Genomic DNA, 111032 nt, shown 5'->3' on the forward strand with positions numbered 1-111032 from the left:
GGGCTGGTCTACGCGGGCTATCGCCTGTCCGACACCGACCTCGCCGCCGAGCATCAGTGGGTGGTCGCCGTCTGGTGTCTCGGCGGCGTCGGCGTCTTCACCAGCGCGGTCGGGTTGACCATCGTCGTGCGGTTACTGGAGGACAGGGTCGTCTCGGAGCCGGCGTTCACGCTGCTGGTCGCCGCGTCGTTCGGCGGGTTGGCGGGCGCGCTCGCGGGCTACTACCGGGCACGGGCTGTCGCCGACGCGACTCGAGCCGAGCGGGCGAGCGACGCGCTGGCGTTCGTCAACGGCCTCATCAGGCACGACCTGCGCAACGACATGCAGGTGATCCGCGCCTACGCCGAGGAGATCGAGGAGGGCGGAACGGACGGCGACGAGGCCGTGGCCGCCCACGCGGCGGTCGTCCGCGAGAAGACCGACGAGGCGTTCGAGCGCATCCGCACCGCGGGCTCGCTGGCGAAGACGGTCGCCGGCGAGGCCGACTACGAGGCCGTCGACCTGGCGGCCGTCGCCGACGACGCGGCCACGAGCACCGAGTCGACCACGACGGCGACCGTCACCACCGACCTCCCCGAGCGGGCGCCGGTCGTCGCCAACGCCGGGGTCCGCTCGGTCGTCGACAACCTCGTCGAGAACGCGGTCGAACACGACGACGAACCCGACCCCCGCGTCGCGCTGGCCGTCGACCGCCGCGAGGAGACGGTCCGCCTGACCGTCAGCGACGACGGCCCCGGGATGCCGCCCGAAGAGCGCCCCTCCGCCGATCGACCGGGAGACGAGTCCGACGGCGGCGGGCTCCGCATCGCCGCGACGCTCGTCGAGCGCTACGGCGGCGACCTCCGGATCGCCGACGACGGGGGTATCGGCCCGGGCGACGGCACGACCGTCGTCGTCGAACTGCTCGCCGCCGACGGCGATAGCGAAGAGCCTGAACGCCGTAGCGACCGGGGAGCGACCGACGGGTAGCGCCCGGCTCGACCCGACTCCCGAGCCCCGACGGTCCGAGCGTCGGTGTGCCCCTCGTCACTCTCAGATGCGAGTCCCGCCGTCGACCCACAGCGTCTCGCCGGTGACGTAGTCGGCACCCTCGCTGGCGAGGTAGCGGTAGGCGTCCGTCAGGTCCTCGAGGTGACCGGCTGGGGGGGTCGCGCCCGTCGTCGACCACGTCTGCGGCGCGCTCGGACCAGCCCTCGGTGATCTCCGTGGCCACGAGACCCGGCGCGACGGCGTCGACCCGGATCCCGTGTTCGGCGAGTGCCAGTGGCGCGCTCCGAACGCCCGCGACGCGCCTCGGTCACCCGGCGCCTCCCGATGTTCCTCCCGGAGGCGATAGCCCAACACTCATGGCGGTCCCGTCGGATCGTCGAACGGATGAGCCACGTCGCCGTCTTCGGGATCGGGAGCACGAACTTTCGCTCGGCGGTCGCCGCGACGGACGGCGAACTCCTGACCGACCCCACCGTGGAGCCGACGCGGCCCGACGCGCTGGCCGACCAGCTCGTCGCGGCCGTCGCCGACCTGCGAGAGACGGTCGACCGCGACCTCGACGGCGTCGCCGTCTCGACGACCGGGCTCGTCGACGACGAGGGAGCGATCCGCGCGTTCGACACCCGCGCCGGGGAGACCGTCGACCGGATCGACGTGGCGACGCCGGTCGACCGGGCTCACGGACTCCCCGTCACGCTGGTCAACGACTGCAACGCGGCCGCGCTCGGGGAGTGGCACTACGGCGCCCGGGACGGCGAGGACTGTCTCGTCCACGTCACGTTCGGGACCGGCATCGGCGGCGGCGTCGTCGAGCGCGGTCGACTCCTCCGGGGCGAGACCGGAGGGGCCGGCGAGTTCGGCCTCCTGCCGGTCGCGCCCCACGACCACGAGAGCACGGGGGTCGTTGGCGCCTGGGAAGCCGTCGCCTCGGGCCGCGGGATCCCCGAGTACGTCGCCCGCCGCGTCGAAGCAGCCGATTTCGCCGACGCGAAACGGTTCGAGGCCGACGACCGCACGGCCGAAGCGGTATTCGCCGCGGCCGACGCGGGCGAGGCGTGGGCTGAGGAGAGTCTCGACGAGATCGCCCGCTACAACGCCGCCGGGATCGGAGCGGTCTGCAACGCCGTCGAGCCGGGACTGGTCACGCTCGGCGGCGGCGTCGCCCTCAACAACCCCGACCGAGTCCTCTCCGGGATCGAGCGGCATCTCGACCGCTTCCTGTTCGTCGACCGACCGAGGCTCCGGATCACGCCGCTTGGCGGCGACATCGGGCTCTACGGGGCGCTGGCCGCGGCGCGTCCCGACGGCGATCGAGAGACCGGAACGGACGAGTAGGGCGGGCGATGCCGTGCGTCCCGTTCGACGCCGCTCACTGGATCGCGTCCAACCGTCGCTCCATCTCCGCATCCATCCACTCGGCGACTTCGCGCGGGGGTTCGTCGGCCGACTCGGCCTTCTCCTCGAAGAACGCCGACGCGCCGAGGAGTCTGACGGCCTCGTATATCGGGACGCGGTCTCGATACCCGTCCGGAAGGTCACCGGCGCGCTCCCGATACCCCTCGCGGAGCGCGTCGAGTTGGTGGTCGGGTTCGTCGGGGCGGAAGAGCCCGAACTCCTGTTCGCGCACTCGGTGGAGCCCTCGCGCCGGGTCGCCGACACGGGCGAACTCCCAGTCGAGCAGGCCGACACCGGCCTCGCTCCGATAGGCGTTCGCGCTGTGGGGGTCGTTGTGGACCAGCGTCGCCGGTGCGGCGTCCAGCGTCTCGCGGTTGGCCTCGACCGCCGCGACCACGTCGTCGACGTACCGCTCGAACCGCTCCGAGTGAGCCATCTCGCGGATCGTCTCGATCCCGCCGAGGAACACGTCGATCCAAGGCTTCTCGTCGACGGCGAGGCCGTCGGTGCCGCCGCCCGTGATCTCACCGTGGGCGTCGAACCGCCGGTCGTGGAGTTCGGCGAGCGAGCGACCGAGCGCTCGCATCGCCGCCGCCTCGCCCGCGCGGTCCGCCTCGTACTTGACGTTCGCCAGCGGACGCCCGTCCATCGGCGCGGTGACGAGGTACGGCACCTCGGCGTCGGGGTCGCAGGCCAGCACCGTCGGAACCGGCACGTCGCAGTCGGCGTCGACGTACTCGATCACCGCGCGTTCGGCGTCGAGCCGTCCGCCGTCCCCGTCGACGGCAATCTTACAGAAGACGCGCTCGCCGTCGGCGAACTCGACCGGGACGGTCCCGTTGCGCTCGTTCAGCTGCGGGTCGTCGTCGGCGAAACCCGCGATCTCCCGGTCGGGAAACGCGTCGCCCAGCGCCGTCGCGAACCGCTCGTCCATGATCGGCTGTCGCGAGCGGGCGGTTTGGGCGTTGCGGAGCGGTGAGAGCGAGTCACACGGCGGCCCCAGACGAGAGCGGCGGTCGTCGGCCTCCGAGCACCGGGAAACGGTGTCCTGCGCGCTCGCGGTGACCCAACGGGACATCGTCCCGATCAGAGGGATACCGACCGAGCAATCAGGGGAAAATGGCCGATCAAAAGGAGGGTCATGCAACCTCACATGAGGTTTATCCGTGTCTGGTGCGTGGGCCGACATATGGGAGCGACGGACGAGACGACAGTCAGCGAACGTGGTGGGGTCACGATTCCGTCAGAGGTTCGAGAGCGACTCGACATCGAGCCGGGCGACAAAATCCGGTGGACCGTCGAAGACGGAGACGTACGGGTCGAAATCGTCCACCAGCGAGAAGGGGTCTTCGACGATTTCGAGCCGGCGCCGATGGGTGGTGACGGAGCGACCGGACACAATACGACCGGTGCGGAACGGTGACACGCGCGCTTCTGGATGCGACGGTACTCATCGCAGCGGTGGATACCGACGACGAGGACCACGAAGTCGGACTGGAAATCCTCGGCGGGATCGACCACGGAAAACTCCCCACAGGTGTGATCACGAACGAAGCGTTACTGGAGACGCTCAACTACGTCGAAGAGCGCTTGAGCCACGAACGGGCCGTCGACCTGCTCGACCGGTTCGTTCGCGGTGCTCACTTCGAACTCCCGTACAACCCGAAGAAGAACTACGGCGTCGGGCGCTCCCTGTTTCGAGATACTCCTGGCCTGAATTTCGGCGATTGCATGCAGACTGCGTTCATGCGGTCGGACGAGGTCGAGTACGTCTACAGTTTCGACGACGATTTCGACGAGGTCGACGGGGTCACTCGATTGAACAGTGCTGTGAACCCGTATCGGTGACGAACGCCACAGACAGAGCGTAGCGCCGTCGTCAATCCGAGTAGTAGTACTCGCCGGCGTTCTTCTGCTCGCGGTCGAGCTGTGAGCCGGGCTTGTTGATCCGCGGGCGGCCGGTGCGCTCGTCGCGGCGGAAGGTGATGTCGAGATTCGCGAGGAACTCGTTCATGCCGTCGCGCATGCCCACGGGCGGCGAGGCGTGACCGTGTGCGGCCGGTTCGCCGTCGAAGACCAGCAGGCGGTCGGCCAGCAGGTCGATCATGTAGATGTCGTGGTCGATGACCAGCGCGGTCGCGTCGTGGTTCTCGGCGTAGCGGCGGATGGCGCTCGTCGCGCGAACACGCTGTTCCACGTCGAGGTGCGCGGAGGGCTCGTCGAGCAGGTACAGATCGGCATCCTCCGAGAGGCAGGCCGCGATGGCGACGCGCTGGCGCTCCCCGCCGGACAGGTCGGTGAGGTCCTGCTCCATGATGCGGTCGAGCTGGAGCGGGTCTGCGATCTCCGTGTTCCAGTAGGAGGTGCCGAAGTCGTCGGTGATCGAGGAGAGGAACGCGTCGACGCGCATCGGCTGGTCGATCTCGACGTACTGCGGCTTGTAGGCGATATCGAGCCGCGCGTCGACCTCACCCTCGTCGGGGTCGAGGCGGCCGGTCAGCAGCTGGGCGAACGTCGACTTCCCGATGCCGTTCGGGCCGACGACGCCCAGGACCTCGTTCTCCTGGATCTCGCCGCCCTCGACCTCCAGCGAGAACTCCCCGTCGCCGTAGGATTTGGTGAGGGAGGGATACTCGACGACCACGTCGCCCTCGGCGGTCGAACGGGGGGCGTGTTCCTCGAACTGGATGGACTCCTGGCGGACCCGCATGTTCTCGTTCTCCAGGTAGCCACCGAGGTACTCGTTGATCCCGTTCTTGGTCGATTTCGGGCTCGTGATGACACCGAACGCGCCCGAGGACCCGTAGGCGACGTGGATGGTGTCGGCGAGCAGGTCCAAAATCGCGAGGTCGTGTTCGACGACGAGCATCGAGCGGCCGCCCTCGTCGGCGAGTTCCCGCACCAGTCGCGCGGCGGTCATCCGCTGGCCGATGTCGAGGTACGGCGTCAGCTCGTCGAGGAAGTAGAAGTCGGCGTCGCGGGCGAGACAGGCCACGAGCGCGACGCGCTGGAGTTCCCCGCCCGAGAGCGTGTCGATGTCCTGGTCGACGACCGGGCGGATGCCGACGCGGTCGATCAGGTCGTCGAGGGCGCCGCGCTCGTCGGTCCGTTCGAGCAGTTCGCGCGTGGTGCCGTCGAACTGGTCGGGGATCTGGTCGACGTACTGCGGCTTGCGCGCGACGGTCACGTCGCCCTCGCGGAGTTCTTCGAGGTAGGTCTGCAGCTCGGTCCCGCGGTACTCGTCCATGATGGCCTCCCAGGCGGGCGGGTCGCCCGACACCTGGCCGAGGTTGGGCGCCATCTCGTCGGCGAGGATGCGCACGGCGGTGGTCTTCCCGATCCCGTTCGGGCCGAGGATGCCGGTGACCTGGCCTTCCTGGGGGGCGGGCAAGCCGTAGAGGGCGAAGGCGTTCTCGCCGTAGCGGTGGACGGGCTCGTCGTCGAGTTCCTGCGGGAGGTTGATGATCTCGATGGCGTCGAACGGGCACTTGTTGACGCAGATCCCGCAGGTTTCGCCGAGGCAGATCTCCTCGGAGATGTGGATCTGGTCGGGGCCGCCCTCGAAGGGCTCGCCCTCCTCGAACCGTTCCTCGCGCGTGACGATGCACTCCTTGCCCGAGCGGTTGGGCGGGCAGAAGTTCGCGCACTCGTAGTTACAGCGGTCGGGCTGGCACCTGTCGAGGTCGACGACCGCGATCGAATCGTCCGCCATCGTTACAGCGAGGTCTCCGCGGTCAGCAGGATGCCCCAGGAGACGAACCACAGCGAGAAGGTGATGAAGGCGATGTAGAGGTACTCCTTCACGCCGAAGTCGTCGACGTCGATGCCGATCGCCATGTAGACGGGGAGCTGGACGAGCACCGCCGCACCGAGCAGGTACAGGCCCAGCCGGTCGTTCGGGCCGGCGGCCAGCGCCTGGGCGGCCACGCCGGCGCCGATCCCCAGCACGGAGGCGAGCGTCGTCACCGTCAGCCCCCGCAGGTGGTCGTCCCACCCATCGGCGGTTTCGGTAGCCATACGTTCGTCTCGGCCACGCGGCCCCAAAAGCCGTTCGTTCCGTCCCCCCGGTGGCCGACCCGAAGTGGCCGCGCGCGCCGAGACCACGCGGCGACCGATCCACGGTCGCACCGCGAGCACGACCCTGCCGTATTCGACCGCGTTCCGGCGATACTGTGGCGTCTTGGCTGTCGCCAGTGTCAATCTTTATTGTAGACGCGCCCTACCCACCTACCGATGCCCGAGACAGACGGGGACGACCTCAGCGACTTGCCGCCGAGCGCGAAACTCGTCTTCAAGGTACTGGAGTACGACGGTCCGCTCACGCAGAAGGGGATCGTCGAGGAGTCGATGCTTTCGGCGCGAACCGTCCGCTACGCCCTCGAGCGCCTCGAAGGCGTCGGCGTCGTCGAGGAAGACGTCTACTTCGCCGACGCCCGCCAGAACCTCTACGAGATCGATCTGACCGACTGCGACGGCGACTGCGAGACCGCCGCCTCCGCCGACTGAGTCCGTTTTCGCGTCTCCGACGCGCTCTCGTGCCGTTCTCGCTACCCCGCTTTGCGCGGGTCGACCCGCGACAGCGCGCGCCGGACGTGACCGGTCGCGACCACCGCGACGAATCCCACGAGACCACCGACGGCGCCGAACGTCACGGGGTACACCAGCCCCGTCCGCTGGACCGCGTCGAGCAACGACACCGCGAGCACCAGGTCCGGCGCGGCGGGCGGCGTCCACGCCGACAGGAGCGCCGTCGCCGCCGCCAGCGGGAGGTAGCCGACCGCGACCGCCCCACCGCGGAGCGCCGCAGTCGTGCCGTCCGCCTCACCGGTCGAGTAGACCAGCGCCGCGCCTGCGAGGAGGAGGACCGCCGGGACGACCGGTACGATCCCCGCCAGATCGAACACCCTGACGGCGTCGACGCCGTCGGTGACCGCCCGCCGGTACCGCACCGCCATCGACCCGCCGTGGACTCGGTGGAACTGCCAGGTCGCGAGCGTGTGCAGCCCGGGGTCGACCGCTCCGGGTGCGATCCCCGTGTACTCGCCGTCGGCGGCGGCGCCGACCGCCTGGACCGGACCGGGGCCCTCGGTCGCGAGACGGCGCTCGGTCGCTCGTCGAACCGCCGCCCACCCGACCGCGAACGCTGCCACACCGGCGACCGCGCCGCGAGCGACCAGCGACCGAGGCCACTCCCCGCCACGCCACGCGAACGCGAGATACCCGCCGAGCGCGCCGAAGGCGACCGGGACGACGAGACCGGTCAGGGCGACGGCCGGTCCGAGTGGAACCTCGACGGTGCCGAGCGGATGGGTCGTCGCACCGAGTCCCGATATCACGATCCGGACGGTCTCGGGCGCCGCCCACGCCGACAGCCGGGCGGACCCCACCGCCAGCGGGGCGTACCCGGCCGCGACGAGTCCGCCGCGGCTGGCCGCCACCCACGGGTCGTCCGCCCGCGTTCGAGCGACCAGCAGGAATCCCGCGGCGGCCAGCACCAGCGCGGGCACGATCACGAGCGGGCGAGACGGCGGGGCGACGTTCCCACCGGCCCCGAACCACGGGTCGAGCCGGACGCCGTGGAGCTGGTGGTACTGCCAGGCCGCGAACCGCCAGGCGCTCGGGAGCGCGCCGTCGGGGCCGACGGTTATCTCCTGGCCCGCATCGACCCCGTAGCCGAACCGCGAGAGGACCGGCCGCGTCGGGTCACGGATCCGGTGGCGTTCCGACAGGAACGTCGCCGCGTACCCGACGAGAAAGGCGCAAAAGCCCACGAGACTCCCGAACACCACGGTTTCCCGTCCGGGCGCTGCCGCGGTGAGTCTCGCCCGCAGTCGCGCTTCGCGGTCGGCCAGTGACACAGCGAACGCTCGCCCAGCCGACCGGTAAGTCTTGTGTCACCATCGACCCCCGGACGATCCCGCTCGCGGGACTCCCGTCGCCATCCATTTCTCCCGACGGGTCCAAGGGCGGCTATGACCGACCCGCCGGGCAACCCCGCGGCGCGCGAGCGGGGCTACTGTCCGTGCTGTGGCTACCGGACGCTCCCGCCCGGACGGCCGGGTTCCTACGAGCGGTGCCCGGTCTGTGACTGGCTCGACGACCCCATCCAGTTCGCCGACCCCGAGTTCGTCAGCGACACCAACCACGTCAGCCTCGCCGAGGCCCGCGAAAACGTCCGGGAGTACGGCGCCTGCGTCGCGGACGCCGCGCCGAGCACGCGCGAACCCGAATCCGACGAACCCCGAGACCCCAACTGGCCCTACGAGCGCGAGGGGTGAGCGGGGCGGGACGCGACCGGAGTGGAGCGGGACCGTGCCACGTCGACTCGTCACGGACCCGAAGGCTTATTCGCGAACGCGGCGGAGCAACGTGCCACGATGGACGTCTCGCGCGGCAGCGCCCTGGCCTTGCTCGGCGTCGGCCTCTTCGTCGTGACGATGGTCGTCGGCGCCGCGACCGCCCCCTCCGGGTCCGCCGGCGGCGTCGACGCGCCGGCGACGCCCTCACCGGACGACACCGATGCGCCCTCCGATCCCGGCGCCACGCCCGCCCCCAGCGAGCCACAGACGCTCGTCGGCAACCAGGGCGGCTGGGTGACCCACGGCAGCGTCGTCGCCTTCGACGGCCGCTCGGTCGCCTGGCGCAACACCCAGGCCGACGGCTACTTCGAGGTGAGCAGGCTCGAGGACGGACGCGTCCTCGCCGCCTTCGCCAACGAGAGCGCCGACGACTGCGGCGAGCTTTCGGCGCCCTGCGCCCGGACCGGCTACCGGGTCGTCGAGCCCGGCAGCGGGGAGATCGTCTCGGAGTACAGCTTCCCCGTCGGGAGCATCACCAACAGCGAGGTCCACGCCGCGGACGCGACCGGCGACGGCGGCATCGTCTACGTCGACATGGACGCCGAACGGGTCGTCCTCGTCGAGAACGACACCGAGGTCTGGGAGTGGCACGCCAGCGACTTCTACGAGGCGCCGCCGGATCCGGCGAGCCGCGACTGGCTGCACATCAACGACGTCGACACCATCGGCGACGGCCGGTTCCTCGTCTCGGTGCGCAACGCCAACCAGCTGGTCGTCGTCGAGCGCGGCGAGGGCGTCGTCGAGGTCGTCAACGAGGACGACGGGACGAGCGACGCCAACTGCCTCAAGAGCGGTCGGCTCTACGACGCCGACGGTGACGGCGACGTGCGCTGTGGCGACCCGAGCGTCATCAAGGAACAGCACAACCCGCAGTGGCTCGGCGACGGGGCGGTGCTGGTGGCCGACAGCGAGAACGACCGCGTGGTCGAACTCCACCGGACCGAGAACGGCAGCTGGGAGCCCGTCTGGGCGGTCGACCGGGCCGGCGGTATCGCGCTCACCTGGCCCCGCGACGCCGACCGCCTGCCCGACGGCGACACGCTGATCGCCGACTCGCGCAACCGGCGCGTGATCGAAGTCAACCCCCAGGGCGAGATGGTCTGGAACGTCTCCGTCGGCGCCGCCGCCAAGCACGGCCCCGGTATCGTCTACGAGGCCGACCGCCTCCCGTACGGCGAGTACGCGGGCAGCTACGACGGCGGCTCGACGGGCGCCGACGGAAACGGAACGGTCGCGGGAGGCGCGAGCGCGACGCCGACGAAAACGCCCCTGCCGCGGATGACAGCCGCGAACGGCTCCGGGGCCCTGACCGCGCCCGACGACGGGATCCCCCTGCTCTCGGAAGGGGTCGCCGGCCTCCAGGGCACGTTCGCCTGGGTCCCCATCTGGTTCGGGGAACTCCACCTCGCTGCGACGGCGCTCGGGCTCCTGTTCGTCCTCGTCGGCGGCGTCGACCACCTGCTGGCGGCCCGCGGCGTCTCCTTGCCCGGGCGAGAGTAGGCGAGTCGCCCCACCGTCCGCCCGCGGGGTCACTCCCTCTTCGTCGACGCTACTCCCCGACCGTCATCGACAGCTCGTCGAACGACATGAAGGCGGTCTCGTAGCCCTCGTGGCGGGCGATCTGCGGGACGGCGTCGACCGACAGCGTCAGGTCGTCACCCGACTGGACGTCGGCGACGGCGCCGTAGTGATAGCCCAGGTCGGGGTCGACGGTGGGGGCGAGCGAGCCGTCGTACAGCGTCGTCCCGTCGCGGACGACCGTCGCCGACAGCGACGCCTGCGGGATCGGATTGCCGTTGTACGGCGTCCGCATCGAGACGCCGAGATACGAGCGGTCGCCGCTCGGGCCGGAGTCGGTCGCCGTCACGGTGCCGTCACCGCTCGCGTCGGTCGCCGTCGCTTCACTCTCCTCGGCGGCGACGCCGGCCGGCGGCGAGTCGAGGCGCGAGACGACGAACCGGGCGTCGCCGCTGGTCCCCTCGCCGACGAGGGTTCCCGGGAGGTCCCCGGGCGCGGGCGTCGACGAGACCGGCATCATCTCCATCTCCATGGGGTCGAGGGCGTCGCGCTCGCCCTGTCGGTCGGGTAGCGTCTCGTAGGATATCTCCTCCAGCGCCGACTGGGAGAACTCCAGGGAGAACGAAGCGCTGCCCAGCTCGCCGAAGCGGCCGTCGAACGCGCCCGCGCGACGGGTCGGAAGCGGTGGGACCGTCACTTCGACGTCGTAGGTGCCGTCGCCGTCGAGCGCGAGATTGTCGCCCGCGTGGACGCCCATGTTCTGGGAGATCATCGGCCAGAGCGACTTGCCGCTGGTGAGCGTCTCGCCGTCGCGAGTGATCGTCGTCGTGACCGACCCGTGCGGGAGGACGGTCCCCGTCTCGGGGTCCCAGACGGTCGTCATGAGGTGCAGCGAGTCCGACCCCTCGATTTCGACCATGTTCGGGCTGTCACCGCTGACGAGCCAGAACCGATGGGGGTAGCTGTAGGTGAGCGCGACTTGGAAGTCCCCGGCCGAGGCCATCCCGACCATCGACATCCCCTCGACGTGGCTGGGGACGTAGACTGCGTCGGGACGGTCGGAGACGAGCGGCGGCGACCGCGCCGACCGCGTCTGAAAGAGCGACCGACACCCGGCCAGCCCGACCGACGCCGCGGCCGCGCCCGCGGCGAGGAAGCGTCGTCTGTGCATACCCGGCCCTAACCGCTGTACCCAAAAGCGGCTTCTGGTTGGGTTCTCGAAAGCTGCCGGTGGTAGCTCGGGAGTCGTCGGTCGAGTTCGGTGGCCGACGACGCCTGCGCCGTCGGGCGCTCGCCGCGAGTCCTCGGACCAGTCACTCACCGGGGTTCGGCGTCGGGAGTGCCCGCGACTCGCGAGGGGGGAGGAGGTAGTTGCCCCGGCGGCGGACGTTGATGTACTGGAGGATGCCGTTGTTGGCGCGCTGGCCGACGGCGCCCTCGGCGGCGGCGTCGGTGCCGTTCATCGCCTCGCGGGTCTTCACGAAGTCGGCGATCGACTCCTGGAGCGCGAGGAAGTGCAGGCCGGCGCGGTCGCCGTCCGTCGAGTCGAAGTCGCGGCGGAGCATCACCGGCCGACCGTCATCGCGAGCACGGGCGTTCTTCTGGGCGTGGCCGACGACGCCGTCGCGAGCGTCCTGCTCGACGGTCTCGGCGCAGCCGCCGACGCCGTTGGAGTTGCCCAGGTTCTCGCCGGTCCCCTCTATCACGTCGTCGTCGGCGTGAGCCGGGCAGAACATCGACGCCTCGCGGTGCTCGCGGCTGTCCTGTTCGTACCACTGGGTGAGATTCAGGTCCATCGAGGAGACGTGCTGGGTGGTGCCGCCGGCGAACGGTCCCTCGGCGATGGTGACGTAGTCCTCGGTGGCCTGGTTCTTCTCGAAGCCGGACTCGAAGCCCATGTACAGCGGCGCGTCGTCGGGCACGGGCTCGGAGTCGGGGATCCCCGCCACGTCCTGGTTGTCGGCGGGGAGTCCCTCGCCGATGAAGCCGGTCCGGCGTGCGCGGCCGCCCTCGGCGAGGCTGGCCCGTTCGAAGACGCCGTCGAAGGTGGCCTCGACCTCGCGACCGTTCACCTCCTCGCGTTCGCCGAGCAGGCCTTCCTCGGCGGCCAGCAGGACCGACCCGTAGTCGCTCGCGAGGTGGACGACCGCGTCGGGCTCGTCCGGAACGGGGTCCTCGAACGGAGCGAGCGCCTCCGGTGTCGGGAGATCGACGCTCTCTGGCAGAGTCCCCTCGAACCGGTCGAAGTAGGCGGGGGCGTAACCGACGGTAAAGAGGAGGCCGATATCGCCGTCGTCGGTGCTGGGTGGGTAGGCGCGTTCGAGCGACCGGAGGGCGGTCTCGGCGGTCTCGCGGTCGGTGTCGGTGGGCGTCCCGTCGCCGGCGTAGTCGAGATAGAGGAGCAAGTGGTGGCGCGGCGGGACGTGGTTGCCGTGGTCGTCGGTGCGGAGGGCGTCGTTCCAGGCGTGCTGGCGGCGGGACAGCCCCGAGAGGTCGTCGGGCCCCTGCGGGAGGTCGGGGTTCTCCCGACCCAGGCAGGCCGACAGCGCCGCGGACCCGCCGATTGCGACGGCGGCCTTGACGAACTCCCGACGCGAGACCCCGCGCTGGCGACTGGGTGGCATCGACGGGTCTAGCGGCTGGTCCGACAAGGGGGTTCTGGTCGGCCACTCGAAAGCGGTCGGGACAGACGAGCGCGGGTCCGATCCCCGGCCGAGTGCCTCGCCGCCTACTCGGCGAGCAGGCGGTCGACCAGACGGGTGAACCGGTCGACCAGTCGCTCGGGCAGCGACGGCTCGACGGTTCGAAGCAGGCGGGCGGTCTCCTCGGGCGCTTCGAGGGCGAGCGTCACGCGACCGCGCTCGTCGCGGCGCTTGGCGACGAGGTCGAGTTCGACGAGCCGGTCGAGGTGCCACTCCAGGGTGCTTCGGGCGACGCCGACGCTCTCGGCGGTCTCGGCGGCGGGCGTCGGCCCGTTCCGGAGGAGGAAGACGACGATGTCGGCGGCGGTCTCGCGGTGGAGGACCGCGAGCGCGCGCCGCTCGAAGGCGTCGCAGTCGGGTGGGTAGTAGTGGGTGCGGCCGTAGAGGTCGTCGCTGACGACGCGGTCGTCGAGCTTCCGCAGGTGGTACTGGACCTGCCCCGGGGCCAGGTCGAGCTGACGGACGAGTTCGCTGAAGTAGACGCCCGGGTTGTCGGCGACGTGCGCGGCGACGCGGGCGCGGGTGTCGGTGTCGGTCATTGTCGGGTAGCCGTCGTCGTCATAGCGGTTTCTCGGGCGCGCTCGGAGCGGCCGACCGGGCGTAGTAGATAGCCCCGAGCAGGAAGGTCGCGAGCATCGCGTCGAGGGCGTGCTCGGCGAAGTGGTGGGCGCCGGCGTCGAGCGGGCCGAACATCGCCAGCCCGGAGACGACGGTCCGGGCGAGCAACGCGCCGAGCGCGAGGACGACCAGCAGGTACGAGCGCGAGCCGCGCTGGCCGAGCGCCGCGACCGCCAGCGCGAGCAGGAGTCCGGAGCCGACGCCCGCGAACAGGTGGACCCCGAGCAGACCGGGGTCCGGCGACGGCGCGGCGTGGGCGACCGGACACAGCGGTGTCACACGCACAGTAGTCGCCCCGCGCACCTAAGTCGGTCGCTTCGGGGTCGCGCGCGGCCCGGGGACCCAGCGCTCGGCGGATCAGGCCGCGAGCGGTCGCGAGACGATCCACAGCGACAGCACGGTGTACCCGACCATGACGAGGACGAACGGGGCGTGCCCGCGGCGGGCCGCCCCGCCCTCGCCGTACCGCCGGGTCGCGACCCGATGAGCCGCCACGACGGCGACGAGGTGACCGGCGACGACCAGCGCCACCTGCGACAGCCAGAACAGTTCGACCGAGAGGGCGGCGAGGGGTCGGATCGGGTCGCCAGCGACCCCGAGCGCGAGGTCGCGGGCGACGGCGACGGTCGCGCCGAGGTTCGTCGCCACGAACGGGTAGTTGTGCGCGACCTCGTAGGCGGCCGCGATCGGGAGGACGGTCGCACCGAACGCCGTCGCGGCCGCCCGACGGTCGACGCCGGCCACGGACCCACCGGCGCCGAGCCGTTCGGCCACGGCGGCCGCGAGCGCGAACGACACCAGAAAGACGAGCAGTCCCGACACGTAGAGCGCGACGCTCGCGACGCCGACGCCGAGCGTCTCGCGAGCGAAGTCGAGGAGCGAGCGGTAGGTCCCGGTAGCGGTGAACCCGTCGAAACTGACGGTGTAGACCGCGGCGACGACGAACGCGACCAGCGAGCGACCGCCGAGCGTCCGGGTGACGCCGCGCCACGGCGGGCGGACGGCGACGGCGAGGGACCCGTCGGCCGTCCGGCGAGCCGACAGCGGCGCGACCCGTCCCAGCAGGTCGAACAGGACGGTCAGGGCGTCGGCGCGGGCGAACCACTCGCGACCGAACGCGACGCTCCCAGCGAGCATCGCGACCGCGTAGGCCGCAGCGACGGCGACCGTGAGCGACGGCGAGCGCGTCGCGACGGTCAGGTTCTCCAGCACGCCGACGCCGAGGACGAACCCGACGACCGCCGGCCAGGCGCCCAGGCGCTCGGGGTACGAGCCGGCGAGTGCGATCTCCCGGCCCTCCAGCGCGACGAGGCCGTCGTAGAGCGTCTCCCAGGGGGAGAGGACTCGCCACGGCGAGCCGACGAGGACGGCGAGCAGGCCGCTCCCCTTGAGCACGAGCGGCCAGACGACGAGCGTCGCGAGGTTCTCGGCGGCGACCTGGCGACCGAGGAGGCCGTGAGCGAGCGCCCCGACGAACAGCGCGAGGAAGGCGATCCGGGCGGCCGCCGCCAGCGGACCGACCAGCGACGCAGGAACGGTCACGACCCGACGCCCCGTCGCGTCGGCGGCGCGGGCCGACGCGGTGCGGTCGGCGACGCCGAGCCACAGCGCCGTCAGGCCGACCGTCGCGCCGGACCCGACGAACAGCAGCTCCAGCGGGACGGGCGCGGTGAACTCCCGCGCGACGAGCTCGTGGGCGCTCGCGACGCCCGCAGCGGCCGCGAGCGCGACCGTCGCGAGGACCGCCGCGAGCGCCGGCCGCACGAGGACGGGGCCGAGCCGGGCGTCGCCGCGGGGTGACATACAGGGCACTCGGCCGAGCGCGGGCAAATGGCCTGTGGTACGTCGCTCGAATCCCGAGCGCTCGTCGGAAGGGCTTTCACCGTCGGATCCCGAGACGCCGACGATGCGGACTCGCACGGTCGCCGCGCTGGCGCTCCTGGTCGTCACCCTGTCGGGCGTCGGCGCCGCCGCGCTCTGGACGCTCCCGGGCGGGGGCGGCGGGCTGACCGAGGTGTGGATCAGCGACACCGCGCGGGACAACGAGTTCAACCACCACGGCGTCGGCGCCGCCGACGGCGTCGTCGTCGCGCCGGTCACCGGCCTGCAGAGCCAGGACGACCTCACTCGCCGGTCGTGTTCGCTGAACCGCCTCGATAGCGCGAACGGGAGCGTCCGCTGGTGGGTCGGCGTCCCGCCCGAGCGGTGTTTCAGCCACGCGCTGACGAAACCGGCCGTCGCCGACCTGGACGGCGACGGCGCCCTCGAAGTCGTCGCGGGAACGACCGAGAACGCCACCGTCGCCGTCGCGGCGAGCGACGGGCGGGAACTGTTCCGGGTCCCGACGACGGCCTACGGGTACGCCCAGCCGACCGTCGCCGACGTGGCCGGCGACGCTGACCCGGAGGTCGTCGCCAGCGACATCTCGGGCGACGTGTTCGTCGCGAGCGGCGACGGGACGGTCCGCTGGCGCGGCAACGTCTCCGGGATCGTCTACGCCTCGCCGGTCGTCGCCGATATCGACGGCGACGAGGGTCGCGAAGTCGTCGTCGCCGGCCGGAGCGAGACGGTCGCCTTCGAGGCCGACGGAACCGTGCGCTGGCGGCGTGACGTGGGAGCGAACGACGCCGCGGCGGCGACCGTCGACGGCGAGTCGGTCGTGGTCGTCGCCGGTAACGACGGCGTGGTCGCACTCGACGGCGCGACCGGCGACCGCCGCTGGAATCGCTCGACCGAGGGGTCGCCCGCGATGGGCGCGCTCGCCGACGGCGACGGCGACGGCGACCCAGAGACCTACGTGAGCGAGGCGGGGAACGTCCTCCGGGCGCTCGACGCCGCCGACGGGAGCGAGGAGTGGCGGACGCGACTGGCGACGAGCGAGGGGTCGGTCACGCCGCCGGCGGTGCTCGGGGATCCGGACGGCGACGGCTCGCCGGAGGTCGTCGCCGTGACCAACGGCGGGACGGTGGCCGTCCTCGACCCGGCGACGGGTGCCGAACGGGCCGCCTACGAGCGCGACGTGTCGGTCTGGACCGGCGTGACCCCCGCGAACCTCACCGCCGCGCCCGGTGACGAGTTGCTGGTCCGCTACGGCGACGGTCGCGTCGTCGCGCTCGAACACGGGAGTCGAGTCGCGGAGGGGGCGTGACGGATCCGACTACCCAAGCGAGATATCGAGATACAGCATGACGACGACACCGACGATGGTCCCGAGCGTCGCGACCCGCTCGTTGCCGCGGACGTGCGTCTCGGGGACGATCTCGTCGCTGATGACGAACAGCATCGCGCCGGCGGCGAAGCCCATCGCGTAGGGCAGGATCGGCGCGGCCAGCGTGACAGCCAGTGCCCCGAACAGCACGAGCGGGATCTCGACGAGCCCGGATCGGATCCCGGTTATCACGGCGTACGAGCGGCGGTCGAGCCCCGCGTTGACGGCGGCGACCGAGACGGCCAGCCCCTCGGGGACGTTCTGGATGCCGATGGCGAGCATGAGCGCCACGGCGTCGCCGACGGTCGGTGCGGTGTCGGCGCCCGGGAGCGCCGGCGCCGCCGCGGAGCCGAATCCGACCCCGACGGCGAGTCCCTCGGGCATGTTGTGCAGGGTGATCGCGAGGATGAACAGCACGACTGGGGCGAGCCGGTCGCTGTCGACCGGCAGCTCCTGCCCGGGGCCTGCCGCGTCGTCGCGGCGCTTGCCCGTCAGCAGGTAGTGAGCGTGCGGGACGAGCACGTCTGCCCTGTCGAGCGCGAGCGCGCCCAGGAGGACGCCGCCGAGCACCGGCAGGGGGCTGCCGCCGGGCGTCGCGTCGATCCCCGGGAGGATCAGGCTGGTGAAACTCGCGGCGAGCATGACGCCGGCGGCGAAGCCCAGCGCCCCGTCCAGCGCCCGCTCCGAGGGGTCGCGCCAGACGAACACGAGCGACGCGCCCAGGAGGTTGAGGCCGGCGATGAACAGTCCGCCGACCAGCGCCTGGACCACGAGTCGCTGGGACCCGAGCGCCTCTACGAGCAGCTCGACCGGTCCGACCATTGCGTGGCGGGACGACGCGGGCCGCCGATATAAAGGTCGCCGACGCGTCGACCCGCCGGTGGTCGCCTTCGACCGCACCGACCGGGGGTATACACGTCCGGCGACCCAACGGAGGAGATATGAACGGTCAGGAACTCCTCGAGACGGTCCGGGAGGCACAGGCGACGGAACTCGATCGGCTCGGGTCGGACAAGTACCTCATCGCCGCGACCGACGCCGACCTCGAACGGGTGCCGGTGTTACGGTCGGTCGCGGAATCGGCCGCCAGCGGCCGGGAGACCCTCTCGCGGTGGGCCGAAGCGGAGACGGGCGACGCGGCGTCGGCCTTCGAGACGGCGGCCGAGGCCGAAGCCGCACAGTTCGGCCGCGTGGTCGACTCGCTGGCCGAACTGTCGGACGACGCCACCGACGCCGCGGCGACTGTCGACGGGACCGACGCGCCGCTACACGCCACGCTGGTCGACGTCGACGGGACGGTCGAGCGTATCGCGGCCGCGTTCGTCGGCCGACCGCTAGTCGCCGACCGGACGCTGTTGCAGGCGGTCAACTTCTTCGTCAACGAGGCCGACGGGGGTCGGGCGGACCTGGCACGCGCGCTTCGGACCGACGCACAGGACCGGCTCGACGAAGGGGTCGAGCTGCTCGATTCGGTCTGTGAGACCGACGCCGACTGGGAGCGCGCCCAGCGAGCGGCCGAGCGCGTGGTCGAGGCGGCCTACGAGGCGTACGCGAACGCGCTCGAGTCGATGGGTATCGACCCGAAGCCGGTCTGTTGAACCGGCCGTTCGAGCGGCGCGTCGGCGTGAACGGAAGGCCGTGACCGTCGGAAGTCCGTCGGCGTTCGTGCTCACAGATTTCAAACCGCAAAATCTGTGACCGCCGACGTTTTATCGCCCGACCGGATAGGACGGGGCAATGAGCCAGCCGAGCCCCGACGTCTACGAGCAGGGCAAGGGGATGGACGCCCACAACAAGGTGATGCGCGAGGTGCGCTCGCGCAACGACGCCAGCTACGACCCGCGCGAGCCCACGCGGGTCTGGCTCGACGAGGACAACACCCCCGACGGCTTCGTCGACTCGCTCACCATCATCCTCAACACCGGCGGCTGTCGCTGGGCCCGCGCCGGCGGCTGCACGATGTGTGGCTACGTCGCCGAATCCGTCGACGGTGGCTCCGTCGCCCACGAGGACCTGATGGCACAGATCGACGCCTGCCTCGAACACGAGCGCGAGCACGCCGAGGACCTCCGCGGCGACGGCGCCGACCTGATCAAGATCTACACCTCCGGCTCGTTCCTCGACGAGCGGGAGGTGCCCGCGGAGACCCGCCAGGCCATCGCCGACACCTTCGGCGACCGGGATCGGATGGTCGTCGAATCGCTGCCGGACTTCGTCGACCGCGAGAAGATCCGCGAGTTCACCGAGCAGGGTCTGGACTGCGACGTGGCCATCGGGCTGGAGACCGCCACCGACCGCGTCCGACGCGACTGCGTCAACAAGTACTTCGACTTTGCCGACTTCGAGGACGCCTGCGCGGAAGCCGGCGCCGTCGACGGCGGCGGGGTCAAGGCCTACCTCCTGATGAAGCCGCCCTTCCTCTCGGAGGGCGAAGCCGTCGAAGACATGAAGCGGTCGGTGCGGCGCTGTCTCGACGTCGAGGGATGTCACACCGTCTCGATGAACCCCTGCAACGTCCAGCGCTACACGATGGTCGAGGACCTGTACCACGAGGGCGGCTATCGGCCGCCGTGGCTCTGGTCGGTAGCCGACGTGCTCGAATCGACCGCCGACGTCGACGGCATCGTCGTCTCCGACCCCGTCGGCCACGGCTCCGAGCGCGGCCCGCACAACTGCGGCGACTGCGACGACCGCGTCCAGCGCGCGATCAAGGACTTCGACCAGCGCCAGGACCCGAGCGTCTTCGACCAGGTCTCCTGCGACTGCGAGCGCACGTGGGACGCGGTCGTCGAGCGCGAACGCAGTTACTCCCTGCCGCTGGCCCGATAGCGCCGACCGGTTTCCCCGACCCGTTCGACCCGAAACACTCCCCCCGTATCACGACCGCAAGCGGGTCGTTGACACGGTTCGACGCCGCAAGGTCATGCGATTACACTTTCACTCCGGTTGCCGTGGGTTTTTATGCGTCTACGATCAACGTCGTCGTAGGGGCCCTGGAGACCCCGACTGTCACACGCTCCAGCCCCTACGTTCCCCCATCCTTTCCGACACTCCCCCAGTGGCGACGACGGTCGGAGGGTCCCGACCGACGACCGTACGGGCGTCCCGCGTCCGACGGGATTATCGGCCGTGACGAGCAACTGGCGGCGCATGGACCGGACCGACCCGCGCGAGCGGTACGACGACCTGGTGGTCCGCCGCGAACGGCACGAGGTCGACGCCGAGCGGTTCGACGACTTGCGCGACGCGGAGGTGTTTGGGTCGGGATGGGGCGTCGCAGGCGTCGTCCTCGACGGCGAGGCGCGGAGCACCTCGGGCAGTCGAACGCAGTCCGACGACGGCGAGCGGCTGCTCGCCATCCGCAACGAGGCGTATCCGACGGAGTGGACGCTCCCCGGCGGCGCCGTCGAGGACGGCGAGAGGCTGGACGACGCGGTCGTCCGGGAGGTGCGTGAGGAGACCGGGGTCGCCGTCGAGCCCGTGCGACCCGTCGGCGTCGACGAGAGCGTCGTGGTGTGCGAGGACGGCGTCGACCGTCGCGTCGAGATGGCGTTCGTCCACTTCCTGTGTCGCGCCACCGACTCCGCGGTGGCCGACGGCGACCTGGGCGACCCCGACGAGACGATCACCGAGGCGGCGTGGCTCGAATCGCTGCCAGACGACGTGTTCAACCCCGACCACACCGACGCGGTGTACGAACGCGCCCGGGAACTCCGTGGCCGGTAGCCGATCTGTCTGTGTCATTCCAAAGACACAAATCCTCCGGCGAACAGATAGTCGGGTATGGTCCCCCTCCTGATCCCCGGACTCACGGAACTGTTCATCATCGCGCTGAATTTCGCCATCCTCGCGGGCGTCGTCGGCGGGGTCGTCTACCTCGTCCGCCGAGTCACCGACTCCGGGACCGACGAACGGGTGGAGGAACTGGAAGCGGAGGTCGAGCGACTGCGGGAGGAGCGGGACTCCTGACGGAGCCGGGAGCCGAGCGGGCCCGGATGCGCGTCGCTAGTCGCCGAACGCGCGGAGGACGCCCTGACCGTCGGTGTGGCCGATATCGGGCAGCGAGACCCGCTCGGGGTGGGGCATCAGGACGGCGACGGAGTCCCGGTCGCCGAGGACGCCCGCGACGCTGTGTTTCGAGCCGTTGGGATTCGCCTCGGGAGTCGCCTCGCCGTCTTCGTCACAGTAGCGAAACAGGACCCGATCGTCGGCTTCGAGTTCGTCGAGGCGGTCGTCGTCGATCTCGTAGCGGCCCTCGCCGTGGGCGATGGGGAACTCGACGACTTCGCCCTCGTCGAAGCCCTCGGTCCACGGCGTGTCGGCGTTCTCGACGCGGAGGGCGACGCGCTCGCACTGGAAGCGGGCGCTCTCGTTGGTGGTGAACGCGCCGGGCGTGAGCGACGACTCGCAGCCGATCTGGGCACCGTTGCAGATGCCGAGGACGGGCGTGCCAGAGTCGGCGGCGTCGCGTACCTCGTTCACGATCGGCGAGCGGGCGGCCATGGCGCCGGCTCGCAGGTAGTCGCCGTAGGAGAAGCCGCCGGGCAGGACGACGCCGGTGGTGTCCGCCGGCAGGCCGTCCTCGTGCCAGACGAGTTCGGCGTCGATGTCCAGATGAGCGAGGGCCTGGACGGTGTCCCGGTCGCAGTTGGACCCGCCGAACTGCACGACTGCGACGGTCATCGTTCCTCGACGGTAACCTCGTAGTCGTGGATGGTCGGGTTGGCGAGGAGCCGCTCGGCCATCTCGCCGGCGCGCTCGGCGGCGTCGTCCGCCGACTCGGCGTCCAGATCGAGCTCGAACAGGTCGGCGGCCCGCAGGTCCTCGAGTTCGAACCCGAGCCGTTCGAGCGCGCGCCCGGTCGTCTCCGCCTCGGGGTCGAGCACGCCGTGTTTCAGGCGGACCTCGACCGTCGCGGTGTAGGGGGTCATACCTGAGTGGCGGCGGCGCCGGGAGAAAACGGTTTTGACTCGCCTCGGTCGGGACCGCGCGCCCGACGGGTCGCCCGGACCGCGCGGCCGGTCGACGGTCTCGAAGCCCGCGGCCGGGTCCGGTCGCGCGAGTCAGGCGGTTTCGAATTCGACGGGCTGCCAGTCGTCGGGCTGGTCGGGGAGCCCGCGGACCCGGATGGCGCGCTGGCCGTCGACCTCGCGGAGTTCGACCTTGCCGTCGAACGCCTGGGCGATCGACGAGAGCGTCTGATCGTCGACGGCGCTGGGATCGATCGCGCAGACGCCGAGGCCGTCGGCGGTTCGGATGCGACCCGTCAGCGTGTGGACGAAGCGGAACACGGACTTGGCGGGCGCGTAGACGACGAACGGCGAGAGCGTGTACACGCCGGTCCGGACCTGGCTGGCGCCGTTGGCGTGGATCCGCTCGTACAGCGAGGAGAACTCGATGCCGGTGCCGGTCAGGTCGGCGGGGCTCCCGACCGCGTGGACGTTGTGCTCGTCGTCGTCCACGCCGTTTTCCGTGCAGTCGACGGCGCCGACTCGCGCGAAGTCCAGGTCGCCGCCCAGGGCCTCGTAGTCCGTCAGCGTCTCGCGACCGTCGACGTCGGCCGCGATGAACAGCGCGCCCTCCCGGGAGTGGCGCCGCAGGAGCATCCGCATCGTCAGCTCGCGGATACCCCCCAGCGCCGGGCCGGTGACGAGGATGTTCGTCCCGCGCCCGACGCCCTCGAGCGGGAGGCCCTCGAACGTGTAGGTCGGCTCCTGCAGGCTCACGCGTCATCACCGCCGGTCTCGCCGGCGTCTGCCCCCACGTGTTCGGTCACGCCGCGACCGTCACCATCGGCGTCGCGTTCGTCCTGGCACTCGTTGAGCTGGCGGCGCAGTTCGAGCAGGTCCATCGCCTCGTCGGCGAATCGCCGCAGGTCGGCCAGTTCCGCCTCGGCGAACGCCCGCGGCTCGTCGTGGGTCAGACAGAACGCGCCGATCGTCGCACCCCGAGGGGTCTCCAAGGGCACGCCGGCGTAGGCGCGGATGTCGAGTTCGTCGAGGCGGTCGTTATCGGCGAAGCGATCGTCGGCGTGGGTGTCCTCGACGACCATCAGGTCGTCCCGGAGGATCGTGTGGGTACACATCGAGTCCTCGCGGGCCAGCGTCTCCCAGGAGGCGCCGGCACAGGCGAGAAAGCGCTCCTCGTGGGCGTCGATCACGCCGACGAACGCCACGTCGACGCCGAAGTGCGTCCGCGCGAGCGTCGTCAGCCGGTCGAACGCGTCGGCGGCCTCCATGCCGGGTCGGTCGTACTGTTCGAGCGCGGCGAGACGCTCGTCCTCCCGCGTCGGGAGCGGGTAGCCCACCTGCGTCCGCCCCTGGACGAGGTTGCCGACCATCCGTGCCAGCGCCTCGCGGGCGTTGGGCATGTCCCGCGGGAGGTACTCGACGACGACGTCCTCGCGGTCGACGGTATCGATACGGTCGGGGGACGCGTCGGTGAAGAGAATACAGGGCGTGTCGGGCGTCGTCTCCCGAACCCGCGCCGCCACGTCGAGTCCGGTCCCGTCCGGGAGGTCGTAGGCCGTGACGACGCAGTCGGCGCCCTCGGCCCTGAGGGCGTCGCTCGCCGCGGCGACCGACCCCACCGGGGTCACCGCGACTTCGCCGTCGTCGACGAGCGCCACCCGCGTGGCTTCGAGTTCGGCCTCGTCGGCGTCGGCGCACAACACAGTCAGTTCACGCATTCCGTCTCTGTACTTCCTTTCGACTCCACCGTAATAATTCTCTGCGTACGTGATCCTGCGTTGATAGCGAGTGATCGGGGTAGACCGGACCGACCCGTGGGAACTGGCCGCGCGGGACGAGAACGCTTTAGGCACAGACGCCCGTCAGCGCTATCCGATGACTGTCCGTTCGCACACCCGATCGCCGGCGTCCCGACGGTGGTCGCCGTGACCAGCGACCTGACCGAAATCGTCGTCGTCGGCGACGACGACACGGGGCTCATCGCGGAGATCACCTCGACGCTCTTCGAGCGAAACATCAACATCGAAGACCTCGACCAGGCGGTCCGAGAGGGCGTCTTCCGCATGACCATGCGGGTCGACACCTCTGAGATGATCGTCAAGGAGGAGACCCTGCGGGAGAACCTCCACGACCTCGGCGACGACCTGGGCGTCGACGTGCAAGTTCGGTTCCCCGCCGACCGCGAGACCCAGCAGATCGCCGTCCTCGTCACCAAGGAATCCCACTGCCTGGAGGCGATCTTCGAGGCGTGGGCCAGCGGCAACCTCGGCGCCGACGTGGAGGTCGTCATCGGCAACCACTCCGATCTGGAACCGCTCGCCGAGAAGTACGACGTGCCCTTCCACGACATCGGCGACGAGAAGGGCACGCCCGACGAGGGCGAACTGCTCGAGTTGCTCGCGGAGTACGACACCGACCTGGTCGTGCTGGCGCGGTACATGCGCATCCTCAGTCCGGACGTCGTCTTCCGCTACGAGGACCGCATCATCAACGTCCACCCGTCGCTGTTGCCCGCGTTCCCCGGCGCGTCGGCGTACATGCAAGCCATCGAGGAGGGCGTCCGCATCGCGGGCGTCACCGCCCACTACGTGACCACGGACCTCGATCAGGGCCCGGTCATCACCCAACGGGCGTTCAACGTCCCCGACGACGCGACCGAAGAGGAGCTCCAGGAGATCGGCCAGCCGCTGGAGGCCGAAGCGCTGCTGGAGGCCATCGACCTGCACCTCACCGACGAGGTGACCGTCCACCGCGGACGGACGAAGCTACGTGACCCCGAGGACACCGACGCGCAACTGGGCGCGCCCCGGGATCTGGACCAGGCTAACCCCGACCGGCCGATCGACGGCCTCGGTGAGTTCGTCGCTGGACAGGACGACGACGAGCCCGAGGCCGAAGCCGACGACTGACGGCACGGTCGACCGCTCGTGGCGAACAGGCGACACAACGGCTCGCGGGGCGGCGTGTCGCGCTCCCGCGGAACGCCCCGCGACGGCACTCAGGTCACGGGACCCGTTGGTCCCCTCACCGGACTTGAAGCTACGGAGTCGGGCGGCGTCCAGTCCTCGAATCCGAGAGCCGCCCGTACTCACTCCCCGACCGCGAAGTAGCGGTCCCGGTGGCGACGGCAACCGGGGTTGAACGCCGCGTCGCAGGCCGGACAGGTGTCCTCGCAGTCGAGGTACGCTCGGACGGAGAGCGTCGCGCCGCAGACACCACAGAGCACCGACGGCTCGTCGAACGCGTCGCGGGAGATCCGTTCGGCGTCGTGGTCGGTGACGGCGTCGTGACACCGGAAACAGGGGTAGTAGCAGTCACAGCAGGAAAAACGGATAGCGACCACGTCGACCGCGTCGTCGTAGTGACCGCAACGCGTCTCCGCGTCGATGGCGGCCCCGCGGATCGGGGCGGCGAACCGGTCGTCGGTCTCGGGCGGACGTGTCGTCCGCCGCTTCGAGTCCGGGTCCGTCCTCATCGGTCGGTTCGTACGGATCTCGGCGTCATCGGTCGACCCGTCCGGTCCTCAGAGGTCCCCGACGGTCACGACGGCGGCCTCGAGCGACGGCGCGTCGAAGGCGTCGCGGCCGACGTAGGCGTTGGTACCGGCGCAGTAGAGGTCACGGGCGGCTTCGATCACGCGGTCGTCGAGCGGTTCGGGCCGGTGGTCACAGAGGGACTTCCAGTCGGCGACGCCGCGCTCGTCGGCCTCGGCCTTGGCCGCGGAGACCGCCTCGACCCACTCGGGCTGGGTGCGCTTGTGGTACTGTCGGACGACCTCCTTCGAGACCTGCTGGTCGCCGTAGGAGAACCGGTTCTCGTCGAAGGTGCCGACCACGTCGGCGACGCGGATCTCGCCCTCGTAGTACAGACACTCGATCTTGCCGTCCTCGTGGGTCAGACCGGCGTCTTCGGCGTGGTCGGTGACGACCCGGTCGACCTCGCGGGCGACCGATTCGAGGGCGTCGACGGCGGCGGTGCCGGCGATGCGGTCGGCCTCCGCGCGGGAGAGATAGCGGTCCTGCTCCTCGTACTTGGTGGAGAATTCGACGACGGGGTCCTCGAGGTCGACGGCCTCGTCGGGCCAGGCGTCGAGGTCGAGGCCGTGGTCGGCCGGGTCGGTGCGTTTGCGGAGCGAGGAGCCGACGGGCACGCGGTTGCGAAAGACGATCTCCAGGGGGACGAGATAGTTCTCGCCGGCCTCGGCGTGGTAGGCGTCGTAGTCGTAGCCGCTGGGGTCGTCGCTCTCGTCGCCCTCGAACGGCAGGTCGGGCACCTGCGTGAGCTCGATGACCATCTCGCGGGGCGCCGCGCCGGAATCGAGGGCCTCGTCCAGCGAGACTGCCCCGTCGGTGGCGTCGGTAGCGACGCCCTCGTAGTGGGTGGGGACGCCCTCGGATTCGAGCAACTCGAAGTTGCACGCGCCCATCGTGCACAGCGAGGCGCCCTTGTCGGGGATCTCGTCGGGCATCTTCCCCCAGTCGAACACCGAGTAGTCGTCGGTGAAGACGAACGCGCCGCGGCCCAGGTCGTCGGCAGTGGCGGGCTCGTCCACCCGGAACTCCTTGACAGAGGTCATTGGCGGAGTCTCTCGCGCCCGCGGCAAAGTCGTTTCTCACTCGGGGCCGACCGACCCTCGCGCCGCGGTTCGACGCGGCGGCCCGTCCGCGGTCCAAACGCCTATGCGCGTCGGGTCTGCAGTTGGGTTCGATGGTCGAATCCGTCGGGCTGGCTGTCGGGATCGTTCTCGTCACGACCGGAGCCGTCTGGATCGGCAGTTCCTGGCTGGAGTCGGCGAGCGAGCGGCTCTCGGCGTACTACGGGTTGCCACAGGTCGTCCAGGGGTCGGTGGTCGCGGCGGTCGGGTCGAGTTTCCCCGAGCTGGCGACGGTCGTCGTCTCGGCGCTCGGTGGGGCGCTCGGACTCGGGACCGGTGCGATCGTCGGCTCGGCGATCTTCAACGTTCTCGTGATCCCCGCGGTGGCGGGTATCTCGACGGCCGAGGACATCGAGGCCAACCGAACGCTCGTCTACAAGGAAGCGCAGTTCTACATGCTCGCGGTATCGGCGCTGGTGATCACCTTCGCGATGGCGGTCATCTACCACCCCGTCGGGGGGACGGAGTTCATCACCGGCGAGATGCGGCGCTACCTCGCGGTCATCCCGCTGGCGCTGTACGGGCTGTACATCTTCATCCAGGCCCAGGACACCGCCGACCACGAGGCCGACCCCGACGACGCCGTGGGCATCGACGCCCGGCGACAGTGGGGGTACCTGCTCGCTGGGCTCGCCGTGATCCTCGTGGCCGTCCACGAGCTCGTCGCGGCGGTCGAGGCGATCGGGGCGGCCGTCGGTATCGGCGAGTTCATCATGGGCGCGACCGTCGCCGCCGCGGCGACGAGCCTGCCCGACGCGCTCGTCAGCATCCGCGCCGCCCGCGACGACCGCGGGGTGGCGTCGCTGGCGAACGTGCTCGGGTCGAACACCTTCGACCTGCTCGTGGCTATCCCGGTGGGGGTGCTCATCGTGGGCACGTGGTCGTTCAACTTCGAACTCGCCGTGCCGTTGTTCGCGGTGTTGACGCTGGCCACGGTCCTCCTCTTCACCTTCCTCCGGACGGACCTCGCACTGTCGACCCCCGAGTCGGCCGCCCTGTTGCTCGCGTACGCGCTGTTCGTCGGCTGGGTCGTGCTGGAAGAGGTCTCGAGGGTCGTCACCTTCCTCCCTGGCGTCGTCGGGTGAGCGACGACGGGGCGCCACCGAGTCGTCACGGTCGCCCGTCGTCACGGACGGCGGGCCCATGGGCCGGTTCCCGGCCGCTTATGCCGCTGGCAACAGTGAGAACGTGCAATGGCAGACGACGCCGCGCCGCGGACCAACGTGCCGCGCGGGGAGTTCGACTTCGAGCACGTCCCCGAGACCGACCTGTCGTTCGAGAACGCGCTGGCGAAGGCGCGGGCGGGCGACCGGCTTACCGTCGACGACGGCGTCGAGTTACTGACCACGGGCACCGAACGCGACGGGATCGACCGTCGGCGCAAGGAACTCGTCCTCGAAGCCGCCGACCGTCGGCGCGCCGAGGTCGTCGGCGAGGAAGTCACCTTCGTCGCCAACCTCAACAACAACGTCACCACCGCTTGCAACACCGGCTGCCTGTTCTGTAACTTCAAGGACCGCTCCGAGCAGTTCCGCTCGGCCACCGACGAGGCCCACGGCGGGTTCACCAAGCGGCCCGCAGAATCACGGGAGATCGTCCGCGAAGCCGTCGACCGCGGCATCTACGAGGTCACCTCCGTGTCGGGCCTCCATCCGGCGTTCGCGCTCGACGACGAACACCGGGCGATCCTGGAAGCGAGCGACCGCGGCGACCTGAACTACCGCCCGCCCGAGGAGTACGACGTTGACCCGGGCACCTACTGCGAGCAGATCGAAGCCATGAGCGTCGGCGGCGTCCACGTCCACTCGATGACGCCCGAGGAGGCCTACCACGGCCGTCGCGGCACCGACTGGTCCTACGAGGAAGTGTACGGCCGGCTGCAAGCGGCGGGGCTGGACTCGGTCCCCGGGACCGCGGCGGAGATCCTCGTCGACGAGGTGCGCGAGGTGATCTGTCCCGGGAAGATCGGGACCGACGAGTGGCTCGAGGCGATGGAGGCGGCGGCGTCGGTCGGCCTCGACGTGACCGCGACGATCATGTACGGTCACGTCGAAAACGAGATGCACCGCGCGCTTCATCTGCAGCGCATCCGCGAGCTACAGGAGCGGACGGGCGCGATCACCGAGTTCGTCCCCCTCTCCTTTGTCCACCGGGAGACCCCGCTGTACGAGGAGGGGATGGTCGATGCCGGGGCGACGACCGACGAGGACGAGCTGCTAGTCGCCGTCTCGCGACTGTTCCTCGACAACGTCGAGCACATCCAGTCCTCGTGGGTGAAATACGGTGACGAGGGAGGGCTGAAGATGCTCTCCTGTGGCGCCGACGACTTCATGGGCACCATCCTGAGCGAGGAGATCACCAAGCGAGCGGGCGGGGCCTACGGCGAGGTGCGCTCGTTCGAGGAGTACGTCGAGATGATCGACGCCATCGGCCGGGTCCCGGTAGAGCGCTCGACGGACTACCGCCAGCGCCGCCGGATCGACCCCGACGCCGGCCCGCACGGCCCCGAACTGGGACCGAAGGCCGACGGGACGCCGCTGGTCGACCCCGAGTGGCTAGGCGAGCCCGCGAGCGACCAGGCGGGCGCGGACGACTGACCGGGAGCGGGCGGCGCTACCGCACGAGCGATCGCCGGAGTCGAAAGCGGCGAGCCCGGCGCTCCGACGGGACTATCCGTTCGGTGGGCGAACACGACCGCGATGGCAGAGACCCTCCGCGAAGCGCTCCGGGAACAGGTGACGCTCCGGGCGGTCGCCCAGTGGCTCGTCGCCGGCGCCGTGCTCTATCATCTGCTCGACCCCGCCCCCGCGCAGTTCGTGACGACGACCGTCTCGATGGCGATATTCGGACTGACCGAACTCGTCACCGACGTGTACGACGTGCGCCGGTCGGTCAGAAACGCGGGGTTCGGCGTGTACGCGCTGATCGGCGGCGCCGCGATGGCCCTGTCGGATCCGAGCGTCGTCGCGTTCCCGGTCGCCTTCCTGCTGGTCGGCGCCTGGTTCGTCCTCGACGCCGTCCAGACGGTCCGCCACGAGGGTGCGACCGAGGACCAGCCCACCGGCCGCGAGGTGTATCACGACTACGTCGGCCGGCGGGTTCGGGAGGTACTCGAAGACGGCCCACGAACGCGCCGCGAGCTGTCCGAGGCGCTCGACGCCGACGACGAGTCTATCGACGCCGCCGTCGCGAAACTCCAGTCCCGGGGCGTCGTCGTCCGCGAGGGCAGCGCGTTCCGCGCCGTCGATCTCGACGACGGCGGGATGGCGGCCCAGGTCGCCGGGCTGGTCCGACGGATCGCCCGTCCGCTCACGCTCGAACTCGGCGGTGACGAGGCGGACGCCGACGCCATCGACCGGAACGACAGTGTCGCCGACGGGAACGGTGGCCGGAGCGATCGCGACGACGCCGCGGCTGGCGAGCGGGGTCACGAGCGCGAGTACGAGACGGCCGACCGCGGGTGAGCGGCGGCGTCAGCGAGGGAACGACGGCCCCGGGAGAGGGAAGGAGATTCAGGGCGACGTGGGACGAGCGCCCGGGGTCGCCGTGACCGTGCCCGTCCAGCACCAGTCGATACGGACGCGTCCGGCCTATTCCTGTTGCCAGTCATACGAGGTAGATTTATACGTAGGCGTTTTCCGTCGCGGCCCCCTGTGGTCGGTATGCGCTACGTGACCGTTCGGGTGACCCACGCGGAGGGCGACGCGTTCCACCCGCTGGGCGCGGCGGTGGCCGACGAGCCGGCGGTCACCACCGGCCCGATCCACCAGCTGGAGCTGATCGACGGCGACACCGGCGTCTCGCTGTCCGAGATCCGGTCGGGGCTCGACCGCTACAGCGAGGTCCTCGGCGAGTCGCCGTACGTCATCGAGTACACGACGACGGGCGCCGACCGGGGGTTCGCCTACACCCACTTCGAGCTGGACGACCTGATACGGCGACTCATGCAGTACCGGCGTAGTTCGGAGCTGATCGTCGAGATGCCGATCGAGTCCGAACCGGACGGCGCGACCGTGGTCACGCTCGTCGGGGACGCCAGCGCGTTCGTCGGCGCGTTCGACGGCGTCCCCGAGGAGGTCAGCGTCGAAGTGGTCGAGACCGGCGCGTACGACCCGGGCGTCCGCCAGCTGTTCGGCCGCCTGACCGCCCGCCAACGCGAAGTGCTCTCGACCGCAGTGCGAGCCGGCTACTACGAGAACCCCCGCGAGGTGACCCACGACGACCTGGCCGCCGAACTCGGAGTGTCGCCCGCGACCGTCGGCGAACACCTCCGGAAGATCGAGTCGCGCGTCTTCTCCGGGTTCGTCGCCGGCGAGTAGCGGAAGCGCCGTCCGTGCGAACACATCGGACTCTCCACTCCGGTCGCGCGCTCTCTCGAGTCGGAACGGACTTTTGCCAGGAGCGCTTTCCCGGAGACACCGATGAACGCGGACGCGGTCGTGCTCGACGTCGACGGCGTGCTCGTCGACGTGGCCGACTCCTACCGCCGGGCGATCGTCGAGTCGGTGTCCCGTGTCTACGGCGACACCATCGAAAAAGCCGATATCCAGCAGTTCAAGGACGCTGGCGGCTTCAACAACGACTGGGAGCTCACGTACGCCGCCGCGCTGTACGTGCTGGCGCGTGATGAGGGGCTCGCGCTCTCGCTCTCGTCGTTCACCGACCGAGTGGCAGCCACGGGCGGAGGCGTCTCGGCGGCCGAGACGGTCGTCCTCGACGCGCTGGGTCCCGCGGCGCGCGAACGCGTCATGAACGAGTGGGACCCCGACCGCCTCCGGCAGGTGTTCCAGCAGCTGTACCTCGGGAGCGACCGCTACCGCGAGTTCGAAGGCGCCGAGCCCGAACTGGACACGCCGGGGTACATCCGAGACGAACCGGTCATCCTCGACGGCGAGACGACCGCGGCCCTCGACGCGCGCTACGACGTGGGCGTGCTGACGGGCCGCCCCGCGCCCGAAGCCGACGTCGCCCTGGGCCGGGTCGGACTCGACGTGCCCGACGAGCACCGCTTCACGATGGACGACTGGGAGGAGGGCAAACCGCACCCGCGGGCGCTGGTGACCCTCGCCGAGCGCTTCGACGCCGATTCCGTGGTGTTCGTCGGCGACACGCTCGACGACATCGAGACGGCGGTCAACGCCGCCGACGAGGACCCAGACCGAACGTATCGCGGCGTCGGCGTCCTCACCGGCGGGCTGACTGGCGAGGCGGGGCGTCGGAAGTACGAACGGGCCGGCGCGACCGCGGTGGTCGACTCCGTCAACGACCTGCCCGCGTTGCTCGACGGCGACTGACTCGGCGGCGGGGGCCGAACGCGACCGGTCTCGGCGGCCCGCGGTCGGTAGCACCCCGCCGCACTCGCCGAATCGCTAACCCTTATCCTGATCTCGGCCCAGAGTCCGCTATGGACATCGCACTACTCGGCGGAACTGGCGACATCGGTGAGGGACTGGCGCTGCGCTGGGCGTACCACACGTCCCACACCGTGGTCGTCGGTTCACGGGACGCCGAACGGGCCGACGAGAAGGCCGAGGAGTACGCGACCGAACTCGACAGCCGCGGCGTCGAGAGCGATATCGACGGCGCCGAGAACGCCGCGGCCGCAGCCCGCGCCGACGTGGTCGTCGCCGCAGTCCCCGCGTACCACCTCACGGACACGATCGAGGCCGTCGCCGACGAACTCGACGCCGGCGACGTGCTCGTCTCGCCCGCCGTGGGCATGAAACGCGACGAGGAGGGGATGCACTACAACAGACCCGGTGCTGGCAGCGTCACCGCGCTGGCGGCCGGCGCCGCACCGGACGACGTGGCCGTCGTCGGCGCGTTCCACAACCTCGCCGCCGACCGCCTCGCGAACCTCGACGCCGAGCTGGACGTGGACACGCTCGTCGTCGGCGACGACGAGGACGCCGTCGACACCGTCTCGGCGCTGGCCGAAGGCGTCGAGGGCCTGCGCGCGGTCTCCGCCGGCGGCATCGCCAACGCCGCCGAGATCGAGGGCCTGACGCCCCTGCTGATCAACATCGCGATGAACAACGAGGGGATGCACGACGTGGGCGTGAAGTTCCACTGACGGCGGACCAGTTCGCTACTCGACCGTCTCGGGCAACGCCTCGACCAGATCGACGGCCGCGTCGACCGCTCGGGCGCCCTTCTCGATCCGAGCGCGAGCCTCCGCCGCGCTCATGTTCGGCCCCTGAACCCCGAACGTGACGGGGGTATCGCGGTCGACGCTCACGGCGCTCAACTGCCGTGCGGCCGTGTGCGTGACCACTCGGTCGTGGTCGGTATCGCCCGTGATCACGACGCCCAACACGACCACCGCGTCGATATCGTCCCGGCGGGCGAGCCGGTCGGCCGCCAGCGGCGCGTCGTAGACGCCGGGAACGGCCACCCGTTCGGCGACCTCGGCGTCGCGCCGGTCGGCGTTCGTCCGCGCCTGTGCCTCCATCGCCGCCGCGAGTTCCTCGTAGAACTCCGCGACGACGAGTCCGAGCGTGACCATGGCCGTCGTCCGTCGTAGCGTTTGAAATTCGTTTTCGTTCTCGAAATTGAGACGGTGGGTGGCGGCCGCGTCGCTACCGCTGTCGCTCGGCGCGTTCGAGAAGCGGAGATCAGGAAGGGCAGACTACGCGGAGGCCTGGTTGAGCGCGTCCTCGATGTCGTCGGCCTGGGTGACGCCGACGAATCGCTCGACGATACCGTCGTCGTTCTCAACGATGAGGGTCGGCAGCGAGCGGACGTGGTACTCGTTGGCGACGTCTTGCTCCTCGTCGACGTTGATCTTCTCGAAGTCCACCTCGCCGTACTCCTCTTCGAGGTCGTCCAGGATCGGGTCCTGGGTCTTGCAGGGGCCACACCAGTCGGCGTAGAAGTCCTTGAGCGTGACTGTCATAGGTTCACCGAAAATTGCGAATCCGGAGAGATAAGGGTTTCCACTACCGCCGATCGGCCGCCCCGACGGTCGCACGAGTGACAGCTTCGGCGGCGCCGATGGCGGTCCGTGTGCCGTCGACGCGAGCCGCCCGAGGTGCGGGGTCAGGACGAAAGGCTTACGCGGGCGGGAGTGGGAGAGAGAGGTATGAGCAGCAACGACGGCGGCGGACTGATGTCCAGCGCGGGCCTGGTCCGGTATTTCGACGCCGAAGACCGCAACGCCATCCGTATCGACCCGAAGACGGTCATCGCCTTCGGCGCCATGTTCGGGTTCCTCGTGCTCGTCCTCCGGGCGACGCTCTGAGCGGGGCGCCGCGCCGAGTCGACGGACGACTGCCACTGGTGACGGCTGCGAACCACCGTCGTCAGCCGTGACCGCGACGTTTTCAAGGCCCGCCCGTGAACCCGCGGGTATGCACTTCGACCAGCGGACGCAGGCGGCGCTCCGCGAGGCCGGCCTCTCGACCGATGAGATCCGGGCCGCCTCCGAGCGCGTCGTCGAGGCGACCGGCGAGGCCGCCGCCGACCTCGAAACGTTCTTCACCGACCGCGACACCGTCTACTCCGACATGGACCAGGCCCACTCGGCCGAACAGTTCCCCGAACACGCCGTCGAGTACCTCGATCTGTTCACCCACGCCGACGACATCCGCGGGTATCTGCGGTTCGACACCTGGGGCGTCCCCGTCGAAGGGGGTCGGGTCCTCTCCGACGACGTGGTCGAACTGTCGCTCGGACCGACCGTCGACGACCGGGTCCGCTTCGCGGCCGACCGAGACGCGCTATGAGCGGCGACGACGGGGCCGACGTCGGCGGCGAGGCGAGCGCGAGCGGCGACGCCGCACCGACCGTCCGGGTCCGAGGCATCTACACGACGGCGCTGACGCGGCTGTTCGAGGACGAGGGACTGTCCGTCGTCCAGGCGTCGCCGCCGATCCGCGACCGCTTCGACGACGCGTTCGCGGTCGCGCCCGCCGGTGCCGCGGTCTCGACGACGGACGACCGGCAGGGGGTCGGGATCGTCGGCGACACGGCGGCGGTCGCGGCGGCGCTCGACGCGGGTCGCGGGGTCGGTACGGACGCGCTGGCCTGGCGCGATCCGACGCCGCGGGGCGCAGTCTACGCCGGCGAGGTGACCGAGACGCTCGGCAGCGGTGCGGTCGTCGAACTCGGCGGCGACGCCGTCGGCGAGGACCGGTCGGGATCCGACGGTGACTCGCTCCCGTCGGTCGCCGGCACCGACCCGGAGGGCTTTCTCCCCTATTCGAAGACGGCGGCCCACGTCGAGGCGGGCGACCGACTTCGCGTTCAGGTGAACGAACCCGCCGAGCCGTGGGGGTCGGGCCGGCCGGTGCTGGACACGACCGTCCGCGTCCAGGCCGGGCTGGCGACGCTCGTCCGCGGTTCCTCGCCCGGCGGCAACGGCCCGGAACTGGCCGACCTGCTCCCCGTCGACCCGCCCGAGGGCTGGGGGATCGACTGGGACCGGGCGGCCGACGACGCGGGGCTGGACGAACTCGGCGACGCTCTCGAAGCGGTCACCGAACGGGCGACGGGGCTCGACGCCGCGTTCGACGACGCACCGGACCCCGACGACGCCGCACCGCACTGCTACTGGCCCGGCGAGGCGACGGTCTGGCTCTGGTTCGGCCGCGAGTCGCGGTTCGGCCTCGACGACCGCCGGCGCGACGTAACGGGGACGATGCCCGGCCACCACCGCACGAAGGCCGCGACCAACGGCGCGAGCGCCGCCGTCGACTTCGTGGAAGCGGTCTGTCCCGGCGCCGGAACCGGCGGCGAGACGGAGTTCCCGTTCGACGCCGTGACCAGACAGTTCGGCCCGATGGCGGGCGACAGCGTCCGCATCGACCACGGCAAGCCCGACGGCCGCATGTTCTCGCTGGGCAGTGGCGAGGTCACCCGTCGGGACGCCGACGGCACCGTCGTCGTCGAGCGTCAGATGTCCGGCCGCGGTACCTACGACGCCCTGGGCGTCGACCAGCAGGCCGGCGACGTGGCCGTCACGAAGCTCACCGAGGGCAAGTGGTGGTACCCCACCGTCTACCGCGGCGACGACGGCGAGAAGCGCGGCACGTACGTCAATATCTGCACCCCGGTCGAGGTGTTCCCATCGGTGGTCCGCTACGTCGACCTGCACGTCGACGTGGTCAAACACGCCGACGGGCGCGTCCAGCGGGTCGACGACGACGAACTCGACGCCGCCGTCGCGGCCGGCCACGTCCCCGAAGCCCTCGCGGAGAAGGCCCGAAGCGTCGCCGCCGCCGTCGAGAACGCGCTCTGAGGGTCAACCACGCTCTTCCGCCGAACCCTCGCCGCCGAGCAGCCGCCACGCGCCGATCCCGAGTCCGGCGAGCGCCGCGGCGGGGCCGAACCCCGGGCCGTCGCCGGCGGTCGCGTCACTCGCCTCGGTCGCGTCGGTCCCGATCCCGTCACCGCCGTCGTTCCCGCGACCGTCGCCGCCCCCATCACCGCTGGCCGTTTCCGTCGCCGGTCGACCGCCCGACCCGGTCGGGACGGTGGTCGCGTCGGTCGGCCGGGGAGTGGGTGTCGGCGTCGCCCGGGGCACGTCCGGGAACGTGTAGACCCTCGCGGGTGCGTCGAGGGCGGACGGGTCCTCGAAGCTGGTGGCGACGACCGCGCCGCCGGGCGCGGCGAGCCGAGCCGTCCAGAAGTTCGTCGCCGAGGACCGCCGAAAGTACCGCACTCGCTCGGGCTCGGCCGGGTCCGACAGGTCGTGGACGGCCACGCCGCCGCGGTACCACGACGAGTACAGGTGCCCGGCGGCGAGTTCGAAGTTGTGCGCGGTCGTCCGGACGCCGTTGATGTTGGAATCGGCCGTCGGCGGCGGGTCGATCGTCGAGAGATGCTCCGGCGAGCGGGGGTCGGCGACGTCGTAGATGGCGATCCCGCTCGGACCGCCGGGGTCGCCGGGGCCGGGCGTGGTGCCCTCCTTCCCGAAGTTGGAGTTCCAGCTCTCCTTGCCGACCGCGAGCAGCGAACCGTCCGGATCGGTCGCGGCGTAGTGGTCGTTGCCGGGCGGTTCCGAGCTCTCGCGGGCGACCGCCAGCCCGTCCAGGTCGGCCAGCGTCTCGGGGTCGCGTTCGCGCACGTCGGCGACGTACTCCGGGTCGGTAGGGTCGGACACGTCGAGGACCCACGTCCCCGCGTCCCAGTAGGCGAGATAGGCGAAGCCGTCGCGGACGAACACGTCGTGGAGCGTCCGCAGCGGCCGTGGGACCGACTGCCAGACCGGGTCGTGGTCGAGCACCGACCAGCGGGCGACCTCGCGGGGCGCCTCGCGACTCACGTCCACGACGAGCAGCGGGTTGGCCTCGCGGTCGCTCCGGGTGAGGTAGGCGTACGCGCCCGCGAGGTCGCAGTTGTGAACCGGATAGGCCGTCTCGTAGGCTCGCAAGAACGCCGGGGCCGTCGGGTCGGACACGTCGAACAGCGCGATACCGTAGAAGCTGTCGGGGTCGTAGCCCGCCGGACCGCCGACGAGCAGGCGCCCGTCGTCGTACTTCACGTCCCGGACCCCGCCCATGCGCCGGGTCGTGCCCGGCGGCGAGATACCTCGCTCGCTCGCGACGACCGTCGGGTTCGCCGGGTCGCGCAGGTCGAGGACGGCGAAGCCGTCGCCGACCGCGACGAACGCCGTCTCGCCGTCGGGCGTCAGGACCGCCTCCGTCGCGCCCTCGACGGCGACGCTCCCTATCGGTTCGTAGCCGGTGGTGGGGGTCGCGACCGCCTCCGTCGGCGTCGGTGTCGGCGTCCCGGATGGCGTGCCCGTCGCGGTCGAGTCGACGTTCGCGGCGGTCGCGTTCGCAGCGTCGCTCGCACCCGACTCGGGAGAGCGAGCGTCGCCGTCGCGGACCGTCAGAGCGGCGGCCGTCGAGAGCGCGGCGGTCCCCGCGACCGCCCGGAGGAACTGGCGGCGATGCACGTCATCGGTCTAGCGGTCGACGGGTATCAGTTTCCCGGTGGGACCGACTTGCTCTGCGGTCACTCATCGTCGTCGCGCTCGCCGAACCGCCAGGCGCCGATACCCAGCGCCGCCAGCCCGGACAGCACGCCCAGGCCGGCCCCGTCGCCGCTGGTGGTGTCGGTGGCTCCGGCGGCCGGGTCGTCGGTAGCGGTGTCGCTCGCCGTCCCGCTGGCGGTCGCGGTCTCGCCGGCCATCCCGCTGGTGGCCGTCGGCGCGTCGGTGGGCGTGGCGGTCCCCGTCGGCTGGCTCGTCGGCGTCGCGGTGGCGGTCGGCGAGTCGGTGGGGGCGTCGGTCGGCGCCGCCGTCCCCGCCGACGTCGTCGTCTCGACCGGTCGAGCGGTGCCAGTCGGCAGGTCGACCTCGGCGCCGGAGGGCGTCACCGTCGCACCGTTGTCGGTGGGGTCCGGGAAGGTGTAGAACCCGCCCGGGCCGCCTCGCTCGGTCGGGTGTCGGAAGCTCGTCGCGATAAAGAAGTCGCCGGGGACGCCGACCTGCGCCGTCCAGACGCTCGCGCGGTCGCCGTCCATCCAGTGGGCCAGCTCCTCCGGGTTCGCCGGGTCGGAGATGTCGTGGACCTTCACGCCACCGCGGTACCACGACGAGTAGCAGTAGTCGCCGACGATCTCGAAGTTGTGCGATGTGGTCCAGAAGCCGCCGTTGCGGCGGGCGGTCTCGCCCTCGGGCGGTGCGGGCGGCTCGATCTCCGTCAGCCGCTCGGGGCTGGCGGGGTCGGTGATGTCGTAGAGGACGATCCCGCTGGGGCCGCCCAAGTCCGCCTCGGCGGACTCGTCGTCGTCGACGCCGCTTTCGATGTTCCAGCTCTCGCCGCCGACCGCGAGCAGGTCGCCGTCGTCGTCGGGCTGGACGTAGTGGGCGTTGCCCTCCGGTTCGAGTGCGTACTCGATCGTCTCGCTCCCGCTCACGTCCTGTAGCTCCGAGAGGGAGTACTCCGACCCGTGGCCGACGTACTCGGGATTCGCGGGGTCGGACACGTCGAGGATCCACCCGCCGGCGTCCCAGTAGGCCAGGTACGCCCGCTCGTCCTGAACGTACATATCGTGGAGGTTCACCAGGTTCCCCGATAGCTCGGCGTACCCCGCGTCGTAGTCGGCAGGGGACCACCGCGCGACCGACTCGGGCTCGTCGGGCGCCACGTGGACGACGTCGAGTTCGCGCCCGTCGGTCAGGTAGGCGTACTCGCCGTGCAGATCGGAGTTGTGGATCGTGTAGGTCGTCTCGTAGGTCTTCATCGGCCGCGGGTCGGTCGGGTCGGACACGTCGTAGATGGCGATCCCGCGGAACGAACCGGCCGCTCGCGAGGTCGCCAGCATCAGTCGACCCCGGTTGTACTTGATGTCGTAGAAGCCCGTGATCGAGCGGCCGCCCGAGCCGGTGATCCCGGTGTAGGTCCCGACCACTTCGGGGTTCTCGGGGTCGGCGCAGTCGACGACGTAGAAGCCGTCGATCCGCGAGGCGAAGGCGTACCGGCCAGAGGGCTCCATCACCGCCTCGGTGGTCTGGTAGCCGGCCTGCCCGTTGGACACGTCGAGGCGGGCCAGCGGCTCGAAGCCGTCGCCGTCGGCGGTCGCCGTGTCGCTCACCGGCGCTGTCGCCGTCGGCGTCGCGGTCGTCTGGGAGGAGGGCGATGCGTCGTCGTCGCTGCCGGCGGCGGTCAGGGCGCTTCCCGCGATCCCTGCGAGACCGGCAGCGCCGACTGCGGAACGGAGGTATTCACGGCGGCGCATGCACCCCATTCTCCGGGCGGCTGTCGTTTAGGTTTGCTGATCGGAACGGTCGGCGACCGCTCCGATCCTCCGCCGGCCGCGCTCGAACGCGTTCCTTTTCCACACGCCCGCTGTACGGGTTCCCATGTTCGAGTCACGTCCGGACCGCGACGCCGAGGTCGTCCTCGTCGGCCGGTCCAACGTCGGCAAGTCGACGCTCATGCGCGAGCTCACCGGCCACACCTTCGACACCGGCCAGCGCCCGGGCGTCACTCGCTCGCCCAACCACTTCGACTGGGCCGGCCCCGACTTCGTGCTCACCGATCTGCCCGGCTTCGGCTTCATGGAGGGCGTCCCCGAAGACGTGCGTGAACAGACCAAGACCGACATCGTCCGCTACATCGAGGACAACGCCGACAAAATTCTGACCGCCGTCCTCGTCGTCGACGGCAAGGCCGCCGTCGACATCATCGACCGCCACTCCGGCCCCGACGAGGTTCCCTACGACGTGGAGATGTTCCACTTCCTGCGGGACGTCGACGTCCCCGTCGTCGTCGCCGTCAACAAGATGGACAAGGTCGACGACCGCGACGAGCGACTGGACGAGCTCTGCGACCGCCTCGGCCTCTACCCGCCCTGGAAGCAGTGGCAGGAGACGGTCGCCCCCATCTCCGCCAAGCGCGGGTCCATCGAGCCCATGACCGAGGCCGTCCGCCACCACCTCCACGAGGCCGAGCGCGACGACCTCTTCCAGTTCTTCTAAACCATCTTTTTGCCGTCCGGGTTTCCTCGGCGCGCTTCGCGCGCCTGCGGGGAACCCGGACGGCAAAAACATGGGTGAAAAAGCGCGGACTCGGCCTTCGTCCTCGTCCGCGTAGAACCGCGCGCCTACGGCGCGCGGATGCTCAGTACAGTCTGTAGATAATTCAGACGAGACGGAATAGCGCGATACATCGTATCCAGTCTGGACCGTTGGGGTTTGGGACGTTGATACCTGCTGTGTACGTTCCTGTGTCCACAGTTGCTTCCTCGTTGATGAAATCCACGACTTCTCCAAAAGTCCACGTATGCGTTTCACCGGGCGAGAGCGTCAGTTGTCCATTACCAGATGAGCGTTTCTCAATCGGGTACCATCCAGCGGACGATCTCTTCATTATGGACCACTGGTATGGGTTGAACTCCAGTTCGGTCGACGATTCGTTGTGAAGCGTCAGTTCAACCGTTCCCGTTGACGCGTCCACCGTAGTTTGTGATGGGCGGAGAGAGGCGCTCGCAGACCCTGTCTCGACAGTATGTGAGCAGACAGCGGCCTCTGAATATGAATCGTGTGGTGGGCAATCGTACTTGGAGAGTAGCGTCGGTGTGACGGTGGAAGTCCCCGGCCCCGTTGCATCACTTGAACAACCAGCAACTCCGGCCATCGATGCACAGGTAGCGACAAGCAACTCCCTACGGTTCATATTCTATCTCTGTCTCGTCTACGCAAATGACTGTGTGAGACGAAAAAACTCTTTGAACGATAGGCACGCGAGCGGAGTGGTGAGGCGAGACGTGCCGTCGAGACAGGGGCACTGTCGCTCGCAGTTCAGCGACGACTCGGCGGTGTGAAAACGATCGGACCCGAGAGACGGGCCAAAACGTGCTATCCGTCCGCGATTACGAGACCACGAGGGGGGGTTAGGCGACGTTGAAGCCCTTGTCTCGAAGGAAGTCCTCGACGCGTCCAGTGTGGTTACCCTGGAGCTCGATGGCGCCGTCCTCGACGGTCCCCCCGCAGGCGAACTTCGACTTCAGGTCCGACGAGAGGCTACTCATGTCGACGTCCTTCGGGTCGAATCCCTCGATGATCGTTACCTCTTTCCCGTATCTGCGCTCGTCGATGCGGACGCTGATCTCCTGGGAGTCCTTGGCCACGTCCTCGCAGACGCAGAGCTCCTGGGGCAGTCCACACGTGGAGCAGACCTCAGACATACTGACCCGCGCGTTCGGTCGCGGTGGTTGACGGGCTGTGGCTGAGGTCGTGCGGCGTACTCGCCTTGTTCAGCGAGCAGACTTCCGACATTACGCATCCGCCTACGAAATGGACCTATTAAACACTGTCGGGACCTCCCACGGTCGTCGCCCGGGCGGTCGGGGCCGCCCCCGTTCCGACGGGCGCCACGTCGGCCTGGGACCTAGGCGCCGCGCCACCCGACAATGTCGTCGACCAGGTCGACCGCCTCGTCGGCTTCCTCGCGCGTGACCCGGCCGGCGTACTTCGCGCGCTCGCGGACGGCCGCGACCTGGGCGGCCCGCTCGTCGGCACCGATGGACGCGAGGTACTGTCGGGGGGTCTCCTCGGGTCGGCGCGGGCGGTGGCGCTCGGCGAGGACGTACTCCAGGCGGTCGAACGCCCGCTCGGCGTCGGTTTCGGGGTCTTTGGTCGGCTGGTAGCGCAGCCAGACCGCCCGGTAGAGCCGACCAGTGACGCCCGTCCGCCTGAGCGCGACGACCGCGCCGACGAGGACGATGGTCGCCAGCGTCGCCTCCGCGCGGGTGGGCGGACGGCCGCCGAACGGACCCGCGGCACCGTCGTCGCCCTCGTCGGCGTCGCCGCCACTGGGTGCGTTCGTCGGCGGGCTCGTGATGGTGACGTTCGCGGCGGTCACGTTGCCCGTTGGACCGCCGCCGGGGCGGGTGATCCGGTCTGGGACGGTGACCCGACCGGGGGCGTCCTGGACGGGCTGCTCGGCCCGCGGGGTGAGCGGCGCGGGGGTGGCCGTCGGGGTCGGCGTCCACTCGGCGCTTCCGGTGTCGTTGGTGTCGATGTCGGTGCGGTTGTTCGCGCGGGCGTCGGCGAGTTCGCCCTGTTCGGCGGCCTCACGGGGGCCGGCCGGCGTCGGGTCGAACCGCACCCATCCCACGTCGGGGAAGTACACCTCCACCCAGGCGTGGGCGTCGTAGCCGCGGACGACCCACTCGTCCTCGGCGACGCGCTCGCCGGGCGTGTAGCCGACGGCCATCCGCGCCGGGATGTCCTGGGTCCGCAGCATCGTGACCATCGTCGTCGCGAAGTAGGTGCAGTAGCCGGCGTTGCGCTCGAAGAGGAACTCGTCGGCGGTGTTCCCGCGCGGTCGCTCCACGTCGAGCGAGTAGTTCTTGTTGTTCTCCAGCCACCGCTCGACGACCCGCGCGGTCGCGTAAGGACTGTCGGCGCGAGCGGTGATCCGGGCGGTCCGCTCGGCGACGCGGTCGGGCGTGCTCGAAGGCAGTCGCGTGAACCGCTCGGCGACCGCCGAGGGGTAGTCGGTACCGGCCGACCGCAGGTCGCGCGCGCTCGCGACCGGGACGCGACTGGTGACGCTGTAGCGCTCGCCGCGAGCCAGCGATCCGTCGAGTTCCAGGCCGTCGAGGTCGGTCACGCGTGCACGGTCGGACACGCTCCCGTCGATATCGACGGGCTTCCAGGCCGCCGGTAGAACGCTGATCTCGTCGATAGCGGTGACGGTCTGGCCGACCGCCCGGCTCTGGCCCGGCGGTCCCTGAATGCGACCGCTGTAGGAGTAGCTGCTCCCGGTACGGATCCAGCCGTCACCGGTGTAGCGGTCGTAGCTCCCGACCTTCCAGTAGGACTCCGCGTCGCTCTCGACGCGGAACCGCACTTCCGGCGACAGCGAGAGGTTCCCCGCGATGCCCAGCTGACTGTCGGCCTCGACGAGGTTCGCCTCGACGCTGCCGCCCGGGCCGCCCGTCTGGAAGCTCGACCAGGTGTCGGCGGTCCGCGAGGGGCCGGCGGGGACGACCGGCGCGACCGCCGAGAGGACGATCAGCGCCGCCAGCAGGACCGCCAGCGGCTCGGCCGCTCGCAGTGAATCACCCCGGCGGTCCATGTCGCCCACTGCGACCGCGACGATGCCGCCGACGACGCCGACGAGCGTCGTCACGTTCGAGGCGTCACCGGTCAGCACGAGGAATCCGAGCGTCGCCCCGCCGGCGGCGACGCCGCCGACGTACCGCCGGCGCACGGCGAGATACCACGTCAGAAAGAGCGGACCGGGCGCGACCCCGAGTACCCACAGGTCGACGTTGGTCACCTGCAACAGCGACCGCCCGGTCATCAGCGCGACGGCGTCGGTGATCAGCGGGACCAGCGGCGGCTGGCGCGGCAGGCTGACGATGTACAGCCCCAGCCCGATCACCAGCAGCCCGACCGCGACGACCGCCGCCCAGCGCAGCCGCAACGACCGCGCGAGCAGCGTCGCCGCACCCAGCGTCGCCGCCCCGAGGACGAGAAACGCCAGCGGCTCGCCCGTCACGTCGATGAAATGATAGAAGACGGAGCCGTAGGCCGCGATCAGCAGGCCGATCCCGCCGAGCGCGACGGCTCTGACCGGGTCGACACCCTCCAGGTCGAGCGCGGCGTCGGCCGCGCGGGTCTCGGTGCTCACGATCCGACCCCCCGGGCCGACAGTGGGTTCTCGCGACTGGCCGTGACCGCCTCGAAGTCGCGCTCGTCGGCGCCGAAGGCGAGGGTGACGCCGTCGGCGTCGCTCCGAACCACTACGTCGGCGTCGGCGAGCACGTCGTCCTCGAGCGTGTACGTCTCGAACGGCGAGGTGAAGTCGGTGTCCGTCTGGGCGAGGGCGCCGAGCAGTCGCTGGCGGTGGCCGTCACCCCGACCCAACCGGACGTGGGCGTCGGGAAGCCGGAGTTCGACGGCCAGGCCGGCCTCCAGCGCCATGACGGCGACGCTCGCAGCCGCCGACGCCATCTCGTCGATCGAGCCGGCGTCTCCGACCGCCGCGATAGTGACGTCGTCGTCCTCGACGCGGTTGTCGGCGAACTCGGTGACGTAGATCTCGTCGGGCGACTTGGCCGTCGACTTCCAGTGGACGTCCCGGAGCGGGTCGCCCGGTGCGTACTCGCGGATGGAGTCGAACTCCTGACGCTCGACCTCCGAGCGCTCGAGGACGTGCCGGAGGATCGCCTCGCGGCCACCGACCCGATACACCGGCGGGTAGACGAGCACGCGCGCCGTCGACCCGGCCGGGGTGGTCCGCTCGACCAGCCCCAGCATGTCTCGGACCCGAACGGTCAGCGGGCCCAGTTTGTGACGCCCCCGCTCGACACAGGTCAGCGAGTAGGCGAACGTCGTCGGGAGCGACGCCTCGGCGCGCGCGTCCTCGGCGTCGAGCCCCTCGGGCACGGTCTCGTCGATCTCGGCGACCCCGCCGCCGTCGACGTCGACGGTCACCTCGCGGGTATCGCCGGGGAAACCGGCCGGGACGCGGTCACGCTCGGCCGTCGGCGCCGGCGTGCGCCACAACTGGACCGCCGAGGCCAGCAGGACCACGACCGCGGGTGCGGCGATGGCGTTGAGCGCCCGGGCGCCGTACGTCAGCGCCAGCGCCTCCGCGAGGACGACCACGCCCAGGACGCCGTAGCCCCTGCGTGTCAGCTTCATTACTCGACGCGGACGGATTCGAGCGCGTTCTCGACGACGGCCCGCGGCGTCGTCTCGTCCGTACTCGTCCGGATGCGATGCGGGAAGACGACCTCGGCCTCGGTCTGGACGTCGTCCGGGATGACGTAGTTCCGCCCCTCCAGAATGGCCCGTCCCTGGGCCGCGCGGAGCACGGCGAGGCCACCCCGCGGACTCACGCCGAGCTCGGCGTGACGGCGGGTGAACTGCGACAGGCGCGTCACGTACGCGCGGACGCTCTCTTCGACGGTGACGTTCGCGGCGGTCTCGCGCGCACGTCGGAGGTCGTCCAGCGTCGCCACCGATGTGAGTTCGTCGATAGGGTGGTGGCCGACCATCCGGTCCAGCATCTCCGTCTCCTCGTCGCGACCGGGGTAGCCCAGGTGCAGCTTCTTCATGAACCGGTCGAGTTCGGCCATCGGCAGCTCGTAGGTGCGGTCGCGTTCGACGGTGTTCTGGGTCGCGATGACGGTAAAGGGGCGAGGCAAGCCGTGGGTCTCACCGTCGACGGTGACCTGGTCTTCCTCCATGGCCTCCAACAGCGCCGACTGGGTCTTCGGCGGCGCGCGGTTGATCTCGTCGCCGAGGACGACGTTGGCGAAGACGGGACCGGGGCGGAACTCGAAGGTCTCGGTCTCCTGGTTGTAGACGTTGACGCCGGTCACGTCCGAGGGCAGCAGGTCCGGCGTGAACTGGACGCGCTTGAACGAGCCGTCGAACGACCGGGAGACAGCGCGAGCGAGCATCGTCTTGCCCACGCCGGGCACGTCCTCCAGCAGGATGTGTCCGCGCCCGAGCAGAGCGGTGAGGATGTGTTCGATCTCGCTGTGGTGGCCGACGATCACCTGTTCGACGTTGTCGACGACCCGCGAGACCACCGCCTGGGCGTCGTCTACGTCTTCGACGGTACTCTCCTGGCGACCGGAGACTGTGGTGTCTGTATCTGTCATTGGTGGCTACGGCTCCGACGCGCCGCCGTCGCGCTCCACACCCGGCGGCGACTGAGAGTGGGACGACATCCCACGGGACGTTCGGTATCGTGCCTTACGGCCGGAGATAAGTAACGTTTGTTCCCCATCTTTTTCCCGGAGGGGTATCCTCGCGGCCTCCGGCCGCTGCGGGTACCCCTCCGGCAAAAACATGGGTGAAAAAGGCCGGTCGCTCCCTGAGGTCGCGACCGGGGAACCGCCTCGCTTCGCTCGGCGGACGCTCAATACAGGTGAGAGAGTGAGCGATCGCGGTGGCGCGCGCTGACGAGCGTGCCGAACGACAGTGAGGCCGCGAGTCGAAGCCGTGCGAGGGACGAACGAGCGAGCGCAGCGACCGAGTGAGTCGGCTGGGGAGGTAAGTGGCCGTCTGCGGTGCTGTACGGGGCGGTTGTCGTTGTGGTCCTGGTGTCCTGCCGAGCGAAGCGAGTCTTCTGGTGGACTGAACGGGCGAGGTGCGCTCGCGACGGAGTAGCGTCGTCTCTGTCGGCGCTATTCGAGCGACCGTAGGGAGCGAGAATATCCGACAGAGCGACCGCGAGCGCGCCGAGGGCGTTCATCGCGTGCTGTCCCCAGTGAGTGTGGTCGCTCTCATTCGCCTTCATTCCGCGACTCTCCGACCCGAAACCACCGATACGTGAGCAGAACGCACCTCTCACGGCGCGCCGTCACCACTCCTTGCAGTCCGGACAGACCAAGCCGTCGTCGCTCCGCCAGCGTCGCTCGACCGTCTCGCCGCAGGCCGCGCAGGCGTCGCCGTCGCCGCTCCACGTGTAGGTCGCTTCGGCCGGCTCGACGGTCGCCGGGTCGACGCGGACACCGTCGTCCTCGTCAGCTTCGCTGTCTTCCTCGGTTTCACCCTCGTCTCCGCCGTCGTTCCCATCGGTCCCGTCGTCGGCGCCAGTGTCGACTCCCGCACGGTCGTCGATCTCCGAGTCAACCGAGTCGTCGCCCGCTTCCGCGGGTCCGTCCGGCGACCCCTCACTGTCGTCGCCACCGCCGTCGCCGTCCAGAAAGTCGTCGAGCGACCGGTCTCCCATGGGTCGTGGTGGTCGCTCGCCCCTCTTAGCGCTGACGACCCGGGCCGCGCTGGCGACGCACCGCGAACCCACCGACGCTCTCGTCTACGACCGGGCCGCTTCGACGGCCTCGACGAACGCCGCCGCCGACTCGCGGACGCCGTCCCAGTCGTCGCTCGCGATGGCGTCGTAGTCCACGAGCGCCGAGCCCGCGCCCACTGCGACCGCACCGGCGTCGAAGTAGTCGGCGACGTTGTCGGTGGAGACGCCGCCGGTCGGCATGATCGGCACGTCGCCCAGCGGCCCCTGGAGCGCGGAGATGTGGCCTGGACCCACGGTCGAGGCCGGGAACATCTTCAGGATGTCCGCGCCGGCCTCCATCGCCTCGGCGGCCTCGGTCGGCGTCATCACGCCGGGGATGCAGACGACGCCCGCGCGGTTGCAGACGTCGATCACGTCCTCGTTGAGGTTGGGCGCGAGGACGAACTCCGCGCCGGCCTCGATGACGTTCCGGGCGGCGGCGGCGTCCATCACGGTTCCGGCGCCGACGATGGCGTCGGTGCCCTCCATCGCGCGGTCCACGTCTGCGATCATCTCGCTGCAGCGCGTCGCGTCGGCCGTGACCTCCAGGGCCGTGACTCCGCCCTCGTGGACGGCCTCGGCGACCGGCACGATGTCGTCCTCGTCGATACCCCGCAGGACCGCCGTCACGCCGCTGTCGACGATGCGCTGCTGGATCTCGTGTTTGTTCGTCATACGCGCACCTGCGACCGGCGGGGGCAAAAGGGTACCCTGTCCCGCCGAGACCTGCGCGACCCGGTCCCCGACCGGTGATCCCTCCGATCGTCGACATCCTTATTCGCCGACGGCGCCTACCTCGGGTATGGCAGACCGTACCGACCCGCGGACGACGATGGCGACCGATCGCTTCCCCCGGACCCCGGGCGTCCTGCTGGTCGGCCTCCTCGTCGTGCTGTTCGTGCTGTACGTCGTCCTCGTCGGCTGACCCAGCCACTGACGCCGCTCACTCCTCGTCGTCGGGGTCGTACGGGTGGGCGATATCCGACTTCGGCGCGCCGGTCCCCAGCACACGAACGGACTCCTCGGCGTCTTCGGGATTGTACGCGCGGTGGGGGCTCTCCGGTTCGGCGACGAACACCTCGCTTTCCTCGACGACGAACTCCGCCTCCGGCGTCTCGACGTGCAGCGTCCCCGAAATCACGTAGAAGGCCTCCTCGCGGCTGTCGTGGTAGTGGTACACCCGGGGGAGTTGCTCGCCGGGCGCCATCTCGTAGGTCGCGAGGTGCAGCGCCGCCAGTTCCGCCGCGTCGGAGATCTCGCGGCGGTCGCAGGGGTAGTCCGGCGTCGAATCGAGGTCGTCGGGGTCGACGTGGTGGTAGCCCATGGTCGTCGATGGGGCGCCGGCGCTGATAAAGTCGGGCGGGGTGAGGCGGCCCGCTACCCCATCACTTGCAGGATGACGCCGACGGTCCCCAGCGAGGCGAGCGTGGTCGCGAAGACGTTGAGCGAGGCCAACTGGGCGTCGCCGCCCAACTCCGTCGCGTAGACGTACGTCGAAACCGCGGAGGGCATCCCGAGCATGACGACGACGGCGGTCGCGGCGGTGGCGTCGACGGCCAGCAGGGTGAACACCACCCAGGCGACGGCGGGCATCAGGCCGATCTTCGTCGCGACGACCGTGCCCGTCAGCCCGTAGTCCACGTCGGCGTCGACGACTTCGAGCGAAGCGCCGACACACAGCAGCGCGACGGGCAAGGCCAGTTCGGAGACGGCACCGAGCCCGGTCGCCGCAATGGTGGGGACCCCGAAGCCGGCCGTCGAAACGGCGAGGCCGGCGACGAGCGCGATCAGAACGGGGTTGGTGACGACGCCGCGGAGTTCGTCGGCGACCGCGGCGTCGGCGTCGTTGATGGCGATCAGCGAGCCCACGGTGAGCGGCGTCTGGACGAGCACGCCGATGCCGAGGACGACCGCGGCGGTCCCGCTCGCGGCGCCGCCGAGCGTCGCCTCCACCAGGGGGAGTCCGAGGAATCCGAGATTCGAGTGATAGGACTGGACGACGGCGACGCTGCGCTGGCCCCGGGAGGCGCGGCGGCCGTGAACCAGCCAGGCGACGCCGATGACGGTCGCGAACACCAGCAGGACACCGCCGACCAGCGCCGGCGAGACGAGTTCGCCCAGCGGGCGGTCGTACGTCGAGGAGAAGACGAGCGCGGGCAGGGCGACGTAGAAGGCGATGTCGTTGAGCCACCCCGTCCGGCGCTCGGTCAGCAGGCCGACTCGACGGGCGGCGACGCCGGCGAGCAACAGCGCGAGCAGGTAGCCCAGCCGCGCGTACACCTCCATACCGGGGTGGAGCCGAGCGGCGCCTTTCAGGGTTCGGATCGCCGCCGATCTCGCCGGGAGCGGTCCCGCGGGAGCGCGTCTTCGCCGTTCGGACGGCGCTACCGCAGCGCGTCCCGCCGCTCGTCGGCGTCGAGGGCCACGTCGCCGGCGACGTGGCGACTACAGCGTTCGCACTCGTAGGAGACGCCGCCGTCGTCGTAGGTGCGGACGGCGGTCCCGAACAGGAACAGGGCGTCCTTCTGGCGGCGCGCGATGACGGCGTCGGCGTCCTCCCCGCAGTTGGGACACCAGTCCTTGTCGGGGGCGGGCTCCTGCCAGGTGATGCGGTGGCGGCCGATCGTCGCGTCGGCGTGGGCCTCCTCTTTCGAGGTCTGGACGACGGCCTCGGGCGGGACGGGGTCCGAGTCGACGACGTTGTCGAAACCGCTCTCGGCGGCGGTCGTGACGGAGACGTACGGACCGACGCTCACGCGGTTGTCGCGGCCGACGAAGAAGACGGTGGCGTCGACGCCTCGTCCCTCGATGCGGACCTCGTTGTCCCAGCCGACGACGTAGACGGTCAGGTCGTGTTTGCCCTCGGTCACCTCGACGGTGTTTTTCGCGCCGCGGACGCTCACGCCGTCGCGCGGGTCGCGAGCGTCGCGGGTGTGGTCCCAGCCGGTGACGGTCACGTCGTAGCCCGCCGGATCCGCGGTCGGCGTCGCGGCGCCGTCGTGGAACACCTGCTCGGCACCCGCCGGGTCTATCGCCTCGGCGGCGCCGCCCGCGACGAACACGTCTTCGACGCCCCGGATCACGACGTCGCCGGTGGCACCCTCGACGTAGCCGTCCTCGATGTCGCCCGTGACTTCGGTCGCCGCGTCGGGAGCGCTCTCGGTGGGGTCGTTCCCGCCGTCGCCGGGTGGGACGACGTCCGTGTAGACGTACTCGGCGTCGGCCAGGCGGAGGGTCCCGGCGACGCCGTCGGGACCGACGAACACGTCCGCGGCGCCGCGGAGACCGACCGGCGCCTCGTGACTGCCGGCGAGTCGCACGTCGCCGGAGTAGCGCTCGGTGCTGGCGTCGGAGGTATCGCTCATTGTGAACTCAGGTATCGTCACCCTACCGGGGGTCTCCACTTGAATCCCATCCCACCGTCCGCCGGTTCGACGGCCGCCGAACGTTTCCCACAGGTGAAACGATAATATAAAGATACTTGGTCGATCGCCGATGCGATAGTTGGTATGAAGCGCAGAAGCTTCGTACGCGGCAGTGCCGGGCTGGCGGTCGGTGCGGCGCTGACCGGCTGCCTTGGGACCGGGGGGAGCAACTCCCCGCCGCCCAGAAAGTCCGACGTGTTCGCGGACGTCGCCCTCCAAGAGACGACGCTGCAGATCCAGTTGCTGTCCGAGATCGAGATCGAGACGCGCCGGCAGAACCAGAGCAACCTCGGCGGCGGGGCGGTCGCCGCGCTCCTTCCGGTCGGTCGCGCTCGCGCGGCAAAGGGCGCCGCCGGTCGCGGCACCGGCGGCTACTCCTCGGCACCGAAACACTCGCGCCACGGGTGGGCCATCTGGCACGGCGGGGCCTACAGCGACGACTGGCGGGACGACCACGACGACGAGTTGCGGATGGCCGACGCCTCGGTCGCGACGCTCGGCGTCGCCTACCTGGGGACCGACGACGAGTACGAGAACGACGCGCCGGGACCCGGTCCCGGGTCGGTGTCCTGGGACGAGACCTGGGACGACCCGGAGGGCGGCGCCGACCTGACGGCCGACCTCACCGGGGTCTCGCCCGGCGACGCCGTCCGCGAGGGCTGGTACCGGGTCGGGACGGAACTGGTCTCCGCGGACGGCTCGACGAACTACGGCTGGCAGGCCGTCGACATGGAGGTCGACAGCGGTCTCGGCGGCGCGCAGATGGACAAGGCCTGGTACGTCAAGCCCAGAGTGTGAGCCACTGACCCCGATGGTCCGCGACAGCGACGACGACGCCGGCCGGGCGGACGCACCACCGGGCCGTTCAGCCGACGACGAGCCGTCGCTGTCTTCGGGTCCTCGCCTCACCGACCGGCGACTGTTGCTCGGGCTCACCTTCGTCGTCGCGTTCTGCTCGATCGCCTACGAACTGGTCTACTCGGAGCTGCTGACGGTGTTCTACGGCGGCACGGTCCTGCGCTACTCGATCACCATCGGCCTGTACCTGTTCTCGATGGGCGTCGGATCCTTCCTCTCGGCCCACCTCGACGACCCCGCGGGGAACTTCCTCCGGACGGAGGTGTACCTCGCGCTGGCCGGCCCCGCCGGCGCGGGGTTCATGATCGCGCTGAACGCGTTCCCCGACGTGACCCTGACCGTCGGTCGGCTCGCGCTGAAGGAGCCGCTGACGCTCGGGCTCGCCCACGTGCCGATCCTGGTCGTCGGCGTGCTCTCTGGGTTCGAGATTCCGCTGTTGAACGAGCTGGTCGAGCACCGCGAAGAGACGCTGTTCGCCGCGCTCGGTGGCGTCTACCCCCGAAGGGTCGTCCGCGGCGTCCTCGGTGTGTTCTTCTCGGTCTCCGAGGCGGAGGGGCGGTCGTTCTCGGAGGTGCTGGGCGTCGACTACCTCGGCGGCCTCGCCGGGACGGTCGTCTACGCGCTGGTCCTGTACCCCCGCTACGGCCTCGTCGTGTCCGTGCTGGTGCTCGGACTGCTGAACGGGCTCGCCGCGCTGGCGTTCGCGGCGTGGTCGGCTCGGGCGCCGGCCGCCCGCGGCGCCGACCGGTCGTTCTCGCTGGCGCGGTGGCGCGGGGTCGTCCTCGCGGGACTGCTGCTGACCGGCACCTACGGCGGGCTGGTCGCCAACGCCGGTGTCGTCGACCGGACGGTCACCGGCGCGTACATGGGCGACCGCATCGAGAGCGAGTACCAGCCCGGTAAGGCCGAAGTGACCGTCACCGGCTTCGAACGCACCCGCTACCAGCGGATCACCACCTACCGCCGCGACGTGGCCGGCGACCCCGGTACGGAGACCTGTCTCCGCCTCGACGGCGCGATCCAGCTCTGTGAGAGCTGGGTCGACTCCTACCACGCCGGCCTCGTCGACGTGCCGCTGTCGGCCTACGTCGACCGGTCGGGGACCGTCCGCGCGAGCCCGGGGTCAGACGGGCGGGCGAGCGACGTCGCCCGGACCGGCTCCGACGGGACCGACACTGCACGCACCGACCCGGAGACGGCCGGGAACGCGTCGTTCGACGTGTTGCTCGTCGGCGGCGGCGACTACATCGCCGTCGACCGCCTGCGCGACTACGAGGTGAGCGTCGACCAGGTCGACATCGACGGGGAGTTTCTCGCGTACTCGCGAAACGAGTCGCGCTTCGCCCGCTACAACGACGACGCCTTCGAGTACGACCGCCTGAACACCACCGTCGGCGACGCCTACAACTACCTCCGCGGCACCGAGCGGCGCTACGACCTGGTCCTGCTGGACGTGCCGGGCGCTCGCAGCGACGACGCCCTGTCGCTGTACTCGACGGAGTTCTACCGCCTGCTCCGGGGCCACCTGACCGACCGCGGGGTCGTCGCCACCTGGGCGTACTCGAAGTACTGGTTCCCCCAGCACCACAAGGTGTACGTCGAGACCGTCCGCGAGGCCGGCTTCGACCGGTATCTCCCCTACTCGGTGTACGAGGACCCGGACGGCGACGACGAGCTGGAACGCGGCGAGCGGTTCTACCTGCTTTCGGACGGCCCGGCACCGAAACCGAACGTCTCCCGCGCCCGCAGCGACTACCTCGACGCCGTCGCCGACCGCTTCGAGCGACTGGACTGGCGGCCGATCCCGGCCTACCGCGGCGTCGAACCGAACAGCGTCTTCGACCCCAACTACGACGTGATCGTCGACCCATGACATCCGAGACCCTCCAGTTCGTCTACGGCGACGCCCCGCCCGACGACGACGTGCGCGTGTTCGACTCGCTGACCCGCGAGCTGCTCGGCGCCGAGTTCACCTTCCGCGTCGTCGGCAGTTCCCACTACGTCAGCGCCCCTGCCTACGACTTCCACGAGCTGTCCACCTGCGACCCCGTCGACGCCGACGGCGCGACGACGCTGCGCCTCGACGGGCCGACGGTGGACGACGCCGATCCGTCGGAGCCCGCGGCCGACGGCACCGGCGGTTCGGACGGTCGCCGTCGCCTCACCTACGCGGCCGACGGGCTGGCCTGTGCGACGCGCGTCGAGCGCCGCCCGCTCAGGGCGTTCCCCGCGGACGGCGCGTTCGACGTGTCCTATCGGTTCGGCGAGGACGCCTACACCACGATCGACCTCGCTCCCGACGGCTACGAGACCTTTCACACATACCCCGAGTTCGACCTCGCGCTGTACACGAAGACGACCTTCGCGTCCGTTCCCGGCGGAGCGCTCGCGGACGCGACCGACGGCGACGCGCGACGCCGCGCGGACCGGACCGGCCAGCCGACCGACTGAGCCGGCCGGACGAGGCCGTCAGCGTCAGCAATATTTATGTTCCGTGCTTCTCGTGTGAGAAAACATGACAGGTAGAGGGGACGGGAGCTCGGAGCGCGGTGCGGTCGAGGCCTTCGAGGCGGCGAACGGGGTGGGCGACGCCGGAGGCGACGTGGAGGCGGCCACCGAGGTGCTTCGCTGCTCGCCCGACGAGCGGGCCGAGCGGGGGGTCTCCGACGACGACGTGCGGGCGGCGTTCCTGACGGTCGTCCGGGAGGGCGACGCCGACGCGAAGGACTTGCGGGGCGTCGAACTGCCGGCCATCGAACTGGACCGGCTGACCGTGGACGGGGCCGACCGCCACCCGGTCGACCTCCGGGGGGCGACGGTCGCGTCGTTGTCGGCGCGGTTCGCGACGATCCGCCTGCCGCTCCGGCTGGACGACGCGACGCTCGGCGACGTGACCTTCGACGAGGCCCACGTCGAGGAGGCGGTCCTCGCCGACGGCGCGACCGTCACCGGCGACTTCGAGGCCTTCGAGGCGAGGTTCGCCGGCGACGTAGAGTTCGACGGCGCGACCTTCGAAGGTCGGTTCGACGTCGACGAGTCGACGTTCGCCAACGACGTGACGTTCGACGGCGCGACCTTCGATGGAGTCGTCGAGGCCCGGGCTGCCGAGTTCTACGGCGACTCGAATCTCCTCGACGACAACACGAGCTTCACCGGCGCCACCTTCGCGGACCTGGCGGACTTCCGGCAGGCCGAGTTCGGCTTCACCCACTTCGAGCGAGCGACCTTCGCCGACGAGGCGAACTTTCAGGAGGCCAGCTTCGACGGCGACGCCGAGTTCGACGAGGCGGTCTTCGAGGCGTTCGCCGACTTCGACGAGGCCCGCTTCGGCGGCGACACCGGGTTCGCCGACGTGGCCTTCACCGGCGACGCCGATTTCCGCGGGGCGGCCTTCTCCGGCCGCGAGCGCGCGCTCGACGAGGACGCCACTTTCGCCGGCTCGACGTTCGGCGGCGACGCCGACTTCCGCCACGCCCGCTTCCGGTTCGTCACCTTCGCCGAGGTGGCCTTCGAGGGGCGCGTACACTTCGAGGAGGCGGAGTTCGACGCCGACGCGACGTTCGCCGACGCTCGCTTCGCGGCCGAGACGGACTTCGACGAGGCGCGGTTCCGGGAGGACGCCGACTTCTCGGCGGTCGAGTTCGCCGCCCGCGCCGTCTTCCGCGGCGCGGAGTTCACCGGCGGCGCCAACTTCCTGGAGGACGACCTGACCTTCGAGGGCGCCCACTTCGGCGCCGACGCCGACTTCCACAACGCCGAGGTCACGTCGGCGAACTTCGTCGACACCACCTTCGGCGGCGAGATCGACTTCAGCGGCGCCAGCTTCTCCGAGCGCATCGACTTCGAGGCCAGCCAGGTCGACGGCGACGCCTGGGTCGATTTCACCCGCGCGAAGATCGTCTCCGGCCGCATCGCCCAGCCCGCCGAGAACTGGGTGCGCTACGACCTGACCCTCGCGAGTCTGGGCGACGTGGAGTTGGTCGCCGCGGCCGACGAGGACCACCGTCGCCTGCTGGATTTCTTCCGGTTCTGTCGCACTGAGTTCACCGAGTTCGACGGCCACGAGTTCGACTTCAGCGCCCACCGGGAGTACCTCGACCGCAACGCCTGGGCGATCCACGAGTTCCACGAACCGCCCGACGCCGACCCCGACTACGAGCTGGCGATGACGCCCGAGGTGACCGAGACCACCTACCTCAAGGCCAAACAGAGCGCCGCCGCCGTCGGCGACATGAAGGTCGCCGGCGAGTTCCGCGTCAAGCGCCAGCAGTACAGCCGCGCGAAGAACCTCGAAGTCGCCCGCGACGACTCGGCCGCGACGTGGACCCGGACCAAGAACCTCGGCCGCGCCGCCGAGAACTACTTTCTCGGGGTCACCTGCGGCCACGGGATGCGGCCCATCCGGATCGGCTTCGCGTTCGTCCTCGCGCCGCTGCTGTACGTGCCGTTCTACGCGTTCGGCGGCGGCCCGTTCCTGACCGCGGCGGGCCAGCTGTCCGTCGCGGAGGCGTTCACGACGGACGGGCTGGCGACGCTGTTCGACGTGGCCCGCTTCAGCTACATCTCCTACACCACCATCGGCTACGGCTTCCTCGGCCCCGAGGGCCGGCTCGCCGAGGTGCTGGCCGCCAGTGAGGCGTATCTCAGCGTCGTCCTCTCGGCGCTGCTCGTCTACGCGCTGGTCAAGCGCTCGGAGATGTGAGCGGGGGTGGTCCCCCGGGTCGCCGTGAGCCCGTGCCGTTCAGACGAGTTCCTCGCCGTCGACGAGGTATCGCTCGGCCACGTCGAAGTCGATCTCGATCCCGAGACCGGGCCCCTCGGGGAGGTCGATCTGGCCGTCCTCGATGACGTCGCCGTCCTCGCCGGTGCGGGAGACCAGGTCCTCGAACCACGGCACGTCGAAGGCGTGGTACTCCAGGGCGACGAAGTTCGGGACCGAGGCGGCGGCGTGGGCGGCCGCCACGGTTCCGACCGGGCCCTGGATGTTGTGAGCGACGATGGGCACCCCTTCCAGGTCACAGAGCGTGGCGATCCGCCGGAAGTCACGGAGCCCGCCGCAGTTGTGCGGGTCCGGCGCGGCCACGTCCAGCCCCTCCGCGTCGAGCATCTCTTTGAACTCGCCGGGGTCCCGGAGGTTCTCGCCGGTCATGATCGGGCAACTGGTCGCTTCCCGGACCCGGCGGTGGGCGTCGTACTTCCGGGGGGGCACTGGGTCTTCGAGCCACCCCAAGTCGTACGGTTCGAGTTCGTTCGCGAGTCGCGTGGCGGTCTCGACGGTGAAGTTCCAGTGCAGGTCGAAGCCCAGGTCCACGTCGTACCCGATCTCCTCGCGGACGGCCTCGACGAGCGAGGCCTTGTGTTCGATGGCGGCGTTGTCCAGCCGGCGGGCGGCGGTGTCCACGTCGGCGTGGGTGCGCACGTCCAGATCGAATTTCAGCGCGTCGAAGCCCGCGTCGACGACCTCGCGGGCGGCCTCGGCGTACGACTCCGGTGTGTAGACCTCGCGGGGGTCGACCGTGCCGGACTGGGCCTCGCCGAGCGACTCGCCGCCGTGAGTGTCGCAGTACACCCGGACCGCGTCCCGGTACTTTCCGCCCAACAACTCGTAGACGGGGACGTCAAGCACCTTGCCCTTGATGTCCCACAGCGCCATCTCGACGCCGGGGCCGGGCTCCCACATCACGTCGCGCACCCGCTCGATATCGAGGGGGTTCTGTCCTTCGAGGCGTCCGGGGTCGTTCGGGCCGTCGCCGTGGACCTCGCCGTAACCGACGATTCCGGCGTCGGTCTCGACTTTTACGATCCCCCACGGGAAGTTCCCCTGCAGGACCATCGTCGAGACGTCGGTGATCGCGAGGTCGCGCTCGGGCGGGCGGTGGGTCTCGTCGGTGGTGAAATCCATCCACGGGACGCCGCCGCCCGGTGGGATGACGTACTCGGGTGTGTCGTCGTCTGTCATGCGTGAGTCCATGACGGGGGACCGGACGAAAACTGTGGCGGCGGCCGGTCGGCGCTCGTCGGTCGGCGCTCGCCAGTCACACTACTTCGGCGACGAACTCGCGGAACTCCCGTTCGACTTCCTCGGCGATGTCAGGCGTGATCCAGCCGGAGACCCAGTTCATGTTCGCAGCGTGGAACACGAGCACGTAGAGGCGCCGTCGCGCCTCGAACGCCGCATCGTCGGGGAGCCGTCCGACCGCCCGGTACCCCTCGTACAGCGCGGAGCGGATGAGGCCCCGTCGCTTCGAATCGAGCGACGTCAGCCCACACAGACCCTGCTCGGCGCAGGCGAGGTCGTACTCCGGGTCAGTCGTGCGAGCGAGTCCCCAGTCCAGCAGGCCGGTCACTGTCTGCGACTCGCGGTTGACGGCCAGGTTCCCGAGATTGTGGTCGATCCGGGCGAGCACAGGCGACCCCGAGAGGTCGAGACGCCGCTGGCGTCGGTCGATCGCCGCTCGAAGGTCGGGTACGATATCGTCGAATCGGCCGTCCGCGAGTCCGTCGAGCATCCGCTCGGCCGTCGCCGCCAGTTGCGCTTCCCACGAATCGCGCGGGTCGTCGAGCGCCAGCTCGTACTCCCGGGCCAGCGGTCGCGTCCCGCCTAGGTCGGCAGTATCGGCGCGTCCGGCGTCGACGACCGGGCCGAAACCGTCGAACGCGTCGAGGTCGTGGACCTCGGCGAGCGCCCGCCCCACCTGTCGGGCGTAGTCGGCCATCTCGTCGTCGGGGATTTCCGACGCGTCCGCCGGAAGCGGGGCGCCGTCGGCTCGCTCCATGAGAAAGAAGGGGGTCGACAGGTCCGACTGGCCGTCGACGACGCCGTACACCTCCGGGACGGGGACGGTCGTCTCGCCGCCGAGCAAGCGGAGGAGCTTCGCCTCGGCCGCGAGGTTTCCGCCCCCGCTCTCGTCGTCGGTCGCCTTGAGAACGCACTCGCGGACGCCGTCGCCCGTATCGACCGCGAGAGCGACCGTCAGGTTGCCGCCGTCGTCGATCTCGGTCGCTTCGCGGACTGTCCAGTCGGTCTCGACCGCGGCGACCATCCGGTCGACCGCGATGTCGCCGGTCTCGTCTCCCTTCGGTACCTGTTCGTCCCCAGCCACGAGGGGGTCGACACTCGGCCGACAGTTAGGTTTTCTCCTGATCGATCTTGGCTGCACACGGGCAGATACGCCGACTACGGGACGGTCGGATGCCAACTCGCCGGTGATGTCGCCGTGAAGGCCCGACGATTTACGTAGATACGCACACGGCTGTTATCGATGACCACCAAGACGATCTCGCTCGCCGAGGAGGCGTACGAGCGCCTCGCGGCGGAGAAGCGCGAGGGAGAGAGCTTCAGCGACGTGGGGAAGCGTTTGGTGGGCGAACGATCGTGGACGGAGGTCGCCGGTATCTGGAGCGACGGAACCGACGAGGTCGAGGCAGCGATCGAAGACGGTCGCGTCCGCTCGCGGTCTCGTCGTGAGCGTCTCGGCGACGATATCGACGACGTCGTGTACGGTACGCCCGAAGAATGAGTCGGCGATCCGCGACGCCGCTGTTCGTGAACATCAGCGCCTTCTACGCGCACTTCGTGGAGAACGCGCCCCGTCACGAGACCGTACGGGCGGTGTTCGACGGGATCCGGTCCGGCGACCTGCCGTATCGACCGCTCGTGACGTCGAGTTACGTCGTCTCCGAACTCGCGACGCTGTTACTCCGGAAGACGACTCACGCGACGGCGAGCGTCCATCACAGCCACAGGACCTCCCGCAACCGCAGTCCCCGTCGGTCGACCAACTCGCGTCCGGAACGCTCGGGATCGGTTCGTCGCTGCCCCCGTCGGTCAGCAATCGCGAGTCGTCGCGGTCGGCATCGTCGCGCTCGTCGGGATCGCGTCCGTCCTCGGCGAGTTCGGGCGCCGCGTCGGCGGGCGCGACCTGTTGATGTTCGGTCCCCTCGTCGTCCGGCGCGCAGTCGCACCGGTGGCAGTCCCGCGGGTCAGTTCCCACGGGCGACGCCTCCCGAGACGTTCGCGTCGGTCCGCTGCATAACCGTTCGCAAGCGGTCGTTCCCGACGCGACGAGTCCACTCGTAGAACCGCTCGCCGTCGTCGCGTTCGTCGACGTAGGCCGCGAACAGCGCCTCGATGGCCGGGATCACCGCATCGGCGGGCACCGCGGTCTCGACCCAGTCGAGGAACTCGTTGTCCGACCCCAGCGAGCCGCCGAGGCCGAAGTGCATGGCCTCGACGATGTTGTCCTCGTCTTCGTTGGTGGTGCCCTCGGGGTCGTCGACGTCGACCGTCTCGCCGCCGAAACCGATGTCGGCGATCTGCGGCTGGGCGTCGAAACACTCGTGACCGTCGAGGCCAGCGACCGGACAACCGAGGACGTTTCGTGCGGAGTCACCACACCCCTGGATCGTCGTCAGGTCGACCTCGTCGTATCTCGCCCAGATTTCGGGCACGTCCTCGAGCTCGATCCAGTGCATCTGTACGTCCTGGCGGGTCGTAACGTCGAGGAAGGCGTCGCCCCAGACGGCGTTTTGCTCCTCGCCGCCGGACTCCTCGAGCGCGGTGGCGTACTCCGCCGCCACCTCGCCGATCACCTCTGCCTGCTCGGGCGTGAGCCGGCCACCGGGGACCGTGGTCCGCATCGTGAAGTAGCCGTCGTGAACGCCGTGGCCGTACATGCCGGCCCACTTCAACCGCTCCCACTCGCCCTCGCCGGCCCGCTGCTCGATCTCTTCGAACGACAGCCCCTCCGCGGCGTAGGCCTTCACGTCCTCGACCACGTCCAACGGGTGTTTCTCCTGTTTCCACTCTTCGACCGCGTTCACGGTGACCACCTCTCGGTGCCGAGTGCGGGCCTGTCACCGCTCGGCCTGGCAGCGTTCATGGCCGATCCCTCCGTGTACCGCGGGCCGGTCTGTTCCTGACGTACATCTCCTGTCTCCCGTCGCGCGACGACCGCGTGCGTGACGTCAGTTCACACGACCCGTGGTTCTGTAGCTCACCGTGTCGGTCAGCGCTGCCACGGCTGCGCGAAACCCCACTTAGATTGCCGCTATCAGGGACGCCCTGTGGCGTCGGTGTCTCCGCTGCGTCGGCACTAGCGGCCGTCCAGTCGAGGTCGGTGCCCGATCGGCCGGCCCGTCGTCGTGTCATGTGACCGAATAACTCGTCTCACCCCGTCACCAGGGTGTATTCCGGGGGTTTTCCGGTGTTCCGAGGGCGGCCGAACCGGATCATGTTGCCTGTTTGCGGCAGCGACGGCGAAGGGTGCGCCGAAGTTCGTCCTTATGTGGGCCGGAGTCTTGTGATCGGACAACCGAATGAGCGACTCCGAGAACGTGCAGGTGGCCGAGGAAGAGCAGGTCGAACCGGACGACGAACGCGAGGTCGACACCTCGCACCTCGACGGCGTCGAGGACGGCTGTGGCTGCGCCGAGGTGTGGGAGCACCTCTCCGACGAGCGCGACGAGTAGGCCGGACGTTCGTCCGCCGGCGGTGCGAACTGGTTCTACGAGAGTGGTTACTGCGTACCGTGTGCCGGCGGCGATTCTGCTGGAGGACACGGTCGAGTCCGCCGAGCGGACGGTCGTCGACGACGAGGGACGGGTCGGCGCCGCCCGTTGACGGAGCGACTACTCCTCGCCGAGGAGCTGGTCGACGATGTCCTCCGGGTCGAACGGGTCGAGGTCGCCGTAGTCCTGGCCAGTCCCGAGAAAGAGGATCGGCTTGCCAGTGACGTGGGCGATCGAGATGGCCGCGCCGCCCTGCGGGTCGGCGTCGGCCTTCGTCAGCACCGCGCCGTCGATCTCGGCGGCGTCGTCGAACTCGCGGGCGCGGTTGACGGCGTCCTGACCGGCGACGGCCTCGTCGACGAACAGCGTCATGTCCGGGTCGATGACCCGGTCGATCTTCGAGAGCTGGTCCATCAGCCCGTCGGAGGTGTGGAGTCGACCGGCCGTGTCGCCCAGCACCACGTCCACGTCGTTGGCCTTCGCGTACTCGACGGCGTCGTAGATGACCGCGGCGGGGTCCGACCCCTGCTCGTGGGAGATGACCCGCTTGTCGAGCGCCTCGGCGTGTTGCTGGAGCTGCTCGTTGGCGCCGGCGCGGTAGGTGTCGCCGTTGGCCAGCACCGTCGACTGCCCGCGCTCTTCGAAGTACCGCGAGAGCTTGGCGATCGTCGTCGTCTTCCCGACGCCGTTGACGCCGGTAAAGATGATGACCACCGGCGCGTCGGCCTCGGCGACCCGCTCGTCGAAGTCGAACTGTCCGACGCTGATCACGTCGTACAGCGCCTCGCGCAGCGCGTCCCGGACGAGGTTGCCCGTCGAGGACAGCCGCCGACGCGTGTCGCCGACGAGGTTCTGTTCGACGCCGTCGAGGATCTCCTGTGCGACCCCCATCTCCACGTCGCTCTGGAGCAACGCGAGTTCCAGATCGTCGAGGTGGTCCTGCAGGTCGTCCTCGTCGATGACCGTCTTGCCGGTCGCGAACAGCTTCGCCCGCTCGCCGAGGCTCCGGCCGTCGTCCTCGTCTTCGTCCGCATCGGCGTCCTCGACGTCTTCCCCGGATCCGGCTTCCTCGGCGTCACCAGCCTCGGTCGGTCCGTCGGCGTCAGACGGCTCCGGGTCGGGTTCGGCCGGCTCGGCGGCTTCGGCGTCCGCCGCGTCCGCTTCGACCGACGCTTCGTCGGTCGCCTCGGCGGACGCGTCGCTAGCTTCGGCCTCGTCGGGTTCGGCTCCGTCGGCTTCCTCGTCGACCGCTTCCTCGTCGACGTCCTCCTCGACGTCGTCGCTGAAGCGGCCGAGTTTCTCTTTCAGTCCGTCGAACATCGGGCCTTACTCGTCGTCCTGCTGCTGCATCTGCTGCATCTGCTGCATCTGCTGTTGCTGCATCTGCTGGGCCTGCTGTTCGAGCTCCTCGCTCTCGGTCTCCAGCTCGGCGATGTCCGAGCGGATCTCCTCGACGCGCTCGTCGAGCGTGTCCTGCTTGTTCTCGAGGATGTCGACGGCGTCGTCCTGCTCCTGCTCGGCGGCGTAGCCGGCGCCGAACTCGACGATGACCTCGTCGATGTCCTGGATCTCCGCGCGGAGGAACGCGTCGCCGCCCAGCGGCACCTGCACGGTGTCGCCGGATTCGATGGCTTCGATGGCCTCCATGGCCTCGTTCATCTCCTGTTTCTCGTCCTGAAGGCCCTCGATCTCCGCTTCCATGGCCTCGATCTGCTCCTCGATCTGCTCGATCTCCTGGGCGATCTGCTGGAGTTGCTGCTGGCCGCCGCCGCCGCCACCGAGGCTCATGCGTCGACCCCCTCGATCTCGACCTGCGTACGCTTGAGTCCGTGCTTCGAGCCGAACTCCGCGAGGACGTGCTCGCGCGCGACGTTCTCGTTTACCGCCTCGATCTCCTTCTCGAAGGGCTGCCAACCGTCTCGGGCGCTCCACTGCCCGGTGACTGTGAACTCACTCATGTGTCCCGCTGGGAGAGCGAGCGGGAAGTACCTTCCGCAACGAACTCTCGCCGCCGTCGCCGCGTCCGTCGGACACCGACTGCGCCGGTCGGCACTGCTGCCGTGCGAGGAGGAACTGGTGGGCGTACTCGTCGCTCTCCGGGGGGAAGGAACGTGGCTCGGCGGGCGGTCGGCGGCGACCGCCGACGGGCTAGTCGATGTAGCCCAGCGCCGATTCGATACGACCCAGTTCCGGGCCGGTGGTGTCCTGGCCGACGACGTAGCCGTGGTCGTTGGCGACCAGGCCCGAGCCGACCAGCGGGGCGCCGTAGTTGACGGTGCCGATGTCGGCGGGCACGTCCAGTAGGTCCTCGAGGAAGTCGAGCTCGGCGTCGGTCGCGTCGGGGTGACAGAGCACGCCGTCGTTGGTCGCGACCGCCGCGGTGCCGACGGTGCGCGACCCGGCGAAGACGCCCTGTTCGACGGGCACGTCCAGCCCGTCTTCGACCGCGCGGACGGCCGACTCCGAGAGGTCCGGGTGGACGTACGCACCGCTGTCGTTGGCGAGGACGACGTTGCCGGCGGCGTTGATCCGGCCGGGGAGTTCGGCGATCGGGAGCCCGGTCGCCTCGGCGATCGCCTCGCGCTCGCGATCGCGGACGCGGCTGCTGACGAGCAGCCCGTTTTCGTTGCCGGTCGCCAGCGCGCCGACGGTGCCCGAGCCGCCGACCGTCGTCGGGACGGCCGGGACGTCGAGTTCGTCGGCCAGGCCCTCGCGGAGCTCGTCGTCCACGTCCGGGCGGACGAGCAGACAATCGTCTGTCGCGCGTGCGAAGACGCCGACGTACGCCGAACCGGAGAAGGCCGCGCGGAGCAAGTCTACTCTGCGGTCTCGGCTTCGACGACGTGCTCGCCGTCTTCCTCGAAGCGGGCGGCGCGAACGCGCAGCTTGCGCGGCGGGTTCGAGCGGCCGTTGGCCCACACGGCCTCGTTGACCGAGGGGTCCAGACGGATGGCGTCGCCGTCGACGGCGAAGTGCTTGGCGAGGTGCTCGCGGACGATGGACATGGCCTTGTCGGCCTGCTCGTCGTTCGGCGCGGCCTTCACGTCGCGGAGCGGGACGGTCACGACCCGCTCCTCGAAGTCTCCGGCGCTCATTCGTCCGTGTCGCTACGGCGCCAGTGACGCCGCTTCGGGTTGCGTTCGACGTTTCGGTCCGTCTTGAGCATGACCCACGGCGGAACGCGCGTGTTCTGGCGCTCGAGTTTCCCCAGGCGCTTCTTCTTGGATTTCGACTTCTTACCCATAGTGTCACCCCCTTCCGCCCCGGCGCTTAAATTCCTGTTCCTTTTGCCCGCGACCGCTCACCGCCCGACCACGACGCCGTACCCGTCCACTCGATCCGTGTGAGTGCGAGCAGATCGGGTGAACGTGAGGACGAGCGGATCAGGCGAACGCGAGCGGGACCATCACGAGCACGCCGGCGGCGATCCCGCCGAGGAGTTCTCGGCGGCCGCCACCGGGCAGGTCCGAACCGCGTTCCAGCGCCTCGGGCACGAACTCGGTTGCGACGAGGTACACCATCGCGCCCGCGGCGAACCCGAAGCCGAAGGGGAGAAACTGCTCGGCCAGCGTCACGAAGTAGTAGGCGATCACGGCCCCCAGCGGCTGGGGCAGGCTGGAGAAGACGGCCCACCACGCCATCCGCCACTCGCTGACGCCCATCGACCGCAGCGGGATGGAGATCGCCACGCCCTCCGGAACGTTGTGGATCGAGATGGCGACGGTCATGAACACCGCCAGAACCGGCAGCGTCAGGCCCCCGAACGCGACCGTCGCCAGGCTCGGGTCGTCGATCCCCAGCTCGGCGAAGGAGACGCCCACCGCGACACCTTCCGGAAAACTGTGGACCGTCAGGATCCCGAGGATGAGCACCAGTTTCCGGAAGTCGGCCTGTTCGTAGTCCTTGGCGTCGAACTCCGCGTCTGCCAGCAGTTCGTGGGCGACGATCACCAGCAGGACGCCGACGAGCACGCCCGGTCCGATGGCGATCGCGGCGTCGACGAGCCCCCCGTCGACGACCGCCAGCCCTTCCCTGATCAGCCCGAACAGCGACGCCGCGACCATGATACCCGAAGCCAGCCCCCACAGCACCACGTTCCACCGCTCGGAGATGTCCTCGACCAGGAAGAATGGGACCGCGCCCAGCCCCGTCGCCAGCGCCGTCAACAGCCCCGCGACGAACACCAGCGCGAGATTCCCGAACTCGACCATTCCTAGTCGGCACTACGCCGACCGCGTCCTTAAGAGTTATCACGAATCTGATTGTTTTTGGGAGACCTAAAGCGGACGGGTGGCGTAAATCGGAGGGAGACGGGACGGTTTCCGCCGTCGGACACGGCGTGTCACGTCGTGATCAATGGCCCTTATATCCATTATGAACGGTCGAACACCTATGCGGTGAAGTATAAATACTGGTTCGCGAAATAAAACCGTATGTCAACGACCGAGACGCGCACGACCGACGTGAAGGCGGCCGACGGGGAGACGGGGGCGCGCCCCCACCGAATCGTGAATCCGATGGGCGCGACCGGCCGGATGACCGTCGAGACGCCGGAGGGGACCGAGCGGACGGTCGTCGGCTGTCTGGACGGCCTCGTCGCGGGTCGACTCGACGGGGTGGCGCCCGGTTCGACCGTCCGGATGGAACTCTCGCCCGCCGCCGACGGCGAGGGATACGTCGCCGCGCGCGTCCTGCCCGGTGGTCTCCCCGCGCTGTAGTTCCGGCCGCTCACGCCTCGACGCTCCGCTACAGCGGAAGTCGCTCGACGGTGTCGTACGTCGGCCCGTCGGGCCCCAGCACGCTCTCTTTCACCCGTATCTCTTCGACCGCGAGCCGCCCCACGCCGGGGTCGTCCTCGCGGACCCGTTCCTGTACGAGTTCCTTCCCGCCCGCGTGGTCCATCCGCCCGATCGTGACGTGGGGGGTGAAGTCGTGGTCCTCGGCGTCGAAGCCCATCGTCGTCGTCCGCTCCTCGACGGCCTCGTGCAGGCGCGTCAGCTCTTCACCCCCAGAGCGGGTTCCGACCCAGACCACGCTGATGTAGTCGAGACTCGGGAACACACCCAGCCCGCCGAACTCGCACTCGAAGGGGTCGACACCCGCGTCGTCGACTGCCGACGCGAGTTCGTCGGTGAGGTCGTCGAGTCGGTCGGGGTCAGTGTCACCGAGGAATTTGAGCGTGACGTGGGCCCCCTCGGGGTCGACGAAGTTCAGTCCCGATGCGCCCGAAAACCGGTCCTGGACGGCCGCGATCCCGTCGGCGAGCCCGTCGAGGTCGACGCTGACGAACAGTCGGTTGCCCATGCTCGCCCTCGACTCGCGTGCGCCTTCAGCGTTCGGTGGCTCGGCCCCCGACGCACGGTGTAGGGCAGGTACTTAGCGGTGCGGTTGGCGCGTGCTGTCGCGCGCTTTCATGCGCGCGACGAAGCCGCGCGAGGGATGAGCGAACGGAGTGAGCGAATCGGCTGGGGAGGCTCGTGGCGTCTGCGGTGCTGTGCGCTCCTGGCGGACTGAAAGGGCGAGGTGCGCTCGCGTTTGCGTGGTCGTCTGAGCGGGCACTATCCGCGCGGGCGGTGCTGAGAGCGCGGATATCCCGTCTCAGCGACCGCGAGCGGACCGAGGGCTTTCATCATCCGTTGTCGACCGGACTCGAGTCGATTCAGAGCGAGCGGACCGAGGGCTTTCATCATCCGTTGTCGACCGGACTCGAGTCGATTCAGAGCGAGCGGACCGAGGGCTTTCATCGTCCGTTGTCGTCTGCAGTCGCGTTCACTCGAGAGCGTTCCACACCGAATCGAACAGAAACCACCGCGACAACACACACACACGAACCGGGCGCGTCGACGGGAACCCGCTACGACGGGCTGACGGTGATCGTCTTGCCGCGGTCGATGGCCTGCTCCAGTTCCTCGGCGATGGCCGAGCCACGGGAGACCTGCACCTCGCCGCCGCGGGAGACGGTGGCGGTGAACAGGTACTCGCCGTCGGCCTGGACCTCGACGGTATCGCCCTCGTAGCCGTTCATGGGAATGAGGACGTGTCGAGAGGTGATCTCGGGAGTGACGATCTCGCCGCCGCCCGCACCGCCGCCGGACCCGCTCGAATCACCGCCACCACTCCCACCGGGACCGCCGGACGCGCTCTGGGGGCGCTCGTCGAGCGTACGCACGTCGATGTCGATACCCAGGCGATTCTCCACGTCGGTGATCCGACCGCCGCCCTTGCCGATGACCTGGGAAATGTCGTCGTCTTCGACGTAGACGACGGCGGTGTTGGGGTTCTTGATCGTCACCTCGACGTGGCCGTGGGCGATCGAGCGGATCTCCCGTTCGACCTCCTGCTTGGCGATGCGTTCGGTACCGCTCTCGGCGCCCGCACTCCCGTCCTGGGCGTTCTCGCCCAGGGGCACGGTGACGACCTGGCGGTTGAACGTGTAGATTTCGTATGCCGGCTGGCCGGTCTCGAAGTCGCGAATCATGATGACCGGGCGCGCCAGGTCCTCCTCCATCAGGCCCTCGGGCACCTTGACCTCGGTGGTCACGTCGTAGACGGTGTCGACCTCGCCGGCGTCGATGTAGACGACGGTGTCGACGACCTGCGGGATCATCCCGAGTTCGACCCGGCCCACGAGGCGCTGGAGCGCGTCGATGGCCCGTGTCGCGTGGACGACGCCGACCATGCCGACGCCCGCGAGTCGCATGTCCGCGAACACCTCGAAGTCGTCGGTCTTGCGCACCTCGTCGTAGATGGTGTAGTCCGGCCGGACCATCAGCAGCGAGTCGGCGGTCTTGGCCATCGACCCCGCCAGCTCGGTGTACTGGGTGATGTCGTCGCCGACCTGGAGGTCTCGCGGTTTCTCCATGGTCTTGACGGCGAAATCGGAGTCGGCGAGGAACTCGGCGACGGCCTGGGCGAACGTCGATTTGCCGGCGCCGGGCGCCCCCGAGATGAGGACGCCGCGCTGGTGTTCGAGCAGGCGCTCGCGCAGTTCGTCGGCGTGGTCGTAGTCGTCGAGGTCGGTCTTGACGATGGGGCGGACCGCCGTGATCTCCAGTTTGTCCGCGAAGGGCGGCCGGGCGATGGCGATGCGGTACTGGCCGAACTGGACGATGGTCATGCCCGGTTCGTCGAGTTCGACGAACCCCTCGGCGCTGGCGCGGGCGGAGTTCTCGATGTCCTGGGCCCACTCCTTGAGGTCGGTCTCCGTCGAGACCGTCTCGTCGATGGTCTCGTAGTGCATGTCGCCGATCTCGCCGCGCTTGGCCATCGGCGCGACCCCGACCTTGAGGTGGAGGCTCATCGTCGTCTCGTCGAAGAACTGTTCGATGTCCAGCGACTCGGTGTCGCGGCCGCGGGGTTCGAGGTAGACCACGTCGAGGCCCTTGGCCTTCGCGACCTCGCTCTGGACGACGTCGCTCGTCACGAGCGTGGCGTCGTGTTCCTCGGCCAGATCGCGGATGAGCGCGTCGATCTTCCCCTCGCCGGCCTCGCGCTGTTCGACCTCGGCGGGGCGGCGGCCGACGTACTCGACGGAGACGATGCCGTCGTCGTGGAGTCCGGCGAGGCGCTGCAGCTCTTCGAGGCCGTCCCAGCCGCTCTCGCGGCCGTCGTTGGCCTGGGCTTCGAGTTCGCCCACGACCGCCTCGGGGACGTACACCGTCGCCCCCGCGAATCCCTCGCCGACCGCCTCCGAGTCGGGGTCGGCGTCGGCCTCGATCTGCTCGGACACGCGGCCGTCGATGACCACGCTCGTGTCCGGAACGATGTTCATACCGTCAGTACGGCGGTCCGTCGTGATAAGGGCCGTGATGCCGGGAAGGTCGGCGAACCGTCGCGAAGAAAACTGCCCCCAGTGGTCAGGCCAGCGCTGGGAGTTCGGACCCGCCGCGGGTGGCGATCTCCGTCTCGCAGTCGGGACACGAGACGACCGTGTCACCGTCGCTGACCCGGTCCGACCCGGGGTCGCTGCGAACGATCCAGTCGCCGGTCGCCGGGCTCTCGTGACCGCAGTCGGGGCAGAACAGCGTCCCCTTCGGCGGCGGTTCGCGGTCGGTCGTCGAGGGTGCGTGTACACTCATCGTACCCGGGGGTAGTCGCTGGATACGGAAAACCCCTTTTGCCCATTATCAATCGGTAGAGACCGCGAAGCAGTGGAATCGTGTCTCATACACACGCGTCCGAGTCACACGCGAGAACGGGGTGACGGGAGCTCAGACCGCGAGGTAACTCGCGATCGTGTCCTCGTCGGCCAGTGACTCCTCGCCGAGTTCGTCGACGATCTCGCCCCGTTCCATGGCGTAACAGCGGTCGGCCATCGAGCGGATGACGCCGAGGTTCTGCTCGACGAAGAGGATCGTGGTGCCGAGTTCCTCGTTGATCGTCCGCATGTCCTCGCTGATCTGGTCGACGATGGAGGGCTGGATACCCTCGCTGGGCTCGTCGAGCAAGAGCAGGTCGGGGTTCGACACCAGCGCCCGCGCGATGGCGAGCATCTGCTGTTCGCCGCCCGAGAGCGTCCCGGCGTCCTGGTCGGCCCGTTCCTCGAGCACCGGGAAGTAGTCGTACACCTCGTCGTACAGCGTCTCCGAGGAGGCGGCGTTGACGGTCTCACCCATCCGGACGTTCTGCTCGACGGAGAGGTCGGGGAACACGTCCCGGCCCTGCGGGATGTAGCCGATGCCGCGCCGCGCGCGCTCGTCGGCCGCGAGGTCGGTCACGTCCTCGCCGTCGTAGTCGATCGTCCCCGATTCCGGTTCGAGCAGACCGATGACGGTCTTCATCAGCGTCGACTTGCCGACGCCGTTTTTCCCCATGACGCCGACGATCTCGCCGCGTTCGACGGCCAGGCCCACGTCCCGGAGGATCGGCGTCCGGTCGTAGGCCGCGGTGACGCCGTCGAGTTCGAGGATCGGGTCCGCCATCTCACTCACCCCCCAGGTAGATCCGCTGGACCTCGGGGTCGGACTCGATGTCCTCGACGGGTCCCTCGCGGAACACGTCGCCCTGGTGGAGCACGGTCACCTCGTCTGCGATCTCGGCGACGAAGTCCGTGTCGTGTTCGATGACGACGAAGGCGATGCCCTCCTCCTCGTTGAGCCGGGTGATGCGGTCGGCGATCTCCCGGCGCTCCTCAACGGACAGGCCCGCGACGGGCTCGTCGAGCAGGAGCAGATCGGGGTCGAGCGCGGCGGCCATGCCGATCTCCAGCTGTTGCTGTTCGCCGTGGGAGAGCTGGTCGGCGGGCACGTCCTCCTTGCCTTCGAGGCCGGCGTCGGCGACGGCCTCGCGGACGAGCCGGCGGCGCTCGTCGCCGTCGGCGAACCGCTGGACGGGCAGGCGGACGTTCTCGCGGACCGAGAGCTCGCCGTACACCGACGGCACCTGGAACTTGATGCTGATACCGCGCTTGATCCGGTCTTCCGGCTGGAAGTCGGTGATGTCGGTGCCGTCGTAGTAGACGCTCCCCTCGCTGGGGGCGTGCGCGCCGGTGATCAGCTTCAGCAGCGTGGACTTGCCGGCGCCGTTCGGTCCGATGAGACAGCGCAACTCGCCCTCGTCGACCGAGAAGTCGACGGAGTCGGTCGCGGTGAACCCGCCGAATCGCTTGACCAGGTCCTCGGTCTGCAGGAGCGTGTCCGTGCGGTCCCCGGTCGCCAGCTCCGCCGGCGTCTGGCGGATGTTCGGGTCCATCCGCGTGTCGTCGCCGGTGTCGGTGGACTCGGCGTCGCTCACGGGTCGGTCACCTCCGGGTCGGCGGCGGCGTCGGGGCTCTCGGAGACGCCGCCCTCCGCCTCGCCACCGCGGTAGCGCCGGGCGGTCCGCCACGCGAACAGCACCACGTCGCGGGCCGCCGGGACGAACCCGCGGGGCAGGAACAGGACGACCACGAGCAACAGGGCGCCGATGATAACGAACGCCCACTGGCCGACGAGCGAGTTCGACGCGAACGCCAGCGCGATCGAACCGACGAGCGCGCCGAGCAGGCTCTTGCGGCCGCCGACGCTCACCCAGATGACCGGCAGGGAGGCGAACGTCAGCGCGTAGACGCCGGGGCTGATGTAGTTGCCCCAGGCGGCGTAGAGCACGCCGGCCAGGCCGGCGAGCGCGCCGCCGAAGGTGAACACGGCGAGTTTCACCCGCTCGACGTCGTAGCCGAACATGCGCGTGCGGTCCTCGTCCTCGCGGACGGCGACCATCACGCGGCCGTAGTCGGAGTTGACCAGCGCGCGCAGGCCCAGGTACGTGGCCACGAGCAGGACGAGCGCGAACCGGTAGAAGGTGCCGTCGCCGGCACCGAGGACGACCGGCGAGCCCCAGACGCCGGGTAACGCCGGGATCGGCACCGTGAGTTCGGGGATGCCGGGCATCCCGTTGAACCCGCCCAGCGGGGCCGCGCCGATGGTCCACTCGTCGCCGGCGGTCTGGGACATGAACGTCTCCAGGACGAGCGTGACGACCAGCGTGATGATCGTCACGTACACGTCGCGGACGCCGCCGTAGAACATGAAGTAGCCGAGCACGAACGACAGCAGCGCACCGGCCACGACGGCGCCGACGAACGCGCCCATGATCCCGAGGGGGGAGCTGATGTTGAGCGAGACGATCCCGAAGGTGTAGCCGGCGACGCCGAAGAAGGCGACCTGGCCGAAGCTCAGGATGCCGGCGTAGCCCCACACGACCGACAGCGAGAGGCCGAGGAAGGCGTACACCAGGAACAGCGCGAACCGCGATGCCTGGTAGCCGCCCGCGAGCACGGGGTAGGCGAACAGCGCCGCCACGGCGATGGCGAAGCCCGCCCAGAACTGCCAGCAGTTGCCGATCGTGTTCGGGCCGTGGAAGACGCGCTGCCAGGCCCTGACGACGGCGACGACCGGCCGGGGCAGGTTGCTCCCGGAACCGGTTGTCTCGGCGGCCATCTCAGGTCGCCTCCTGGCGGCGTTCGCGGAGTTCGCGCACGAACCCGGTGATCCCCGACGGGAGGAACCGGATGAGGACGATCGCGGTCAGCAGCAGGGCGATACGGCCGTAGAACGTACTGCCCAGGAGGTTCGTGACAGCCGCGCTGATGGCGCCGAGGAAGCCGCCCGCCATCGTCGTCCCGAGGACGACCGAGGGGCCGCCGACGACGACGGCGACGAACGACTCGACGAGGAAGCCGGTCCCCATGTCGGGCACCATCGTGATCGTCGGGGCGTACAGCGCGCCGGTCAGCCCGGCGAGGGCCGACCCGATGGCGAACGTCGCCATGTAGGTGCGGCCCGTGTCGACGCCGAGCGCGCGGGCGGTGTCCTCGTCCTGGATCGTCGCGCGGGCGCGCATCCCGAAGTCCGTCTTCGTGAACAGGACGTACACCGCCGCGAGGACGCCGACGGCGATGACCGCCAGCGACACGCGGTAGGCCGAGTAGGAGAACTCGGAGTTCTCGACGATCAGGTTGAGCAGCGGGATCTGCGCCGGGGAGATCGTCTCGCCGACGAACGGGACGACCGGCGTCCCGACCTGGTCCAGCGAGTTCCCGAACTGGATGCGCGCGCCCTGGACGAGGATGAGGCTCAGCCCCCAGGTGGCGACCATCGAGTCGGCCAGGCGGTCGTACAGCGGTTCGACCAGCGGCGACTCCGGCAGGCGTCGGGTCGCGGCGTCGATGCTGGCGGCGGCCCGCTCGGGCACGGCGTCCAGCGCCGCGAGCCGGCCGAGGCCGCCGGCCAGTCCCAGCCGCGCGTACTTCCACAGCCAGTTCGGGACGGCCCCGGAGATGATCGTCCGCTCGACGGCCAGCCCGAACAGGGCCGTCGCCACCATCGCGACCGGGACCGCGACGAGCAGCGGCAGCCCGAAGCGGATGTTCGCCAGCGTCGTCGCGTAGGCGCCCACCATGATGAACTCGCCGTGTGCGAGGTTGATCACGCCCATGATGCCGAAGATGATGGCCAACCCCGCCGCCGCGAGCACGATGAACGCGAAGTTATCGAGGAACTGAAACAGGAGGTTGACCCCGTTGACCATGTTACCCGGCCTCCTCGAAGTAGTCCTGTGGGGTGTACTGGGTCTCCTCGTCTTCCTGCGTGAGGTCACAGCCGACCGTGTTCGAGAGGAACTGCTCCTCGATGACGCGGTCGTCCAGCGCCTCGACGTTGTGCTGGTCGTCGGCGCGCATCACCCACATGTGGTGGTCGACGTGGTGGGTCGCGCCGTCCAGCGCGATCGACTCGCCTTCCGGCGCCTCAGGCGCCTCGTAGGTGATGCCCGACTCCAGGGCCTCCTTGACCTCGTCCTGCTCGAAGGTCCCGGCCTGCTCGACGGCCTTCTTGTACATGTAGATCGAGAAGTAGTTGTTCTCGGCCTCCTCGTTGAGATACGGCGCGTCGGGCCACATCTCGTAGTAGCGGTCGACGAACCCGCCGTCGCTGGTGTTGCGCTCGGTCGGGATCTCCTCCATGTAGTTGACGCCCGCGTAGATGTTGGCCATCGCCGGCGGGTCCAGGCGCAGGTGTTCGTACCCCTGGGCCATCGCCGTCGACGTGCCGATGGGCACTTCGAGGCCCGCCGACGCCTTCTGCTCGTAGAAGGAGGTGTGGTTCGCGCCGACCAGCATCGACATCACGAAGTCCGGGTCGGCCTCCTGGATGTTGTTGATCGTCGAGCCGAACTGGGAGTTCGACAGCGGGATGAACTCCTCGTCGACGACCTCGGCGTCGTTCTCGTCGGCCAGGACCTTCACCCAGTCAGCCGACAGCTGACCGAAGTTGTAGTCGGCGGCGATGGTGTAGATGCGCGGGCCGTACTCCTCGACGAGGTAGGGCAGGACCGCCCCGAGCTGCTGGCGGGCCGTCGGCCCCACCGCGAAGACGTTCTTGTCGCAGACGCCGCCCTCGTACTGGGTCGTGTAGAAGTACAGCTGGTCGTTCTGGTCGATGATCGGCCGGATGGCCTCCCGCGTCGCCGAGGAGTAGCCCGCCCACAGCGCGTCGACCTCGCGCTGCTGGATCATCCGCCGGGTCAGCTCCTGGTAGCGCTGGTTGTCCGACTGCGGGTCGGGGTCGTAGTACTCGATCTGGTTGCCCATGATCCCGCCGTCGTTGTTGATCTCCTCGATGGCCAGCAGCGACGCCTTGTGCTTCGGCGAGCCGACCAGCGCGAAGTTGCCCGACTGGTCTTCGAGGACCCCGAGCGTGACCGTGCCGTCACTGCTCATCGTGTCCGTCGTCGCGCCGCCGCCCCCGCCGTCGCCGCCCCCGCCGTCGCCGCCCCCCGAACACCCGGCCAGCCCGGAGACCAGCGCCGCACCGCCGGCGGTCACGAACTGACGACGGCTGAACCCGTCACCGCTCATCGGCCGACCTCCGATACAGAAACGTCACTAAATTCGACCGAATCCCCATTGATTCCACCACTGTAACCGTTCGACATCGCATGAACGTCCATCATATGCGTACGTACCTTCGATTTCGCAGACGGCAAATAAGGGTTTGCACTCGCGTATTATAGATGTCCAATACCCTTCGCTTGAATATTAGGGTATGTTAGGATGGCACAGAAATGGTGAAGATTCGAACGGTATGCGATAGAAAACTACGGTTTCGAAATTCTAACGAGCGTGACGATAGAACTCGATTTCCGCCTCTCCTCGCGGAGCTCCGTCCAGACCTGACAGTGAACGAACGATCAGAACGAACGAGTGAGTTCCACGTGAGTGAGAAGACGTGAACGCGGACGTCCGCTACTCGTCGACGACGACGACTTTCACCTGCTGGACGCCGCTGAGCGCCCGGAGTCGGTTGGCGAGTTCGGTGATGTCGCCGGCCGACCCCTCGACGACGAGCGTCTCCATGCAGGTGTCGTGCGAGAGGTGGATGTGCTGGACGGAGGTGATCGCCTCGGCCATCTCGTGCTGGACGGTCTGGAGGTCGTCGGCGATGCCGTCGACGTGGTGGTCGTGGACGATCACGATAGTGCCGTGGTGGCGCGCGTCGCCGCCGGTCTCCCACTCGTAGTCCGCGAAGAAGTCCCGCAGCGAGTCCCGGACCGCCTCCGACCGACTGTCGTACTCCCAGTCGTCGACGATCCCATCCAGTCGATCGACCATCGACGACGGCAGCGTCAGGCTGATACGGTCGATGTCGTCGCTCATGCCTCCGGCTACGACGCTCGCCGTAATATGGCTGGTCACCTGCGCCGGACTCTCCCGAGAGCCCGCCGCCACCCGCGCCGCCTCAGTAATACTGCACGATAGGAAAGTATTATCGGGGCCGACGGTGACCGACGAGTATGCACATTCCGGACGGCTACGTCGACCTGCCGCTGGCCGCGCTGTTCGCCGCGCTCTCGCTGGCGGTCCTGAGCTACGCCGCGCGGCGCGTCGGCGGCACGATATCGGACACCCGGGCACCGCTCGTAGGCGTCGTCGCCGCGGGCGTGTTCGCCGCGCAGATGCTCAACTGGCCGATCCCCGGCGGGACGAGCGCCCACTTCGTCGGCGGCGCCTTCGCCGCCATCCTGCTCGGTCCGCATCTGGGCGCGCTCGCCGTCGCGACGGTCGTCGCGGTCCAGGCGCTGGTGTTCGGCGACGGCGGGCTGGTCGTCCTCGGCGCGAACGTGTTCAACATGGCCGTCGTCGAGGTGTACGTCGGCTACGCCGTCTACCGCGCGGTCGCCCCCTACGGGGAGTTCCGCGCCGCGTTCGCCGCCGGCTGGCTCGGCATCACCGCGGGCGCGCTGACCGCCGGGCTCCAGCTCGGCCTCTCCTCGGCGTTCCAGTACGAACTGCTGACGACCCTCGCGATCATGGGCGTCGGCCACCTCGTCCTCGGACTGATCGAGGGCGCCATCACCGCCGTCGTCTACCGCTACCTCGCGCGGGCCCGCCCGGACCTGCGACCGACGACCGCGCCCGAGCCCGAGGTGAGCGCCTGATGACCGACGGAGAGGGGTCGACGGTTCCCGACTGGCTCCCGAAGGCAGTGGCCGTTCTCCTCGCGCTCGCGCTGCTGGCGCCCGTCTTCGGCTGGGCGGCCGGTCAGGTCGGGTACGCCGAGCCCCTGGAGAACGCCGCCGAGCATACGGGCGCGACCGACGACGCCGAACCGGTCGAGTCGGCGCCGTTCCCCGACTACGGCGTCCCCGGGCTCGGCAGTGCGCCCGGAACCTTCGTCTCGGCCCTCGTCGGGACCGGCCTGACCCTGCTGGTCGCGTTCGGGATCGGCCGCGTGCTCGGGAGCGACGGCGACACCGACGCGGTGCGGTGACCGAGCGACCGAGATGGGACGGACCGACCTCCTCGACCGCACGCTCGCCGGGCTCTCCGAGCGCGCCCGCTGGTTCCTGCTCGCCGAGGAGGCGCCCGACCGCGCGGGGTTCCTCCAGGCTGTCGCGCCGAGCGTCAAGCTCGTCGGACTGGTCGCACTCGTCGCGCTGACCGTCACGCAGCGGGACCTGCCCACGGTCGCCGCCCTGGCCGCGCTGGCCGGCGCGCTCGCGGTCGCCTCGCGCGTCCCCGCCCGGACCTTCCTGGGTCGCGTCGCCGGGCCGCCCGCGTTCGCGCTGGTCGCCGTCGCCCCCCAAGCGTTGCTGATGGACGGCCCCGCCTTCGCCGGGACGCCCCTCTCCGCCGCGGGCGTCGCCTACGTCGCGGTCTTCACCGCCCGGGTCGGCGTCTGCGTGGCCTTCCTCTCGCTGTTGCTGTTGACGACGCGCTTCTCGGACCTGCTGGGCGGGCTCGCCCGCCTGCGCGCGCCGCCCATCGCCGTCTCGCTGTTAGCGATCACCTACCGGTACCTCCTGCTCTTCTTCTCGGAACTCGAACGGATGGCTCGCGCCCGACGGGGCCGGACGGTCGCCGAGCCGGACCTGCGACGCACGTGGCGCGATTCGGGGAACTTCCTCGGGACCTTCCTGCTGCGGAGCGTCGAGCGCGGCGAGCGCGTCGAACGGGCCGCCCGCGCCCGCGGCGGCGGTGGCGGCCCGAAGCCGACGGTCGGCCGAACGACTCTCGGCCGCGCGGACGCCACCTTCGCACTGGTCGTCCTCGCCGCCGTCGTCGGGGTGGGACTGGCGTGAGCGACGACGCCGACGATACGAAGACACCGGCTATCGACGGGACCGGACTCAGCTACGCCTACCCGGACGGCACCCCCGCGGTCGACGGCGTCGACGTGACCGTCGACCGCGGCGAGCGGGTCGCGCTGCTCGGCCCGAACGGCGCCGGCAAGTCGACGCTGCTGCAGCTGCTCGGCGGGCTGATCGACCCCGACGAGGGGTCGGTCCGCTACTTCGGGGAGACGACCGACGCCGACGCCGTCCGCGACCGCCTGAGCGTCCTCACGCAGAACCCCGCCGACTACCTGTTCAACCCGACGGTTCGGGAGGACCTGGCCTACGGCCCCGCCCAGCAGGATCTGCCCGACTGCGAGGCCGCGGCCCGCGTCGACCGCGTCGCCGACCGGCTCGGCCTGACGGAGCTGCTGTCGAAGCCACCGTTCCGACTCAGCGGCGGCCAGCAGCGACGGGCGGCGCTGGCGAGCGCGCTCACCGTCGAGCCGGACGCGCTCCTGCTGGACGAACCGGTGAGCGATATCGACGCCGCCAACCGCGAGACCGTCCTCGACCTGCTCGACGAGCTGACCGCCGCCGGGGTCACGCTCGTCGTCTCGACGCCGGACACGGAGCTGGTCCCCCGCGTCGCCGACCGCGTGGTCCTGCTCGACGCCGACGGCCGCGTCGCCGCGACCGGCCCCACCAGACGGGTCCTGACCGACACCGCGCTATTGACCGACTGCGACCTGCGACCCCCGCAAGTCGTCCGGCTGTTCGACGGCCTGACCGACGACCCACCGCTGACCGTCGACGCGGCTCGCGACCGCATCGGCGACGATATCTGATCGAACGACCGATTCGATCGGTCGAAACGAAACGCTTCGATCTGAATTCGAGATCGGACGGTGCTATTTGCACCGAAGCGAACCACCTTGGGATGTCGATCCAAATAATCGCGCAGATGATCGACTATCGACCGCTACTGTCGACGGACGTGGTGGTATGAGCGACGAGATGGTCCCGGGCGAAGTGGTCGCCGGCGAGGGCACGGTGACGATCAACGAGGGTCGCGAGACCGCCGAGGTGACGGTCGGGAACGCGGGCGACCGGCCGGTGCAGGTGGGCTCGCACTTCCACTTCTTCGAGGCCAACGCGGCCCTCGAATTCGACCGCGAGGCCGCCTTCGGCAAGCGGTTGAACATCCCCGCCGGCACCGCGGTCCGATTCGAGCCCGGCGACGAGCAGACGGTCGAACTCGTCGCTATCGGCGGCAAGCGCGTCGCCCACGGGATGAACGGCCTCGTCAACGGCAGCGTCGACGGCGACGCCGCCGCGGCCGTCGAGCGGGCTCACCGACAGGGCTTCGGCGGTATCCCCGACCAGGCCGGTAAACTGGACGACGCGGACGAGTCAGCCGACGCCGACGACGCGGAGGGGTCCGGATGACACGCGAGGTCGACCGCGAGTCCTACGCCGAGCTGTACGGGCCGACGACGGGCGACCGCGTGCGCCTCGGAGATACGGAGCTGTTCGTCGAGGTCGAAGAAGACCTCCGGACGCCGGGCGACGAGGCGGTCTTCGGCGGCGGGAAGACGCTGCGCGACGGCCTCGGCCAGTCGCCGGGCACCACCCAGGCGGAGGGCGCGATGGACTGGGTGCTGACCAACGCGCTCGTGATGGACCCGGTCGTCGGGATCGTCGCCGCCGACATCGGTATCCGCGACGGCGAGATCGCGGGTATCGGCAAGGCCGGCAACCCCGACACGATGGACGGCGTCGACGTGGTCGTCGGCCCCTCGACGGACGTCTACCCCGCCGAGGGGAAGATCGCCACCCCCGGCGGGCTGGACATCCACATCCACTTCAACTCCGCCCAGCTGCACGACCACGCCCTGGCCTCGGGCATCACCACGATGCTCGGCGGCGGGTACGGCGGCGGCGCCACGACCTGCACGACCGGCCCCGAGAACGTCAAGCGCTTCCTGCAGGCCGCCGAGGAGTGGCCGGTCAACGTCGGCTTCTACGGCAAGGGCAACGCCTCGAAGCCCGGACCGCTGGTCGAGCAGCTCGAAGCCGGCGCCTGCGGGCTGAAACTGCACGAGGACTGGGGCTCGATGCCCGACGCCATCGACACCTGCCTCGACGTGGCCGAGGAGGAGGACGTGCAGGTGTGCATGCACACGGACACGCTCAACGAGGCCGGATTCGTCGAGAACACGTTCGCCGCCGTCGACGGGCGGACGATGCACCTGTTCCACATCGAGGGCGCCGGCGGCGGCCACGCGCCGGACATCATGGAGATGGTCGGCCAGGCGAACATGCTGCCCTCCTCGACCAACCCCTCGATGCCCTACACGGTGAACACCTTCGACGAGCACCTGGACATGGTGATGGTATGTCACCACCTCAACCCCGACGTCCCCGAGGACGTGGCCTTCGCCGAGTCCCGCGTGCGCGCCGAGACCATCGGCGCCGAGGACGTGCTCCACGACGTGGGCGCCATCTCGATGATGACCTCCGACTCCCAGGCGATGGGCCGCATGGCCGAGGTCGTCTGTCGGACCTGGCAGACCGCCTCGAAGATGAAGGCCCAGCGCGGCGCCCTGCCCGAGGACGAGGAGATGGACACCCACGCCGAGGCCGACAACTTCCGCGCGAAGCGCTACCTCTCGAAGTACACGATCAACCCCGCCATCTCGGCGGGGATCGACGACTACGTCGGCACGCTCGAACCCGGCAAGCTCGCCGACGTGGTGCTGTGGGACCCGGCCTTCTTCGGGATCAAGCCCGCGATGACGTTCAAGGGCGGCTTCCCGGTCTACTCCGAGATGGGCGAGGCAAACGGCTCGCTGATGACCTGCGAACCCATCAAACAGCGCCCACGCGCCGGCGCGGCCGGGAAGGCCAAACACGGGCTCTCGCTGTCCTTTGTCAGTCCGGCGGCCGCCGAGGCCGGCGTCGGCGAGGAATACGGCCTCGACTCCCCCGTCGTCCCCGTCTCGGGCGCTCGCACGCCCGGGAAAGGCGACATGCACTACAACGACTACTGCCCGGACGACATCGAGATCGACCCCGAGACCTTCGAGGTGAAAGTCGACGGGGAGGTCGTCTCGGCCGAGCCGAGCGAGGAGATATCGCTCGCCCAGCGATACATGCTATGAGCGTACGAGCGTACAACCGATCGACAAAATCTGGTAGTATTTCTACCATCCGGAACCGGTTTAGGACGAACGTGTGGATCGATACCAGATGACGAAGACAGTGACTCCCCCGCTGCGATCGACCGGCGAGCGGTCTGTGACCGACGGCGACTGCGACCACCGTCCCGCGGGAGGACACCCGTGAGCGACGGCCTCGTGCCCGGCGAGGTGACCGCCCGCGGCGACGGCGTCCCCATCAACGAGGGCCGCGAGACGGCGACGGTCAGCGTCGCCAACACCGGCGACCGACCGGTCCAGGTGGGCTCGCACTTCCACTTCTTCGAGGTCAACCGCGCGCTGTCGTTCCCGCGCGCGGAGGCCTTCGGGATGCGCCTGGACGTGCCCGCCGGCACCGCGGTCCGGTTCGAACCGGGCGACAGGAAGGCGGTCGACCTCGTCGCGGTCGGCGGCGACCAGCTGGTCACGGGGATGAACGCCCTGACCGACGGACCCGTCGACGCCGAGACGAAGGCCGCGGCGCTCGAACGGGCCCGCGAGGCGGGCTTCGAGGGGGCCGACTGATGCGGGATCTCGACCCCGACCAGTACGCCTCGCTGTACGGGCCGACCGAGGGCGACCGCGTCCGTCTCGGCGACACCGACCTGATCGCCGAGGTCACCGAGGACCGGATCACCCGCGGCGACGAGGCGGTGTTCGGCGGCGGGAAGACCCTGCGCGACGGGATGGGACTCAAACCCGGCTACACCGCCGAAGAGGGCGCGCTCGACTGGGTGCTGACGAACCTCGTCGTGCTGGACCCGAAACTGGGGGTCGTCAAGGCCGACATCGGCCTCAAGGACGGCCGGATCGCCGGGATCGGCAGCGCCGGCAACCCCGACACGATGGACGGCGTCGACGAGGAGCTGGTCGTCAGCGCCAACACCGAGGTGATCTCCGCGGAGGGGATGATCGCGACGCCCGGCGGGCTGGACATCCACGTCCACTTCAACTCCGCCCAACTGCCCGAACACGCCATCGCCTCGGGGATCACGACGATGCTCGGCGGCGGCGTCGGCCCGTCGACGGTCGGGATCATCACCAGCGGCGAGCGCAACCTCGAACTGATGATGAAGGCCGCCGAGGAGTGGCCGGTCAACGTCGGCTTCTACGGCAAGGGCTCCTCGAACGAGCCCGAGGTGATCCGCGAGCAGGTCGAGGGCGGCGCGGTCGCGCTGAAGATCCACGAGGACTGGGGCGCGATGCCGGCGGTGATCGACACCTGCCTCGACGTGGCCGACGAGACGGGCGTCCAGGTCGCCATCCACACCGACACGCTCAACGAGTCGGGCTTCGCCGAGGACACCTTCGACGCCATCGACGGCCGGACCATCCACGCCTACCACGTCGAGGGCGCCGGCGGCGGCCACGCCCCGGACATCATCGAACTCGTCGGCAAGTCCCACATGCTGCCTTCGTCGACGAACCCCTCGATGCCCTACACCGAGAACACGTTCGACGAGCACCTGGACATGGTGATGGTCTGCCACCACCTCAATCCGGACGTGCCGGAGGACGTGGCCTTCGCCGAATCACGCGTCCGGGCCGAGACCATCGGCGCCGAGGACCTGCTGCACGACATGGGCGCCATCTCGATGATGACGACCGACTCGCAGGCGATGGGCCGGATGGGCGAGCTGATCGCACGTACTTGGCAGACAGCCGATAAGATGAAACGCGAGCGCGGGCCGCTGCCGGGGACCGAGGCGGGCGGCCACGACAACGAGCGGATCCTGCGCTATCTCGCGAAGTACACGATCAACCCCGCCATCGCCGCGGGCATCGACGCCCACGTCGGTTCGCTCGAAGCCGGGAAACTGGCCGACGTGGTGCTGTGGGACCCGGCCTTCTTCGGGATCAAGCCGTCGGTCGTCGTCAAGGGCGGCTTCCCGGCCTGGTCGGCGATGGGCGAGGCCAACGGCTCGCTGATGACCTGCGAACCGGTCGTACAGCGGCCGCAGTTCGGCGCGAAGGGCCGGGCGGCCGACGCCACGAGCGTGCAGTTCGTCAGCCCGCAGGCCGCCGAGAACGGGCTGGCGGAGCGATACGACCTCCAGAAGGAGGTCCTGCCGATCGCGGACACGCGCGACCTGTCGGTCGACGACTTCGTGCGCAACACGTACTGCCCGTCCGTGGACGTCGACCCCGAGACGTTCGTCGTCGAGATCGACGGCGAGGAGGCGCGGGGCGAGCCCGCGGACGAAGTGCCACTCGGACAGCGATACATCCTCTGAACGATGAACCTTACACCCAAAGAGCAGGAACGGCTGACGGTCTTCATGGCCGCAGAGCTCGCGCGCCGGCGCAAGGAACGCGGCGTCGCGCTGAACCACCCCGAATCGGTCGCGTACATCTCCGACTGGTGTTTCGAGCGGGGCCGCGACGGCTGGTCGGTCGCCGAGATCCGCGCCGAGGCCACCCAGTTGCTCGACCCCGAGGACGTCATGGAGGGCGTCCCCGAGATGGTCGACATCATCCAGGTCGAGCCCACCTTCCCCGACGGGACGAAGCTCGTCACCGTCCACGACCCGATCCGGTCGTCCGAGGCGGTCGACCCCGGCAGCGACGACGAGGCGGCCGCCGACGGCGGCGACCCGACGGACGCTGACGAGAGCGCCGACGAGGAGGGCGACGCGTGAGCCTCACCCACCGCGACGTGGCGACGGTCGGCATCGGCGGCCCAGTGGGGTCGGGCAAGACCGCGCTGGTCACCGAACTCGTCCCGCGGCTGCGTGACGCCGGCCTGGACGTCGGCGTCATCGCCAACGACGTGCTCACCCAGGAGGACGCCGACGCGCTGCGCGAGCGCTTCGCGGGGATCGTTCCCGAGGACCTCGTCGCCGGCGTCGAGACCGGCGCCTGCCCCCACACGGGAATCCGCGAGGACCCCTCGATGAACCTCGCACAGATCGACGCCTTCCTCGCCGAGCACCCGGACCTGGACCTGGTGATCGTCGAGAGCGGCGGCGACAACCTCGCCGCGACCTTCAACCCCGAACTCGCCGACTACTCGCTGTACGTCATCTCGGTGGCGGAGGGCGAGGACATCCCCCGCAAGCGCGGCCCGGGCGTCGTCGACTGCGATCTGCTCGTGGTCAACAAGACCGACCTGGCCCCCCACGTCGACGTCGACCTGGACGTGCTGGAAGCCGACGCCGACGAGGTGCGCGACGGCCCCTGGCTGTTCACGAACTGCAAGGCAGGCGAGGGGATCGACGAGGTCCAGGAGTACGTCAGCGAGGGCGTGCTGTTCGCATAGATGGCCGCCGACAGCCCGGGCGCGTCCGACGACTCGCCCGACCGACCATCCGACGGCCCGCCCGCACCGCCGAGCCGGCGCGACCGGAGCGGCGAGGCCGACGAGCCGCCACATCCCGCCTTCGCCGACTACGCGACCGAGTCGCTGCCCGCCGCGGCGGTCGGCTCGCCCGGCAAGGACGGCCGGCTCGAACTCCGCTTCGCCGTCGACGAGGCCGGCGAGACGAACCTCGTGCGCGACCTCGCACGGGCGCCGTTCCACGTCAGCGGCACGCTCGGCCACGACCCGCTGCCCGAAGCGGAGACGGTGTACGTCCAGTCGCCGACCGGCGGCCTCGCGCAGGGCGACCGTCACGCGGTCGAGATCGCGGTCGGCGCCGACGCCGTCGCGCACGTCTCCACCCAGAGTTCCCAGAAAGTGCTCTCGATGGAGCGCAACTACGCCGCCGCGGACGTGTCGCTCTCGGTCGACCGGAACGGCCACCTCGACTACGTACCCGAGCCGGCGATCCTCCACGAGGACTCCCGATTCTTCCAGGCGATCGATCTGGACCTCGCGACCGACGCGAGCGCGGTCGTCGGTGACGTGGTGGTTCCGGGGCGACTCGCCCGCGGCGAGCGCTTCGACTTCGAACGGTACCTCTCTCGACTGCAGGTCCGCCGCGACGGCGAACTACTGGTCGACGACGCGACGCACCTCCGGCCCGCCGACGCCGACCCGTCGGCGGCGGGCGTGATGGGCGCGTTCGCCGTCGTCGGGACGCTGTACGTACTCGTCCCCGAGAGCGAGTCGGACGAACTCGACGACCTGAGCGAGCGCCTCCACGCGGCCGCGACGGCCGCCGCCGAGACCGGCGCTGCCGACGGCGACCGCGACGACGCAGACCCCGACACGGTCCGCGCGGGCGCGACCCGTCTCCCGAACGACGCCGGCGTCGTCGTCCGGGCGCTGGGCCACCGCGCCGAGACCGCGACCGCCGCGCTCCGGGCGGCGTGGGACGAGGCGCGAATCGGCCTGCTGGGCGTCGGCGCGCCCGAGTCGCGGAGGCCCTGATGCTCGTCGCCGAGTCCGTCGTCGGACGCCTCGACGACGAGTCCGTCGCCGAGCGCGTCGCGTCGGGCGACCCGCTCCGGATCGAAGTCGACGAGACCGAGCGCCGTCGCTCGCGCTTTCGGACGACCTCTGAGGACGGCACCGACCTCGGCGTCGTCGTCGCCCGCGAGCTGCGCGACCGCGACGTGCTCTCGACGGGCGACCGGCTCGTCGTCGTCTCGCTCGAAGCGGTCGACGCGATGGTGCTCGACTTCGCCGGGGTAGCCGACCCCGACCGCGCGGCGGTGACGACCGCGCTCGAACTCGGCCACGCCGTCGGGAACCGCCACTGGGACCTCGCCGTCGAGGACGGTCGGGCGTACCTCCCGCTGGCGGACACCCGCGAGCGCATGGAAGCGACCGTCGAACCACACCTCCCCGACGGCGCGACCGTCGGCTACGAGGAAGTTCCGCCGACGCTGTTCGACGAGGGCAATGGGGGCGACCACTCACACGGTCACGGCGACGGCGGCCACTCCCACGGCGACGGCGGGCACTCCCACAGCCACGGCGACGGTGCCCACGGCGTCCGAACGATCGATCCGGGGGACGGACGGGAGTCTGCGGGGGGTGAGGAGTCGTGAGCGACGAAGCCACGCTCGAATCGCTGCGGCTGGCCGATTCGTTCCTGCCGGTGGGGACCGACAGCGTCTCCTACGCGCTGGAGCAGTTCGTCGCCGACGACGCGGTGACCGACGCCGAGGAGCTGCGGGCGCTGGTCGGGACGGTGCTCCGGCGCCAGCACGGCCGGGCCGACCTGGTGGCGCTGCGGGCGGCCCACGCCGCGGCCGCCGCCGGCGATATCGACGCCGTCGAGCGCGCCGACCGCCGACTCACCGCCGCGACGCTCCCCGCGGAGTTCCGCGAGAGCTCCGAGCGGACGGGCGACCGGCTGTTGACCCTCCAACGTGACCTGCGCGACGAGCGCCTCCTCGAATCGTACGGCGCCGCGGTCGACGCGGACGAGGCGCCCGGCAACTACGCAGTCGCCCTCGGGACGGTCGCCGCGCTCGCGGACGTGCCCGAGCGCGAGGCGTGTCTGCTGGCCTGTCACGAGTTCGCCACCGCGCAACTCGGGGCGGCCCAGCGGCTCATGCGCCTGGGGTCGACCGAGGTCCAGCGCGTCCTCGACGACCTGCGTCCGGCGATGGTCGACGCCGTCGAGGCGAGCGCCGAGCGCGAAGTCGACGACATGGCACCGTTCGCCCCGTTGGTCGACGTGCGTTCCGCGGAGCACGAGCGCGCCCAGCGGCGGCTGTTCCTGAGCTGAGCGGCGAGCGCACCGGTCGGTCACGACGCGGTCGGGCCCCACCGGCGCCACCCGGCGGCGTTAAGTGACGCGCCGCGTTCGACTCCCGCATGGATCGGTCCCGACGCGCCCTCCTCTCCGCCCTCGCATCGACCGGTGTCGCCGGCCTCGCGGGCTGTCCCGGCCTGACCGGTGCGGACACGCCCGAACCCGACGGCGACACGCCCGCTCCGAGTGGCGACGACCGCTCGACGTTCCGCCGGGTGACCAGTGACGCGACGCTCGCAGGTCCGGGCGACGAGGGCGACGGCTTCGGCGAGGCGGTCGCCCTGTCCGACCGGCGAGGCGTCGTCGTCGCGCCGGCGGCCGCAGGCGTGGCCGAACACAGCGGGACGGGGACGCTGTTCGACCGCGACGGGTGGTCCCGGAGCGCGACGGTCGAACCGCCGGTCGCGAGCGCGGCCGTCGCACTCTCGGGCGGGACGGCGCTCGTGGGCGCACCGCAGGCGGCCGACGAGTCGGGCCGCGAGACCGGCGTCGCGTTCGTCTTCGAGCGCGCGGACGGCGAGTGGCGACACACGGCGACGCTCACCGCCACCGAGAGCGCCGACAGCGACGAGTTCGGCCGGTCGGTCGCGTTAGCGGGCGACACCGCGGTCGTGGGCGCGCCGGAGAGCAGCCGTCGCGGCGACGAGAGCGGGGCAGCCTACGTCTTCGAGCGCGCCGAGGGAGAGTGGCGCGAGACGGCGACGCTCGCACACGGCGACCCCGCACCGGGCGACCGGTTCGGCGACGCGGTGGCGACCGACGGGGAGACCGTCGCCGTCGGCGCGGCCGACGACGACACCGGTCCGGGGACGCCCGCGACGCCGCCGGCGACGGACGCGCTGACCGAGATGGTCGGCTCGGTCACCGTCTTCGAGCGGGCCGACGAGGAGTGGAGCCGCCGGACGCGGCTGACCGCGAGCGACGGTCGCGAGGACGACGGACTGGGTTATAGCGTCGCGGTCGACGACGGGGTGGTGCTGGCGGGCGCGGTCTTCCGGGAGAGCTACGACGAGCTGTGGACCGGCGGCGCGTACGTCTTCGAGCGCGGAGCCGACGGCTGGACCCAGGTCGCGACGCTGGTCGCTTCGGACGGCGACGACGGCGACGAGTTCGGCGCGAGCGTCGCGCTCTCGGGCGACCGAGCGGTCGTCGGCGCGCCGAGCGACGAGGACCCCTACGGTGACCGGGCGGGGTCGGCCTACGCGTTCACGCGGTCGGACGGCGAGTGGGCGGAGGTCGCCAAACTCGTCGCCGCGGACGGCACGGTCGGTGACGCGTTCGGCTTCTCGGTCGCGCTGGCGGGCGAGACGGCGCTGGTCGGCGCGCCGAACAGCGGGGGTCCGAACGACGACGACGACGGCGGGTCGGCGTCGGTCTTCGACCTGGACGGGATCGAGTGAGTCGAAACGGCCGGTGAGTCGCTCGAATCGGGCGGTCAGACGCTATCGAGGTCCAGATCGACGGCGTACCAGTCGAGGACGAAGACGACGACGGCGCCGACGACGGCGGCGCCGGCGAAGGCCTGGATAGTGGGGGTGTCCCAGACGACCGACGGGTACTCCGAGGCGTCGCTGAGCGTCACGATGGGCGCCCGCAGCGCCCCGAGGACGAGCGCGACGAGGAAGGCGAACGTCACCTCGCGATTGTAATCGAGCGCGCGCCGGATAACCCGGGAGACGGTGAACAGACCGACCAGCCCCCCGCAGACGAACGTCACCACCACGACCCCGCGGTCGATTACCGGGGCGACGCCGCCGCCCGTCACGACGCCGATGAGTGCGTCGATGAACGCCGAGAGCGTCGAGGACATCCGCTCGTACTGGCTGAGGATAACGAGCACGAGCGATCCGGAGATTCCGGGGAGGATCATCGCGCTGATGGCCAGGGCGCCCGCGCCGAACACGACCGCGAGTCCGCCGGATTCGAGGACCTCGCCGTAGCCCGAGACGACGAAGGCGACGGTGAACCCGGCGACCGCCGCGACGACTTCGGGGACCGTTCGGACCGAGACCGCCCGGAAGAGGATCACCGCCGAGGCGCCGATCAGTCCGAAGAAAAAGCCGAACAGCAGCACCGGTACCGCGTCGTTGGCGATGTCGACGATTCGGGTGACGAGGACGATCGCAGAGAAGATACCGCCGAGCAGGGCGATCAGGAACCAGCCGTCGACCTCTTCGAGGACGGCGGCGGCGCGGTCGAGCGAGACGCCTCCGTCCAGCGGCGTGAGCGCGCGGACGCCGTCGAGGAACCGACCGGGCGTGACCTCGTTGATCGCGGTGATGAGTCGCTCGTAGATGCCGGCGATCAGGGCGATGGTGCCGCCGGAGACGCCGGGAACCGCGTCGGCACTGCCCATGAACAGACCGACGACGAAGGTTCGTGCCCACTCGCGGGCGGGCGGGACCGACTCGCGGAGCGTCACCTCGTCGCGGGCGCTGTCCGGGGCTGTCGTCATTCGACTACACCTTGGCCTATCGACGGGAAGTCTCTTGTGGAACGAACGACTGCGGCCGAGTGTCGACCGCGCTCTGCGTGAAAATCCGGACGCGATGTCCGGACGGCGTGGGTTCGGGTGGGTGTGGGTGGTTCGGGTGCGGATTCCGAACGGGGTGAACGTTCGGACCGCGGTGGAATGGTGTGTGCCGAGCGGCCGTCCCGACCGCTCGGCCGGGAACCGGTCCCGGAACGGTCGGCCGCGGGCTCGCGAGCCCGACGGCTCTGTGTTCCGGTGTTCACCCGGCGACTGCGTCCGGGACCGTGACCGCTCCTGACGCCATTCCATTCGCTACATCGAACCAGGGTTATGTAAATCTTATTGGTAGACGAAATAACTATACTATCCATCACGTGTCGTCGCCACTCGCCGACTCGAGCGACCCGACAGAGAGCGGATCGTCCCGACCCGCGATCCGGTCACCCAAAGAACGATATCGGTAGCGGTGTTTCCTGTCGACAGATGATAACTATCGGGCACGCTACCGGACGAGAGCGCTGTCGACCGTCGCCCGGTCACGGACGCGTCGTCGCGCCGGTACGGTCGCGGTCGGGCGACCCGGGCTCGCGGCCGGTCACCGGGAGGCGACGATGATCGGCCGGCCACTCGGGACCGCGCTCCTGATCGCGGTGGCGGTCGTCGGACTGGGTGCGGTCGCGGCCGTCGACCCAGGGAACCCGGCCGAGGGCGTCGACCGCGAGCGTAACGCGTCCATCGTCGAGCGCCAGCCGTTCGTCGGGGCCGGGAGCGCGGGCGGATTGGTGATCGGGGTCCCGTTCCCGGTCCCGGGAGGGATCCCGCTCCCGCTGCCCGGCCCCGCGCTGGTGCTCACCGCCCTCGCCGCCGGAGCGGCGGCCCTCTGGTACCGGTCGGACACGGACGTGTCGCTGGAGGGGATCGGTGACGACGACGACGAGAGCGAGGTGGGTGGCGGGGACGTGGACCTGACGGCGATGGGTGAGGCGGCCGGCGCGGCCGCAGACCGAATCGACGCCGACGCCGACCTGACCAACGAGGTGTACCGGGCCTGGGACGAGATGCGCGTCCACGTCGACGCGCCCGACGCCGAGACCACCGCACCGGCGGAGTTCGCCGACGCCGCCGTCGCCGCCGGCATGGACCCCGACGACGTGGCCGAACTCACCGAACTGTTCGCCGAAGTGCGCTACGGCGGGCACGACCCCGCCGACCGTGCCGACCGCGCCGTTGCGGCGCTGCGTCGGATCGAAACGGCGTACGCCGACGGTGACGGAACCGACGACGCTGCGGCCGACGACGACGAGGGCACCGACGCCTCGACGGACGCGCCCGCGGACGGCGACGGAACGGGGGGCGAGCGGCGATGAAGCGTCGCGGCTGGGCCGGCGTCGGCGCCGTCGTCGTCGGACTGGGACTGGTCGCGTGGGGCGGTAGTCCCGGACCGTCCCGGGTCACGGCCGCGGTCGCAGCGCTCGTGGCGGTCGCCGTCGTCGTCGTCGGGCTGGTCGGTGCGACGGGGCGGCGCTTCGTCGACCCCGACCGCTGGCGGCCGCGAGCCCCGGAGGAGAGCTATCTGGTTCCCGTCCCCGGCGACGAGGACCCCGCGTTCGTCGGCGCTCGTGACCGGACAACAGCGACCGACGACGCGGCGCCCGATCCCGACGGTACCGGTGGAGCGGGCGAGGACGGCGATCGAAACGACGGGTCGCCGGTCCTCGCCCACGCGACGGGACGCTGGACGGGCGTGGTCGCGGTCGCGCTCGTGCTCGGCGGGCTCGGCGTCGTCTCGCGGGCGCCGGGACTGGTGCTCTCGGGTGCGGTCGGCGCCGCCGTCGCGGGGTACGCGGGCGCGCTCGAGCCGTCGCTCCGCGACGCCGAGACGGGCGAACCCGCCGTGACCGTCCGGCGGCGGCTCGCCGACGACTCGCCCGAGCCGGGCGACCCGGTGACCGTCGGCGTCGAACTGCGAAACGAGAGCGACGAGTACCTGTCGGACGTGCGCGTCGTCGACGGCGTCCCCGACGAGGTAGCCGTCGTCGACGGCTCGGCTCGTCACGGCGCGCCACTGCCTCCGGGCGGTCGGACGACCTTCACCTACACTGTTCGGGCGACGCGGGGTGAACACGACTGGGGCCCCGCGCAGATGACGGTGGCCGACCCCAGCGGCGCCGTCGAGTACGAGACGAGCGTCGCCGCGCCGACGACGCTGCGATGCACGCTCCCGGTGCTGAACGGCGAGCGGATACCGGTCGGCGGGACGACCGCCGGCTTCGCCGGCCGCGTCGAGACCGACGAGGGCGGCCCCGGTATCGAGTTCCACGCCACCCGCGAGTACCGCCGCTCGGACCCCCTCTCGCGGATCGACTGGGGCCAGCTCGCCAAGACCGGCGAGCTGGCGACCGTCGAGTTCCGCGAGGAGCGGTCGGCGGTCGTCCAGCTCGTCGTCGACACGCGGCGGGCCGCCTATCGCGCGTCGGCGCCCGACGGCTACCACGCGGTCGAGCGCGGCGTCGACGCCGCCCACCGCGTGTTCGACGCGCTCATAGACGCCGGCGACCGCGTCGGCTTCGAGACGTTCGGCCGCGAGCGGGAGGGGTGTCGGCTCGCCCCCGGCGCGGGCGGCGACCACCGCGCCCTCGGCCGCGAACTGCTGAACGTCCACCCCGCGCTGTCGCCCGTCCCGCCCGCGCGGAAGCTCCACGAGCGCTACTCGCCCGACCGGCGCGCGACCCTCCGGCTGGAGCGGATCCGCCGGATCCACCGCCGGCTCGACTCCGACACGCAGATACTGCTCGTCTCGCCGTGTTGTGACGAGTACCCGCGACGAGTCGCCCGCCGGCTGGCCGCCTACGGCCGCGACGTGACCGTCGTGAGTCCCGACCCGACCGCCCGGGACACCGAGCCTCACGAGCGCGCCGCCGCCGAGCGCGACGAGCGGCTGTCGACGCTCCGGTCGGCCGGCGTCCGGGTCGTCGACTGGGAGGACGGCGAGCGCTTCGACGCCGCGCTCGCGCGGGCCAAACGGCGGTGGTCGGCGTGAGCGACGCCGCCGATCGGGCACCCGCCACCGACGGGCCCGTCGCCGCTCGCGGGGGCGATTCGGGAGCGGGCTCGGAGCCCGACGGGACGGACGACGGCGGAGTGAGACGTGACCGTTCGAGCGCGTCGCCCGGCGACCGGGGTGACGGGACGGCGAGTTCGGGGACCGCGACCGCGTCGGTCGATCGGTCGCCCGCGCGGACGAGCGCTCGGCTGGCGGTCGGGCTGGCGGCGGTCGCCGCGCTGTGGCTCCCGACGGCCGGTGGGCGCGCGCTGGGGATTCTCGGCACGGCTCTCGTCGCGGTCGGCGCCCTGCGAGGGCGTCGCCGGCGGGTCACCGCCGGCGCCGTCGTGCTCGTGGCCGGCGTCGCCGCCGCAGGACTGGCCGGCGCGCCGACGCTCGCGCTGGTCGGCGCGACGCTGTGTTCCCTGCTCGCGTGGGACGCCGGCCGCTACGGGATCACCGTCGGCGAGCAACTGGGTCGCGAGGCGTCGACCACCCGCCTCGAACTGGCGCACGTGGCTGCGACCGCGGCAGTCGGAACCGCCGCGGCCCTGCTCGGCAGCGCGTCCTACCTCGTCGTCGGAACCACCACCGACGGCGTCGCCGTCGTCCTCCTCCTCGTCGGTGTCGCCCTGGTGCTCTCCGCACTCCGGTGAGCGGTTCTGGGTTCGAGTACCGCCGTGGCTACGTAGGCTGCATCGCGACGTCCGGAACCGCGAGCGGGTCCGCTGGCCGGCGTCTCCGCGAGGGAGACGGTGAACGTCCTGGCCGCGCTCGCGTCGGTCTCACTCCCGGCCGTCGACGTCCGCGGACCACTCGCCGTCCTCGAAGGTGAGCGTCGTACCGAACAGCTCGTGCAGCCGGTCGATGGTCTCGTCGTCGTGGGCCTGCGGATCGAGGTGGTAGTGAGCGATGGCGTCGGTCGCCGTACACCGCTCGGCGACGACTTCGAGAAACTCGACCGCGCTCTCGACGTCGACGTACTGCAACAGCGTGGTGAGCGACTGAAAACAGACGACGACCGACTCGGCGGATCCGTCCCACTCGTCGAGGCAGTCGGCGACCCTGACCCCGAGGCGCGTCAGGTTGTGTGGCGACCCGACCCGTTCGACCGCCCGGTCGACGTCGGCCGGTTCGGTCGTCCGCTTCGAGCCGGCGTCGACGGCGACGATCCGCATCCGTGTCGGGTAGGCGCCTGCGATCCGCTGCCAGGCGTCGATGTGGTCGGCGGGAGACTGGGTGAACAGCACCGAGAGCGCGTGTACGTCGGTCGACCCGTCCGGCGTCAGCAGGTCCAGACAGGCCCGCGGCTCCGCGCTCGTGAACGACGGGCAGCAGACGAGCACGTTGTCCCCAGGTCCTATCGACGCTTGTGACTGTTCGATAACGGAACACATACGGGCGTGTTCGTTGCTACCCGGGTATCCGTCATAAATCTACGTGTCGGCGTCGAAGTACCGGCCTGGTCGACCATGTCTCGACGGCGAACGCGGCGGTCGGGCGGGGTGGGAGCTACGAACCGCGGACGAGCGGTTCGTACCACTCGCGGTTCGCCCGATACCACTCGACGAACGCTTCGACACCCTCACGGATGGTGTAGGTCGGCTCGTAGCCGATCAGCTCGTCGGCCTTGGACACGTCGGCGTGGCTGTGGTCGGCGTCGACCTCGTAAGCGTCGGTGTACTCGACGTCCAGTTCGGGCGCCAGCTGGTCGCGGATCTCCGTCGCGAGCGTCTCGATGTCGATGTTGTCGGTGCTGCCGACGTTCATCACCTCGCCGTCGGCCGCGTCGGTGTCGAGCAGCGCGCGGTTGGCCGCGAGGACGTCCGCGACGTAAGTCATGTCGCGGGTCTGGGAGCCGTCACCGTAGATGACCGGCGGTTCGCCGTTCAGACAGCGCGAGACGAAGTTCGAGATGGCCATGTTGGGCCGCATCCGCGGGCCGTACACCGTGAAATAGCGCAGCGCGACCGCGGGGACGCCGTAGCGCTCGGCGTAGACCATCGCGTAGCGCTCGCCGGCCAGCTTCGACGCGCCGTACGGGCTGATCGGCGTCGTGAGGTGGTCCTCGTCGTAGGGGAGGTATCGGGGCTTGCCGTACACCGACGAGGAGCTGGCGAAGACGAGCCGTTCGATATCGTGGTCCCGGGCGGCGTCGAGGACGTTCAGCGTGCCGTCGACGTTGACCTCGTCGTACTTGCGGGGGCTGTAGTCGGTGCGGACGCCGGCCTGGGCGGCCTGATGGTAGACGTAGTCGGCGTCGGCGACGAGGTCGGCGACGAGGTCGGCGTCGCGCACGTCGCCCTCGACGAGGTCGTAGCCGCCGTCGCTCTCGGCTGCGGCCTCGCGGGCCGCCTCGACGTTGTGTTCCTTGATCCGCGTGTCGTAGTACGGGTCGAAGTTGTCGAGGACGGCCACGTCGTGGCCGTCACGGGCGAACGCTTCGGCGAGGTGACCGCCGATGAAGCCGGCGCCACCGGTGACGAGGACTCGCATTGTCGTATCGCTCACCCGGCGGGAGAAAAAGCCATCGTCACGCCGGCGGTGGTCCCTTTCACTCGGCGGTGGCGTCGGCCTGGTCGGCGTCGCCGTCGGTGTCGACGGCGCCGGCCGCTTCGAGCCGCTCCTCGGCGGACTCGCGGTCCTCGGGGTAGCCCACGTCGGTCCGCCAGCCGTCCATGCGGATGGCGTCGATGGTCCGACCGGAGTGGATCAGCAGGTCGATCGCGTCGGAGATCTCGTACTCGCCGCGATTCGACGGCTGGACGAGGTGACAGGCGTGGAGGATTTCGGGCGTGAACGTGTAGAATCCCGTCATCACGAGGTTCGACGGCGGGTCGTCTGGCTTCTCGACGACTTCGGTGATCTCGCCGTACTTGTTGGTGTCACAGACGCCGTATCGGGAGGCCTCCTCCCAGGGCACTTCCTCGACGAGGAACGCGGCGTCGGCCCGGGACTCGGCCTGGCGGTTGACCACGTCGTCGAGGTTGGCCTGGAAGATGTTGTCCCCGAGCATCAGCATGAAGTCGTCGTCGATGTGGTCCTCGACGGTGAGCAACGCGTGGGCCAGCCCCTTCTGTTCGCGCTGGTGGGCGTAGGTGATCGGCACGCCCGCGAACTCGTCCTCGTAGTACTCGATGATCGCCTGTTTCTTGTAGCCCACGACCACCAGCAACTCGTCGGCGCCCAGCTCGACCAGCTGCTCGAAACAGTGGGTGAGGATCGGCTTGCCCGCGACCTCGACCATTCCCTTCGGCTTGTCCTCGGTCAGCGGCCGCAGCCGCGTCCCCTCACCGGCGGCCAGCACGACGGCTTGCATACCATCGACTGGTTTGTCATCGCGTAAAAATCTTCCCCGAAGGTTCCCGTCGAAATACCACGCCAGGCCACGCCGGCCTCCGGCCGGTTCCGACCGCGTGGAGGGGGTGCTCCCCTCGCGACGCCGGCACGCAGCTCCCGGCGCCAGCCCCTTCGGTGTCGAGCGACAAACGGGGTCGATGGCTCACTCCGACGACCGGACGAGCTTCGAGCGCTCGCGGATCGGGTGGTGGCTGTTCGTCGCGCTGCTCGCCGCCGTCGCGGCGTATCTGGCCTGGCAGTTCGTCGGACTGCTCGTCCTCGGCGTCTTCGGCTACTACGCCACGCGCCCGATCAGCGACCGCGTCGGCGAGGTCGTCGGTCGGGACTGGCTCGCCGCGGGGGTCACCGTCCTCCTCGTGCTCGTGCCGGTGATCGCGCTCTCGCTGTACGCGGGCTTCCAGCTCCTCGTCGCACTCCAGGGGTTCCTGGCCGGGACCGTCGATCCGGTCGCGCTCCTGGGGCGGTACTTCGACCTCGGCGACGTCTCGCTGGCTGAAGGCCAATCGGTCCTGACCGCCCTCGAGAACCCCCGGGCGCTCGTCTCGAACCCTCGAGGGGCGGCCCTGACGGTGCTTCGAACGGGCCAGACCGTCGCCTCCGCGGCCGCGGGCACGCTGTTGTTGCTCGCGCTCTCGGTCACGCTCTCGTATTTCCTCCTCAAGTACGACGACGACATCGCCGACGCGCTCGAACAGCTGTTCGGCGGCCGCGACACCGTGGCCTACGCGTACGCGACGGCCGTCGACGCGGACCTGGAGTCGGTCTTCTTCGGCAACCTCCTGTTCGTCGCCGTCATGTCCGTCGTCGCGGGGCTGGCCTACCTCGGGACGAACCTCCTCGCTCCGGCGGGACTGGGGATCCCGATGGTGGCCGTCCTCGCCGCTCTGACGGGCGCGGCGAGCCTGATCCCGCTCGTGGTCGGGAAGGTCGTCTACGTCCCGGTGCTCGCGCTGCTGGCCGTCCAGGCCGTCAGGTCCAGCGGGGCGGCCCTCGCGTTCGTCGGCGCCACCGCCGTCGTCTACTTCCTCGCGCTCGATTTCCTCCCGCAGACGTTCCTCCAGCCGTACATCTCCGGGCGGCACCTCGACGGGATCGTGCTCGTGTTCGCCTACCTCCTCGGACCCGTCCTGTTCGGCTGGTACGGCTTCTTTCTCCTCCCCGTCGTCTTCGTCGCGATCCTGGAAGCCCTCCGGATCGTCCTCCCGGAACTGCTCCACGGCGAGCGACTCACCCTGGACGCCTCGCTGGGCGGATCGGTCGGCGCCGACCCCCAGTCCGCGGGCGACGTGCCCCCCGACCAGGACGCCGAGAACCGCTTCGGGGCGCGCGACTCACAGGCACAGTCCCCGGCCGAAGACGACGACGCCGGATCCTCCGGCTCCTCGCCGAGCAACTGAACGGGTCGCCCGACGGCCGAAACCGCACCCTTTATCTTTTAGGTCCGCCTAAATGCTCGCAATGGCCGCCGGCACACAGTCACGGGTCGCTGCCGAACCCGACGTGGAATCGCACGATCGCCCCGAGATATCCGTCTGCGAAGGCGCTCCCGGAACCGCCGTGTTCCTCGAATCGGGGAACACCGACGGGTGGATCGCCAGCGATACGACGCTCGCGGTGACTCGGTAAGATGACCGACGCCGACGGAGCGGACGACGCCGACGAGGGGGCACAGGACGAGGCGGAGCGAACGACCATCCGCACGGGCAGGGAATTCGAACAGGAGTACCGGCTCGACGCGAGCGAGGCCGGTACCTTCCTGATAGAGCTGGGCGAACAGCTCCGCGACGGCGACGAGCTGACGATCGCGACCGACGAGTGGGAGCTCCCGTTCGCGTTCGGCGAACCGGTCGAACTCGAACTCGACTTCGACGGCGTCGGTGAGCCGGAACTCGAGATCGAACTGGAGCTACCGGGGCGAACCGACGAGAAAGCGCCGGATATCGAGTAGCGGTTCTCCGCCGTCAGTCCATCGCGGCTTCGGTGACGAGGGTGTCGTCTTCGAGGTAGTGGTCGATGACGTGGGCGTGTTCTTCGAGGTCTTCGAGCTGTTCGCGGAGCATCTGCGCGGTGGCGTGGTCGCCGAGGCCGTCGGCGAGTTCGATGTGCTCGCGGTAGCTCTCGATGATGTCGCCGTACATCTCGAGGTCGTTCTCGAAGGACGTACGGATGTCGTAGACGTCCTCGTCCTCGGGTTCGACGGTCGCCGCCGCCGAGAGCGCGGGCATGCTCGCGTGCGGGACGCCCCCGATGGCCTGCAGCCGCTCGGCGAGCTCGTCGGCGGCCTCTTCGACGTCCTCGTAGGCCTCCTGCAGGAAGATGTGGATGTCCCGGAACTCCGCGCCCTCGACGTTCCAGTGGTGCTTGTGGAGCTGATGATACAGCACGTACGCGTCGGCGAGATCCGCGTTCAGCGCTTCGATAACCTGCTCGGCTTTCTCCTCGTCGAGCCGAACCGGGTTCTCGGCGACTGTCCCAGCTTCCTGTCGGACGGTCTTCTGGGTGCTCATTGCAGACAGTAGTTGGGGTCTGAATCACTTATAACTTTTCAGAACCCGAACACTTTTCGGACGACCTAAACCGAAGTGGACGACGAGAGGGGCCACGCGGAGTGGGAAAGCCGGGGTGTCGTGAGGGCAGGGCTGTCGGCTCGCCCTCAGCCGAGGCGTCGGACGGTGTCCTCGTCGGCGAAGACGTAGAGGCAGTCGTTGCTGTAGGAGCGGCCGAGCTGGTCGGCGTCCTCACAGCAGAGGACGCGGCCGTCTTCCATCACGTAGAGGTTGTCGACGTTGATGAGCGCGTCGTCGGCCACGTCGGCCGGGTCGGTGGCGTCCGGGCCGACGATGACCGGTTCGAGCGTCGTGACGTCGTAGTTCGAGTCGAGGGTCCCGCGGTAGACGACGCCCCCGTCGACGCGGTCGAGTCGGAGATCGCCAGTGTCGTCGGCCAGGTCGTCGTTGAACTCCGAGAGTGCGAAGTAGACGTAGTCGCCCGGCGTCGATTTGGGCGCGCTGTCGACGCCCTCGGCCTTGTTGAACTCGATGGAGGCGCCGACTTCCTTGGCCGCCGCGCGGGTCTCGAGAAACGGGACCTTCCGGAGGTCGTCGTCGACGTTGTTCGGGTCGCCCGCGGTCCACTGGTCGGCCCACGCGACGATCTCCTCGTCGGTGACGTAGTTCCGATTCCCGTTCTCGACGACCTCGCGGTCGGCCTGTTCCAGCACCTCGGCGGTGACCTCGTCGCCCTCGGTCCAGTCGGCGTGGGTCGCGAGGTAGTCGACCTGGGTCACGTCGTCGTACTCGGCGATCCACGACTCGACCTCGGCGTTGGTGGCGCTGCCGAGCGGCCACCACTCGATCTCCAGGTCCGTCTCCGCGGGCGAACCACCGTTCGCGGCGGCGTCGTTGGTTATCTTCGGCGCGTACAGCGTCCCCTCGATATCCATCGGGTCCGAGTAGCTCTGGATCGGCCGCTCGGCGACGAACTTGTAGATCCCCTTGCTGTCGCCGTCGGAGCACTCGTAGACGGTCTGCTTGTCCTGCTGGACGTCCGGCGCCTCCCAGGCGGCTCGGCCCATGACGTAGTACTTGACGGGCTGGGGCGTCTCCGCGGCCGGTTCGCGGACGTCGACGTGGTAGCCGTAGCGGTAGGGGTTGGGGTAACCGTCGCCGATCGGTTCGGTCGTGTTCGCCTGCTCGGCGCCGTCGGCGTAGGGCTCGGCGGCCTGGTCGACGCGGTCGGCCCCCAGGTAGTACGCCAGCAGTTCGACGCCGGTCATCGCCCAGTAGCCCTGGACGAACCACGAGTCGTCGCCGTAGTACTCGTCGATCGCCGCCTGGATCTCGCTCGGGTTCGGACGGTTCCAGAACTGACAGGCGCCGACGAGACCCGCTCCGGAGCCCGCGTCGACGATGTCACCGACCGTCGCCGTCAGGGAGACGCGCGGGTGAGCGTAGTTCTCCTCCGAGGAGAGCATCGTGCCCCACGGGCTCTTGTCGCCGTAGCAGTTGATGCGAGTGCCACCGATCTCGCGGAACGGTTCCGTGTTCGCGAGGTTGATGGCGTTCTCGAGGTCCGCGTGCCACTCGCCGCCGTCCTTGTGCAGCGGGATACGCGAGACGTTGCCCGGACTGTTCTCCCAGTTGGTGAACAGGTACCCCTCGGTGCACGCGCCGTTGGTGGCGACGAACTGGTTGCAGTCGGGGTTGTAGCCGGCGTCGCCGTATTGGGTCCCCGCGAAGTTCCGGGTCGTGAGGTCCCAGCCGTCCGGCGTTCGGGCGACCCCGAGTCGCTCGCTTCCCCCGTCGATCGGGTCCTGCTCCTGTGCGAGCAGCGTGTACTCGCCCTCCGCGCCGCGGACCCGTCCGCGCTCGTCCTCCGTCGCGGGCGCCGACAGCTCCGCGAAGTCCTCGTTCGTCCCGGAGAAGTCGAACTGGAAGCCGCTGAAGTAGCCGATGCCCGCCCGGCTGAACTCGCCGGGGTTGTCCCGACTCGGGTGCTGCAGGCTGTAGAGCAGTTCGCCGTCGTCGAAGACGTACGGGCCCGTGACCTCCGCCCCCAGAGCCGTCGAAGAGAAGCGCTTCAGGTCCCCCCGCACCGTCGGCGCCCCCGCTGTCTGTTCGTCGTCGGCAGTCTCGGCGCTCGCCACGCCGGAGACGCTCGCACCGAGCGCCGCCGCCGCGGACGAGGCCATCAGCGTCCGTCGATTGAGATCGACCATGCGATTGACCGGTTAGTCGATCAGTAAATGAAATCTTATAATAGATATACATCACTGTCCGAGCGGAACGGAGCGATAGGGAGCGCTATGTAGCGGGCGGCGGCTGGATGGCGCGGTCGCAGTCGGGCGACCGCCAGAAGTGCGGTCGGTCGAATCGGTCGGAAACGCGGTGACCCTCTCAGGCCGCGTCGGCCGCCGGTTCGACGTCGCGTTCGGTCGCCTCGGTCCGGATCTCCTCGGCCCGCCGCCGGACGGCGCCGACGTAGCGCTCTACCGTCGTCGGTTTCTTGCCGTAGAAGGAGGCGACCCAGTTGGTGTCGGTACCGGCCATCGTCAGGAAGTAGGCCGCCATCGTATCGCGGCCCGCCTGGACGACCTCCGGCGGGACGCCGCGGTGGCCGGTACCCGCCTCCTGGAAGCCGTTCGTGTCGAAGTACACGTCGGCGTACAGCGTCGCCTTCTCGGGGTCGGCGAACGTGATATCGGTGTGTTCGGGCGCCTCGAAGCGGTACTGCGGGTGCTCGGCGCCGTCGGGGACGAACTCGACGACGCGTACGTCGAGCGGGTAGTCTTCGTGGACGGTCGCCTCCGCGGTCGATGGGTCGGCGTCGTGGGCTACCATGGTGGAGTTCCGAGTCCGTCGGCGCCGGCGAGTGAGCGCTCCGGGCCTCGTGTAGGAGACGCATGCCGGCCGATCCGGTTGAACGTTGCTAAGAGGGGCCCGTCCCCGAACGTAGCGCTCGGTACGGCTATCGAGACTGGCCCGACCCTCTCCGTTCCCCCTCGCAGTGGCGAAGCCAATCGCCACTCGTCTAGACGACGGCGAACGACCAGTGCTGGACGACCGCGACCCATCCGTTCTCCGCGGCCACGAGCAGCCCACCGCCGAGGACCGCCAGCGCGCCGAAACCGACGCAGACACCCCAGAAGGCGACCCGGCGGACCAGCGCGACCAGCGCGCCGACGGTGACGTAGCCCACGACCGCACTCACGCCGAGCGCCAGCATCGCCTGCGGGACCGGGACCGTCGGGACGCCCTCGTCGACGACGACGAGCAGGCCCGCGCCGAGCGAGGCGGGGATCGACAGCAGGAAGGACAGTTGGAGCGCGCGTTCGCCCCCGTGGCCGCGCAACAGGAGCGCGCTCACGGTGGTCCCCGACCGCGAGACTCCCGGGAGGAGGGCCAGACCCTGGCAGATCCCGACGACCACCGCGTCGGCGGCGTCGGGCGTCGCGCGCTCGCCCAGCCCCCAGCGGTCTGCGGCCCGCTGGAGCAGTCCCGTGCCGACGAGCAGGGCGCCGACGGCGGCGACGAACGCGCCGCCCGCCAGTTCCGTGGCGGCCTCCGAGAGCACGGCGTAGAGAGAGAGCCCGACGACGCCGGAGACGAGCGACGCGACTCCGTAGAAGGTCAGGTCGGCGCGATCGGTGCCGAAGGCGTCGCGCGGCCGCCACTCGGGGACCGACCCGAGGAGCCCGACGGCCTCCTCGCGATAGAAGGCGAACCCCGCGGCGGCCGTCCCGGCGTGCAAAAAGAGTGCGAACTGCGTCGCGTCGAACGCCGACTCGCCGGTCGACAGCGCGACGACGAGCGCCACGCCGCCCTCGCTGGAGACCGGCAGCCACTCCAGGACGCCCTGGACCAGCCCGACCAGCAGCGCCAGCAGCGTCGCCCGCGGATCCATGGCGCCAGGCGCGTGCCTCGCAGGTAAAGCCGTTCGGGTATCGAACGAACCGCGCGTTCGTCGAAGAGGGCATCGAGATCCCCTCCTCAGCGCGTCGTGACGATGGAACGCGCCGACGGCGACGCGGAGACGCCCCCCGGCGCGCGTTTCGGCCGACGAATCGACCGAACTCGCGGACTGAACGAACGTCCCCGCGACGGCCGTAAGGCGACCTTTCAGACGAACGGACAGACGGGTGCTCCGATGGGTGAGGGGTGGGCTCGAACGACCGCAGCGGAAAGGTCCTGTTAGCGACACGGGCCGCCCCGTCGCCGGGAGTACCGTGACTCGACTCCTCGACAGGCCAGTCCTAGCGACGCGACGGGACGAGTACGGTCGCGTTTGTCCCGGAAACGGCTCTCCCCCTTTATCGTCACTGGAGAACCACGTTCGATCGGGATGAGACAGAAAGCCACAGCCGTACTGATAGCGACCGCTATCGCCGTATCGCTCCCGATGACGGTACTCGTCGTCGGCGGCGACACTGGCGCGAGCCCGACGACAGCGGAGTCGACATCGCCGGTCACCGTCGCGAACGCGCAGGTTGACGAGCTGACGCTCGACAACGCGACGATAGACAACGTCACGATCGCGCAACTGCGTATCGACCGGCTCACCGTGGAGAATCAGAGCGGTATCGACGACGTCAACCAGACGCTCGGTATCGAGAACGACGTGGTCGTGTTGCGGAACGTCTCCTTCGAGGAACTCTCGCTGGAGAACGCTTCGGCCGAGGGACTCGGGATCAGCGCTGCCGGGGTCATGACCAACAACCCCAACGCCACGCAGACCGGAGCGGTGTCCAACGCGACGATCGAGCGGATGAACGTCGACAACGTGACGATCGAACAGCTCGACGTCGACGAGCGTGAGGGCGGCGGTATCATCGGCGGGATCGTCGACTTCATCCGAGGGCTGTTCGGTGGCGACGGCGACGACGGGGCCAACGAGACCGCCACGTCCACCGACGGCGGCGAGGAGACCGCGACGGCCACGGACGACGGGACCGCGACGCCCACCGACGACGAGCCGACGCTCGACGACGGGGGCGAGGCGGACGACGGGAACACGTTCCTCGTGGTGGGGAACGTCTCCGTCGCCGACCTCAAGATCGAGGAGATGGACGTGGGGACGCTCGCGACCAGCGAAGCGCCCGCCACGGCGGCGCCGACGGACACGCCGGCCGGAACGGCGACCGCGACGGAGACGGCGACCGCGACGGAGACGGCGACCGAAACGCCGACCGAGATGCCCGACGACAGCGGGAACCTCACGATCGAAGTCGTCCAGAACGTCACGGTCGAGAGCGCGACCATCGAATCGATCGAGACCGAGCGGCTGTCGATCGAGACGGCGACCCCCGCTGGGACGCCGATCTTCACCCCGACCGAGAGCGAGCAGACGCCCTAGACCGAGCGGAGGAAGCGGTCGCATCGACCGCGAGACGAGCGACGGACCGGGACCCGACGGACGGATCGAGAGGGAGGTCGGTCGCCGCCCTCGGTCCGGACCGGTCTCGGCTGACGAGCGCCCGGTGACGCGCCGCCCCGTGTCGAAAGGGAATTACGCGCCCGTCGCCCACGCACTGCCATGACCGACGACGTCCTCGATCTGGCCCGGCGGGCCGTCGAGACGGGGCCGCTCTGTGACCCCTGTCTCGGCCGGCTCGTCGCCGAGCGGAGCTTCGGCCTCACCAACCGCGAACGGGGCCGCAGTCTCCGCGTCGCCGTCGCGCTCGCCGACGACCGTCCAGTCGCCGACCTCGAAGCCGACGAGCCCTGCTGGGTCTGCGAGGGCGAGTCCACCGAGGAGCGGGCCCAGGAGTGGGCCGAACGTGCCGCCTACGCCGTCTCCGACTACGACTTCGAGACCTTCCAGGTGGGGACCCGCGTCCCCCCACTCTTCGAGGAGAACGACGCCCTGCTCCGTGCGGATCTGGGCCTCGACGACGACGCCGGCGAGGCGCTCAAGACCGAACTCAACCGCGAAGTGGGGAAACGGTTCGGCCGCGAGACCGACAGCGAAGTGGAGTTCCAGCGGCCGGACGTCCAGGTGACCCTGAACCTCGGCGACGACACCGTCGACACGCAGGTCAACTCCGCGTTCGTCTACGGCCGGTATCGCAAGCTCGAACGGGACATCCCACAGACGAAGTGGCCCTGCAGCGACTGCAACGGCACCGGCCTGAACCGCGGGGAGATCTGCGAGGGCTGTGACGGGTCGGGGTATCGCTACGACGAGAGCGTCGAGCAACTCAGCGCCCCCGTGGTCCAGGATGCGATGGACGGCGAGTCGGCCACCTTCCACGGCGCCGGCCGCGAGGACGTGGACGCGCTGATGCTCGAAGGCGGGCGTCCGTTCGTCGTCGAGATCGACGAGCCACGCGAGCGGACCGTCGACGCCGCGGCGCTACAGCCGGAGATAAACGAGTTCGCCGACGGCAAGGTGGAGGTACTCGACCTCCGGCAGGCCACCTACGAGATGGTCGAGCGCGTCAAGGAACTCGACGCGAGCAAGACCTACCGGATGGCCATCGAGTTCGACGAGCCCGTCGACGCCGCGGACTTCGAGGCCGCGCTGGACGAACTCGACGGTGCGACGATCGAACAGCGCACGCCACAGCGCGTCGACCACCGACGTGCGGACATCGAACGGACCCGCGAGGTGTACGATATCGAGGGCGAACTGGACGACGAGCGGACGGCGACCGTCGAACTCCACGGCGAGGGCGGCCTCTACGTCAAGGAGCTCGTCTCCAGCGACGAGGGACGAACGAAGCCGAGCCTCGCCGGTCTGCTCGGCGTCGAGAGCGTGGTGACGGCGTTAGACGTGCTCGACGTGCAGGGCGAGGACGAGCCGTTCGCGCGCGAGGAGTTCTTCCGCGACGAGCCGCCCGAGGCGGCCGACGAGAGCGGGACCGAGGCCGAGCCGACTGACGCGGACGGCGACTGACCGACCCGAGACGGGGCCGTACAGCCCCGGGCCGCCGACACCGACGAAGCAAAGGACGAGGGTGCGAGTAGTGAGTGCGAATGCCGACGATCGACGAGTACCCTTCGGTGTCGCTGCACAACGTCTCCGAGACTGTGCCCGCCGAGTGGGACGAGGACGGCGACCGCCTGCACCGACTCCCGGCCGACGTGGCCGCGCAGCTGAACGAGATGGCCGACGGTCGCGTCCGCGAACCGAGCGGGAGCGAACTCCGCTTCGTCCCCGGGACCGACGACGCCGAGGTCGAGGTCACCCTCTCGGCCGAGGAGCCGGGCCAGGTCCGCGTGTTCTGGGGCGACTTCCAGCCGTGGAACCCCACCGACATCGGGCCGGAGCCGACGACGCTCTCGCTCGCGGTCCCCGATCGACTACGCAAGCTCGACGCGGAGGTCGACGGCCGGTTCGACCCCCGGGTCTGTCGCGTCCTGTTCGAGCGCACGCCCGCCGTCGCCGTCCACGACGTGACCGGCGACTGCCGGCCACCCGCCGACGAGGAACTGCCGGAGACGCGCTATCTCGCCTACGGGACCTCGATCACGGAGGGCGCCGCCTCGTCGGCGACGCACCTGAACTACGTCTCGCGGACCGCCCGCGCGCTGGGGTGGGACGCCCTGAACTTCGGAACCTCGGGGTCGGCCTACGCCGACGCCCCGATGGGCGAGTACATCGCCGAGCGCGACGACTGGGACGTGGCCACGCTCGCGCTGTCGATCAACATGGCCAACCAGGAGTTCCCCGTCGACGAGTTCGAGCGGAAAGCCCGGGCGTTCGTCGAGACCATCGCCGCGGCCCATCCCGACGAACCGATCGCCTGTATCACGCTGTTTCCCTACTACCCCGACGTGATCGAAGGCGGCGACGCCGAGCGCGCCGAGGCCTACCGCGAGACGCTCCGGGGGATCGTCGCCGAGGCCGACCACCCCGACATCGCCGTGATCGAAGGCCGCGAACTGACGGACGTCTCCGGCTACAGCGCCGATCTCCTCCACCCCGGCGACGCGGGGATGGAGGAGATCGGGCGGAATCTGGCCCGGAAGCTCGACGAACGAGTCGCGTAACTTACTCGTCGCGGACGTAGGCGTCCCGGAAGACCTGCTCGCGGCGCATCAGCGCTTCGACCCCGTGTTCGAGGAGCCCCTCACCGATGGCCGTTGCCCGGTAGTAGGAGTACAGGCCGTCCCTGTCCGGCGTGTTCTCCTTCCGGTTCTCGACGACACCGACATCAACCAGTTCGTTCAGGTGGTAGTGGAGACTGTTGCCGTCGATCCCCAGGCTCTCGGTGAGTTCCTTGGCGCTCATCGGCCCGTCGCGTTTCAGCCGGTAGAGGATCTTGAACCTGGTACCGTTCCCGATCGCACGCTGCATCGCCATGTACTCCTCGAACGAGAGGATACTGTGGTCGGGGAGCAGATCCTCGGGATCGTCCGGTCCACCGTCGGTCGTATCGTCGATTCTCTGTGACATCGAAGGCTTCTAGTTCTCTGTTCGACTTGGTACAATTTAACGGTTGTTGAGTCGAGTGATGTTGACTATCTCGTGTTTTTATATACTACCGGACAGTCCACCCTGTATGCGAGACCGGTTGATCGCTGAACTGGGTGCGGTGCGATACGAGGGATTTCTCGTCTACCTGATGGGACCGTACACGACGTTCGAAGTAACTGACCTCCTTCCAGACGAGACCGATCCGGAGTCAGTGTCGCTCCCTTCGGCCCAGGCCGATTCGAAGGCGATAGACGAGATGCAGCGACGACTCCGCCGAGTTCAGGGGAGTCTCAGAGCGGACCCAGGCATCAATGCGTTTCTCGCGATCGACGCAAACGTCCCCTTGGAGGAGATGAACGCGGCGACACAGAGCATCAAACTCGCTCGGGCGAGTAACGCGGTTGTGTTCATCGTTCCGCAATTGGGCGACAACCTCGGCGTCGGGATGGAGATCGGTTCGGTACTGGAAGATCGATATCCAGATGGAGCGGATCGGACTCTCCTAGCTCACGAAGCGGGCATCTCCTCGGCGATGTTGGGGGGTGTCACGACTCGGTGGAACGCCCGGATTACTCCCTACGACGACGAGACCGACCTGATCGACGAGATACGGAACTTCGTCGTCGAGATAATGACTCGCGAACAGTTCGGCGATCTCGAACCGAAGTAACTGAATGGTTTTCGACCGCGGACGGACGCGCCTGCTCCGCGTTTTCGGCTCGACGACCCCGTCTGTCCCCCCCTCGCCGGTCCCGATCCCCTATATCGGCCGTCAGCGACCCCGAGACGGCAGACGCGCGTCAGACGAACGGCGTCCCGACCGCGACGGTTTAAATACGAGAAGGCACAAGCCGTCGCCATGCACGAGTTCGGCGTCGACGAGGCCGGCAAGGGGCCGGTGTTGGGCTCGATGTTCGCGGCGGCGGTCGCCGTGGACCCGGCCGACTTGCCCGACGACGTCGGCGACTCGAAGGGGATCGCCCCCGAACGCCGGGCGGAACTCGACGCGACCATCCGCGAGGTCGGGAGCGTCGGCGTCGCCGAGGTCACCGTCGAACGCATCGACGACGAGGAGACCGACATGAACTCGCTGACCGTCGCCGCCCACGCCGAGGCCATCGACGCGCTGGCCGACACCGTCGACGGGACGCCGACCGACGACGACCCCATGGAGGGCTACGTCGACGCCGGCGACACCAACGCCGTCCGGTTCGAGCGCCGGGTCGAAGACGCCGCCGGGGCCGCTATCGACGCCCGCGCCGAACACGGCGCCGACGAGACGTACGCCGTGGTCGGCGCCGCCAGCATCGTCGCGAAGGTCGCACGCGACGCACACGTCGAACGGCTGGCCGAGGAGTACGGCGACGTTGGCAGCGGCTACCCCGGCGACGACACGACGAGGGAGTTCCTGGAGGGGTACGTCGCCGACCACGAGGACCTCCCGGACTGCGCCCGTGCGTCCTGGCAGACCTGCACGGACGTGCTCGCCGCACAGTCCCAGTCGTCGCTCGGGGAGTTCGAACCCGACGGCGGTCGCGCGATGGCGGACGCAGGGGACGAAACGGAGGTCCGATCCGACGGCAGCGGGCTCCGACGGACGACGCTCGACGACTTCTAGACCATCTTTTTCCCGGAGGGGTGTCCTCGCTCACTGCGTTCGCTGCGGGCACCCCTCCGGCAAAAACATGGGTGAAAAAGCCGCGAGCGCCGTCGGCGCTCGCGGTAGAACCGCGCTCGCTCCGCTCGCGCGGACGCTCAGTACGAATGGTGGGTGTTACACTTGGAGGTAGCGGTGCGGTCGCCGTGCTGTGCGGTTGGCGCGTGCTGTCGAGCGTGCCCGCCTCTTGGCGGGCCGCTCGAAATAGCCGCGCGAGGGATGAGAAGCGCAGCCTGCGAGCATCGCAAGAGGCTGGGGAGGCTCGTGGCCGTCTGCGGTCGCTGTGCGGTGCGGTTGCCGTTGCGGTCGCGGTGCCGTCCCTGGCGGACTGAACGGGCGAGGCGCGCTCGCGCTTGTGTAGTCGCCTGAGCGGGCACTATCCGCGCGGGCCGTGCGGAGAGAGCGGATATCCCGCCTCAGCGACCGCGAGCGCGGCGAGGGCTTTCAGCGCTCACCGTCGAGTTCGGTCGCTGTCGTCTCTGTTTCTTCCACGACGAGTCGAGCAGAAACAACTGATACACTCACACGTCGAACCGAGCGAGGACGGCGAAAAAGACGGAGGCCGGTCAGTCGCTCTGCTGGTCGAGCATCAGGTTGCGCAGCACGTCACCGTAGGCCGGTCGCGTGACGAGCACGCCGATGAGGACGCCGACGATGGTGACGATGGCGAAGCCCTGCAGGTCCCCGAGCGAGAGGAAGGCGAGCGGGCTCATGGCGATGATCGTCGTCACCGCGGCGGCGCCGATGACCCAGAACGCCTTGCGGAAGCGGCTCTGGAACACCCTGCCGGTGGCGATCTCGCCCTCGTTCAGGATCTCGTCGGCGATGATCAGCAGGTCGTCGACCCCGGTCCCGATGACGGCGATGAACCCGGCGATGTACGAGAGGTTCAGTGGTAAGCCGATGGCCGCGGCGAACCCGAGTAGCAGGTACACCTCGGCGGCGGCGGTCGCCAGCATCGGGAGTGCGACGCGGGGGTTCCGGTAGCGCAGGAAGACCGATCCGCTGACCGCGAGCCAGGCGATCAGGCCCGTCAGCAGCGCCTGCCACTTGAAGCGGTCACCGAGGCTCTGCTGGAGGAACAGGACCGTCCCGTTCTCGACGGCCAGCCGCGTCGGCAGCGCGCCGGCCCGGAGGTTGACCTGCAGGCGCTGGGCCTCGTCGGTCGACCCCGTCTCCATGATGAACGACGGCGCCGTCTCGAACTCGCCGGACTCGATGTCCTCGGCGAGACCCGGGTCGAGGCCGGCCGCGTAGACGATTTCGCCGTCGACGGTGGTGTACAGACAGTACCCGGGGTCCTCCGGGCTCTGCCGGTATCGACATCTCTGTGCTCCGGTCGCCTCGCTGGAGGTGAAGCCCAGGTCGACCAGATCCCGGGAGTAGTTCCGCGCGGCGTCCTCGGTCAGCGTGATGGGGACGTAGGGCTGGCCGGCGTCGTTGGTCTGTGCGATGCCGATCTGGGAGTCCTCCAGCTGGCGGTTCGTCAGCACCGTCTGGTTGCGGTAGACGGTGTCGTTGCCGGTCTCGACGGGGCGGGTGGCGACGATGGTGACCTCCCCCTCGTCGCCGATGAGGTTGAGCACCTCGGTGGTGTTGGCGTTAGGCACGTCGACGACCACGTAGTTCCCGCCGGTCGCGGAGCGCTGGGTCGCCACCTGCCCGCCGCTCAGGCCGCCGCGGTTGATCTTCGCGGTGATCGTCTCGACGGTCTGCTGGCGGGTCTGTTCGGTCACGCCGCGGCGGATCGTCGCCGTCTCACCGTCGAGGCCCGCTTCCGAGAGGGCCGCGCGGAACCGTTGTTCGTCGACGTTCTCGGTGAGTACCTCGACGGCGTCGCCGTTCCCGGTGTTCAACACGACGGACACGTCCCCGGTCGAGACGTTCAGCTGGTCGCCGACGGTCTGTCGGATGGCCGCCCGCTGGCCCTGCCCGACGTCGAGGTCCTCGGCGGTCGTTCCGACGAGCGGAGCGCGGATTCGCGACCCGCCGGCCAGTTCCAGCCCGAACTGGAGGTTCGTCGGCCCGTCCGACGAACTGTAAGTGGAACTGTTGTTCGCGCCCGCGTCGGGCGCGGCCGCGGGCCCGAACAGCGCGAACGTCGACGCGAGGACGAACACGACCAGCATGACGATCCGCCAGTTCTCGCGGAGGTTCACGCGAATCCCCCCTGGACTCGCGTGAGCTCGTCACGCGCTCTGCGTGTGACGGTGGTGAGGCGAGCACCGCGAGACGAACCTCGTCGAAGCTCCGTTTCGACGGCGTTCATCGGGCCACCCCCTCGTACTTGTACCAGCGAAGCAGGCTCAGGTTCAACATGTAGGTGTTCATGAGGTCAGCGACGAGGCCGAACACGAGTACGATGGCCAGGTCGGGCAACAGCGGGATCTGGAACAGCGAAGAAACGATCCACATGACGATCATCGCCGCGATGGAGGTGACGGTCATCGTCACACCGGTCCGCATCGCGCGGTAGGTGCTCTCGTAGAAGCCCCCGCGCCGACGGAGGATGTGGTTGTTCAGCAGGATGTCCGAGTCGACGGAGTACCCGATCAGCATCAACAGCGCCGCGACCGAGCCCAGCGAGAGCTTGATCCCGAAGACGTTCATCAGCGCGAGCGGGATAATGATGTCCGAGAACGCGGAGGCGACGACCGCGATGGAGGGGACGAACGTCCGGAACAGCGCGAAGATGAGCAGGCTCATGCCGACGAAGGCGACGCCGATGCCGATCAGCGCGAGGCGCTGGGCGTCGGCGCCGAAGCTCGCCGACCGCGACTGGACGGAGACGACCTCGTAGCCCGCCGAACGGGCCGCCGAGCTGATGGCGTCGGAGTCGGTCGCCTGGGTCGTGACGATGAACTCGTTCGAGCCGGCGATCGGCTGGACCGAATCGATCTCGAAGTCGAGACTCCCTCGAACCTCGGACTGAGAGGCGTCGGTCGCTACCTGTATCTCGGTCCCTCCGGTGAACTCGATCCCCGGTGTGACCGGTGTCCCGGTCATCAGGGTCCACCCCGCGAGGACCAACAACGCGAGCGCCAGCACGGCCAGCGGGACGGCCGCGAGCTGACGATTAGAGTACCGGTCGTAATCGGGTTCCGGTACTACGAACTCGACCATGCCCGTCGGTGTGCGACCCCTGCCGATAAGCCTTCTCCATTACGCCGGCGTCCCGGACCGAACCACGGGCCCTCCTCACCCCGGAGGGTTCGCGTGACCCGCCAGCGACCGCGGGATGGAACGCGGATCGGCCCGGTCGACACACCCAAAGGCACTTTTTCTTTCGCTCGTTACCACCCACTAACCCGATGTCCCGCAGTCCCTCGCTCCCCGAGCGACCCCGGCTGGAACTCGACCCCGACATGACGCCGTCGGAACGGCTGGGTGCGCTCACAGACCACCACGAACAGCTCGTCGAAGTGAACCGCGAACTCGAAGCCCAACTCGACTCCGCGCGCGACCGTCGCGAGGAGCTCACCGACGAGGTCGACCAGCTCGAGCGCGAGAACGAGACGCTCAAGACCTCCTCGCTGTACGTCGCCACCGCCGAGGAGATCATCGACGACGACGTCGTCGTCAAGCAGCACGGCAACAATCAGGAGGTACTCACCGAGCTGCCCACGCAGTTGCGCGAGGGCCTCGAAGCCGGCGACCGCGTCGCCATCAACGACTCCTTCTCTATCCAGTCCCAGCTCGAGAGCGAGACCGACGCCCGCGCCCAGGCCATGGAAGTCGACGAGTCGCCGACGGTCACCTACGACGACATCGGCGGCCTCGAGGCACAGATCCAGGAGGTCCGCGAGGCCGTCGAGGAGCCGCTGATCAACGCCGAGCAGTTCGACGAGATCGGTATCGAGCCGCCCAGCGGCGTCCTGCTGCACGGCCCGCCCGGCACCGGCAAAACCATGCTCGCCCGCGCGGTCGCCAACGAGACCGACGCCACCTTCATCAAGATGGCCGGCTCCGAGCTGGTTCGCAAGTTCATCGGCGAGGGCTCGCGGCTGGTCCGCGATCTGTTCGAGCTCGCCAGCGAGCGTGAACCGGCCATCATCTTCATCGACGAGATCGACGCCGTCGCCGCCAAACGCACCGAGTCCAAGACCTCCGGCGACGCCGAGGTCCAGCGCACGATGATGCAGCTGCTCTCGGAGATGGACGGCTTCGAGGACCGCGGAGAGATCCGACTCATCGCCGCCACCAACCGCTTCGACATGCTCGACCGGGCTATCCTCCGCCCCGGTCGCTTCGACCGCCTGATCGAGGTGCCCGAACCCGACGCCGA

Annotated in this window: 118 protein-coding genes (2 of these 118 only partly in view); 57 read left to right on the forward strand and 61 right to left on the reverse strand. The window is 69.7% G+C overall.

Going from position 1 to position 111032, the window contains the following annotated elements; all coding sequences use genetic code 11:
• Nucleotides 1-969 carry the 3' portion of an ATP-binding protein gene (locus I7X12_RS07135; protein WP_198063151.1) on the forward strand. It extends 162 nt beyond the left edge of the window, so 969 of the gene's 1131 nt are visible here — the last part of the coding sequence; the start codon falls outside the window, past its left edge; it ends in the stop codon at nt 967-969.
• 63 nt (nt 970-1032) lie between these two features.
• Here I7X12_RS07135 and I7X12_RS07140 read toward each other — a convergent pair whose 3' ends face one another.
• The gene (locus I7X12_RS07140; RefSeq protein ID WP_198063152.1) at nt 1033-1344 is read right to left on the reverse strand and encodes a hypothetical protein; all 312 of its coding nucleotides are present in this window, start codon (nt 1342-1344) and stop codon (nt 1033-1035) included.
• Nucleotides 1345-1374: 30 nt separating this feature from the next.
• On the opposite strand from I7X12_RS07140, the gene I7X12_RS07145 reads away from it, so the two are divergent.
• Nucleotides 1375-2325, forward strand: coding sequence for an ROK family protein (locus I7X12_RS07145; RefSeq protein ID WP_198063153.1), 951 nt, complete (start codon nt 1375-1377; stop codon nt 2323-2325).
• A 34-nt stretch (nt 2326-2359) separates the two neighbouring features.
• Here I7X12_RS07145 and I7X12_RS07150 read toward each other — a convergent pair whose 3' ends face one another.
• Nucleotides 2360-3319 carry a phosphotransferase family protein gene (locus I7X12_RS07150; RefSeq protein WP_198063154.1) on the reverse strand — a complete coding sequence of 320 codons (960 nt, stop codon included), beginning with the start codon at nt 3317-3319 and terminating at the stop codon, nt 2360-2362.
• A gap of 255 nt (nt 3320-3574) precedes the next feature.
• On the opposite strand from I7X12_RS07150, the gene I7X12_RS07155 reads away from it, so the two are divergent.
• Nucleotides 3575-3808, forward strand: coding sequence for an AbrB/MazE/SpoVT family DNA-binding domain-containing protein (locus I7X12_RS07155; RefSeq protein ID WP_198063155.1), 234 nt, complete (start codon nt 3575-3577; stop codon nt 3806-3808).
• Between the two features lie 38 nt (nt 3809-3846).
• Complete coding sequence (locus I7X12_RS07160; RefSeq protein ID WP_232343094.1) at nt 3847-4233, forward strand: type II toxin-antitoxin system VapC family toxin; 387 nt, start codon at nt 3847-3849, stop codon at nt 4231-4233.
• A 31-nt stretch (nt 4234-4264) separates the two neighbouring features.
• Here I7X12_RS07160 and I7X12_RS07165 read toward each other — a convergent pair whose 3' ends face one another.
• Together I7X12_RS07165 and I7X12_RS07170 are read right to left on the reverse strand one after the other, a co-directional pair.
• Complete coding sequence (locus tag I7X12_RS07165; RefSeq protein WP_198063157.1) at nt 4265-6097, reverse strand: ribosome biogenesis/translation initiation ATPase RLI; 1833 nt, start codon at nt 6095-6097, stop codon at nt 4265-4267.
• Between the two features lie 2 nt (nt 6098-6099).
• On the reverse strand, nt 6100-6402 hold the full coding sequence (locus tag I7X12_RS07170) for an EMC6-like membrane protein (RefSeq protein ID WP_198063158.1): 303 nt from the start codon (nt 6400-6402) through the stop codon (nt 6100-6102).
• Nucleotides 6403-6618: 216 nt separating this feature from the next.
• Here I7X12_RS07170 and I7X12_RS07175 point away from each other — a divergent pair, with 216 nt between their 5' ends.
• The gene (locus I7X12_RS07175; protein WP_198063159.1) at nt 6619-6891 is read left to right on the forward strand and encodes a MarR family transcriptional regulator; all 273 of its coding nucleotides are present in this window, start codon (nt 6619-6621) and stop codon (nt 6889-6891) included.
• Nucleotides 6892-6932: 41 nt separating this feature from the next.
• Here I7X12_RS07175 and I7X12_RS07180 read toward each other — a convergent pair whose 3' ends face one another.
• A complete protein-coding gene (locus I7X12_RS07180) occupies nt 6933-8243 on the reverse strand; it encodes a hypothetical protein (RefSeq protein WP_198063160.1) in 1311 nt (436 codons plus the stop codon).
• 114 nt (nt 8244-8357) lie between these two features.
• Here I7X12_RS07180 and I7X12_RS07185 point away from each other — a divergent pair, with 114 nt between their 5' ends.
• Together I7X12_RS07185 and I7X12_RS07190 are read left to right on the forward strand one after the other, a co-directional pair.
• Complete coding sequence (locus tag I7X12_RS07185; RefSeq protein WP_198063161.1) at nt 8358-8663, forward strand: CPCC family cysteine-rich protein; 306 nt, start codon at nt 8358-8360, stop codon at nt 8661-8663.
• A gap of 99 nt (nt 8664-8762) precedes the next feature.
• A complete protein-coding gene (locus tag I7X12_RS07190) occupies nt 8763-10244 on the forward strand; it encodes an arylsulfotransferase family protein (RefSeq protein ID WP_198063162.1) in 1482 nt (493 codons plus the stop codon).
• A gap of 49 nt (nt 10245-10293) precedes the next feature.
• Here the strand turns inward: I7X12_RS07190 and I7X12_RS07195 are convergent, their stop codons facing one another.
• The 5 genes from I7X12_RS07195 to I7X12_RS07215 all read right to left on the reverse strand — a co-directional run bounded on the left by I7X12_RS07195 (nt 10294) and on the right by I7X12_RS07215 (nt 15385).
• A complete protein-coding gene (locus I7X12_RS07195) occupies nt 10294-11433 on the reverse strand; it encodes an iron transporter (RefSeq protein ID WP_198063163.1) in 1140 nt (379 codons plus the stop codon).
• A gap of 142 nt (nt 11434-11575) precedes the next feature.
• Nucleotides 11576-12886 (reverse strand): DUF7405 family protein, encoded by a 1311-nt coding sequence (locus tag I7X12_RS07200; RefSeq protein WP_198063164.1) that lies wholly within the window; start codon nt 12884-12886, stop codon nt 11576-11578.
• A gap of 104 nt (nt 12887-12990) precedes the next feature.
• A complete protein-coding gene (locus I7X12_RS07205; RefSeq protein ID WP_198063165.1) occupies nt 12991-13503 on the reverse strand; it encodes a winged helix-turn-helix transcriptional regulator in 513 nt (170 codons plus the stop codon).
• Between the two features lie 19 nt (nt 13504-13522).
• Nucleotides 13523-13861 (reverse strand): DUF7471 family protein, encoded by a 339-nt coding sequence (locus tag I7X12_RS07210; protein ID WP_198063166.1) that lies wholly within the window; start codon nt 13859-13861, stop codon nt 13523-13525.
• A gap of 78 nt (nt 13862-13939) precedes the next feature.
• Nucleotides 13940-15385, reverse strand: a complete 1446-nt coding sequence (locus I7X12_RS07215; protein ID WP_232343096.1) for a hypothetical protein — start codon at nt 15383-15385, stop codon at nt 13940-13942.
• A gap of 103 nt (nt 15386-15488) precedes the next feature.
• Here I7X12_RS07215 and I7X12_RS07220 point away from each other — a divergent pair, with 103 nt between their 5' ends.
• Nucleotides 15489-16730 (forward strand): outer membrane protein assembly factor BamB family protein, encoded by a 1242-nt coding sequence (locus I7X12_RS07220; RefSeq protein WP_198063167.1) that lies wholly within the window; start codon nt 15489-15491, stop codon nt 16728-16730.
• A 9-nt stretch (nt 16731-16739) separates the two neighbouring features.
• On the opposite strand, the gene I7X12_RS07225 is transcribed toward I7X12_RS07220, so the two are convergent.
• On the reverse strand, nt 16740-17612 hold the full coding sequence (locus tag I7X12_RS07225) for a ZIP family metal transporter (RefSeq protein ID WP_198063168.1): 873 nt from the start codon (nt 17610-17612) through the stop codon (nt 16740-16742).
• A 119-nt stretch (nt 17613-17731) separates the two neighbouring features.
• Here I7X12_RS07225 and I7X12_RS07230 point away from each other — a divergent pair, with 119 nt between their 5' ends.
• The 4 genes from I7X12_RS07230 to I7X12_RS07245 all read left to right on the forward strand — a co-directional run bounded on the left by I7X12_RS07230 (nt 17732) and on the right by I7X12_RS07245 (nt 20759).
• A complete protein-coding gene (locus I7X12_RS07230) occupies nt 17732-18388 on the forward strand; it encodes a rubrerythrin family protein (RefSeq protein ID WP_198063169.1) in 657 nt (218 codons plus the stop codon).
• Nucleotides 18389-18527: 139 nt separating this feature from the next.
• Nucleotides 18528-19619 (forward strand): archaeosine biosynthesis radical SAM protein RaSEA, encoded by a 1092-nt coding sequence (locus I7X12_RS07235; RefSeq protein ID WP_198063170.1) that lies wholly within the window; start codon nt 18528-18530, stop codon nt 19617-19619.
• A 321-nt stretch (nt 19620-19940) separates the two neighbouring features.
• Entirely contained in the window at nt 19941-20516 is a 576-nt protein-coding gene (locus tag I7X12_RS07240; RefSeq protein WP_198063171.1) for an NUDIX hydrolase, read from the forward strand.
• Between the two features lie 57 nt (nt 20517-20573).
• Nucleotides 20574-20759, forward strand: coding sequence for a hypothetical protein (locus tag I7X12_RS07245; RefSeq protein ID WP_198063172.1), 186 nt, complete (start codon nt 20574-20576; stop codon nt 20757-20759).
• A 36-nt stretch (nt 20760-20795) separates the two neighbouring features.
• Here I7X12_RS07245 and purQ read toward each other — a convergent pair whose 3' ends face one another.
• The 4 genes from purQ to I7X12_RS07265 form a co-directional block, all read right to left on the reverse strand.
• A complete protein-coding gene (gene purQ / locus I7X12_RS07250; protein WP_198063173.1) occupies nt 20796-21473 on the reverse strand; it encodes a phosphoribosylformylglycinamidine synthase I in 678 nt (225 codons plus the stop codon).
• The gene (gene purS, locus I7X12_RS07255) at nt 21470-21721 is read right to left on the reverse strand and encodes a phosphoribosylformylglycinamidine synthase subunit PurS (RefSeq protein ID WP_198063174.1); all 252 of its coding nucleotides are present in this window, start codon (nt 21719-21721) and stop codon (nt 21470-21472) included. Before purS ends, purQ begins: the two co-directional genes overlap by 4 nt.
• A 132-nt stretch (nt 21722-21853) precedes the next feature.
• Nucleotides 21854-22516 (reverse strand): DUF7504 family protein, encoded by a 663-nt coding sequence (locus I7X12_RS07260; RefSeq protein ID WP_198063175.1) that lies wholly within the window; start codon nt 22514-22516, stop codon nt 21854-21856.
• Nucleotides 22513-23478, reverse strand: coding sequence for a GAF domain-containing protein (locus tag I7X12_RS07265; RefSeq protein ID WP_198063176.1), 966 nt, complete (start codon nt 23476-23478; stop codon nt 22513-22515). The genes I7X12_RS07260 and I7X12_RS07265 overlap by 4 nt, the downstream gene beginning before the upstream one ends.
• 198 nt (nt 23479-23676) lie before the next feature.
• Here I7X12_RS07265 and I7X12_RS07270 point away from each other — a divergent pair, with 198 nt between their 5' ends.
• Nucleotides 23677-24669: a formyltetrahydrofolate deformylase gene (locus tag I7X12_RS07270; protein ID WP_198063177.1), complete on the forward strand. Its 993-nt coding sequence runs from the start codon at nt 23677-23679 to the stop codon at nt 24667-24669.
• Between the two features lie 179 nt (nt 24670-24848).
• Here I7X12_RS07270 and I7X12_RS07275 read toward each other — a convergent pair whose 3' ends face one another.
• Nucleotides 24849-25235, reverse strand: coding sequence for a CHY zinc finger protein (locus tag I7X12_RS07275; protein ID WP_198063178.1), 387 nt, complete (start codon nt 25233-25235; stop codon nt 24849-24851).
• A gap of 48 nt (nt 25236-25283) precedes the next feature.
• Nucleotides 25284-26336 carry a phosphoribosylaminoimidazolesuccinocarboxamide synthase gene (locus I7X12_RS07280; RefSeq protein ID WP_198063179.1) on the reverse strand — a complete coding sequence of 351 codons (1053 nt, stop codon included), beginning with the start codon at nt 26334-26336 and terminating at the stop codon, nt 25284-25286.
• Nucleotides 26337-26467: 131 nt separating this feature from the next.
• Here I7X12_RS07280 and I7X12_RS07285 point away from each other — a divergent pair, with 131 nt between their 5' ends.
• From I7X12_RS07285 to npdG, 6 genes are all read left to right on the forward strand, one after another.
• Nucleotides 26468-27499, forward strand: coding sequence for a sodium:calcium antiporter (locus I7X12_RS07285; RefSeq protein ID WP_198063180.1), 1032 nt, complete (start codon nt 26468-26470; stop codon nt 27497-27499).
• A 108-nt stretch (nt 27500-27607) separates the two neighbouring features.
• A complete protein-coding gene (gene cofH / locus I7X12_RS07290; RefSeq protein WP_198063181.1) occupies nt 27608-29011 on the forward strand; it encodes a 7,8-didemethyl-8-hydroxy-5-deazariboflavin synthase subunit CofH in 1404 nt (467 codons plus the stop codon).
• A 102-nt stretch (nt 29012-29113) separates the two neighbouring features.
• Nucleotides 29114-29878, forward strand: a complete 765-nt coding sequence (locus I7X12_RS07295; protein WP_198063182.1) for an MFS transporter — start codon at nt 29114-29116, stop codon at nt 29876-29878.
• A 198-nt stretch (nt 29879-30076) separates the two neighbouring features.
• Nucleotides 30077-30733, forward strand: coding sequence for a helix-turn-helix domain-containing protein (locus I7X12_RS07300; protein WP_198063183.1), 657 nt, complete (start codon nt 30077-30079; stop codon nt 30731-30733).
• A 102-nt stretch (nt 30734-30835) separates the two neighbouring features.
• Complete coding sequence (locus I7X12_RS07305) at nt 30836-31708, forward strand: TIGR01548 family HAD-type hydrolase (RefSeq protein WP_198063184.1); 873 nt, start codon at nt 30836-30838, stop codon at nt 31706-31708.
• Nucleotides 31709-31818: 110 nt separating this feature from the next.
• A complete protein-coding gene (gene npdG / locus I7X12_RS07310; RefSeq protein ID WP_198063185.1) occupies nt 31819-32487 on the forward strand; it encodes an NADPH-dependent F420 reductase in 669 nt (222 codons plus the stop codon).
• Between the two features lie 15 nt (nt 32488-32502).
• Here npdG and ribH read toward each other — a convergent pair whose 3' ends face one another.
• Nucleotides 32503-32919, reverse strand: a complete 417-nt coding sequence (ribH, locus tag I7X12_RS07315; protein WP_198063186.1) for a 6,7-dimethyl-8-ribityllumazine synthase — start codon at nt 32917-32919, stop codon at nt 32503-32505.
• Between the two features lie 123 nt (nt 32920-33042).
• A complete protein-coding gene (locus tag I7X12_RS07320) occupies nt 33043-33309 on the reverse strand; it encodes a thioredoxin family protein (RefSeq protein WP_006881970.1) in 267 nt (88 codons plus the stop codon).
• Between the two features lie 186 nt (nt 33310-33495).
• Between I7X12_RS07320 and I7X12_RS07325 the strand changes: the two genes are divergently transcribed.
• From I7X12_RS07325 to I7X12_RS07335, 3 genes are all read left to right on the forward strand, one after another.
• Nucleotides 33496-33654, forward strand: a complete 159-nt coding sequence (locus I7X12_RS07325; protein WP_006881971.1) for a preprotein translocase subunit Sec61beta — start codon at nt 33496-33498, stop codon at nt 33652-33654.
• A gap of 109 nt (nt 33655-33763) precedes the next feature.
• Nucleotides 33764-34138 (forward strand): DUF7532 family protein, encoded by a 375-nt coding sequence (locus I7X12_RS07330; protein ID WP_198063187.1) that lies wholly within the window; start codon nt 33764-33766, stop codon nt 34136-34138.
• Nucleotides 34135-35652: a DUF402 domain-containing protein gene (locus I7X12_RS07335; protein WP_232343098.1), complete on the forward strand. Its 1518-nt coding sequence runs from the start codon at nt 34135-34137 to the stop codon at nt 35650-35652. Before I7X12_RS07330 ends, I7X12_RS07335 begins: the two co-directional genes overlap by 4 nt.
• A gap of 3 nt (nt 35653-35655) precedes the next feature.
• On the opposite strand, the gene I7X12_RS07340 is transcribed toward I7X12_RS07335, so the two are convergent.
• Nucleotides 35656-37314, reverse strand: coding sequence for an LVIVD repeat-containing protein (locus tag I7X12_RS07340; RefSeq protein ID WP_198063188.1), 1659 nt, complete (start codon nt 37312-37314; stop codon nt 35656-35658).
• A gap of 59 nt (nt 37315-37373) precedes the next feature.
• Entirely contained in the window at nt 37374-39101 is a 1728-nt protein-coding gene (locus tag I7X12_RS07345; RefSeq protein ID WP_198063189.1) for a hypothetical protein, read from the reverse strand.
• Between the two features lie 124 nt (nt 39102-39225).
• On the opposite strand from I7X12_RS07345, the gene engB reads away from it, so the two are divergent.
• On the forward strand, nt 39226-39843 hold the full coding sequence (gene engB, locus I7X12_RS07350) for a GTP-binding protein EngB (RefSeq protein WP_198063190.1): 618 nt from the start codon (nt 39226-39228) through the stop codon (nt 39841-39843).
• A gap of 163 nt (nt 39844-40006) precedes the next feature.
• On the opposite strand, the gene I7X12_RS07355 is transcribed toward engB, so the two are convergent.
• The 7 genes from I7X12_RS07355 to I7X12_RS07385 all read right to left on the reverse strand — a co-directional run bounded on the left by I7X12_RS07355 (nt 40007) and on the right by I7X12_RS07385 (nt 47302).
• Complete coding sequence (locus I7X12_RS07355; RefSeq protein ID WP_198063191.1) at nt 40007-40540, reverse strand: hypothetical protein; 534 nt, start codon at nt 40538-40540, stop codon at nt 40007-40009.
• A gap of 217 nt (nt 40541-40757) precedes the next feature.
• Nucleotides 40758-41051 (reverse strand): stress response translation initiation inhibitor YciH, encoded by a 294-nt coding sequence (gene yciH, locus I7X12_RS07360; protein WP_198063192.1) that lies wholly within the window; start codon nt 41049-41051, stop codon nt 40758-40760.
• A gap of 203 nt (nt 41052-41254) precedes the next feature.
• Nucleotides 41255-43507: a transglutaminase TgpA family protein gene (locus tag I7X12_RS07365; RefSeq protein WP_232343100.1), complete on the reverse strand. Its 2253-nt coding sequence runs from the start codon at nt 43505-43507 to the stop codon at nt 41255-41257.
• Nucleotides 43504-44523 (reverse strand): DUF58 domain-containing protein, encoded by a 1020-nt coding sequence (locus I7X12_RS07370; protein WP_198063193.1) that lies wholly within the window; start codon nt 44521-44523, stop codon nt 43504-43506. Before I7X12_RS07370 ends, I7X12_RS07365 begins: the two co-directional genes overlap by 4 nt.
• Nucleotides 44523-45491 (reverse strand): AAA family ATPase, encoded by a 969-nt coding sequence (locus tag I7X12_RS07375; RefSeq protein WP_198063194.1) that lies wholly within the window; start codon nt 45489-45491, stop codon nt 44523-44525. The genes I7X12_RS07370 and I7X12_RS07375 overlap by 1 nt, the downstream gene beginning before the upstream one ends.
• Before the next feature lie 704 nt (nt 45492-46195).
• On the reverse strand, nt 46196-46567 hold the full coding sequence (locus I7X12_RS07380; protein WP_198063195.1) for a DUF7573 domain-containing protein: 372 nt from the start codon (nt 46565-46567) through the stop codon (nt 46196-46198).
• A gap of 84 nt (nt 46568-46651) precedes the next feature.
• On the reverse strand, nt 46652-47302 hold the full coding sequence (locus I7X12_RS07385; protein WP_198063196.1) for a bifunctional 4-hydroxy-2-oxoglutarate aldolase/2-dehydro-3-deoxy-phosphogluconate aldolase: 651 nt from the start codon (nt 47300-47302) through the stop codon (nt 46652-46654).
• A 127-nt stretch (nt 47303-47429) separates the two neighbouring features.
• On the opposite strand from I7X12_RS07385, the gene I7X12_RS20675 reads away from it, so the two are divergent.
• Nucleotides 47430-47552, forward strand: coding sequence for a hypothetical protein (locus I7X12_RS20675; protein ID WP_269750355.1), 123 nt, complete (start codon nt 47430-47432; stop codon nt 47550-47552).
• Nucleotides 47553-47570: 18 nt separating this feature from the next.
• Here the strand turns inward: I7X12_RS20675 and I7X12_RS07390 are convergent, their stop codons facing one another.
• From I7X12_RS07390 to I7X12_RS07400, 3 genes are all read right to left on the reverse strand, one after another.
• Nucleotides 47571-47951, reverse strand: coding sequence for a cupin domain-containing protein (locus tag I7X12_RS07390; RefSeq protein WP_198063197.1), 381 nt, complete (start codon nt 47949-47951; stop codon nt 47571-47573).
• Between the two features lie 53 nt (nt 47952-48004).
• On the reverse strand, nt 48005-48913 hold the full coding sequence (locus I7X12_RS07395) for an AEC family transporter (RefSeq protein ID WP_198063198.1): 909 nt from the start codon (nt 48911-48913) through the stop codon (nt 48005-48007).
• 98 nt (nt 48914-49011) lie between these two features.
• On the reverse strand, nt 49012-49992 hold the full coding sequence (locus I7X12_RS07400) for a DUF3060 domain-containing protein (RefSeq protein ID WP_198063199.1): 981 nt from the start codon (nt 49990-49992) through the stop codon (nt 49012-49014).
• Nucleotides 49993-50136: 144 nt separating this feature from the next.
• Here I7X12_RS07400 and I7X12_RS07405 point away from each other — a divergent pair, with 144 nt between their 5' ends.
• From I7X12_RS07405 to I7X12_RS07420, 4 genes are all read left to right on the forward strand, one after another.
• On the forward strand, nt 50137-50850 hold the full coding sequence (locus I7X12_RS07405; protein ID WP_198063200.1) for a twin-arginine translocation signal domain-containing protein: 714 nt from the start codon (nt 50137-50139) through the stop codon (nt 50848-50850).
• Nucleotides 50851-50863: 13 nt separating this feature from the next.
• Nucleotides 50864-52783, forward strand: coding sequence for a spermidine synthase (locus tag I7X12_RS07410; protein ID WP_198063201.1), 1920 nt, complete (start codon nt 50864-50866; stop codon nt 52781-52783).
• A complete protein-coding gene (locus tag I7X12_RS07415; RefSeq protein WP_198063202.1) occupies nt 52780-53361 on the forward strand; it encodes a hypothetical protein in 582 nt (193 codons plus the stop codon). The genes I7X12_RS07410 and I7X12_RS07415 overlap by 4 nt, the downstream gene beginning before the upstream one ends.
• 64 nt (nt 53362-53425) lie before the next feature.
• Nucleotides 53426-55612, forward strand: a complete 2187-nt coding sequence (locus I7X12_RS07420; protein WP_198063203.1) for a pentapeptide repeat-containing protein — start codon at nt 53426-53428, stop codon at nt 55610-55612.
• A gap of 39 nt (nt 55613-55651) precedes the next feature.
• Here the strand turns inward: I7X12_RS07420 and I7X12_RS07425 are convergent, their stop codons facing one another.
• Together I7X12_RS07425 and I7X12_RS07430 are read right to left on the reverse strand one after the other, a co-directional pair.
• Nucleotides 55652-56869: a mandelate racemase/muconate lactonizing enzyme family protein gene (locus I7X12_RS07425; protein WP_232343102.1), complete on the reverse strand. Its 1218-nt coding sequence runs from the start codon at nt 56867-56869 to the stop codon at nt 55652-55654.
• Nucleotides 56870-56945: 76 nt separating this feature from the next.
• Nucleotides 56946-58013, reverse strand: coding sequence for a phosphotransferase family protein (locus I7X12_RS07430; protein ID WP_198063204.1), 1068 nt, complete (start codon nt 58011-58013; stop codon nt 56946-56948).
• A gap of 159 nt (nt 58014-58172) precedes the next feature.
• Between I7X12_RS07430 and I7X12_RS07435 the strand changes: the two genes are divergently transcribed.
• Nucleotides 58173-58430 (forward strand): antitoxin VapB family protein, encoded by a 258-nt coding sequence (locus tag I7X12_RS07435; protein ID WP_198063205.1) that lies wholly within the window; start codon nt 58173-58175, stop codon nt 58428-58430.
• A 463-nt stretch (nt 58431-58893) separates the two neighbouring features.
• Here the strand turns inward: I7X12_RS07435 and I7X12_RS07440 are convergent, their stop codons facing one another.
• Nucleotides 58894-59733 carry a hypothetical protein gene (locus I7X12_RS07440; RefSeq protein ID WP_198063206.1) on the reverse strand — a complete coding sequence of 280 codons (840 nt, stop codon included), beginning with the start codon at nt 59731-59733 and terminating at the stop codon, nt 58894-58896.
• A 495-nt stretch (nt 59734-60228) separates the two neighbouring features.
• Between I7X12_RS07440 and I7X12_RS07445 the strand changes: the two genes are divergently transcribed.
• The gene (locus I7X12_RS07445) at nt 60229-60381 is read left to right on the forward strand and encodes a hypothetical protein (RefSeq protein WP_198063207.1); all 153 of its coding nucleotides are present in this window, start codon (nt 60229-60231) and stop codon (nt 60379-60381) included.
• 159 nt (nt 60382-60540) lie between these two features.
• On the opposite strand, the gene ftsY is transcribed toward I7X12_RS07445, so the two are convergent.
• From ftsY to I7X12_RS07480, 7 genes are all read right to left on the reverse strand, one after another.
• The gene (gene ftsY / locus I7X12_RS07450) at nt 60541-61740 is read right to left on the reverse strand and encodes a signal recognition particle-docking protein FtsY (protein WP_198063208.1); all 1200 of its coding nucleotides are present in this window, start codon (nt 61738-61740) and stop codon (nt 60541-60543) included.
• Between the two features lie 6 nt (nt 61741-61746).
• Entirely contained in the window at nt 61747-62208 is a 462-nt protein-coding gene (gene pfdA / locus I7X12_RS07455; RefSeq protein WP_198063209.1) for a prefoldin subunit alpha, read from the reverse strand.
• Entirely contained in the window at nt 62205-62378 is a 174-nt protein-coding gene (rpl18a, locus tag I7X12_RS07460; protein ID WP_198063210.1) for a 50S ribosomal protein L18Ae, read from the reverse strand. Before rpl18a ends, pfdA begins: the two co-directional genes overlap by 4 nt.
• Before the next feature lie 190 nt (nt 62379-62568).
• On the reverse strand, nt 62569-63234 hold the full coding sequence (locus I7X12_RS07465) for a translation initiation factor IF-6 (RefSeq protein WP_198063211.1): 666 nt from the start codon (nt 63232-63234) through the stop codon (nt 62569-62571).
• A 2-nt stretch (nt 63235-63236) separates the two neighbouring features.
• Nucleotides 63237-63515: a 50S ribosomal protein L31e gene (locus I7X12_RS07470; protein WP_198063212.1), complete on the reverse strand. Its 279-nt coding sequence runs from the start codon at nt 63513-63515 to the stop codon at nt 63237-63239.
• Nucleotides 63512-63664 carry a 50S ribosomal protein L39e gene (locus tag I7X12_RS07475; protein ID WP_006882001.1) on the reverse strand — a complete coding sequence of 51 codons (153 nt, stop codon included), beginning with the start codon at nt 63662-63664 and terminating at the stop codon, nt 63512-63514. Before I7X12_RS07475 ends, I7X12_RS07470 begins: the two co-directional genes overlap by 4 nt.
• 139 nt (nt 63665-63803) lie before the next feature.
• A complete protein-coding gene (locus I7X12_RS07480; protein ID WP_198063213.1) occupies nt 63804-64631 on the reverse strand; it encodes a ZIP family metal transporter in 828 nt (275 codons plus the stop codon).
• A gap of 222 nt (nt 64632-64853) precedes the next feature.
• On the opposite strand from I7X12_RS07480, the gene I7X12_RS07485 reads away from it, so the two are divergent.
• Nucleotides 64854-65138, forward strand: coding sequence for a hypothetical protein (locus I7X12_RS07485; protein WP_198063214.1), 285 nt, complete (start codon nt 64854-64856; stop codon nt 65136-65138).
• Nucleotides 65139-65166: 28 nt separating this feature from the next.
• On the opposite strand, the gene thpR is transcribed toward I7X12_RS07485, so the two are convergent.
• The 9 genes from thpR to nikR all read right to left on the reverse strand — a co-directional run bounded on the left by thpR (nt 65167) and on the right by nikR (nt 74551).
• The gene (gene thpR / locus I7X12_RS07490) at nt 65167-65724 is read right to left on the reverse strand and encodes an RNA 2',3'-cyclic phosphodiesterase (RefSeq protein ID WP_198063215.1); all 558 of its coding nucleotides are present in this window, start codon (nt 65722-65724) and stop codon (nt 65167-65169) included.
• 550 nt (nt 65725-66274) lie between these two features.
• Complete coding sequence (locus I7X12_RS07495; RefSeq protein WP_198063216.1) at nt 66275-68191, reverse strand: PINc/VapC family ATPase; 1917 nt, start codon at nt 68189-68191, stop codon at nt 66275-66277.
• Nucleotides 68192-68276: 85 nt separating this feature from the next.
• Entirely contained in the window at nt 68277-68498 is a 222-nt protein-coding gene (locus I7X12_RS07500; RefSeq protein ID WP_198063217.1) for a hypothetical protein, read from the reverse strand.
• Between the two features lie 132 nt (nt 68499-68630).
• The gene (locus I7X12_RS07505) at nt 68631-69341 is read right to left on the reverse strand and encodes an ABC transporter ATP-binding protein (RefSeq protein ID WP_394355627.1); all 711 of its coding nucleotides are present in this window, start codon (nt 69339-69341) and stop codon (nt 68631-68633) included.
• A 1-nt stretch (nt 69342) separates the two neighbouring features.
• Nucleotides 69343-70110 carry an ABC transporter ATP-binding protein gene (locus I7X12_RS07510; protein WP_198063818.1) on the reverse strand — a complete coding sequence of 256 codons (768 nt, stop codon included), beginning with the start codon at nt 70108-70110 and terminating at the stop codon, nt 69343-69345.
• Between the two features lie 38 nt (nt 70111-70148).
• On the reverse strand, nt 70149-71336 hold the full coding sequence (locus I7X12_RS07515) for an ABC transporter permease subunit (RefSeq protein WP_198063218.1): 1188 nt from the start codon (nt 71334-71336) through the stop codon (nt 70149-70151).
• 1 nt (nt 71337) lies between these two features.
• Nucleotides 71338-72426 (reverse strand): urea ABC transporter, permease protein UrtB, encoded by a 1089-nt coding sequence (urtB, locus tag I7X12_RS07520; RefSeq protein ID WP_198063219.1) that lies wholly within the window; start codon nt 72424-72426, stop codon nt 71338-71340.
• A gap of 1 nt (nt 72427) precedes the next feature.
• Nucleotides 72428-73753, reverse strand: a complete 1326-nt coding sequence (locus tag I7X12_RS07525) for an urea ABC transporter substrate-binding protein (protein ID WP_198063220.1) — start codon at nt 73751-73753, stop codon at nt 72428-72430.
• 387 nt (nt 73754-74140) lie between these two features.
• Nucleotides 74141-74551 (reverse strand): nickel-responsive transcriptional regulator NikR, encoded by a 411-nt coding sequence (gene nikR / locus I7X12_RS07530; RefSeq protein WP_198063221.1) that lies wholly within the window; start codon nt 74549-74551, stop codon nt 74141-74143.
• A 137-nt stretch (nt 74552-74688) separates the two neighbouring features.
• Between nikR and I7X12_RS07535 the strand changes: the two genes are divergently transcribed.
• From I7X12_RS07535 to I7X12_RS07600, 14 genes are all read left to right on the forward strand, one after another.
• A complete protein-coding gene (locus tag I7X12_RS07535; RefSeq protein WP_198063222.1) occupies nt 74689-75333 on the forward strand; it encodes an energy-coupling factor ABC transporter permease in 645 nt (214 codons plus the stop codon).
• Entirely contained in the window at nt 75333-75665 is a 333-nt protein-coding gene (locus tag I7X12_RS07540; protein WP_198063223.1) for a PDGLE domain-containing protein, read from the forward strand. Before I7X12_RS07535 ends, I7X12_RS07540 begins: the two co-directional genes overlap by 1 nt.
• A 13-nt stretch (nt 75666-75678) precedes the next feature.
• Nucleotides 75679-76476: a cobalt ECF transporter T component CbiQ gene (gene cbiQ, locus I7X12_RS07545; protein WP_198063224.1), complete on the forward strand. Its 798-nt coding sequence runs from the start codon at nt 75679-75681 to the stop codon at nt 76474-76476.
• Nucleotides 76473-77297, forward strand: a complete 825-nt coding sequence (locus I7X12_RS07550) for an energy-coupling factor ABC transporter ATP-binding protein (protein ID WP_198063225.1) — start codon at nt 76473-76475, stop codon at nt 77295-77297. Before cbiQ ends, I7X12_RS07550 begins: the two co-directional genes overlap by 4 nt.
• Nucleotides 77298-77454: 157 nt before the next feature.
• On the forward strand, nt 77455-77898 hold the full coding sequence (locus I7X12_RS07555) for an urease subunit beta (protein WP_198063226.1): 444 nt from the start codon (nt 77455-77457) through the stop codon (nt 77896-77898).
• Nucleotides 77895-79613 carry an urease subunit alpha gene (gene ureC, locus I7X12_RS07560; protein WP_198063227.1) on the forward strand — a complete coding sequence of 573 codons (1719 nt, stop codon included), beginning with the start codon at nt 77895-77897 and terminating at the stop codon, nt 79611-79613. The genes I7X12_RS07555 and ureC (I7X12_RS07560) overlap by 4 nt, the downstream gene beginning before the upstream one ends.
• 180 nt (nt 79614-79793) lie before the next feature.
• Nucleotides 79794-80174, forward strand: coding sequence for an urease subunit beta (locus tag I7X12_RS07565; protein WP_198063228.1), 381 nt, complete (start codon nt 79794-79796; stop codon nt 80172-80174).
• Complete coding sequence (ureC, locus tag I7X12_RS07570; RefSeq protein WP_269750359.1) at nt 80171-81883, forward strand: urease subunit alpha; 1713 nt, start codon at nt 80171-80173, stop codon at nt 81881-81883. Before I7X12_RS07565 ends, ureC (I7X12_RS07570) begins: the two co-directional genes overlap by 4 nt.
• 3 nt (nt 81884-81886) lie before the next feature.
• On the forward strand, nt 81887-82288 hold the full coding sequence (locus I7X12_RS07575; RefSeq protein ID WP_198063230.1) for an urease subunit gamma: 402 nt from the start codon (nt 81887-81889) through the stop codon (nt 82286-82288).
• Nucleotides 82285-82908: an urease accessory protein UreG gene (ureG, locus tag I7X12_RS07580; protein WP_198063231.1), complete on the forward strand. Its 624-nt coding sequence runs from the start codon at nt 82285-82287 to the stop codon at nt 82906-82908. Before I7X12_RS07575 ends, ureG begins: the two co-directional genes overlap by 4 nt.
• A complete protein-coding gene (locus I7X12_RS07585) occupies nt 82909-83961 on the forward strand; it encodes an urease accessory protein UreD (protein ID WP_198063232.1) in 1053 nt (350 codons plus the stop codon).
• Nucleotides 83961-84584 carry an urease accessory protein UreE gene (locus I7X12_RS07590; protein WP_198063233.1) on the forward strand — a complete coding sequence of 208 codons (624 nt, stop codon included), beginning with the start codon at nt 83961-83963 and terminating at the stop codon, nt 84582-84584. Before I7X12_RS07585 ends, I7X12_RS07590 begins: the two co-directional genes overlap by 1 nt.
• The gene (locus tag I7X12_RS07595; RefSeq protein ID WP_198063234.1) at nt 84581-85270 is read left to right on the forward strand and encodes an urease accessory protein UreF; all 690 of its coding nucleotides are present in this window, start codon (nt 84581-84583) and stop codon (nt 85268-85270) included. The genes I7X12_RS07590 and I7X12_RS07595 overlap by 4 nt, the downstream gene beginning before the upstream one ends.
• A gap of 89 nt (nt 85271-85359) precedes the next feature.
• Nucleotides 85360-86697 carry an FG-GAP repeat protein gene (locus tag I7X12_RS07600; RefSeq protein WP_198063235.1) on the forward strand — a complete coding sequence of 446 codons (1338 nt, stop codon included), beginning with the start codon at nt 85360-85362 and terminating at the stop codon, nt 86695-86697.
• A 35-nt stretch (nt 86698-86732) separates the two neighbouring features.
• On the opposite strand, the gene I7X12_RS07605 is transcribed toward I7X12_RS07600, so the two are convergent.
• Nucleotides 86733-87752 carry a DUF368 domain-containing protein gene (locus I7X12_RS07605; RefSeq protein ID WP_198063236.1) on the reverse strand — a complete coding sequence of 340 codons (1020 nt, stop codon included), beginning with the start codon at nt 87750-87752 and terminating at the stop codon, nt 86733-86735.
• A 629-nt stretch (nt 87753-88381) separates the two neighbouring features.
• Here I7X12_RS07605 and I7X12_RS07610 point away from each other — a divergent pair.
• The 3 genes from I7X12_RS07610 to I7X12_RS07620 are packed head-to-tail and all read left to right on the forward strand — an operon-like array spanning nt 88382 to nt 91469.
• The gene (locus I7X12_RS07610; RefSeq protein WP_198063237.1) at nt 88382-89137 is read left to right on the forward strand and encodes a DUF4129 domain-containing protein; all 756 of its coding nucleotides are present in this window, start codon (nt 88382-88384) and stop codon (nt 89135-89137) included.
• On the forward strand, nt 89134-90810 hold the full coding sequence (locus I7X12_RS07615; protein WP_198063238.1) for a DUF58 domain-containing protein: 1677 nt from the start codon (nt 89134-89136) through the stop codon (nt 90808-90810). Before I7X12_RS07610 ends, I7X12_RS07615 begins: the two co-directional genes overlap by 4 nt.
• Nucleotides 90807-91469 carry a DUF7519 family protein gene (locus I7X12_RS07620; RefSeq protein ID WP_198063239.1) on the forward strand — a complete coding sequence of 221 codons (663 nt, stop codon included), beginning with the start codon at nt 90807-90809 and terminating at the stop codon, nt 91467-91469. Before I7X12_RS07615 ends, I7X12_RS07620 begins: the two co-directional genes overlap by 4 nt.
• A 129-nt stretch (nt 91470-91598) precedes the next feature.
• On the opposite strand, the gene I7X12_RS07625 is transcribed toward I7X12_RS07620, so the two are convergent.
• From I7X12_RS07625 to aglF, 3 genes are all read right to left on the reverse strand, one after another.
• The gene (locus I7X12_RS07625) at nt 91599-92210 is read right to left on the reverse strand and encodes a DUF7504 family protein (protein ID WP_198063240.1); all 612 of its coding nucleotides are present in this window, start codon (nt 92208-92210) and stop codon (nt 91599-91601) included.
• A 115-nt stretch (nt 92211-92325) separates the two neighbouring features.
• Nucleotides 92326-93309, reverse strand: a complete 984-nt coding sequence (locus I7X12_RS07630; RefSeq protein ID WP_198063241.1) for an NAD-dependent epimerase/dehydratase family protein — start codon at nt 93307-93309, stop codon at nt 92326-92328.
• A 58-nt stretch (nt 93310-93367) separates the two neighbouring features.
• Nucleotides 93368-94132: a UTP--glucose-1-phosphate uridylyltransferase AglF gene (gene aglF / locus I7X12_RS07635; RefSeq protein ID WP_198063242.1), complete on the reverse strand. Its 765-nt coding sequence runs from the start codon at nt 94130-94132 to the stop codon at nt 93368-93370.
• A 178-nt stretch (nt 94133-94310) separates the two neighbouring features.
• Here aglF and I7X12_RS07640 point away from each other — a divergent pair, with 178 nt between their 5' ends.
• From I7X12_RS07640 to I7X12_RS07650, 3 genes are all read left to right on the forward strand, one after another.
• Entirely contained in the window at nt 94311-95570 is a 1260-nt protein-coding gene (locus tag I7X12_RS07640; RefSeq protein ID WP_198063243.1) for an AI-2E family transporter, read from the forward strand.
• Nucleotides 95571-95631: 61 nt separating this feature from the next.
• Entirely contained in the window at nt 95632-95799 is a 168-nt protein-coding gene (locus tag I7X12_RS07645; protein WP_198063244.1) for a hypothetical protein, read from the forward strand.
• A gap of 1 nt (nt 95800) precedes the next feature.
• A complete protein-coding gene (locus I7X12_RS07650; RefSeq protein ID WP_198063245.1) occupies nt 95801-96121 on the forward strand; it encodes an amphi-Trp domain-containing protein in 321 nt (106 codons plus the stop codon).
• A 13-nt stretch (nt 96122-96134) separates the two neighbouring features.
• Here the strand turns inward: I7X12_RS07650 and dpsA are convergent, their stop codons facing one another.
• From dpsA to I7X12_RS07670, 4 genes are all read right to left on the reverse strand, one after another.
• Complete coding sequence (gene dpsA, locus I7X12_RS07655; protein ID WP_198063246.1) at nt 96135-96680, reverse strand: DNA starvation/stationary phase protection protein DpsA; 546 nt, start codon at nt 96678-96680, stop codon at nt 96135-96137.
• A gap of 146 nt (nt 96681-96826) precedes the next feature.
• The gene (locus tag I7X12_RS07660) at nt 96827-98890 is read right to left on the reverse strand and encodes an alkaline phosphatase PhoX (RefSeq protein WP_198063247.1); all 2064 of its coding nucleotides are present in this window, start codon (nt 98888-98890) and stop codon (nt 96827-96829) included.
• A 178-nt stretch (nt 98891-99068) separates the two neighbouring features.
• Nucleotides 99069-99512, reverse strand: coding sequence for a hypothetical protein (locus tag I7X12_RS07665; protein ID WP_198063248.1), 444 nt, complete (start codon nt 99510-99512; stop codon nt 99069-99071).
• Nucleotides 99513-99702: 190 nt separating this feature from the next.
• Nucleotides 99703-100575 (reverse strand): undecaprenyl-diphosphate phosphatase, encoded by an 873-nt coding sequence (locus I7X12_RS07670; RefSeq protein ID WP_198063249.1) that lies wholly within the window; start codon nt 100573-100575, stop codon nt 99703-99705.
• A 495-nt stretch (nt 100576-101070) separates the two neighbouring features.
• On the opposite strand from I7X12_RS07670, the gene I7X12_RS07675 reads away from it, so the two are divergent.
• The 3 genes from I7X12_RS07675 (at nt 101071) to I7X12_RS07685 (ending at nt 104663) form a co-directional block, all read left to right on the forward strand.
• A complete protein-coding gene (locus I7X12_RS07675; protein WP_198063250.1) occupies nt 101071-102024 on the forward strand; it encodes a hypothetical protein in 954 nt (317 codons plus the stop codon).
• A gap of 180 nt (nt 102025-102204) precedes the next feature.
• Entirely contained in the window at nt 102205-103566 is a 1362-nt protein-coding gene (locus tag I7X12_RS07680) for a tRNA pseudouridine(54/55) synthase Pus10 (protein WP_198063251.1), read from the forward strand.
• Nucleotides 103567-103646: 80 nt separating this feature from the next.
• Nucleotides 103647-104663, forward strand: coding sequence for a GDSL-type esterase/lipase family protein (locus tag I7X12_RS07685; protein WP_198063252.1), 1017 nt, complete (start codon nt 103647-103649; stop codon nt 104661-104663).
• 1 nt (nt 104664) lies between these two features.
• Here the strand turns inward: I7X12_RS07685 and I7X12_RS07690 are convergent, their stop codons facing one another.
• Nucleotides 104665-105069, reverse strand: a complete 405-nt coding sequence (locus I7X12_RS07690) for an ArsR/SmtB family transcription factor (RefSeq protein ID WP_198063253.1) — start codon at nt 105067-105069, stop codon at nt 104665-104667.
• Nucleotides 105070-105238: 169 nt separating this feature from the next.
• Between I7X12_RS07690 and I7X12_RS07695 the strand changes: the two genes are divergently transcribed.
• Entirely contained in the window at nt 105239-105760 is a 522-nt protein-coding gene (locus I7X12_RS07695) for a DUF7509 family protein (protein ID WP_232343106.1), read from the forward strand.
• Nucleotides 105761-105949: 189 nt separating this feature from the next.
• Nucleotides 105950-106708, forward strand: a complete 759-nt coding sequence (gene rnhB / locus I7X12_RS07700) for a ribonuclease HII (protein ID WP_198063254.1) — start codon at nt 105950-105952, stop codon at nt 106706-106708.
• Between the two features lie 605 nt (nt 106709-107313).
• On the opposite strand, the gene I7X12_RS07705 is transcribed toward rnhB, so the two are convergent.
• Nucleotides 107314-108906, reverse strand: a complete 1593-nt coding sequence (locus I7X12_RS07705; RefSeq protein ID WP_198063255.1) for a preprotein translocase subunit SecD — start codon at nt 108904-108906, stop codon at nt 107314-107316.
• Between the two features lie 106 nt (nt 108907-109012).
• Nucleotides 109013-109870 (reverse strand): protein translocase subunit SecF, encoded by an 858-nt coding sequence (gene secF, locus I7X12_RS07710; RefSeq protein WP_198063256.1) that lies wholly within the window; start codon nt 109868-109870, stop codon nt 109013-109015.
• A gap of 188 nt (nt 109871-110058) precedes the next feature.
• Between secF and pan2 the strand changes: the two genes are divergently transcribed.
• Nucleotides 110059-111032 carry the 5' portion of a proteasome-activating nucleotidase Pan2 gene (pan2, locus tag I7X12_RS07715; RefSeq protein ID WP_198063257.1) on the forward strand. 247 nt of this gene lie beyond the right edge of the window, so 974 of the gene's 1221 nt are visible here — the first part of the coding sequence; it begins with the start codon at nt 110059-110061; the stop codon falls past the right edge of the window.

This window comes from Halosimplex litoreum, from assembly GCF_016065055.1.
GTDB classification, from domain to species: Archaea; Halobacteriota; Halobacteria; order Halobacteriales; family Haloarculaceae; genus Halosimplex; species Halosimplex litoreum.

Coding starts and splice junctions, on each gene's coding strand:
- I7X12_RS07145 (WP_198063153.1), top strand. CDS start 1,375: ATGAGCCACGTCGCCGTCTTCGGGATCGGGAGCACGAACTTTCGCTCG.
- I7X12_RS07150 (WP_198063154.1), bottom strand. CDS start 3,319: ATGGACGAGCGGTTCGCGACGGCGCTGGGCGACGCGTTTCCCGACCGG.
- I7X12_RS07155 (WP_198063155.1), top strand. CDS start 3,575: ATGGGAGCGACGGACGAGACGACAGTCAGCGAACGTGGTGGGGTCACG.
- I7X12_RS07165 (WP_198063157.1), bottom strand. CDS start 6,097: ATGGCGGACGATTCGATCGCGGTCGTCGACCTCGACAGGTGCCAGCCC.
- I7X12_RS07170 (WP_198063158.1), bottom strand. CDS start 6,402: ATGGCTACCGAAACCGCCGATGGGTGGGACGACCACCTGCGGGGGCTG.
- I7X12_RS07175 (WP_198063159.1), top strand. CDS start 6,619: ATGCCCGAGACAGACGGGGACGACCTCAGCGACTTGCCGCCGAGCGCG.
- I7X12_RS07185 (WP_198063161.1), top strand. CDS start 8,358: ATGACCGACCCGCCGGGCAACCCCGCGGCGCGCGAGCGGGGCTACTGT.
- I7X12_RS07190 (WP_198063162.1), top strand. CDS start 8,763: ATGGACGTCTCGCGCGGCAGCGCCCTGGCCTTGCTCGGCGTCGGCCTC.
- I7X12_RS07195 (WP_198063163.1), bottom strand. CDS start 11,433: ATGCACAGACGACGCTTCCTCGCCGCGGGCGCGGCCGCGGCGTCGGTC.
- I7X12_RS07200 (WP_198063164.1), bottom strand. CDS start 12,886: ATGCCACCCAGTCGCCAGCGCGGGGTCTCGCGTCGGGAGTTCGTCAAG.
- I7X12_RS07205 (WP_198063165.1), bottom strand. CDS start 13,503: ATGACCGACACCGACACCCGCGCCCGCGTCGCCGCGCACGTCGCCGAC.
- I7X12_RS07215 (WP_232343096.1), bottom strand. CDS start 15,385: ATGTCACCCCGCGGCGACGCCCGGCTCGGCCCCGTCCTCGTGCGGCCG.
- I7X12_RS07220 (WP_198063167.1), top strand. CDS start 15,489: ATGCGGACTCGCACGGTCGCCGCGCTGGCGCTCCTGGTCGTCACCCTG.
- I7X12_RS07225 (WP_198063168.1), bottom strand. CDS start 17,612: ATGGTCGGACCGGTCGAGCTGCTCGTAGAGGCGCTCGGGTCCCAGCGA.
- I7X12_RS07230 (WP_198063169.1), top strand. CDS start 17,732: ATGAACGGTCAGGAACTCCTCGAGACGGTCCGGGAGGCACAGGCGACG.
- I7X12_RS07235 (WP_198063170.1), top strand. CDS start 18,528: ATGAGCCAGCCGAGCCCCGACGTCTACGAGCAGGGCAAGGGGATGGAC.
- I7X12_RS07240 (WP_198063171.1), top strand. CDS start 19,941: ATGGACCGGACCGACCCGCGCGAGCGGTACGACGACCTGGTGGTCCGC.
- I7X12_RS07245 (WP_198063172.1), top strand. CDS start 20,574: ATGGTCCCCCTCCTGATCCCCGGACTCACGGAACTGTTCATCATCGCG.
- purQ (WP_198063173.1), bottom strand. CDS start 21,473: ATGACCGTCGCAGTCGTGCAGTTCGGCGGGTCCAACTGCGACCGGGAC.
- purS (WP_198063174.1), bottom strand. CDS start 21,721: ATGACCCCCTACACCGCGACGGTCGAGGTCCGCCTGAAACACGGCGTG.
- I7X12_RS07265 (WP_198063176.1), bottom strand. CDS start 23,478: ATGCGTGAACTGACTGTGTTGTGCGCCGACGCCGACGAGGCCGAACTC.
- I7X12_RS07275 (WP_198063178.1), bottom strand. CDS start 25,235: ATGAGGACGGACCCGGACTCGAAGCGGCGGACGACACGTCCGCCCGAG.
- I7X12_RS07280 (WP_198063179.1), bottom strand. CDS start 26,336: ATGACCTCTGTCAAGGAGTTCCGGGTGGACGAGCCCGCCACTGCCGAC.
- I7X12_RS07285 (WP_198063180.1), top strand. CDS start 26,468: ATGGTCGAATCCGTCGGGCTGGCTGTCGGGATCGTTCTCGTCACGACC.
- cofH (WP_198063181.1), top strand. CDS start 27,608: ATGGCAGACGACGCCGCGCCGCGGACCAACGTGCCGCGCGGGGAGTTC.
- I7X12_RS07295 (WP_198063182.1), top strand. CDS start 29,114: ATGGCAGAGACCCTCCGCGAAGCGCTCCGGGAACAGGTGACGCTCCGG.
- I7X12_RS07300 (WP_198063183.1), top strand. CDS start 30,077: ATGCGCTACGTGACCGTTCGGGTGACCCACGCGGAGGGCGACGCGTTC.
- I7X12_RS07305 (WP_198063184.1), top strand. CDS start 30,836: ATGAACGCGGACGCGGTCGTGCTCGACGTCGACGGCGTGCTCGTCGAC.
- npdG (WP_198063185.1), top strand. CDS start 31,819: ATGGACATCGCACTACTCGGCGGAACTGGCGACATCGGTGAGGGACTG.
- ribH (WP_198063186.1), bottom strand. CDS start 32,919: ATGGTCACGCTCGGACTCGTCGTCGCGGAGTTCTACGAGGAACTCGCG.
- I7X12_RS07320 (WP_006881970.1), bottom strand. CDS start 33,309: ATGACAGTCACGCTCAAGGACTTCTACGCCGACTGGTGTGGCCCCTGC.
- I7X12_RS07325 (WP_006881971.1), top strand. CDS start 33,496: ATGAGCAGCAACGACGGCGGCGGACTGATGTCCAGCGCGGGCCTGGTC.
- I7X12_RS07330 (WP_198063187.1), top strand. CDS start 33,764: ATGCACTTCGACCAGCGGACGCAGGCGGCGCTCCGCGAGGCCGGCCTC.
- I7X12_RS07335 (WP_232343098.1), top strand. CDS start 34,135: ATGAGCGGCGACGACGGGGCCGACGTCGGCGGCGAGGCGAGCGCGAGC.
- I7X12_RS07345 (WP_198063189.1), bottom strand. CDS start 39,101: ATGCGCCGCCGTGAATACCTCCGTTCCGCAGTCGGCGCTGCCGGTCTC.
- engB (WP_198063190.1), top strand. CDS start 39,226: ATGTTCGAGTCACGTCCGGACCGCGACGCCGAGGTCGTCCTCGTCGGC.
- I7X12_RS07355 (WP_198063191.1), bottom strand. CDS start 40,540: ATGAACCGTAGGGAGTTGCTTGTCGCTACCTGTGCATCGATGGCCGGA.
- yciH (WP_198063192.1), bottom strand. CDS start 41,051: ATGTCTGAGGTCTGCTCCACGTGTGGACTGCCCCAGGAGCTCTGCGTC.
- I7X12_RS07370 (WP_198063193.1), bottom strand. CDS start 44,523: ATGAAGCTGACACGCAGGGGCTACGGCGTCCTGGGCGTGGTCGTCCTC.
- I7X12_RS07375 (WP_198063194.1), bottom strand. CDS start 45,491: ATGACAGATACAGACACCACAGTCTCCGGTCGCCAGGAGAGTACCGTC.
- I7X12_RS07380 (WP_198063195.1), bottom strand. CDS start 46,567: ATGGGAGACCGGTCGCTCGACGACTTTCTGGACGGCGACGGCGGTGGC.
- I7X12_RS07385 (WP_198063196.1), bottom strand. CDS start 47,302: ATGACGAACAAACACGAGATCCAGCAGCGCATCGTCGACAGCGGCGTG.
- I7X12_RS20675 (WP_269750355.1), top strand. CDS start 47,430: ATGGCAGACCGTACCGACCCGCGGACGACGATGGCGACCGATCGCTTC.
- I7X12_RS07390 (WP_198063197.1), bottom strand. CDS start 47,951: ATGGGCTACCACCACGTCGACCCCGACGACCTCGATTCGACGCCGGAC.
- I7X12_RS07395 (WP_198063198.1), bottom strand. CDS start 48,913: ATGGAGGTGTACGCGCGGCTGGGCTACCTGCTCGCGCTGTTGCTCGCC.
- I7X12_RS07400 (WP_198063199.1), bottom strand. CDS start 49,992: ATGAGCGATACCTCCGACGCCAGCACCGAGCGCTACTCCGGCGACGTG.
- I7X12_RS07405 (WP_198063200.1), top strand. CDS start 50,137: ATGAAGCGCAGAAGCTTCGTACGCGGCAGTGCCGGGCTGGCGGTCGGT.
- I7X12_RS07410 (WP_198063201.1), top strand. CDS start 50,864: ATGGTCCGCGACAGCGACGACGACGCCGGCCGGGCGGACGCACCACCG.
- I7X12_RS07415 (WP_198063202.1), top strand. CDS start 52,780: ATGACATCCGAGACCCTCCAGTTCGTCTACGGCGACGCCCCGCCCGAC.
- I7X12_RS07420 (WP_198063203.1), top strand. CDS start 53,426: ATGACAGGTAGAGGGGACGGGAGCTCGGAGCGCGGTGCGGTCGAGGCC.
- I7X12_RS07425 (WP_232343102.1), bottom strand. CDS start 56,869: ATGACAGACGACGACACACCCGAGTACGTCATCCCACCGGGCGGCGGC.
- I7X12_RS07435 (WP_198063205.1), top strand. CDS start 58,173: ATGACCACCAAGACGATCTCGCTCGCCGAGGAGGCGTACGAGCGCCTC.
- I7X12_RS07445 (WP_198063207.1), top strand. CDS start 60,229: ATGAGCGACTCCGAGAACGTGCAGGTGGCCGAGGAAGAGCAGGTCGAA.
- ftsY (WP_198063208.1), bottom strand. CDS start 61,740: ATGTTCGACGGACTGAAAGAGAAACTCGGCCGCTTCAGCGACGACGTC.
- pfdA (WP_198063209.1), bottom strand. CDS start 62,208: ATGAGCCTCGGTGGCGGCGGCGGCGGCCAGCAGCAACTCCAGCAGATC.
- rpl18a (WP_198063210.1), bottom strand. CDS start 62,378: ATGAGTGAGTTCACAGTCACCGGGCAGTGGAGCGCCCGAGACGGTTGG.
- I7X12_RS07470 (WP_198063212.1), bottom strand. CDS start 63,515: ATGAGCGCCGGAGACTTCGAGGAGCGGGTCGTGACCGTCCCGCTCCGC.
- I7X12_RS07475 (WP_006882001.1), bottom strand. CDS start 63,664: ATGGGTAAGAAGTCGAAATCCAAGAAGAAGCGCCTGGGGAAACTCGAG.
- I7X12_RS07480 (WP_198063213.1), bottom strand. CDS start 64,631: ATGGTCGAGTTCGGGAATCTCGCGCTGGTGTTCGTCGCGGGGCTGTTG.
- I7X12_RS07485 (WP_198063214.1), top strand. CDS start 64,854: ATGTCAACGACCGAGACGCGCACGACCGACGTGAAGGCGGCCGACGGG.
- thpR (WP_198063215.1), bottom strand. CDS start 65,724: ATGGGCAACCGACTGTTCGTCAGCGTCGACCTCGACGGGCTCGCCGAC.
- I7X12_RS07495 (WP_198063216.1), bottom strand. CDS start 68,191: ATGAACATCGTTCCGGACACGAGCGTGGTCATCGACGGCCGCGTGTCC.
- I7X12_RS07500 (WP_198063217.1), bottom strand. CDS start 68,498: ATGAGTGTACACGCACCCTCGACGACCGACCGCGAACCGCCGCCGAAG.
- I7X12_RS07505 (WP_394355627.1), bottom strand. CDS start 69,341: ATGGCGGACCCGATCCTCGAACTCGACGGCGTCACCGCGGCCTACGAC.
- I7X12_RS07510 (WP_198063818.1), bottom strand. CDS start 70,110: ATGGACCCGAACATCCGCCAGACGCCGGCGGAGCTGGCGACCGGGGAC.
- I7X12_RS07515 (WP_198063218.1), bottom strand. CDS start 71,336: ATGGCCGCCGAGACAACCGGTTCCGGGAGCAACCTGCCCCGGCCGGTC.
- urtB (WP_198063219.1), bottom strand. CDS start 72,426: ATGGTCAACGGGGTCAACCTCCTGTTTCAGTTCCTCGATAACTTCGCG.
- I7X12_RS07525 (WP_198063220.1), bottom strand. CDS start 73,753: ATGAGCGGTGACGGGTTCAGCCGTCGTCAGTTCGTGACCGCCGGCGGT.
- nikR (WP_198063221.1), bottom strand. CDS start 74,551: ATGAGCGACGACATCGACCGTATCAGCCTGACGCTGCCGTCGTCGATG.
- I7X12_RS07535 (WP_198063222.1), top strand. CDS start 74,689: ATGCACATTCCGGACGGCTACGTCGACCTGCCGCTGGCCGCGCTGTTC.
- I7X12_RS07540 (WP_198063223.1), top strand. CDS start 75,333: ATGACCGACGGAGAGGGGTCGACGGTTCCCGACTGGCTCCCGAAGGCA.
- cbiQ (WP_198063224.1), top strand. CDS start 75,679: ATGGGACGGACCGACCTCCTCGACCGCACGCTCGCCGGGCTCTCCGAG.
- I7X12_RS07555 (WP_198063226.1), top strand. CDS start 77,455: ATGAGCGACGAGATGGTCCCGGGCGAAGTGGTCGCCGGCGAGGGCACG.
- ureC (WP_198063227.1), top strand. CDS start 77,895: ATGACACGCGAGGTCGACCGCGAGTCCTACGCCGAGCTGTACGGGCCG.
- I7X12_RS07575 (WP_198063230.1), top strand. CDS start 81,887: ATGAACCTTACACCCAAAGAGCAGGAACGGCTGACGGTCTTCATGGCC.
- I7X12_RS07585 (WP_198063232.1), top strand. CDS start 82,909: ATGGCCGCCGACAGCCCGGGCGCGTCCGACGACTCGCCCGACCGACCA.
- I7X12_RS07590 (WP_198063233.1), top strand. CDS start 83,961: ATGCTCGTCGCCGAGTCCGTCGTCGGACGCCTCGACGACGAGTCCGTC.
- I7X12_RS07600 (WP_198063235.1), top strand. CDS start 85,360: ATGGATCGGTCCCGACGCGCCCTCCTCTCCGCCCTCGCATCGACCGGT.
- I7X12_RS07605 (WP_198063236.1), bottom strand. CDS start 87,752: ATGACGACAGCCCCGGACAGCGCCCGCGACGAGGTGACGCTCCGCGAG.
- I7X12_RS07610 (WP_198063237.1), top strand. CDS start 88,382: ATGATCGGCCGGCCACTCGGGACCGCGCTCCTGATCGCGGTGGCGGTC.
- I7X12_RS07615 (WP_198063238.1), top strand. CDS start 89,134: ATGAAGCGTCGCGGCTGGGCCGGCGTCGGCGCCGTCGTCGTCGGACTG.
- I7X12_RS07625 (WP_198063240.1), bottom strand. CDS start 92,210: ATGTGTTCCGTTATCGAACAGTCACAAGCGTCGATAGGACCTGGGGAC.
- I7X12_RS07630 (WP_198063241.1), bottom strand. CDS start 93,309: ATGCGAGTCCTCGTCACCGGTGGCGCCGGCTTCATCGGCGGTCACCTC.
- aglF (WP_198063242.1), bottom strand. CDS start 94,132: ATGCAAGCCGTCGTGCTGGCCGCCGGTGAGGGGACGCGGCTGCGGCCG.
- I7X12_RS07640 (WP_198063243.1), top strand. CDS start 94,311: ATGGCTCACTCCGACGACCGGACGAGCTTCGAGCGCTCGCGGATCGGG.
- I7X12_RS07645 (WP_198063244.1), top strand. CDS start 95,632: ATGGCCGCCGGCACACAGTCACGGGTCGCTGCCGAACCCGACGTGGAA.
- I7X12_RS07650 (WP_198063245.1), top strand. CDS start 95,801: ATGACCGACGCCGACGGAGCGGACGACGCCGACGAGGGGGCACAGGAC.
- dpsA (WP_198063246.1), bottom strand. CDS start 96,680: ATGAGCACCCAGAAGACCGTCCGACAGGAAGCTGGGACAGTCGCCGAG.
- I7X12_RS07660 (WP_198063247.1), bottom strand. CDS start 98,890: ATGGTCGATCTCAATCGACGGACGCTGATGGCCTCGTCCGCGGCGGCG.
- I7X12_RS07665 (WP_198063248.1), bottom strand. CDS start 99,512: ATGGTAGCCCACGACGCCGACCCATCGACCGCGGAGGCGACCGTCCAC.
- I7X12_RS07670 (WP_198063249.1), bottom strand. CDS start 100,575: ATGGATCCGCGGGCGACGCTGCTGGCGCTGCTGGTCGGGCTGGTCCAG.
- I7X12_RS07675 (WP_198063250.1), top strand. CDS start 101,071: ATGACGGTACTCGTCGTCGGCGGCGACACTGGCGCGAGCCCGACGACA.
- I7X12_RS07680 (WP_198063251.1), top strand. CDS start 102,205: ATGACCGACGACGTCCTCGATCTGGCCCGGCGGGCCGTCGAGACGGGG.
- I7X12_RS07685 (WP_198063252.1), top strand. CDS start 103,647: ATGCCGACGATCGACGAGTACCCTTCGGTGTCGCTGCACAACGTCTCC.
- I7X12_RS07690 (WP_198063253.1), bottom strand. CDS start 105,069: ATGTCACAGAGAATCGACGATACGACCGACGGTGGACCGGACGATCCC.
- I7X12_RS07695 (WP_232343106.1), top strand. CDS start 105,239: ATGGGACCGTACACGACGTTCGAAGTAACTGACCTCCTTCCAGACGAG.
- rnhB (WP_198063254.1), top strand. CDS start 105,950: ATGCACGAGTTCGGCGTCGACGAGGCCGGCAAGGGGCCGGTGTTGGGC.
- secF (WP_198063256.1), bottom strand. CDS start 109,870: ATGGTCGAGTTCGTAGTACCGGAACCCGATTACGACCGGTACTCTAAT.